This window comes from Agrobacterium sp. 22-209-1, assembly GCF_053522485.1.
The window spans coordinates 170,187-285,529 of sequence record NZ_JBNWCH010000001.1 but is presented as its reverse complement, the minus strand read 5'-3'; the positions used below and the strand labels follow the sequence as shown (position 1 = coordinate 285,529).

Here is a 115,343-nt window from a genome sequence, read left to right as displayed (position 1 = left end):
AATTTCACCAGCTGAATGGCCGCTTCCTGATCGTCGGAATATTTCGAAACGGCGAGGTTCCAGCCGCCGAGTGTCGAGGCAGGGGCCTCGCCTTCCGCACCGGCGGGCAGCGGGGTGACGCCAAACTTGCCCTTGATGGCGCTGTCGTCGCCATTGCCCAGTGCATAGGCATAGGGCCAGTTGCGCATGAAGACGGAATTGCCGGTCTGCCAGACGCCGCGCGCTTCTTCTTCCTTGTAAGCAAGCACGCCCTGCGGCGCGATGGTGCCGACCCAGCCCTTGGCGGTTTCGATGGCGGCCGCGGCTTTTTCATTGTTCACGGAGATATCGCCGTTGGTCTCGACGATATGGCCGCCACCGGCAGAGGCGATCCATTCCAACGCGTTGCAGGTCAGGCCTTCATAGGCGCTGCCCTGGAAAACGAAGCCCCAGAGGTCCTTCTGGCCAGCCTCGCGCTCCTTGTCCTGGATTTCCTTGGCGGTCTCGCTCAGTTCCTTCCAGGTTTTCGGCGGTTGTTTGCCGTATTTTTCCAGAAGGTCCTTGCGATAGAAAAGCGCTGGCGCGTCGGTGAACATCGGCATGGCGACGAGCTTGCCGTCTACCGTCTGCGAAGCGACGATGGAGGGGAAATGATCGCCGATGACATCTTTCGTCGCTGCGGTCAGATCCACGAACTGGTCGGCCAGCTGCGGCGCCCAGATCACGTCCGTTTGGTAGACGTCGACATCCTTGTTGCCGGCGGCAAGCCACAGCCGGTACTGGCTGAACTGTTCGCTGGACGATGACGGCATGGTGACGAGATTGACCTTGTGACCGGTTTCTTTTTCGAAGGCGGCGATCCGCTCCTTGAAAAATGCGATGTTTTTGCCGGTCGAGTTGGCGGCGATCGAAAGTTCGGCCGCCTGAGCCGAAACGGCGCCGCAAAATACGGTTCCGCACAGGAACAAAGTCTTCAGGGAAATATTCATTGTCAAACTCCTCCGTTGACGCTTCCGATTATCCTCAAAATTGAAAGCGCTTTTGACTGATGCGAGGCTCTCAAAAGCCAAGCGATCTGTCAATACTCTTTCTATTTTCCCGGAAATCGGCTGATTTAGTCTGTAATTTTCGGCGTTTGCCTTTGGGAATGATCAACTGTAAGGTTTCAGGTGAAGGAAAATTGAAATCGTTTTCAATTTTTGTCGGCTTGAAAAATCCGCGGCGGCAACGCATGCAGGGGCAAATTGGCAAAAAATTATGAAGCTCAAGGAATTCGCAGAGAAAGTCGGGCTTTCGCCCACCACCGTCAGCCGGGCGCTGGGCGGCTACCCCGAGGTGCGCGAGGAAACGCGCCAGCGGGTGATGGAGGCTGCGCTGAAATATGGCTACCGGCCGAATGCCAACGCCGTGAGGCTTGCAACGGGCAGGGCCGGCGCCATCGGCGTTGTCATGGGTCGTTCAGGCGGCGGGCATTTCTTTTCGGAATTCATGGGCGGCATGGCGACACGGCTGGAAAATGAGGAGACCGACATCCTCGTCAGTGTCACGGTCGACAATAATATTGACGAGGAACTGGCGATTTTCAGCCGGCTTGCGGCGAGCGGCCGGGTGGATGGCATCATCGTGCATTCGCCGCGCCCGGAGGATGAGCGCATTGCGCTGCTCAACCGGCTGGGTGTGCCCTTTATCGTGCACGGCCGCTCAAAAACGCCTTTCGAACATGCCTGGCTCGATATCGACAATCACGATGTGACCTATCGTCCGACAATCCATTTTCTGGAGCGCGGACACAGGCGTATCGCCCTTATCAATGGTCCGGTTGGCCGCACTTTCGTGCAGGACCGCGAGCAGGGTTTTCGGAAGGCGCTGGCGACCCACGGCATTACGCCCGATCCGCGGTTCATGATGAGTGAGCATTTCAGCGAGGAGGCGGCCTTCCGTTTCGCCCGCTCGCTTCTGGAGCAGACGCCGCGCCCGACGGCCTTCGTGGCAGGCGCGATGATGACGGCGCAGGGTGTCTATCGCGCGGCCACGCAGATGGGGCTGACGATCGGCAAGGATGTCTCCGTCATCGCCCATGACGACGTTTTTCCTTACCTCACGCCGGAAAGCATGATGCCGCCGCTTTCCACCACTCGCTCGCCCATGCGCATGGCGGGGATGCGGGTGACGGACCTGCTTTTGCAGATCATCGGCGGTCGCCCCGTCAGCGAGGTTCAGGAATTGTGGCCGGTCGAACTGATCTTGCGGGAGTCGGTCAGTCCGGCCTGAGCCTGGTGCCATAGCTCACTGATTCCACTCCATTTTGTGAACGTCGTTTGATGACGTTCGCCTTTCGTCATCTATACGTCCGCGTCGTCTCATGTATAATCGGAACAGTCACGGGCGTTATGGAACAGGGCCCGGGCCGGCGCGTTGAGAGGACGTGTCGAAGGAGGTGGACGGATGTTTGAATTTCTAAAGCTGCAACAGCAGACTGTGATCGATGACGTCGAGGCGACCGGCACCTATGCCGATGCGTTGCTCAATGTTCCAAGCCGGGAATTGACCCGCTCGACCGCTCGCGAACATGGTCACGAGGCCCATTCCCGCGACTATTGTGAAAATCGCGACGTTTCCCGCAGCGCGCTGGGTTTCGCCTGAGCCGGCGCAAAAAACCTCATTAAAACGGAACGGACGGGCCGTCTCCGCGTTTTCCCTGTACGACCCGCGGGGCGGCGCAACCTGACCGAAGGGACCTGACCGGCATTTGACCGATGGGCGAATTGGGTCTTGCGCCGCCTGACTTATTTAAGCGCGAAGGCGCTGTCCCATGCTATAAAACTGCTGCTTGTGTCCACGGTGGCAAAGCTTGGTTATCAGGAGGCCGCCATGCCAGCCGTTCCCGTCGAACCCTATCCCGAACCGCCTATGCCTGTGCCGCCGCAGCCGGATATACCGCCGGTAGAAGAACCGGAACCTGACCGGTTGCCGGACGAGGCGCCGATTCCCAACCCCGACGAAAATGACGAGCCGCCGAGGGTGCTCTCGCCTTTCACACCTTTCAATTCTCGAATTTCTTGCTGACGAAAGCCGAGCCTTTTAGCCCGAAGCGCCACGGATATTCCGTCGCGCGGCTGATGCCGATTCGTCTGCCGCTGGTAACGGCGGTGGCTTCTTTCGGCAACTGCAGGAAAAAAGGCGCTGCGTCCAACGGCGCGCCGTCCATCTCCCCAGTAATAGCCAGCGCCTGACAGAGTCTACCCGGACCAGAACAGAGAAGTTTCGGCTTGTCAGTTCCCCTTCGCAGTTTCATTATGTCTATGCCGGTCATGGGTTCGATGGCGCGCAGAAGTACGGCGGAACCGGGGGCGCAGACAAAGTTGGCGCACCAGTGAATACCATAGGACCGGTAGACATAAAGACGGCCGGCCGGGCCGAACATCGCGCTGTTGCGCGGCGTCTGCCCGTTGAAGCTGTGGGATGCCGGGTCGTCCGGATGATAGGCCTCTGTCTCCACGATGATGCCGCCGGTATCGCCAATGCGGAACTCCGCGCCGATGAGGGCGCGGGCGACATCCACCGCATCGCGCAGGAAGAAAGGCTCCTGCATTTCCGGGCCAAAGGCCTGATTCATCTGGAACCCTTCCGCTCTGCCATCGTTGTGAATTCAGGATTTAACCGTTTTCCAGCATCGGATTCGTATCGGTGCTTCCCCAGCCGGAGGGCATGTCATGCAACTTTCCACGACCTATGTAAAACGCAATAACGGGGTTATCTCCGTCGAGTTCGTCGGCAGCGACGGCGATCAGGTCTCGGTCCGCCTCGCCGACGGTCTTGAAGGGATCGACGATGCCGAGGCCATCAAGCGGGCGAGCGCTGTGATGGTGCAACTGACCGCCTTCGGAACGCGCCATGGTGCGGATGCGCCTTCGCAATTTTCCGCTCTAGGTACGGCGCAGGATGAAGCTCCGCACGGACAGGCGAGCGCTCGCACATCGAAGGATCGCGACATTCTGGAGGAGGAGTTGGAAGAGGGACTGGAAGACAGTTTCCCGGCGAGTGATCCCGTCTCGGCAACGGTCACCTCCATTGCTTCGCGAAAAGGAGGGCAGTGACATTGGTTGTTCGCAAAGTTGCACTGGTGACCGGCGCTGGCTCCGGCATCGGGCGCGCCGCCGCCCTTCATCTGTCGGCGCAGGGCTTCTCGGTCGGTCTGTTGGGCCGCACGGAATCGGAATTGAACAATGTCGCGCGCGAAATAGGAACCGAATCCGGTTCTTCGAAAGTGCTCATGGCCGATGTGGCGGATGAGGGGGCCATGCGTCACGCGGTCGCAGCGCTGGTTGAGGATTTCGGCCGGCTTGATGTCGTGGTGGCCAATGCTGGCGTCAATGGTGTCTGGGCGCCCATCGATGAGCTGAAACCGTCCGAATGGGACGATACGATCCGCATCAACCTGCGCGGCACCTATCTGACCGTCCATACCAGCGTGCCGCATCTGAAAGCGGCCGGCGGCGGATCCATCGTTATCATTTCGTCGATCAATGGCACCCGAACCTTCACATCGCCCGGTGCTACGGCCTATTCCGTGACGAAGGCCGGGCAACTCGCCATGGCGCAGCAACTGGCGCTGGAGCTGGGGCGCCACCGTATTTGCGTCAATGCGGTGTGTCCGGGCGAAATCGAAACGGCAATCGATGAGAATACCGATATACGCGGGCGGGAAAAAACGGAGGTTCCAGTTCGTTTCCCGGCTGGGGATATTCCGGTAACCGGCGGCGTGGCCGGAACGAGCGACGACGTCGCCGCGTTGATCGGTTTCCTGGCGTCGGATGCGTCCCGCCACATTACCGGCACGCCGGTTTGGATCGATGGCGGCCAAGGGCTGCTCCGATAATCTGCAGCCTTTAAGCTCAACGCCAGCGGCATCACAGGCTTGTGTCTTTATGATTAACGAATGGGTAACGTCTGTTCACGAGACTTTGTCCATGGGCGAGGTTGCCGTGTTGTGGCCACCTTCGATAGTTAAGCGTCTGCCGGAAAGGCGGGCAAATCAGGCGGGCAAAACGATCCATGGGCATGCAGGCAATGCTGGATTTCGCGGTTGCGGGGTTGCGGCAAAAGGTAAGGGCAGGGGCAAGAATGGCTGCGATCGTTGCGATCGGCGGCGGCCTTGCCGCGTGCACTTCCATGGGGCTCGATAGCGTCAAGAAAGACCCGCCGAAACTGTCGTCCAAGATGATGGCGCAGATGTCGGCCAAGAGCATGCGCCCGGAAAGTCCTGTCCTCGTTCGCATTTTCAAGCAGGAAAGCGAGCTTGAGGTCTGGAAGATCGACAAGACCGGAAATTACGCTCTGCTCAAGGCTTATCCCATGTGCCGCTGGTCCGGAAAACTCGGCCCCAAGATGAAGTCGGGCGACCGGCAGGCGCCGGAAGGTTTTTATCATGTTTCGGCCGGCATGTTGAACCCGAACTCACAATATTATGTCTCCTTCAATCTCGGTTATCCTAACCGGCTGGAATCGGCGCTCGGTTACACCGGTGAGGCGCTGATGGTGCATGGCGCCTGCTCGTCTTCCGGCTGCTACGCCATGACGGATGCCCAGGTTGGTGAGATTTATGCCATCGTCGCGCGTGCGCTCCAGGGCGGACAGGACCGCTTTCAGGTGCAGGCCTATCCCTTCCGTATGACCGCAAGGAACATGGCGGCGCATCGGGACGACCCCAACATGCCGTTCTGGAAGACGCTGAAGGAAGGCTACGATTATTTCGAGGTAACGCGCAGGCAGCCCAAGGTTTCCGTCTGCGGCCGCCGTTATGTTTTCAACAGTGAATTCGCCGAAGGCGAACCTGCCGATCCGTTGGCGGCCTGCCCTCCGGCGATCAACCAGCAGGATCCGCTGGTGGCGTCGAAACTGGCCGAAGAGCAACAAAAGCTTGCCGCTGCCATGAGCGACGGAACTTCCGCCCCGCTCAGCGCGTATGTCGACGGCGGCATGCATCCAAGCTTCCGAGCCATTTTGAAATCCAGCGGCGCCAAGGCCATGGCGTCGCGGGTTTCCGGCACGAAGTATCCTATAAGCCGCCCCGAGGCGGCGCTGGCAGATCCCTTTGCCGGCGTGAGATGACGTAAATGAGGTTTTTCAATTGAATAAGACGATGACGACCCGGCGGGGTTTCCTGCTTGGAGCAGGTGGTGTGGCGCTTGCCGGCCTTGCGGGCTGCAACACGACGACGCGTGAGGCAGCGAGGCCTGCGCCGCCCGCTGACGACCCGATGTACGCCATGATGTATGGCCCCAAGCCGGACGAACAGTTCCCGCTGCCCGAGATTCCCTATAAGCGGATTCCGCGTCAGTTCCTGCGGCAAATGGTGGCAAACCCGACGGGTGAGCGCCCCGGCGTCATCGTGGTCGATACGGCCAATCATTTCCTCTATCTCACCTATGAGAACAATCAGGCCATGCGTTACGGCGTCGGTCTTGGCCGCGCGGGCTTTGAATGGTCCGGCCGCGGCGTCATTCAGTACAAGCGGCAATGGCCGCGCTGGACGCCACCCGATGAGATGATAGCGCGCCAGCCGGAGCTGGAACCCTATAGCAGCCGCAACGGCGGCATGGAGCCGGGCCTCAAGAACCCTCTCGGCGCGCGTGCGCTCTATATCTTCAAGGATGGCAAGGATACGATCTACCGCCTGCACGGTTCGCCGGAATGGTGGACCATCGGCAAGTCGGTATCCTCAGGCTGCGTGCGCCTGCTGAACCAGGATATCATCGATCTTTATAACCGCGTACCCGACGGGACACCGATCGTGGTGACGGCGCTCGGCCCCGCACAACAGGGCGTGCCGATTAGCCAGGACGGTGTGCCCGTAGCGCAATATGGTAACGGCGTGATCGGCGACGGCCTGTCGCAACCGACACAGACCTATTGACAAGGCACAAAAAGGGCCGCGCTTCGAAGCGCGGCCCTTTTTTGTTTGCATGTTTCTTACTGCGCGCGCTTCAGCGCATCGCCGAGGATGGAGACGATATCGTCGAAATGGGATTTTTCGGCGATCAGCGGCGGTGAAAGGGCGATGATGTCGCCGGTGACGCGAATGAGCAGGCCGCGCTCGAAGCAATCCACGAAGACGTCATAGGCGCGTGCGCCGGCAGCACCGTCGCGCGATTGCAGCTCGATGCCGGCGATGAAGCCGATGGTGCGGATGTCGATGACATTGGGCAAGCCTTTCAGGGAATGGATGGCGTCGTGCCAGACATCCTGCAATTCGGCCGCGCGTGTGAAGAGACCCTCGTCGCGGTAGATGTCGAGCGTCGCGATGCCTGCGGCGCAGGCGACGGGGTGGCCGGAATAGGTATAGCCGTGGAAGAGCTCGATCTGGTTTTCCGGCCCATGCATCAGCGCATCATGCACCTTGCGGCTGGTGAAGACCGCACCCATGGGGATCGCGCCATTGGTCAGACCCTTGGCAGCGGTGACGATATCTGGGGTAACACCGAAATAGTTGCTGGCGAAAGTGGAGCCCATGCGGCCGAAACCGGTGATGACCTCATCGAAAATCAGCAGGATGCCGTGCTTGTCACAGATCGCACGCAGGCGCTCCAGATAACCCTTCGGCGGCACCAGCACGCCGGTGGAGCCGGCTACCGGTTCAACGATGCAGGCGGCGATGGTTTCCGCGCCATGCAGGGCGACCAGCCGTTCCAGATCGTCCGCAAGCTCGGCCCCATGCTCGGGTTGGCCCTTGACGAAGCTGTTCTTGGCCGGATCATGCGTGTGGCGCAGATGATCTGCAGGGATTTGCGGGAAAACGCGGCGGTTGTTGACCAAGCCGCCCACGGAGATGCCGCCGAAGCCGACGCCATGATAGCCGCGTTCACGGCCAATCAGGCGGCTGCGCGTGCCCTGACCGACGGCGCGCTGATAGGCGATGGCGATCTTCAGCGCCGTATCGACCGATTCAGAACCCGAGCCGGTGTAGAACACGCGGTCGAGCTTTGCGCCTTCCGGGCCGGGGGCGATTTCAGCCAGCCGTTCGGCGAATTCGAAGGCGACGGGATGGCCCATCTGGAAGGAGGGCGCATAATCCATGGTCGAAAGCTGGTGCTTTACGGCCGACGCGATCTGCTGGCGGCCGTGGCCGGCATTGACGCACCAAAGGCCAGCCGTTCCGTCGAGAACCTGGCGGCCGTCATTGCTGGTGTAATACATGCCTTCGGCGCTTGTCAGCAGGCGGGGATTGGCCTTGAACTGCCGGTTGGCGGTAAACGGCATCCAGTAGCTGTCAAGCGAGGTGGAATTGGATCGGTTCGGATTGTCCATGGTGATCTCCTGTTCGTTGCCGGTGATTGAAAGCTATTTTCTCGACTGAACAAGCCCTTTTCTGTCTTTGGCCAAGCCATTGAAAATGCTATAGGCTTAGACGCGGATTTTCGTTATTTCGAACAAGGGCAACGGGGGCTCAGGCATGTCGGTGGATATAGGCGGGCGTTTGCGCCATTTGCGGCTGCGCCATAATATTTCCCAGAGGGAACTGGCAAGGCGTGCCGGAGTCACCAATTCGACGATATCTCTGATTGAATCCAACACCTCCAACCCCTCCGTTGGCGCGTTGAAGCGCATTCTTGACGGCATACCGATCGGCCTTGCCGAGTTTTTCGCTTTCGAGCCGGAGACAAGCCGCAAGGCTTTCTACCGGGCGGATGAGCTGGTTGAAATCGGCAAAGGGTCGATCTCCTTTCGGCAGGTGGGTGAGAATGTCTTCGGCCGCAGCCTGCAGATCCTCAAGGAATGTTACCAGCCGGGGGCGGACACCGGCAAGGTGCCGTTGGTTCACGATGGCGAGGAGGGGGGCATCATCCTCTCCGGGCGTCTGGAAGTGACGGTCGATGAGGAAAGGCGGGTGCTGGGGCCGGGCGACGCCTATTATTTCGAAAGCCGCAGGCCGCACCGCTTCCGCTGCGTCGGCCCCGTGCCCTGTGAGGTCATCAGCGCCTGCACGCCACCGACCTTCTGATTCCCGCCATATCCGGTGGTTTGTGGCACCGGTGATAGGGTGAAATCCCGCCGGGCGAAGAAAAAACGCCACGAGCTACGGCAATTTTGCGTGGCTGCTATGACGGGAATGCGGTTCCTCGCCACGCTTTTGCCGTCTTTGCGCCCTCCTTGCGATTTTTCCATCGCTTTTTATTGGCGTAGCGACAATGACGGGCAAAAAATCCCGGCCAATATGTCAAATTTTATATGCATTGCCAAAATCTTGCTGCGATGCAAAAAACTTTAATAGTCTTTTCGAGAGATGCCTTTTCTTGGCGTTCCTGTCCCATCTGCGCAAGTCATAAGAAACATATAAGAAAAGACCGCCGAAGGTCCAAAACCCAATACATGGCGCGGCACTACCCATGCTCTCAACACATGGCCATCGGCGCATTTGTTGCTTTTTTATGCAACCGTTAATATTGCTCGGACGTTGATCGGCCGTTCGCGCAAGAAATCGCATAGACGGTTATGGCCAATGTGCCTTACAAAAAATCCATTAGCATCAAATTCCGAACACAGACTTGTTATCTCCTTTAGACGGAAAGACGCGCCTCCGGGCACCGACCAATCGCAAAACATAAATGGAGTTCTCTCTATGAAGTCCGCGACCCAATCGGCTGAACAGACACTCAGCAGCTCCGAAGATTTCGATGTCAGTTTCCCTATCGGGGGCATCGCAAAACGCAGCTTCGATATGACATCGGCTGCGCTTGCGCTGCTCATCTTCAGCCCGATATTCCTGTTGATCGCCGTGCTGGTGAAGTTGTCCGATCCCGGCCCGATCTTTTATGGTCACCGGCGTGTGGGGCATAATGGCCGCTACTTCCATTGCCTGAAATTCAGGACGATGGCGATGAACGGTGATGAGATTCTCCGGCAATATCTTGCGGCCAATCCGGAAGCGGCCGAAGAATGGCGCGCCACCCGCAAGCTCAAGAACGACCCGCGGGTTACTGCCGTCGGCGCCGTGTTGCGCAAGCTCTCGCTCGACGAACTGCCGCAGCTTCTCAACATCATCCGCGGCGAAATGAGCGTGGTTGGCCCACGCCCGGTCGTCGATGAAGAACTGAGTTATTATGAGAGCGCCGCCGCTTATTATCTCAGCACCCGCCCGGGCCTGACCGGCCTGTGGCAGATCAGCGGCCGCAACGACGTATCCTACAAGACACGCGTCGCTTTCGACACGCACTATGTGCAGAACTGGTCGATGCGTCAGGATGTCTTCATCATCGTCAAGACCATACCCGCCGTGTGCCTTTCACGCGGAAGCTACTGAAAACCGATATTGAGTTCGGCTTTATCGATCTTCGTTTCGACACGCACCCCGACCGGGATCCCAAGTCCGGTCTTTGGGTGCGTCATTGGTGCTAATCATACCGGCCGCTTTTCGCGGCGCTGCGCAGACGGCCCTGCCCAGTTGCGCGACGGCCGGCTCGCCCGTGTGGCGATCCGCTAACAGGGAGTTTCCCGATGAACGGCTTGTCTGCCGCCCGCCGCCCGTTTGTGGCCTTCGTATTTGCCGCTTCCGTCGCCCTTTCCGCGCCGCTCTCCGCCATGGCTGCGGATGGCGCCCAATATAAGCTCGGTACCGCTGACAAGCTGCGTATCCGCGTTGCCGAATGGCAGCCGGCGGATGGCAGCATCCGCAACTGGGATGTGATCAACGGTGATTATTCCGTCGGTCCGTCGGGGGCGCTGTCTCTGCCTTTCATCGGCCAACTGGATGTTGCGGGCAAGACCCCATCGGAGGTCAGCGAAGAGATTGGAGCCCAGCTTCAGAGCAAGTTCGCCCTTCGCAACCTGCCTTCGGCCTCCGTCGAAATCGCGCAGTTCCGGCCGATCTTCTTGAGCGGCGATGTGCAGACGCCGGGTGAATATCCCTATGCCGCCAATCTCACGGTGCTGAAGGCGGTCAGCCTTGCCGGGGGGCTGCGGCGCTCGGATGCCGGGCAGCGCTTTGCCCGCGACTTCATCAATGCCCGCGGTGACGCAGCCGTCTATGACAATCAGCGCGCAAGGCTGCTTGCCCGTCAGGCGCGGCTGATTGCCGAGGTCAAGGGTGACGCGACCATCGCCAAGACGCCTGAAATGGAAAAGATCGGCGATATCGACCTGCTGCTGGCCAGCGAAAGCGCGCTGATGAAATCGCGCACCGAACGTTACACCCTGCAACTCAAGGCGCTAACGGACCTCCACGCCCTTCTGGAGAGCGAAGTCGAATCCCTGAAGAAGAAATCGGAAACGCAGAACCGTCAGCTCCAGCTTGCCAACGAGGACCGCGACCGCGTCAACCGGCTGAACGAGCAGGGGCTTGCGCTGTCGCAACGGCGCATTTCTGCGGAAGAACGCGCCGCGGAAGTGGAATCCAACCTGCTCGATATCGATACGCAGTCGCTGCGCGCCAAACAGGATATCAACAAGGCGACCCAGGACGAGATCAACCTGCGCAACGACTGGGTGGCGCAGCGCTCCAAGGAACTGCAGGACACGGAAGCGGAACTGGACAAGCTTAACCTGCAGCTGACCACCAGCCGCGAATTGATGTCGGAAGCGTTGGCGCAATCGGCAGAAGCGATCCGTTTCGATCCGTCGGGCAAGTCCGCGACGATCAGCTATGTCGTGGTGCGTGAGGAAAACGGCAAGCCGAAGGAGCTGAAAGTGGATGAAAACGCCATGCTCCAGCCCGGCGATGTCATCAAGGTCTCATCTGAAATCCTGATGCAGTGAGGTTTTTATGCGGATCGCCAAATCGGCGCTGATCGATCCCGAACTTAATGAAATTTACGGAATGGCGGCGGTTGCGCTGTCATTCTTCGTCTTCGCTTACTCGTCGCGTTTCGGGCAAATCTCGGTTCTGGCCTATTATGGCATGTGGCTGCCGCTGGTGGTGGTCGATTATCGGCGCGTGCTCGGCAATTATCCGCGCTATCTCTGGATATTCGCCTTCGGCACATTGACGGTTCTGTCCAGTTTCTGGTCGGAAGCGGCGTCGGTGACCATGCGTGCCTCCATCCAGTATATGACGCATATCGTCTGCGCGCTGATCGCCATGCGGGTGATCTCGATCGGGACGCTGACGCGCGGTGCGCTGATCGGCATCGCCGTCGTTCTGCTCTATTCGCTGCTGTTCGGCATTTATCTCTTCGATGCGCTGGATGGCACCTATAGTTTCGTTGGCGCTTTCTCTTCCAAGAACCAGCTCGGCTTTTATGCCTCGCTCGGCGTCATTTTTGCCGCCGCATCGGTGCTGGTGCTCAAGCAAAGGGGCATCTGGTTGCCGATTGCCGGCGTCACCGGGCTCCTGTCGGCCTATAGCCTCCTTGCGTCCCAATCGGCCACATCCACTATTACCACGGCGGCGGTGGTCGCGCTCATCATCGGCTTCATTCCCATCGGCATGCTTTCGCCGGCGAACCGAAAGATGACGTTTTTTGTGCTCGGTGGTCTCGGCGCATTGCTGGCGGTCGCTTCCCTGCAATTCGGCCTGCTGGACGCCATTCTCGGCATTTTCGGCAAGGATTCGACGTTGACCGGCCGAACCTACCTCTGGCAGCAGGGCATCGAGGCAGCGAAACAGACGCCGATCCTCGGCGTCGGTTATCAGGGATTCTGGGTTGCGGGTTTTCCCGATGCCGAACGGTTGTGGAACGATTTCTTCATTACCGGCCGCAGCGGCTTTCATTTCCATAATACCTACATCGAGACCGTGGTGGAAAACGGCTTTGTCGGCATGCTGCTGCTTGGCATGGTGCTTTATGGCACTTTGCTCGGGCATCTGCGCTCGGTGCTGATGCGCAAGAGCGATCCGCAGGGCGTCATCCTGTTTGCGATCTGCGCCCTGTTTGTCGTGCGTTCCTTCGTAGAGATCGACATCATCTTCCCCTACCAGATAGGCTCGTTCCTGCTTTATTTCGCGGCCGGGAAACTATGTCTTCCGGCAAGGGTTTCTGAGGGGAGCGAGCAACACCCGGCAATCGGAATGCGGTTGCAAACGAGAGCCTAGAGATAATCCGCCGAGACATGCGGACTGGCGTGGATGAAACTCCACATGTCCTTGCTGACATCGACGATGTCGGCGATCGATTTCTCCAGCTGCCCGATTTCTTTCTCGTCCATGCGCTCCACCTTCCCGTAGCGCACCTGACTGTCATCCTCCACCAGCCGCATGAGTTGCGTGCTGGCGATCTCGCCTTTTTCATCGAAGGAATAGATGCAGTGATTATATTTGTTGCGCGTCTTCGCTTCCTTCTTCAGCCGCGCCATGATGGAGAGTATGGTCTTGCGGTCCTTTGCATCGGTGGAAGGAAGCTTCGCCAGGCGCTCGATCAGATCCATGCGCGCCCGTGTGGTGTTAAGCGTCAGGAACACGACGATTGCCGCTTCCTTCTCCACTTTCAGGAGATGGACGATCAGATAGATCATCAGGCTTTCCGTGTTGGTCCACACGTAATTCAGCCTGCCGACCAGCAGCAATACATCCGACATCGCCGCCATGCCCGCTTCCCCCACCCCAAAAGAATTATACGGGCATTATATGCCGACAGGGGCTGGATTGACAGTGTAAATCCCTGTTATTTCTTCATCTTTCCTTGAAAGCGCGGGACATGCTTTCGGAGATCGGTTTGGTCAGATATTCGAAGAAGGTACGCTCCGAGGTCTGGATCAGCACGTCGGCCGGCATGCCGGGCACGGGATGGAAATTATGGACCTTGGCGATCTCTTCGTCGGGTATCTGGACGCGCACGATATAGACGTCCTTGACCTGAAGGCCGGCATTTTCCTCGATACTGTCGGCTGAAACGTAAAAGACCTTGCCGTTCAGAACTGGCGTGGTGCGGCGGTTGAGCGCTGAGAGGCGGATTGCGGCGGTCTGCCCTTCATGCAGCTGGTCGATGGAGGTTCTGAGCACCTGTGCCTCGAGAATGAGGGGAACATGGGCGGGCAGGATTTCCATGATCGGCTTGCCTGTCGTGATGACGCCCCCAGGCGTGTGATAATAGGCGCGCACCACGGTGCCGTTGACGGGGGAGCGGATGATGGTGCGTTCCAGCACTTCAGCCGCGCCGCGCACCTGTTCGCGTACGCTGTCGAGATCGGATTCGGCGGTTTCCAGCGCATCGAGTGCCGCCTGCTTGTTGGCGTTGACGGCAATGACCGCTTCCTGCCGGAACTTGGCGATTTCCGCCTCGCTCTGGTTCATCTCGCCGCTCAGCCGGGCGATATCGCCCATGGCGTCGGCGATGGCGCGCTCCAGCGCCAGCATGTCGGTCTTGCGGATGACGCCGTCCTTGGCGAGCCGTTCCTTGGAGTCGCGCTCCTGTGTCAAAAGCGCCAATTGCCGGTCGAAGGATTGTTTTTGGCCTTCATACCCCGCATAGCGGAACTCCAGCGACTTGATGTTCTTGTCGATAAGGTTCAGCTGCTCTTCCAGCTTGATGAGCTTGCTGTGGAACACGATGTTCTGGCTCTGGATGATGGAAGTGATATCCGGATCGCCGGCTTCCTTCATGACGATATCGGGCACCTTGAAGCTTCTTGCGCCCTGGGCCTCGGCGCGTAGGCGCACCACGATGGTTTCGAGGCGAAGCCGCCGCAGTTGCAGCATGCGCTCGTTGGCAAGCGCCGTCGTCTTGTCCAGCGTCAGAAGGACATCGCCTTCCTTGACCGTGTCGCCTTCGCTGACCATCATTTCCTTGATGATACCGCCTTCCAGATGCTGCACCACCTTGTTGTTGCCGGTGGCGACGAAACTGCCCTGCGCGATGATGGCGGAAGAGAGCGGTGCGGTGCCGGCCCAGAATCCGAAGCCGCCGAACGAGGCGAGCAGCATGGCAAGGCCGATCGAACTGTGCAGGCGGATCGAGCGCGGCACCTCGCTGTACCACTCCAGCTGGCCCTGGGGTTTGACTTCGGCAATGGTGGTTTTCTTTTTGAACATGACGGTCCTCAACCCTCGATTTGCGGGGACTGGTTAGCCTGGCGGCCATTGCCGGAAAGCGCCTTCAGCACGTCCATCCTTTCGCCGAACATGGCGACCGATCCGTCTTTCAGCACCATGATCTTGTCGACGCATTGAAGCAGCGCCGGCCGCTGGGTGATAGTGACGGTGGTGATGCCCTGTCTTTTGGCGTGCAGCAGCGCCTTGGCCAGCGCCTGTTCGCCCTGTGTATCCAGATTGGAGTTCGGCTCATCCAGAACCACGAATTTGGGATCGCCGAAGAAGGCGCGGGCAAGTGCGATACGCTGTTTCTGGCCGCCTGAAAGCGGCGCGCCATCGGCGGCGACCACGGTCTCATAACCCTGTGGGAAACCGGCGATCAGTTCGTGCACATCCGCCAGTACTGCGGCCTCGTAAATCTGCCGATCTTCGACATCGTCGCGCATGCGGCAGATGTTGGCCTTGATGGTGCCGGGGAAAAGCTGCACATCCTGCGGCAGGTAACCGATGCTTTCACCGAATTGCCGCTGGTCCCAGTTACGCAAATCCATGAGGTCGAGGCGCACATTGCCTGACGTGGGCAGGATGGAGCCGACCAGCATCTTGCCGAGCGTCGTCTTGCCGGAGCCGGAATTGCCGATGATGGCGAGCGATTCCCCTTTTTTCAGCGAAAAGGAAATGCCGTTCAAGATCACCTTCTTCTGCGGCGGCGGTACGAAGAGGATGCGCTCGACGTCGAGACGCCCTTCCGGGTTGGGCAGGCGCAGGCGCGGGAAATTTAGCGGCGAATTGACGAGAAGCTGTTTGATGCGGCCATAGGAGGCGGCAGATTTGTTGAACTGGTGCCAGCCTTCGATCGCGCCCTCGATGGGCGCCAGCGCGCGGCCGGAAATGATGGAGGCCGCGATCACCATGCCGCCGGTCAGTTCGCCGGATAGCGACAGATGCGCGCCCCAGCCGAGCAGAGCCACCTGGGTGATCATGCGCGCCGCCTTGGAGACGCCTGAGAACATGATGTTGCGATCTTGCGCCGCCACATGCGATTTCAGCGAACCGGCGGTTTCGCGGCCCCACATCTTCACCGCTTCGGGGATCATGGCGAGCGCATTGATGATCTGCGAATTGCGCGACATGGAATCGAGGTGGAAATTGGCGCGGCTGAGATAACCTGATGCTTCGGCGAACTGTCTCGCAGTGAAGCGCTGGTTCAGCCAGGCGATGGTGAACAGCACGGCGCAACAAACCATGATGATGATGCCGAGATGCGGATGGACGAGATAGACCACCACGATGAAGAGCGGCATCAATGGCGCGTCGAGAAAGGCGATGAGCGTACCTGAGGTAAGGAAGGCGCGCAATTGCTGCAGATCTTGCAGGGTCTGATAGTCCTTGCCGTTGCCATGCAGGGAGGCGCGGGCGGCGGCGGACAGGATCGGCGCGCCCAGCTGCACCTCGAGTTCGACGGCGGTGCGCATCAGGATGAAGCGGCGGATGGCGTCCATGAAGGCCTGCAGCAGAACCGCGCCAATGACGGCGACAGTCAGCATCACCAACGTATCCATCGAGCGGCTGGTCAGAACCCGGTCGGAAATCTGGAACAGATAGAGCGGGATGGAGAGCAGCAGGATGTTGATGGCGACCGTGAACAGCATCACCACCACCATGTTACGCCGCACGGCGGCGATGCCCTTGGCAAGGCTTGCGGCGAAATTGATCGGCTCGCTGCGTTTGTGAAAACCGCTCTGGCTTCCACCGCCGCCGCCGCCACCACCGCCACCACCGCCATTGTCCGTCGGCTCCTTGCCGCCGCCGCCCGTCACCGGCCGGCGTTCGTTTTCACGGAGCGGCCCGTCATTATTGTCGATGGTCTTGACGAAAGGCAGGTCGCCATTGTCGATCTTGGCCTGTGGTTCCGGCGGGGAGGCGGGTTGCCGGTCCCGTTGCGGTGCCGGCCTTTCCGGGGGAACATCCCGCAACTCTTCCGCCTGCTCCGTTTTTGCATGCGGTTGGGAGAGAACTTGTGGGGAGGCGGTCTGTGCAGGGGTGGAAACTTCTTTCGCCGTCTGTTCCGCGCCGGATAATTGGCGAAGGTTTTCGACGGCTTCATTGATTGCTGAAATACAGGCGTCCGTCAGTTTGCTGTCTTCCGCGTCCTGATCCAGCGGCAAGTCCAGCGAGCGTCCGTCGGCAATGGTTTTTCTAGAAATATGATCCATTTTATATCGGTCCCCTCGGTGATCTCACGGTGTTTGCGGTTCGGCCGTGACGGGACGCGGTTATCGCCCCGCCAACCAAATCTACGCCGTCACCGCCTGCATGACGTCGGCCGAATGCCCGTTCGACCATGACAGGTCGTGACCGACATTGATGACGCCATTGGATTCGTTTTCGATGGTGGCGGGATCGTCGTGAAGAAAGGCGATGACCTCGTTCGCCAGTTGGCCTTGCTGGGGTTGCGACATGTCGTTTTCGATGATGCCGCCCTGTATCAGTATGGCATCGGAATAAACGCCGCCGGCGACATAGGTGGTGGAGCCGAAGCTGTCGTAGTCGATGATCTGCGCCAGATTGACGACGGCATTGCTGCCGGTGTCGACATGGATGGTGGCGTCCTCGTTATTTTCGGCGAGCTTGGCGGCCGCCTGCGTCACATCGTCGGAATCGCCCAGTACGCTCACCTGTTTTATGATGCTGATGTCATAAAGATTGCCGGTGATGTAGAGGACGTTCAGACCCTCATAGCCGACGAAATTGACGTCATGAGCAAGCGCATCCGGCATGTTGGGATCGCGCTCGTTGATGGCGTTCACCGTCTGGTTCATATAATCCGGCATGGTTTCGAAACGGTCGTTGCTGCCGACGTTGTGAATGGCGGCATCGTTCCACAGCAGGTTGTTGCCGGACTGGATGGTGGCGCCTGCCGGTGCATCGGGATTGGCGCGCGCCCAGTCATTGTCGTAGAGCACCGCCATCTGACTGATGATGTTCATGTCCAGCACATTGCCGCCGACGATGATCAGGTCGTATTGCATGCCGATGCCGAGGAAATTCGCAATGTTGAGCGCGGCGTTCCCACCTGTCAGCAGGTTTACGGTGGCGCCCGAGGTCGTTATCGTCAGCGTGTCGTTGTCGCTGACGAACTGGTATTGCTCGATCCAGTGCACGAAGGAAACGTCGCCTTCCAGCACGCTGACGCGCCAAGCGGTGGGAAATATCGGCGGTTCGCCGTTTTCCTGGCTGCTGTTCTCCGTGTTTTCCGCGCCCGGATAGACGCTGCGCTCGAAGCTGGCGATATTGAAGGCTGCCGTCGCTGCCTGATCTTCCGACCGCGTGAAAACGGAGTCGATCTCGTCCCGGTCGCTATAGATATAGGCCTGTGTGATCGCGTCGATCTGGTGATAGTCGCCCATGACGGCGGTTACCGACGTCATGACGCCGGTATTGACCAGCGTGGCGATGTTGGCGACGACATTGGCGCCTGCGGCGACATCGAGGCTGTTGCCGGCAGGGCTGTCCTCATGCAGCGAAACATCGCTCTTTTCCGGCTCTTCTGCCGGCTTGGCGATACCGCGATCAGGCATGTAGTCGTCGAGCATCGGCTTTTCGCTGGCTACCGAGCCGTTGATATAAAGCCCGTCGATGTCGTGGCCGGCGAGAACGAAATCCTGATCCGCGCCTGTGCCGAGCGACGTCGCGTCGTTTTCGCGGGCGTGAGCGATATAGTCGTGCGCAGATTTGGCCAGCGCCTGCAGGGCATCGTAATTGTCTGTGCGCTGGAAACCGGCAAAAGGCGTGAAGGTGGACGCCTCATTGTAGAACTCGACGGTGCGCGCGGTGACAAAGCTCGTATCGCGGGCCGCATAGGGGCCGTCCGTCATGTTCAGGTAGTCGTCGTCCTGAAGAATATTGACCTGCGCCACATGTGCGATAACCGAGCCGGGACCGGTGTGAACCACCAGTTCGTGCTCCTCCTCGAACGAAAGACGGCCGGGAAAACGGAAATGGGCGGCGGAAATATCGATAGGGACGGCATTTGCGAGCTGCTGCATGTCGTATTCGACCATGCGCGCGAAATGCGGCTGCAGATAATCGAAATCATAATAACCGGCGCGGTAGTTGACGCCGGGATCGTAGTCCTTGAGCGCAACATCGTAATTTTTGTCGAGCAGTTTTGCCGCCTCATCGTCCGGCAGACGGTCCGGATTTGAGTATGCCGGGCCTTCGCTGTAGTTGCTTCTTAGGCGCGCTTCCTCGATCACCGTGTCGAACAGGCCGATGAAATGCGCAATCATGTCCGAAATCTTGTCGATATGCATCGGAGGTCCCTCCCTGATCGCTGCGGCTGACGAGGAGGCGGGCGGCACACGTCTCAGAGGCGGTGCTTCGTTTTACCCAACCTGGTCGTTCAACCGCAAGCTGCACCGGCAGGTGCCGGTGCAGCTATTTTCTCGAGAGGCGCTCGTCAGGCGCTGGTATCCTCACCGACGTCAGATACATGCGAGTTACCGCCTGTGATCGTGACATCAACTGCGTTGGAGAGCATGTTGGCGCCCTGCACCAGTTCCAGATGGAAGCCGGAATTTGCAAGGATTGCCGATGCATCCGCAGTGCTGGTGCCTGCTGCGTCGTCGCCGGCCTTGAGGTCCCAACCCTTGCCGTCCATGCCTTCGGCGCCGTAGGCGTCACCGGCATTGGCGCTCAGGTGGTTTTCAGCGCCGCCGTTCTGCATCTTGACGTCGTAGGCGATATCCTGATCCGCCAGGTGGTTGGCCTGCACCATGCTGAAGCCGGTGTCGTTGCCGGCGCCGTTGAGCGAGCCGTTGAGGATATTGTCGACATCGAGGGTGAAGGAGAAGTCGTCACCCAGATTGAAGGTGAGATCTCCGCCGGCGACGCCGAGGTTGCCAACATCCTTGACGCCCATGATGTTGCCGAAGTCGTCATCAGACTTGTAGAAACTGTCTGCGGAGTTGAAGCTGTCGGAGGTCGTGGTGGTCTTGGTGGAGGTGTCGTTGTCGGAATAGGAGAACGTCTTGTTGTCCGTATCCGTGATTGTCTTCACATTGGTATCGTTGTCGCTGTACGACTTGCTTTCATAGCTCCAGTCGTAGTCGGTTTTGATATCAGTGCTGGTTTCGGTGCTTGTTTTGACGGTCGTGTCGTTGTCGCTATACGACTTGCTGTCATAGCTCCAGTCATAGTCGTTGTCGCGATTGTCACCGTTATTGGCGTCGACATCGATCTTGGCGTCAACATCCACGTTGGTGCTGTTGTCGCTGTTGTCGTTGTTGCGGTTTTCGCCGTTTGCGGTGCCGACATTGCTGTCATCGACCTTGGCGTCATTGGTCGAGGTGTTGGCAAAACCCTCGGAAAGCGCGCCGATCTTGGTGATATCGTCGTCGCTGCCAGATGCCTTGTGATCATAACCCATTTCGATTTCCTCCGAAAAAGCTCGGAGCAGCTTTCGAAATCCCTCTCATCTAAAACGGGATTTTTATCGCGCTTGCTCCAGGTAGCATGAAGATTGATGTTTTGCAGATGCACTCGGTACGCATCATCTGCGGTTCGGTATTGGCCCGTGAACGGGCTCTTTTCGTTCAGCCCTTGTGCGCTACTCGGTAAAAAGGCGCACAAATCCGTTCCTCGCTCCAGCAGGGAGCGCGGTGGCTTCGTCTTTTTGCTTGCATGTTTTCTTGAAAAGGGACCGGCGTTTTCAAACACACGTCAAGGCCGGAGGTGTCTTTCCATCGGCCGCCGTTCAGCGACGGTCAGACTGTGCCGCAGAAAAATTGCGCTTCCTAGATATCAATTCGGGCTAAACATATCGGCACTGTTACCCCGAATATATATGCCGCAGGGTTGTCCGGTGTGCCGCGTCGTAGGTTTGGCCGGAGATTAAGAGGGTTTCGGCGGGTAAAGAGGGCTCTTTGAAACCAGGGTTAATTGCGGGGGGAAATGATCTTTATCCCGGAAAGGAACAGCTCCGCGCTTCGTTCGCTGGCAAGCTATGTAAAGGGATATCAACCAAAAGTTATATATTCCCGGATTGCAAAACCACAGCGAAAGCTTTTCCGATGCGCCTGTTTTTGTGGGCGTTCCCGAATAGGTGATTCTATTGCTTCGTAGCCTGTTTTGTATGTCAATTGTAAAAAATAACCCGTTTGGGCCATTTATTTACACAGCTTTTCGTATTAGCGTGTATTAATTAACGGGTGATTAATAATAGTTGACAGGACTTAAGGCGGAGATTCGCCCCCAAGTATAAGGGGGTGGGAGATAGCCGACGGACAACAGGCAGCACAACCAAAAGAAAGTAATGCGTAAGCGCTTGAGGGAGGCGTCAATGTTCATGGGAACGTCAGATTATGCGGCAAAACAAAAAAACGCCGTTGCTCCTATAAATGGAACTTTATTGATCATAGCGGATCCGGACCTGTTTTCCGAGTGCCTCATGGAGGCGCTGGGCAAAAAGTTCCCCACATTCGCGGTGGTAAGCGTGAGGTCGTCGGGGAAGATCGAAGACGATTACGGTAATAATGTACGGCTGGTTTTGCCTTACCGCATGTCTGGCGATCGTCTTCACGCCGTTCTATCGGAGGTTCGGGCAAAACATCCCGATGCGCCGATCGCGCTCGTTGTCGAAACCATCGAGAAATTCGAGGAGTCGTTGAAAAGACTGGTGGGAATGCGCGTCATTGACGGCGTGTTGCCGCTCAACCTCAGGCTCGATGTCTTCATGGCGGCCGTCGATCTGCTGATGAAGGGCGGAGAACATTTTCCGGCTGCCCTTCTCGGCAAGCTCACGCCCTATTCTTCTTCCGTCAGCGGCAAGAGCGTTCAAAGCAACGCCGTTATCGCCAACCGCGCCGATGCGCTTGCCGCAGGCAGAAGCGACGTGGCGGCGCTGACGACACGCGAGGTGCAAATCCTCGATCTGCTTTGCAAGGGAACGCAAAACAAGATCATTGCTGATCGGTTGCATCTGTCCGAGAACACCGTCAAGGTTCACGTTCGCAATATCTATAAGAAAATGAACGTGCGCAACCGCACGGAGGCTGCGTCGCGCTTCTTTAACAAGGACGAAGACACGACCTTCCCCGGCGGCTGGAAGAACTGAGCGTCAGGACGGAGAGAGCCGTCCGGACGCCGGTTCCTTCCGGTGTTTCTCCACGAGGCTCAGGGCCTCAGGAAGCAGCGGGATTTCTGCCCGAATCCGCTCGGTGAGCAGATATAGGGAGATGAACCCGAGTAGGACTGTCGCGATATCGCGGGCGTGTCCGAGGCGTCGGCAACGAGCGTAACAGCCGCGTTGCCGGTTTTTTGATAACCGTAGGACGCCTTCGCCGGAGCGACCCGGCCTTGGATCGCGGCGGTATTGGCCGACGCGGTCTTGATGAGAACGGCGTCTTCGACCACGGAGCATGAAGCCGTCGCGAAGGTGAAGGTTACAAGTGCCGCGGCAATAAGCGCGAAGCGACAATGGCGGGCTGCTTTGCCGCTATGGGAATAAGGCATTTCATTCGTCATGTGTGTCCCCTGAAATCGACTGTCTGTCGCATCTCGCCGGGCGGTTTTGTTCCCGGTGGACCGAGCCTTACAAAACCAGCATAGCCCCGACTGGTTGAGCGAAGCTTGCGCTAATGCTCAATAAGAAAGGCATAATAGAGGCATAGTTAAAAAGTATTAAATCAAGGGCTATTTCGAGTGGTTTTGGGTAATCAATTGTAATATTTCGATAAAATGAAGTTGACCTGTTTTCTTCTGCGCCTATCATGAAAGTTGAAATTTATCCGATCGAAAATATTAACCTCCAAAAGAAGTAAAAACCGGAGGGTGGTATTAAATACATCTTACAATCTGGGGTTTGATCCAGTTTAGGTGAATCAGCTGCGCTGATTTCTCTTGGGGAGGAGTGTGTAATGCGTAATTTCGTTCCCAACGAACACGACAACGGCGTCACCATCTACTCCGAATGGAGACCTGGCCAACGCGTTCTCGTTAACGGCGGCGCCGGTTTTCTCGGTTCTCATCTCTGTGAACGCCTGCTGAGCAGCGGCCACGAGGTGATCTGTCTCGACGATCTTTCGACCGGACGCACCGCGAATGTGGCGCATTTGCGGGACAATAAGCGGTTTCTGCTGGTCGAGCACGATGTGCGCAAACCCTATGACATCGATGTATCGTTGATCTTCAACTTCGCTTCGCCGGCTTCGCCACCAGACTATCAGCGCGATCCGGTCGGTACGCTGCTCACCAATGTCCTGGGCGCGGTCAATGTACTGGAAGTGGCGCGCAGATGCGGTGCAACGGTGGTGCAGTCCTCTACCTCGGAAGTCTACGGCGATCCGCACATCAATCCGCAGCCGGAAACCTATTTCGGTAATGTAAATACAATCGGACCGCGAGCTTGCTACGATGAAGGGAAACGCAGCGCCGAAACGCTGTTTTTCGATTATCACCGTAGTTTCGGTGTCGATATCAAGGTGGGACGCATCTTCAACACCTATGGACCGCGCATGCGACCCGATGATGGGCGTGTGGTTTCGAACTTCATCGTCCAGGCTCTGAAGGGCGCTGACATCACCATTTATGGCGATGGCAGCCAGACACGGTCCTTCTGCTATGTCGATGACCTGATCGACGGTTTCCTGCGCTTCTCGGCCAAGCCGAAAGATTGCACCGGGCCGATCAATCTCGGCAACCCGAGCGAAATTCCGGTACGGCAGCTCGCCGATATCGTCATCCGTATGACGGGTTCCCGTTCGCGCATCGTGCATCTGCCCGCTGCGATCGACGATCCGCAGCAACGCCGCCCCGATATTTCACGGGCAAACGAGCTGCTGAGATGGCAACCGCGTGTGCCGCTCGAGATCGGTCTGGAAAAAACCATCGTCTATTTCGATGCACTGCTGGCCGGTAAGGCTGTGGCGGAGGCCGTATGAGATGCCCCGCACAATCCTCGTCACGGGCGGGGCCGGATTCATAGGCAGCCACATCTGCAAGGCGCTTGCCCTCTCCGGCTTCAAGCCCATCGCTTACGACAATCTCTCGACGGGTCACGCGGATTCGGTTCGCTGGGGACCCTTTATCGAGGGCGACATTCTGGATCGCGGCCTTTTGAAAGCCACGCTCAGGGAGTTCTCACCGGCCTTTGTCATCCATTGCGCCGCCAATGCCTATGTCGGCGAGTCCGTCGAGGATCCACGCAAATATTACCGCAACAATGTCGGCGGGAGCCTTTCGCTGCTGGATGCCTGTCTCGACCAGGATATCGGCGGGCTGGTGTTTTCTTCCAGCTGCGCCACCTATGGCGTGCCGCCGCAATTGCCTATCCGTGAGGAGACGGCGCAGATGCCGGTCAATCCTTACGGGCGCACCAAGTTGATCTTCGAGATGGCGCTGGAAGATTATGCTGCCGCCTACGGTCTGCGTTTCGTGGCGCTGCGTTATTTCAATGCCGCCGGCGCCGATCCGGACGGTGAGCTTTACGAGCGCCATGAGCCTGAAACCCATCTGATCCCGCGGGCGCTGATGGCTGCGGCCGCAAGGCTGCCGCGACTGGATGTCTTCGGGGCGGATTACGACACCAGCGACGGCACCTGCATTCGTGATTACATCCATGTCAGCGATCTGGCCGACGCCCATGTGGCCGCCGTCAATTATCTTGCCGATGGCGGAGAGACGCTGCGTGTCAATCTCGGTTCCGGGCACGGTACATCGGTCGGCGATATCATCCGCGCGATCCACCGCGTGACGGGGCAGGAGGTTCCGGTCCATTTCGGCGCACGGCGCGCCGGCGATCCGCCGGCCCTGTTTGCGGATATAAAGCGTGCGGAAGAGACGCTCGGCTTTATTCCGAAGCGTTCGGATATCGACACCATCATCCGCACGGCAGGTCCCGGCTTCGGACTGGAGGTGCGGTCATGAAGATCCGTTCCGCCGCTTCCGTTCCATCGGCCCGTTCGGTCGCCGTTGCCAGCGACCTGAGGATGCAACCGGTCTTCACCGGCTGGAACCGGTTGGCCTATCGCCTCGGCATCGGCGGTTGGCTGGTGACGCTCGCCTGGTTCTGGATCTGGTGGCTTGATCGCGACCGCGTCATCGACTGGCCCTATTACACCGTCGTCACGATCACTCTGGCGTGGATCACGCTTCTGCCGTCCTACTTCATCTTCATCTTCCTGAATGCAAGGGTCGTGGACCGGCGCTCCCCTCTGCCACGGGGCAGGGTGGCGATGGTTGTCACCAAGGCGCCGTCGGAACCCTTCGCGGTGGTGCAAAAGACGCTGCTGGCCATGCTCGATCAGAGAGGGCTCGATCAGCGAGGGCTGGAATTCGACGTCTGGCTTGCCGATGAGGCTCCCGATGCGGATACGCTGAAATGGTGTGGTGCGCACGGCGTTTTCGTTTCCACGCGACAGGGCGTTGCCGAATATCATCGCAAGACCTGGCCGCGGCGCACGCGCTGCAAAGAAGGCAATCTCGCCTATTTCTACGATCGTTACGGTTACGAGCGTTATGATTTCGTCGCTCAGTTCGATGCGGATCATGTGCCGGAGCCGGAATATCTCAGCGAGATCATCCGTCCCTTTGCCGATCCGAGAGTTGGCTATGTTTCTGCCCCGAGCATTTGCGACGCCAATGCCAGTGAAAGCTGGGCCGCGCGCGGCAGGCTTTATGCCGAGGCTAGTCTGCATGGCGCGTTGCAGCTGGGTTACAATAATGGCTGGGCGCCTCTGTGCATTGGTTCGCATTATGCCGTGCGCACGAAAGCCCTGCGCGAGGTCGGCGGTCTTGGCCCGGAGCTTGCCGAGGATCATTCCACCACGCTTCTGATGAACGCCGGCGGCTGGCGCGGCGTCCACGCCGTCAACGCCATCGCCCATGGCGACGGCCCGGTGACCTTTGCCGATCTCATCGTGCAGGAATTCCAATGGTCGCGTAGCCTGATGACTATTCTGCTGCAATATTCAAGGCACTACGTGCCGAAGCTGCCTGCGCGCCTGAAGTTCCAGTTCCTGTTTTCGCAGCTCTGGTATCCGCTGTTTTCCGGCTTCATGGCGCTGATGTTCTTGCTTCCCGCTGTTGCGCTGATACGCGGCGATGTACTGGTCAACGCATCCTATCCGGCGTTTCTGGCGCATTTCCTGCCGGTTTCACTAATCATGATCGTCTTTGCCTTCTTCTGGCGGGCCACGGGCGCATTCCGTCCGCACGATGCGAAGCTTTTCAGCTGGGAGGCCATGGTATTTCTGTTCTTGCGCTGGCCCTGGTCGCTGATGGGGGTGCTGGCGGCGATACGCGACACGATCCGTGGCGACTTCGTCGATTTCCGCATCACGCCCAAGGGCATGCAGGCAAAACCGCCGCTACCGCTGAGGGTTGTCGCGCCTTACATCGTACTGGCGGCGCTCAGCCTTGCGGCCATGGTTCTGGCGCCCCGTGAAAACGGGGCGGAGGGTTTCTTCATCTTCGCCGCCATCAATGTGGCGATCTATTCGGGCCTCTGCGTGTTTCTGCTCATCCGTCATGCCACGGAAAACGGCTTGCCCAGGCTGCCGGCATTGCGCGGTGGAGCGACTGCCGCAGCCTGCTCGTTGCTGCTGGCGGCGGGAAGTGCTGTAGAGCTCGGTTCCCATGCAATCGGCGGCCTGGAAGCCCTGTCGCACGGGCAGCCCTATGTGAGTTTTACCGAAACGCGGTTCACGGTCGCCGGCGCGGGTGTGGAAGGTGCGAGATCGGTGCGTCTGAAACTGCGCATTACCGTACCGGGCTTGCGCGAACCGCAGGAAATGCAGGCGGAACCCATCGTGACGCCGCCGCCAGCGGTGGCGCCCGGAGAGATCATGCTGGCCGACAATAGGGTCGGACAATGAAGGAGGAGGCTGTGATGAAAACAACAATAAGCAAATGCGGATTCTCCGCTTTCGTACTCTGTCTTGCGGTGGTCTTGCCAAGCGCGGTCCATGCTGCAGGCGGCACGAAGACGCCGAAACCGCTCAGAACCAGCGAGGTCGTGAAGATGTACTTCGACAAGACCTGGAAATGGGAAACGGGCGGCGGACGCTTCATTGCCGAAGACCGCAAATTCATCGCTGCGACGCAGGAAAAGGGCCAGAAATCCACCGGTAAAGGCCGCTGGACTGTCGACGCCAACGGCACGCTCTGCATGCGCGCCACCTGGAAAAGCGCCGCTGGCAAAGGCAAGGCCGATACCTGTTTCGATCACGGCCGCATCGGCAAGGTGATCTACCAGCGCAAGCAGGGCGGGCCATGGTACGTGTTCCGGCACAACCCGCCACGCCCAGGCGATGAATTCCTCAAACTTGTCCGCAAGGACAATGTCACGCCGCAGATCGCCGCATACGACAAGGCGATGAGGGCAACAAGGTAGGGAGTAAGGTGTCATGCAAATAACAAGAAGAAAACTTCTGTTCGCAGGTGGTGCCGCCGCAGCCTTTACCGCCGGCATGTATCCGGTGCTCAAGCTCGACGCACAGGGTGTCGCCCCCATGACGTCGACGGGCATGAAGACGCTTGCCGACAAAAGACCGACATTGCATGCGGACGGTATTCGTTTCGGCGCATACGATCCGCACGGCGATTTCACCGGCCAGGCCGGGGTGGCGACGGAACATCTGTTCCTGCCCTGGGAGGACGTGGATCTCGACAGTCTGGCGCTTGCGGATGCCTATGCGATGGAACGCAAGCGCAACGTGCTGATCACGGTCGAACCCTGGTCCTGGGACGTAAACTGGCGGCTCACCTCCGACGAATTGCGCCGTAAGGTGATGAGAGGCGACTACGACCAGAATATGCAGGCGATCGCCGCGCGCATGTCTGCGATGAAGAGCCCGCTGATCCTGCGCTGGGGACAGGAAATGGAGGACACGTCCGGCCGCTTCTCTTGGTCGGGCTGGAACCCGCGTGATTACATCGCGGCCTATAGACGTATGGTGGACATGACCCGTAAGGCGGTTCCCGGCGTCAAGGTGATGTGGTCACCCAAGGGTATGGATGGTCTGCGGGTTTATTACCCCGGCGACAATTACGCGGATCTTGTGGGTCTTTCGGTCTTCGGTCTCGAGGAGTACGATAAGATCGAATATGGCGCGCCGCAGACCTTTACTGACCTGTTGCGCAAGGGCTATGGACTTGTCGAAAACTTCAACAAGCCGGTCTGGGTTGCCGAATTGGGCTATGAAGGCGGCGATTCCTATGTTCGTCCGTGGATGAACGACGTGACGCTGAAGCAGGCGGATTTTCCACAACTGGAAGAAGTCGTCTATTTCAATGACAAGGATGTTCATCCCTGGCCGCACAATCTCGGCAGACCTGATTGGCGCGTGGTCAGACCGGCCAAGGTTTGATCGCCATCGATACCAGCGAGCGGCGACGCCGCTCGCCCGCAGCTTCGATATTATTGATCCGCTGAAAGCACCGCCTCCGCCTCATAGATGGCGCAGACGATGTGATAAAACGTGCTTGCTGGTGCCGGCTCATCGAGCATCGGCTTATCCGCTGGCCATTTGTCGAACCACAGGCCCTTGACCGTGGTGTCGAGGAAAGGTTGCAGCGCGCCGATGGCGCTGAGACCGGAGGCGAGGTAACGCTGCCGCTCCTCACCGCTCGTGACGCTCGCAAGCCGTACCGCCGCTTTCAGCCATTCCGTCTGCGGCCATAACCGCGCCAGCCCGTCATGCACCGAAAAATCGTCGTAGAGGCTCATCACCGCCACTTTGCGGCGCGGGCAGATGCCATGTTCTTCGCCGATCTGGAACAGCCGTTTTGCCTTCCTGATCGCTTCATCGTTTCCACGCAGGGCCCCCCAGCGCACAAGAAGCCATGCCCATTCGAACTGGTGGCCCGGCTCCATGATCCGGCCCTTGTCGCTATCATGGGGTGTCCAGTCATGACCGAAGAATTCGCGCAAGCCGCCACTGCCGCCATCGATGAAGCGGTTAAGCGCAAGACCGGCGATCTCGTCGGCCAGCGCCGACCATGGGCCGTCCGGGTCCTGCACCTCCCAGGCCAGCATCGCCTCGAAGAGATGCATGTGCGGATTGGAGCAGAGCGGCGTGCGCGGCGGGTTCGCCTCCTCGAAACCTGCGACCGGATGTCTGTAGTCACGTTCAAGGATGGCGAGGATATCAAGCGCCCGGTCGCGCATCTCGTCCCTGCGCTCGGGAAGGCTTGCGGCCGCCTGCGCGGCGGCGAAAAGCGCAAAAGCCTGATTGTAGAGATCGAAGGAGGGGTCGATCAGCCTGCCGGTCTGGTCGGCAAGGTTGCCGTAAAGGCCGTTTTCAAGGCGATAGACCTTCTCGAACCAGGAAAGCCCGTGCTGGAGCGCGTCTTTCCACGGCCCCTGCCAGCCATGCTGGCCGGCGGCAGCGAAACAATAGGCCTGGCGCGGCTGCACGCGGGCGCGGCGGTCATCGGAAAAAATCGGTTTCGCATCCTGACCGAGACGCTCGTAAAAGCCGCCATCCGGGCGGGCCGATCCCGCCTCCCACCACAGGGGTAGGGCGTCCTCATCCAGCCATTTGCGTAATGTTCCGATCTCTTCGGCAAGCGCCTGCGCGATGCTCGGAAATTGCAATGTCATACGTCAACTCTCTGTTTTTACAGTTGAATAAAAAAAGGACCAATAAAAATACGTCATCATGGAGCCAAGTAGACCATGGGACATATTGCGCTGCAACCGCAAAAATTATCGATCTCTATCCAAACTAACCGATAACAAGGCAGTCGGTTCCGTCGTCTCATCGGTGGGTCGATGCACGCTGTTGATTCGAAGGACCAAAATGTCAGAAATTACAACGCGAGTTTGATACTTCCTAAAATTCGTATTGCTTATTTGATCCCCTCCCGTATTTCGTAACAATGGTCTGGTCATTAGTGATTCGGTCTCCTTTTAACCTGGGCGGCGTTGGGGAAATAAAGGGGCGCAAGGCAGTGAGATTTTCTGCCTTTACTTCATTGCTGTTCTCCGTTGCGGTTCTTTCGGGCTGCAATACTCCCGCGGGCGTTCGGTCCTTCGGGGGCGCGCAGATGTTGTCTCCGTCCGAGGCGTTGGTTTTCCCGCCGCCCGGTGGTCCCGAAATCGTGACCGTGGTCAACCGCACCTATTCCAACGCCGTGGCGCAGCAGGTCATTTTGCGCTCTGAGGCCGCGACCCCCGGGCAGAACTATATCAAAGCCGAGTTTTTCGGTCCGCAAAAGGCAGGGGATACCGGTGGCGATGCGCTGACTTTTTCCGGTTTCAGGGCATCTTCCGTTGCGCGGGAGATCCGGTCCGAGTTTCCAGGCCAAAACATCGCCATGTCGGCAAATTACCTGCAGAACGGTTATGGCGCGTTCGCCTATGCCGCCGGCAGCGGCCGTGGCGACGATACCTGCCTTTATGGCTGGCAGGACATACGCTCGCCGGAAAGCATGCGGCAGGATTTCCGCAATCTCGGGCGCATCAAGGTGCGGCTGCGCCTTTGCCAGTCAGGCGCCAGTGTCGAGCGGCTGCTGGCGGTCATGTATAATTACACGATTACCGGCGCCTACGCCTCGCCAGGCTGGAACCCTTACGGCACGCCGCAGGCGGTGGATAAAAATCTCGGACGGCCGGGCCACCCGGTCTATCCCATAGAGGCGGATGAGGTGCCCATGCGGCCCGGCGGCGAGGTGACCGCGAGCGTCCCGACCCGGCCCGTTCGTCGCACGGCTGCCGTTGCGCCGCCCGCCCAGCCGGAACCGCAGCCACTTCCACCCGTTGCTGCAGTCAGTATCCCGTCGCCCGCATCGGCTGGCGCGCCCCTCCAGCCTGCAAGGCCTACGGTGGCGAGCAGGCGCGTCGATGGTGCGCCGGCGGATGGCGGCCGGCAACCATCGCAAGTCCCGCAGGTATCCATTCCGTCGCCCGCATGTCTGTCCGGTTCGGGGGTGACGCCAGGATGCAGGTGATCGCCGGAACCAGCGGGAAAGAGCACGCCAAGGCGAAGATCGCAAAAAATCCGGGCCGAAATTCCGGGTTGGGAAGACAACGGAAAGTTTCTAGATGAGCAAGGCCATCACAATCATTGTCTGGTTACTTGTTTCGGTTTGCGTTCTGGCCATCGTCACGATGCCGGTCAGCCTGCAGACGCATCTGGTCGCCACGGCGATTTCCCTCATTCTGCTGGCGACGATCAAAAGTTTCAACGGGCAGGGGGCTTGGCGTCTGGTCGCGCTCGGTTTCGGCACGGCCATCGTGCTGCGCTATGTCTACTGGCGCACCACCAGCACGCTGCCGCCCGTCAATCAGCTTGAGAACTTCATTCCCGGCTTTCTGCTCTATCTGGCGGAAATGTATAGCGTCATTATGCTGGCGCTCAGCCTCGTCATCGTATCGATGCCGTTGCCGTCGCGCAAGGCGAGGCCCGGTTCACCCGATTACCGGCCGACGGTGGATGTCTTCGTGCCGAGCTATAACGAGGACGCGGAGCTTCTCGCCAATACGCTCGCAGCGGCCAAGAACATGGATTATCCGGCCGACCGGTTTACCGTCTGGCTGCTGGACGATGGTGGCTCGGTGCAAAAGCGCAACGCCAGCAATATCGTCGAGGCGCAGGCGGCGCAGCGCCGCCACGAGGAGTTGAAGAAGCTCTGCGAGGATCTCGATGTGCGTTATCTGACGCGCGAGCGCAACGTCCACGCCAAGGCCGGAAATCTAAATAACGGGCTTGCCCATTCGACCGGCGAGCTCGTGACCGTGTTCGACGCCGACCACGCGCCCGCCCGCGACTTCCTATTGGAAACGGTTGGCTATTTCGAAGAGGACCCGCGGCTCTTTCTCGTCCAGACGCCGCATTTCTTCGTCAATCCCGATCCCATCGAGCGCAATTTGCGCACCTTCGAGACGATGCCCAGCGAAAACGAGATGTTTTACGGCATCATCCAGCGCGGCCTCGACAAGTGGAACGGTGCATTCTTCTGCGGCTCGGCCGCGGTGCTACGGCGTGAGGCGTTGCAGGATACCGAAGGGTTCAGCGGTGTCAGCATCACGGAAGATTGCGAAACGGCCCTGGCGCTGCATTCGCGCGGCTGGAACAGCATTTATGTCGACAAGCCGTTGATCGCCGGGCTGCAGCCGGCGACCTTCGCAAGCTTTATCGGCCAGCGCAGCCGCTGGGCGCAGGGCATGATGCAAATCCTGATCTTCCGCCAGCCCCTTTTCCGGCGCGGTCTCTCGTTTACGCAACGCCTCTGCTACATGTCGTCGACGCTGTTCTGGCTGTTTCCGTTCCCGCGCACCATCTTCCTGTTCGCACCGCTGTTCTACCTGTTCTTCGACCTGCAGATTTTCGTGGCTTCCGGCGGCGAGTTTTTGGCCTATACGGCGGCCTATATGCTCGTGAACCTGATGATGCAGAACTATCTCTATGGCAGCTTCCGCTGGCCGTGGATTTCGGAACTTTACGAATATGTACAGACGGTTCACCTCCTGCCCGCCGTCGTTTCGGTGATCTTCAATCCCGGCAAGCCCACCTTCAAGGTGACGGCGAAGGACGAATCCATCGCCGAGGCGCGGCTTTCGGAAATCAGCCGGCCGTTTTTCGTCATTTTCGCGCTGCTGGTGGTGGCAATGGCCTTTGCAGTTTGGCGCATCTACAGCGAGCCTTACAAGGCGGATGTCACGCTCGTGGTCGGCGGTTGGAACCTGCTCAATCTCATCTTCGCGGGCTGTGCGCTCGGTGTCGTCTCCGAGCGCGGCGACAAGTCGGCGTCGCGGCGCATAACGGTCAAACGGCGTTGCGAAGTCAAGCTCGAGGGCAGCGACGCCTGGGTGCCGGCTTCCATCGATAACGTGTCTGTTCATGGCCTGCTGATCAATCTCTTCGACAGCGCGACAACCATCGAAAAAGGCGCCACAGCCATCGTGAAGGTCAGGCCGCATAGTGAGGGCGTGCCGGAAACCATGCCTGTCAACGTGGTGCGAACGGTGAAGGGCGAGGGGTTCATCTCGATCGGCTGTACGTTTTCGCCGCAACGCGCCGTCGATCACCGCCTGATTGCGGACCTGATCTTCGCCAATTCGGAACAGTGGAGCGAATTCCAGCGGGTGCGCCGCAAGAACCCCGGCCTTATACGCGGCACCGCCATCTTCCTGGCGATCGCGCTCTTCCAGACGCAGCGCGGCCTTTATTATCTGGTCCGGACGCTTCGGCCTGCGCCCAGAGACGTCAAATCTGTCGGAGCGGTAAAATGAACGGCCGTAAACCCATCCGGGATTCTCTGGCAATATTGGTATGGGGAGCCGTCGCCACGGGCGCTATGGCGCAGTCGTCCCCTTTCGACATGTCGCCGGAACGGCCCACCCAGACTGCTCCGACACCCGAGCCGCCTGCCGCACCGTATCAGCTGCCGCCTGCCCAGATGCCGGCCCAGTCGTCGTCTCAGCCATCCACCCCGCCGCCATTTGCCGTTCAGCCCGCGCCGCAGTCGCAGCAGAGCCCCGCCGTTCCTTCGCCGCCTGTTGCGGCTCCTCCGCGTCAGGAGGGCGCAGGACCTGCTCCAGCACCGTCGCTCAACGCCGACAGCCGCCGACGTTACATCCTGCCCTATGAAAAGCTCAGCCTTTCCGGTGAGATGGATCGGCGGCAATGGAGTATCTACCTGACGCCGGAACAGGTGAACGCCGCCGTTTCGCTCAATATCGGGTATCAGAACGCCATTGTCGTCGCGCCGGAAAGCTCGAATTTTCAGGTCAGCCTGAACAATGTCGCGCTGGATCCGGCGCGTATCGAAGCGCCCGACAGCGAAGGCAATGTCTCCTTGACGATTCCGCCCGGTGTCTTGCAGGTCGGCTCTAATGTCGTGAGACTGGGCGTACAGCAACGCCATAGAACCGATTGCACGATCCAGTCCACCTATGATCTGTGGACCGATATTGACCCTGGCAATACCTATATCGGCTTTAATGCGGATGTCGCCGGAAGCTTTACCAATATCGACGATATTCAGGCGACCGGGCCGGATGGCAAGGCGATGACGTCGATCGAGATTGTCGCACCGGCACTCGGAAATCCGGCATTTGCGGATTCTCTCCTGCGCCTTTCACAGGCGCTGGCGCTCCGAACCCAGATGCCGAACCAGACGATCCGCTTCGTGGCTGCTCCTTCCCCTGAACGCAAGGCGGGCACGCTGACGGTCTTCGTCGGCACCGCCCGTGAGATCGCCGGGATCGCAGGAACGCTGCCACCCGAGGCTTCGGCAGGCGCTTTCGCCGGCTTCGGCGCTGCCGCGCCGGGCGCTCTTTCCCCGCTTTTTGTGAGCGGTCCCACCTCTCAGGCGGTGCAGGCGGCAATTGAAACGTTGTTTTCGTCGATATCGCGCACCCCCGGTGCGCAGAGAACGACTTTTTCGACCCGCAGCTGGCATGCGCCGGATGTGCCGCTCATCATGTCTGATCGTCGTATCGCGCTTTCCGAACTTGGTCTCGAAAGCACCGAATTTGGCGGGCGGCGTTTCCGCAACGAATTTTATGTCGGCATGCCGGCTGATTTTTACGCATCTGCCTATGGTGAGGCGTCGCTTCTCCTCGACGCCGCCTACTCGTCGCAGGTACTGCCGGGCAGCCATGTCGATATCTACGTCAATGACCAGATAGCCTCGACCGTGCCGATTTCCAACAATGGCGGCGGCATTTTCCGGCATCTGCCGATCAATGTGACGATGCGTCATTTCAAGCCCGGGCCGAACAAGGTGACCATCGAGGCGGTGTTGATGACGGCACAGGATCAGGCCTGCGCCCCCGGCGCGCCCGCCAGCACGACGCCGCGTTTTGCATTGTTCGACACGTCGGAACTTCATATTCCGGACTATGCGCAGATCGGCCGCAAGCCGGATCTCGCCGCGATGGCGGGGGCCGGACAACCCTATCGGACCGGCGGAGCACCTGTTGCCCTGTCACTCGACCGTTTCGACACCGATACCATGTCTGCGGCAGCGACGCTGATCAGCCGTCTGGCAAGCGTGGCGGGGCATCCCATCGACATTGAGACTGTCGCCTCGCCACTGGTGATCGGCGATCGCGACGCGCTGTTCGTCGGCACGATTTCGCAGTTCCCGCAGGCATTGATCGGCCAGTTCAATCTCGTTTCCTCCAGCCAGATCTCCTGGAAAATGGGAACCGGCGTCCAGCCGCCCGCCCAAAGCAGCGATACCCTTTTCAACGACTGGCGCGAGCGGGTGGATGGCGGTGTCTGGGAGGGGCAGGTGTCCTCCCTCGAGGAGTGGATGAAGCGGAATTTCGACCTGAGTTCGGATACGCTGCGCTTCCTGCCGGCAGCCGAGCAGCTCTATGCGCCGCCAAGCAATGTCTCCTTCATGCTGGCCCAGGGGCTGAGCCCCTCCGGCGAGGGTGTGTGGACGCTTGCCACTGCACCGACTTCAGCCGAACTTCGTGACGGGATGGCGGCGATGACACGGGAAAACCGCTGGAGCGGCGTGAGGGGACGTGTTGCCGCTTACGATGCCGCTGCCGAAAATCTGGAGACAGTGGAGGTGGAGCGGCCTTATTTTTACGTCACGCGGGCGTTTTCCCTTTCCAACTGGAGGCTGATCGCCGCCAACTGGTTGTCTTCCAACGTTCTTTCCTATTCGCTGGCGTTCATCGGTTTCGTGTCTCTCCTTGGCCTCGCCACGTTCGCGATGCTGCGCATGATGGGACGGCATCGATGAAGAGCGGAATTTCGAAACTGGCCGGTATTTTCTTCCTGTCCATGATGACGATGATTGCAGGTATTTCCGTCAGCCGCGCCGCTTCGGTTTCGCCGGAGGCGTGGTCCGCCTATAAAGGCGCGTTTCTCGATCCCGGCGGCCGCGTCATCGATACGGGCAACGGCAATATCAGCCATAGCGAAGGCCAGGGCTACGGCATGTGGCTTGCCGTGCTTGCCGACAACCTGTCCGACTTCGAGCTGATATGGAGTTTCACGCGCACCGAGCTTTTGGTGCGTGACGACGGGCTTTCCGCCTGGAAATGGGATCCGCGCATCAAGCCGCATATAACCGATATCAACAACGCCACGGATGGCGACATTCTGATCGCTTATGCGTTGGCGCTGGCGGCAGGGCAATGGAACCGGCAGGATTATGCCGAAGCATCGGCAGCCATCGCATCCGCCATTCTCAAGAAGACGGTGGTGCGACGCGGCGGGCGAACCCTGCTTTTGCCGGCGGCCAGCGGTTTTAACGAGGATGACCGGGAGGACGGGCCAGTGGTCAATTCTTCCTATCTGATTTTCGAGGCCTTTCCGGTACTCAATCTTGTTGCGCCATCGCCGCTTTGGAAAGCCATTGCCGATGACGGTGCGGCGCAGATCGAGACATTCGCTTTCAGCGATCGAAAACTGCCGGCCGACTGGGTATCGGTGAAGACGAAGCCGCAGCCAGCATCGGGCTTCCCGCCGGAATTCGGCTATAATGCGGTGCGCATACCGCTTTATCTGGCAAGGGCGAATATGGGATCGCCGGTGCTGCTTGCCCGGCTGAAAAGCGGCATGACGCTGGAAAGCGGCGCTGCCGGAACCTTCGATCTGAGGAGCGGCGCGGTCAAGGATGTCCTGTCCGATCCCGGCTATCGCATCATCCCGGCGCTCGCAGCCTGTATCGGCGGCGGGCCGGACGTTTCCGCCGAACTTAAGAATTTCCAGCCAACACTTTATTATCCTTCCACATTGCATCTTCTGGCATTGTCGTTTCTGGCAAGGAATAACGGGGAATGCCGATGAACAAACCACTGTCGACCTCGGCTCTCATTCTGCTTCTTATAGCGCTCGCCGCCTTCCACTGGCGCGACAGCATCCTCGGGCGGGTGTCGGACGTGCATACCTCGGCGGTCGGCGACAACCGGACGACGCAGCGTGTTTTGTCGACGGCGGCCAATCCGGCGCAGATAAATGCTTTCGTCAAGAACCGTGAAATGGCGCAGGTAACGCAGCCCGAGACACCGCCGGTGACGGTGCCGGCGACCGACCCCTTGCCGGTCACGCCGTCTGCCGGGCAGGCGCCGCAAACGAAGACGACGCAGGCACCGGCCCCTCGTGCCACCCAGCCTGCCTCGGCCGATATGCCCGAGGTCGATTTGAGCGCATTGCGCTATTTCGCGGCGAGGGGCGATACGCAGCGTCTTCAAGCCGAAATCGCGCGCCTGCGCGCGCTCTATCCCAACTGGACGCCGCCTGCCGATCCTCTCGCCATTCCCGAAAACGGCGATCCTCAGCTCGACGCGATGTGGCAGCTTTATACCGACGGCCGTTATGCCGAGGTGCGGAAAGCGATTGCCGACCGCCAGCAGGCGGAGCCCGGCTGGCAGGCGCCCGACAATCTGATGGGCATGCTTTCCCTTGCCGAAGCGCGCCAGCGCCTCGTTAATGCTTCCGATCTCAAGCAATATGCAACAGTGGTGGATACAGCTGCCAACAACCCCGGCCTGCTGACCTGCGGCGAGGTCGATGCGCTGTGGCGGGTTGCTGATGCTTTCGCCAATACCGACCGGATGGGACGGGCGCGCGATGCCTATCTCTACATTCTCAACAATTGCACCGTCGCCAGCGACAGGCTCGCCACCGTGCAGAAGGCATCCGCGCTTTTGCCGGCGGAAATGATGGACGAGCTGCTTGCCAGGGAAAAACCGGGTGTGGACGGTCAACTGGAATTCGAACCGGTCAAGAATGATCTCGCCCGTCAGTTCGTGGCAAAGGCAGGGGAGAAGGAGGGCGTCAACGTTCCCTCGACCTATGTGATGCGGCTTCAGCGACTTGCCGAGACCGACAAGCTTGCAAGCGACGCCCTGCTGCTCGGCTGGTACAATATCCGGCAGAAGAACATGGCGGAGGCGGAAAAATGGTTCCGCAAGGCGCGGGAAGAGGAAGACAGCGCATCGGCCTCGCAGGGGCTGGCGCTGGCGCTGATCGACCGTAACGAGCCGCGTGAGGCCGAGGACGTCATGTATAAATGGCGCAAGGCATCCGACGATGCGCTTGCGACTTATCTCGCCGCAACGGCCAATCTTCTGGCGCTGGAGCCGCCGGTCGTTCTGCCGCCGGAGGTGCTGCAACGTATCGCCGCCGAAACGGTGGCGCGCAAGGATGCAGCGACGGCGCAGCAATTCGGCTGGTACTCGCTTGCCTTCCGGCAGACGCCGCTCGCTTTGCAATGGTTCAGTACGGCCCTTGGCTGGAAACCCGATGATGAGCCATCAGCCTACGGCATGGCCGTCAGCTATCACGATCTTCGCAATCTTGCCGGCCTGCGCGGCATCCAGCAGCAATGGGGAGGCCGTTCGCAACGTATCGCCGATGTGGGAACCGAGCGCATGGTGGATCAGTCCGGGCAGGCGGTTGCGGCACAGGTGACGCCGCCGCCCCTGCAGGCCAATGCCCCGCAGGGGGAAACGGCGGTGGTGTATAATCCACCCGTCGTCCAGCAACCTGAACCTTCGCGCAAGCAGGCGCGTCGCGCAGTGCAGGCGCAAAGGGAAACAAGCGCCGCATCGCGCCCACGCTCCTGCGTTGCCTATCCCGATCCGCAACGTTTGCCGCCACAGCAGGCGCTTGATCTCGGTTGGTGCCTGATGGAGACGAACCGGCCGGCGGAGGCTCTCAAAGCTTTCGAATCCGCGATAGAAAGCGGTCAGTCCAATGTCAAAAGCGATGCGGCCTATGGCCAGAGCCTTGCCTATCTGCGCATGGGCTTGACGGACCGTGCAGCCGTCTCGGCAACGAAGTCGCACATGGATCGCCCGCGTGCGACGGAACTGCAAGTCGCGATCCTTGCCGATCGAGCGGTTTCCGCATTCGGGTCGAAGCGATATGTTGAAACTCTTCTCCTGCTCGATCAGCGCGCGCGGCTGGCGGATGAACGCACTGACCTGATGGTGCTGCGCGGTTATTCCTACCTCGCCATGCGCCGTTATGGTGAGGCCGCCCAGATTTTCGAAAGCCTGACGGCTATCGGAAACAAGGATGGTATCCGCGGGCTGGCTGCGGTGCGCGCCGCCCGGCCGAGCAACGGCCCCCAGGGCGGCTGACGTTCGGCTGATCGTGGCGGGATGTCTTCGGCCGCTGCTATTTTGCGTCGGACAGGTTGCGGATGATGCGCATGAAAATGCGCGCGCCGGTGCCGATCAGCGCATCCGGAAAGTCGTAATCCGGATTGTGCAGGTTGGGATAATCCCGGCCTGCGCCGAGAAAGAACATCGCCGATGACGAAACGGCGCGAAAGCGGCCGAAATCCTCGGAAGCCCGCATGGGCAGCGCCTCCGAACCGTGGGAGATTTTCTCCTCGTCCAGCGCGCGCCGGATGTGCCCGACCGCGTCAGGCGCGTTTTCGCAATGCAGGAAAATATCGTCATAGGTAATATCGAGCGTCAGCTTCTGTTCGTCCGCCGCCTTTTTTGCCAGCGTTTCCGCAGCCTCGCAGAGTTTTTCCATCCGGTCGTCGGTCAGTGTCCGGAGTGTCGCCCAGATTTCAGCATCGGCTGGGGAAATGCCGAAGGCGGCTTCGCCCATCGCGGCATGGGTGATCGTCACCATGGAAAAATCGGGTTCGGGCGGGAAACCGGAGCCCAGTTCGGCCAAGGCCGGCATCAGCCAGGATATTGCCTGCATCGGGGAAATGCCATGTTCGGGCGAAGACGCATGCGCGGTCTTGCCGGAAAGGCGGAATTTGACCCCGCGTGACGCGCAGTTGACCGGACCTTCCACGACGCTGACATGGCCGAAAGGAAGGCCGGGGAGGTTGTGAAGCGAAAAGGAATAATCCGGCTTTATCTGCCCAAAGTGCGGGTCGGCGAGGACGGCGGCGGCGCCCGCGCCGGTTTCTTCCGCCGGCTGGTACAGAAGGATGACGCGGCCGGTCTCCGGGCGCTGCCGAGAAAGGCCGAGCGCCAGCGCCGTCAGAATGGTGGAGTGGCCGTCATGGCCGCAAAGATGGCCCTTGCCGTCGGTGCCGGAGCGGTATTCGGCGTCACTCTTTTCGTGAATGGGCAGAGCATCGAGTTCCGAACGGATCAGAATCGCCGGGCCGCTTTTGCCGCTGTCATAGACCGCAGCTACGCCATGGCCGCCGAGAGCGGTGAAAAGCTGGTCGGGCTGCGCCCGCTCGAGGAAAGCGCGGATGCGCCGCGCCGTTTGCTTCTCCTCGCCGGAAATTTCCGGATGACGGTGCAGATCATGGCGAAGCTCAATGAGATCGAGCATGTCCTTGTTGGTCAGAAACATCAAACATCCTTGCAAGCCGATCGGCCGGTTTTTCTGCCGCAACTTACAGGGCGTTGCCTTTAATGCAAAACCTTTGGCGGGTGCCAGCGCTTGCCTGCCGCTTTCGGCTTGATGGAGAGCGTGACGACATCGGCCGGCAGCGGAACCTTCGCCTTTGCCAGTTCCAGCCGGGCAAGGGCTGCACGGGCCTTTTCCGCATATTCCAGATGGGCTGCATCGTCCGAGTGATAGTGCTGCAGCCTGTCGAGGATTTCCGCACCTTCCATCGTTCTTTCAGCGGCAATCAGCGCCACGGCGCATTTGTAAAGCGCTTCCCGGTGGAAAGGCGCGCGGTTGGTCACCTGGCGGAAGGCCTCGGACGCCTCGTGGTAGTGCTGCTGCGCCAGCCGCGCCTCGCCGATACGCAGCCAAAGGACGACGGGTTCCTGCCCGGCGGCCAGAAGGCTGAGAAAGGCGATTTCGGCCTCCCGGAATTCGCCCCGGTCGAACAATAGATTGGCGAGCCCGAATTGTGCGCCGAGATGGTCCGGCGCCGCAGTCAGTACCTGCGCGAAGGCAATATTGGCGGCCGCCTTCTGGCCTGCCTTATAGAGCTTGAGGGCCTGTTCGTAGACAAAACGGATGCTACGCGGGTGAAGCTTGCCGCCGAGATTGTCGCCCGAGCGGGTGCGGAACAGCGTGCAGCTCAGCTTCTGTTCCTCCGGCCCGAAGAAGTATTTGTAAGGCTCGTTACCGCGCAGGAAATCATAGGTTTTAAAACCCTGCTCGATTGCCCTGCGAATGCAATGGCCATGCAGCACGAGGCCGGGGGAAGGGGTCTTCCAGTTTTCGTCGCGGCCGGTAATGTAGAACAGGACCGATTTCTTCTGGCGGTCGATGATATTGGCGAGTGCCCCCAGCGGCTGTTCGCCGAACCACAATACCGGTACTTCCAGATCGCCACGGATATAGACATCCATCAGCATCTGCCGCGTCGCGCCGATCAGAAGCTCTGTGCGTTCCTTGCCCTTATGCGGCGCCCAGCGGATGCGCCAGAAATCGAACAGGATGTCCATATCCCGCCTGATTGTTTCCCGCGTTGCAAAGGTGATGCGATATTCGTCGCCGCCCTCCACTTTTCTCAGGAAACGCCTGAGCTTCTGCCGGGTCTGGCTGCTCATATGGCTGTCGAGATAGCCGTCGAACGTCTCCGGCAGGGTCACGACCGGGCAGATGCAATTGTTAATGTTGTAGGGGTTGGTCGGCATGTTGTCGCGAAACATGACGAGCGGGCCCTGAAGTGCGCGGATCATCGCGTCGCGGCGTTCCGGCGGGCCGCAAAGATAATCGAGCTTCAGTTCGGTCCAGTTCTGTTGCCGTATGTATGAACAGAAGCCGGCGACTGCGTGATTTTCATAATTCGGCAGGGTGATGAAACCGGTGTAATCCGCCGCCGCATTGCCGGCCATGACTATGCTGTCGTGGAAGCGTCCGGTTTTTTTGTCCGGTTCGGTGACGATGCGCAGCGGGAAAAACGCCACATAGGGCGAGCCCTCCTGTCGTTCGCGCAGCGCAAGAATGAACCAGCGCCTGCGGCGCGGCATGTAATCCCTGAGCCACCCCCAAGAGAGGAAATGCCGGGCATGGGGATCGGCCATGAACACCGCATCCCAGTTTTCGCGGATCGCCTCGAAGCCGGCGTCCGTGTCGATGATATCGATGCGCATTCTTGCCCCCTCCCAATACTGATCACACATTCGGGAGGCTTCATTTTATGGGTAAACGGTCGGCTTCAAATATTCCCTTCGGGTGAAAGCCGTGCATCAAATGGGATTAGCCCGTCGCCGATCCACCAACGCCGCGCCGCGACAAAAAAGACCTTGTCAGCCGGTGGCGGCGCTCTAACATGCCGGGCTGAATGCGCGGCCGGCTCAACGGCCCGCGTGGCACAGGAGTTCTCATATGGCTGTTCCTTTCATGCTTTTGACCGGCGCCAGCCGCGGAATAGGGCACGCCACCGTCAAGCTGTTTCAGGAAAAAGGTTGGAGAATTCTCACCGTATCGCGACAACCTTTCTCCGAGGAATGCCGTTGGCCGTCTGCGCGGGAGAGCCATATTCAGGCCGATCTGGAGGACCTGTCCCGCATTGGCGATCTCGCGAACGAGGTGCGCTCACGCCTGCCGGAGGGAAAGCTTGCGGCGCTTGTCAACAATGCCGGAATTTCGCCGAAGGGGGAGGGCGGTAGCCGCCTCGGTGTCATGGATACGACGGCGGAAATCTGGACGCGGGTGCTGAACGTCAATCTCGTTTCGACGGCGCTGCTCGCCCGCGCGCTTTTGCCGGAATTGGAAGCGGCAAAGGGTTCCATCGTCAACGTCACATCGATTGTCGGCTCACGGGTGCATCCTTTTGCCGGCGTGGCTTATGCCACGTCGAAGGCGGCGCTTGCGGCGCTGACGCGCGAACTGGCGCATGAGTTCGGCCCGCGCGGCGTGCGCGCCAATGCGATTGCGCCGGGCGAGATCAACACCGCCATCCTTTCGCCCGGAACGGCCGAACTGGTGGAAGCCCAGGTGCCACTTGGACGGCTCGGCACTACGGCCGAGGTGGCGCAGACCATCTATTTCCTCTGCTCGGAACAGTCGAGCTACATCAACGGCGCGGAAATTCACATCAATGGCGGCCAGCACGTCTGACGCCGAGCATCAACCAAAAATGGAGCCTTTATCGATGACCATTCTGCCGAATTCCGTCGAGGCACGCGATATCGCCTATCAGATGCATCCGAACGTCAATCTGCGCAAATTCGAAAAGACCGGCGGTCTGGTGATCGAGAGCGGTGAGGGCATCTATGTCACCGACAGCAGCGGCAAGCGCTATATCGAGGCGATGGCGGGGCTGTGGTCGGTGGCGCTCGGCTTCGGTGAGCAGCGGCTGGTGGAAGCGGCAACGAAGCAGATGCAGAAGCTGCCCTATTACCACACCTTTTCCTATAAGACTCACGGCCCGTCGGTCGATCTCGCCGAGTTGCTGATCGAGCTTTCACCGGTGCCGATGTCCAAGGTGCATTTCACCTCCTCCGGCTCCGAGGCAAACGATCTCGTCGCCAAGATGGTCTGGTATCGCTCGAATGCGCTGGGCAGGCGAGACAAGAAGAAGATCATCGGCCGCATCAAGGGGTATCATGGCGTAACCATCGCCTCGGCCTCGATTACCGGCCTGCCGCGTAACCATGAAAGTTTTGACCTGCCGCTGGACCGGATGCTGCATACGGCCTGCCCCTCCTATGTGCATTTTGGAAAGGAAGGGGAAAGCGAGGGGGATTTCACCGCGCGCATCCTGAAAGAGCTTGAGGATCTGATCCTCCGCGAAGGCCCCGAAACGATTGCCGCTTTCTGGGGCGAGCCGGTCATGGGCGCGGGCGGCGTTCTTTTGCCGCCGGAAGGTTATTGGGCGGGCGTGCAGGCGATCCTGAAAAAATACGATATTCTGCTTGTGGTGGATGAGGTGATCTGCGGTTTCGGTCGAACCGGCAAGATGTTCGCCTGCGAGACCTATGGCATCGAGCCGGATGTGCTTGTCGTCTCCAAGCAGATTTCATCGTCCTACATGCCGCTTTCGGCGATCATCATGAACGACAATTTCTACCAGCCGATTGCCGACGAATCCGACCGTATCGGCTCTTTCGGCCATGGTTACACCGCCTCCGGCCATCCCGTCGCGACGGCTGTGGGACTGGAAAACCTGAAGATCATTCAGGAGCGCGATCTGGTCGGGAATGTCGCCCGGCTGGAGGGCAAGTTCCTCAGTCATCTGAAGGCGCTGGCCGATCACCCGCTCATTCATTCCTCGCGCGGTATCGGCCTGATCGGCGCGCTGGAGGTGAAGCCGTGGGAGGGCATGAAACCGGGCGATACGACGCTGGCGCTGGCCGCGGCTATCGAAAGCGAAGGTGTCATCACCCGGCCGATCGGTGAAGCCATCTGCTTCTGCCCGCCGCTGATCATCACGGCCGAGCAGCTGGACGATCTGTTCGCCGGCGTAAGGCGCGGTCTCGATAAGGCGTCGGCCGCGAAAGGCTGACACTGCACAGTTTGGAGTCCCGCAACGCAAAAGCCCGGAGCATCGCAAGATGCTCCGGGCTCGCTGTATTTGCCTGCCCGGGAAAACCGGGACAGGCAGGACCTTGGGAGGTCGTGTTATTCGGCCGGCTGGACCGATGCCGGAAGCTGATCCACATCGGCGATGCCGGTGAACTCTTCCTTGCCGCTCAGCACGCGGGCAAGCTGGTCCTGATCCAGTTCTCCTTCCCAGCGGGCAACGACGATTGTGGCGACTGCATTGCCGACGAAGTTGGTGAGCGCACGGCATTCCGACATGAAGCGGTCGATGCCGAGGATCAGCGCCATGCCGGCGACGGGAACCGAAGGTACGACGGAGAGGGTTGCCGCAAGCGTAATGAAGCCCGCGCCGGTGATGCCCGCAGCGCCCTTGGAGGAGAGCATGGCCACGAGCAGCAGCAGGATCTGTTCGCCGAAGGAGAGGTGGATGCCGGTCGCCTGTGCGATGAAGAGGGCGGCCAGCGTCATGTAGATGTTGGTGCCGTCAAGGTTGAAAGAATAACCGGTGGGGATGACGAGGCCGACGACGGAGCGCTTGCAGCCTGCCTTTTCCATCTTGCTCATCAGGCCCGGCAGGGCGGCTTCCGAAGACGAGGTGCCGAGAACCAGCAGCAGTTCTTCCTTGATGTAGCGGATAAGCGCGACGATCGAGAAGCCGTTATAGCGGCAGACAGCGCCGAGGACTACGAACACAAACAGTGCGGACGTGATGTAGAAGGTGCCGATCAGCATGGCGAGGTTGGTAACCGACGAGATGCCGTATTTGCCGATGGTAAACGCCATCGCGCCGAAAGCGCCGATGGGGGCGGCCTTCATCAGGATCGCGACCAGCTTGAAAATCGGGTACATCATGGCATGCATGAAATCGGTGACGGGCTTGCCCTTTTCACCAACGATGCCGAGTGCGATGCCGAACAGAACCGAGAAGAACAGCACCTGCAGGATATCGCCGCTGGCGAATGCGCCGACGATGGTCGTCGGAATGATGTTCATCAGGAAGCCGGTGATGGTCTGCTCATGGGCCTTGTCAGCGTAGGTCGCGACGGCCTTGGCATCCAGCGTCGAAGGATCGATGTTCATGCCGGCGCCCGGCTGCACGGTATTGGCGACGATGAGGCCAACGATAAGCGCGAGCGTGGAGAACACCAGGAAGTAGATCATGGCCTTGCCGGCCACACGTCCAACCTTCTTCATGTCGTTCATGCCGGCGATGCCGGTTGCGACGGTGAGGAAAATGACGGGGGCGATGATCATCTTGACGAGGCGGATGAAGCCGTCGCCGAGCGGCTTCAGCTGTTCGCCGAAAGTCGGGTAAAAATGGCCGAGTGCGATACCGGCGATGATGGCCACCAGAACTTGGAAATACAGGTGCTTGTAGAATGGCTGCTTGGCGTGGCCTGCGGCCACGGCTGTCGTATCGATCATGTTTTTTCCTCCTCGGCCTCACCCTGCCTTTATTGGCCTCCCGGGATCGCCGTGTCGTTGACGGCTTCGCGCCGATTGCGGAGTCATGTGCAATACGCATGCCAGACTTGATTATTTGCTGTAATTGACTGATTTAAAAAGTAGTTTTTATTGAAGCCTCGCTGGCTCACGGCCATTTGTGCGGAATTCCGGACAAAATATCTTGATGTCTGTGCGTAAATCCGCACAATCATCCCATGACCTATCAGGACCACGCACCTCATTCCCAGGCGAAGCGGCGGGCGCAATGGCTGGCGCTGGCGGGCCTGTGGTTGCTCGTCAGTCTTGGCGTTCTGCTGGTGGCCGATGAGTTCGCCCGCAATCAGGCGCTGCGCATGGCCGGTTCCGAGGCCGCCACGGATGCCGAACTGAAGATCGCGCTCCTGAATGTCGCGCTGGAGCGGCCGCGCGCCATTCCCCTTGTCCTCTCCGGAGATCCCGATCTTGCCGCCGCGCTGGATGGCGGTGGTGCTCCCGCTCTCGACCGGTTGAACCGCAAGCTGGAAGGCCTGATCGAAGGCACGCAGTCCTCGGTGATCTATGTCACCGGGCCGACCGGACTGACCATCGCGTCGAGTAACTGGCGGCAGGACGACAGCTTTGTCGGCTCCAATTATGCTTTCCGCGAATATTTCCAGGCGGCGATGAAGACCGGCATGTCCGAACATTATGCGCTTGGCAATGTCAGCCGCCGACCGGGTCTTTATATCTCCCGCCGCATCGATGCCGCCGACGGGCGGCCGCTTGGCGTCGTCATTGCCAAGGTTGAGTTCAATCGGCTTGAGACCGACTGGAACATCGGAGGCAAACCGGTCTACGTGGTCGACAGAAACGGCGTCGTGTTGATGACCAGCGTGCCGGAATGGCGCTTCAAGACCGTCGCACCTATTGACGAGGCGCAGCGGAAAATCATTTCCGAGAGCCTGCAATTCGGCAATGAGGCGCTTTCAACGCTGCCGTTTCGCGCAGCGCGGCGAGCGAGCGAGGGCGTTCCGCTCATTCATGTCGATGAACCGGGGAGTGTGCGTGGCGATTATCTGCGGCTGGAAGTGCCGGTGCCGACGACATCATGGACGCTGCATTATCTCCAGCCTGTGGCGCCGACGCTGAACGCTATAATTCGTGAGGGCAGGGTGGTGGCGCTGGCGACGCTGATGCCGCTGATGGCGCTTTCGGCCCTTTGGCTGTGGCGCAGGCACAAGGCGCTCAAGGAAAAAGAAGAGGAGCAACGCGCCCGCGCGGAGCTGGAAATGAAGGTGCAGGAGCGCACCCGCGACCTGACGAAAACACGCGATCATCTACAGGCCGAAATTACCCTGCATGAAAAGACCACCGGCGAGTTACGCAATGTGCAGCACGAGCTGGTGCAGGCCAACCGTCTTTCCATTCTGGGCCAGGTGGCGGCGGGCGTAGCGCATGAAATCAACCAGCCGGTGGCGACCATCCGTGCCTTTGCCGATAATGCCCGCACCTTGCTGAAACGCGATCGGCTGTCGGAAGTCACCGAAAATCTGGAAGATATCGCCGCTCTCACCGAGCGTATCGGCACCATCACCACCGACCTGAAGATACTGGCGCGCAAGGGCCGCACCGCCGCCGAACCCGTGAGTGTCAGGCTGGTCATCGAAGGTGCGGTCGTGCTGTTGCGTAGCCGTTTTTCCGGGCAGATGGATGCGCTGGAAATCGCCCTGCCGGATCAGGATCTGAAGGTACTCGGCAGCCGTATCCGGCTCGAACAGATCCTCATCAACCTCCTGCAAAACGCGCTGGAAGCCACGGAAACGATTGACACCGCGCGTGTCGAGGTGCGGGTGCGGGAGGAGAGCGACATGATCGTGATTTCGGTCAGCGATAATGGCACCGGCATTCCGGAGGCTATCCGCGCCCAGCTTTTCTCGCCCTTCAACACATCAAAGGAAAGCGGTCTCGGCCTCGGTCTCGTCATCTCCAACGATATTGCTTCGGATTATGGCGGGCGTATCGAGGTGGCAAGCAGCGAGGCGGGCACATGTTTTTCCGTATTTCTGAAGCGAGCATGACATGACGGTGGATGGAACCATATTCCTGGTGGACGACGATTCCCAACTGCGCAAAGCGATGGTGCAGACGCTGGAACTCGATGGATTGCCGGTTACTTCCTTTTCCCGCGCCGAGCAGGCGCTTGCGGCCCTGAGCGAAGATTTTGACGGCATCATCATCACCGATGTGCGCATGCCCGGCATGACGGGTCTCGAATTTTTCGACCATGTCCGCAAGATCGATGCCGACCTGCCGGTCATCCTCATCACCGGCCATGGCGATGTGCCGATGGCCGTCGATGCACTTCACAATGGCGCCTATGATTTCATCGCCAAACCCTTTCCCGCTGAACGCATGGTGGAAAGCGCGCGCCGGGCGCTGGAAAAACGCCGCCTCGTGCTGGAAAATCGGGCGCTTCGCCGGGCGGTGGGACAGGCGGAGGACGATCTGCCATTGATCGGGCAGACGCCCGCCATGGAGCGCCTGCGCACCACGCTTCGGCACATCGCCGATACGGATGTGGACGTGCTGGTGGCGGGGGAAACGGGCAGCGGCAAGGAAGTGGTGGCGACAGCGCTGCACCGCTGGAGCAAGAAGCGCGCGAAGGGCAATTTCGTGGCGCTGAATTGCGGTGCGCTGCCAGAGACGGTGATCGAAAGCGAGCTTTTTGGTCATGAGCCGGGTGCTTTTACCGGTGCGCAGAAAAAGCGTGTCGGCCGCATCGAACATTCGAGCGGCGGTACGCTGTTTCTCGACGAGATCGAAAGCATGCCGCTTGCCGTTCAGGTGAAGATGCTGCGTGTTCTGGAAATGCGTGAAGTTTCGCCGTTGGGTTCAAACGAGGAGAGGCCGGTCGATATTCGCGTGGTGGCGGCGGCAAAGGTGGATCTCGGCGATCCGGCCGAACGCGGCAGCTTCCGCGAGGATCTCTATTACCGGCTGAACGTGGTGACCTTGTCCATTCCGCCGCTGCGCGAACGCAAGGCGGATATTCCACTCCTGTTTTCCCATTTCGTCACCAAGGCTGCCAACCGCTTCAACATGCCGGTGCCACAAATCAGCGCCGGCACGTCCCGCCGGCTTCAGGAGCATGATTGGCCGGGCAATGTTCGGGAACTCGGGCATTTCGCCGAAAGGGTGGTGCTGGGCCTGGAGGCGGAACCGGCGGCTACCTCCGCTTCGCAATCCGCTATTCCCGCTTCCGGCACCCTGCCGGAGCGCATGGACGAGATCGAGGCCAATATCATCCGTGAAACGCTGGAGCAGTCGAACGGAGACGTGGCGGAAACCATCGCAACGCTCGGCATCGCCCGCAAGACCTTTTACGACAAGCTGCAGCGCCACGGCATTAATCGGGCGGATTATGTGAAGAGCGGTACGGCGTGAGGGAGCGCGGGGCGCTCATGGAAAAGCCGCGGACGTTTCTGTCCGCGGCCTGACAATAACGGGAGTATTTATGTTGGCGGTCTTCCCGATCAACCCGCTACGCAGAAATGGCGCTGACCATCGTTACCGACATAGGTGCCGGACCGGCTGTTGAAGCTGCGATAGCGCTGCGAGCAATAATCGTACCAGGCATTTGTCCAAGGCTCGATGGTACGGTAGGTCCGGCGCGGCTGGTAATAACCGGGATTGGTGTCATAGACCGGCTGGGCGCGGTAAACCGGTGCCGGACGATAGACCGGAGCGGGGCGATAAACCGGCTGTGGTGCCGGCTGATAATAGCGATAATCCGGCTCTTCATACACGTAGCTCGGCTCATAACGACGGGGCGGGTCGATATAGACGCGCTCATCATCCACCGGCGCCGGGCGCGCCATTGCCGAGCCAACGGCGACACCGGCGGCGAGACCGAGTACGCCACCCAGAATGGCGGCGTCGCGACGGTCGTGGCGATCCCAGTCGCCGGCGTATGCGCTGCTCAAGGGAGCAATGGTAGCGGCGGCGACAGCGATTGTCAGAACTGTTTTAGCTGCGAAGGACGACATGGTGTTTTCTTCCATCCAAGTGGCAGGGCGCTGCCAGCTGCAAATTCGATGGTTAAGGAAATACAGCCCGGCTGCTGAACGGGCGCTGAATGAATTGTGGCGGACGGGCGGCGGCCTGCAATTCCTGTTTGCGCGGACCGTACTTCGCGCTAGAACTCAAGAGCAAACAGGACGCACCGATGAGCCTTTCCCACATAACCGTCAATCCCGATTCCTCGCATGAAGACCGTGCCCAGGCCATTCGCGATACGCTGCGTGACGCCATTGTCGACCGGCGGCTTGCGCCGGGGACGAAACTGTCGGAAGCGGAAGTGGGAACCCTGTTCGAGGTCAGCCGCACGGTGGTGCGGGCGGCCCTTCAGATGCTGGCCTATGAGGGTCTGGTCAAGGCCGAGCGCAATCGCGGCGCCTTCGTTTCCAACCCGACGCCGGATGAGGCGCGGCAGGTTTTCGCCTCGCGACGGTTGATCGAACCCGGCGTGGTGGATGCGGCGATCGAAAAAATCACGCCCGCGGCGGCAAAGAAGCTGAGGGAACATCTGGTCGAGGAAAGCCGCCATCAGCTTGAGCGCGGTCCCACCGCCAGACGCGCGGAGATCAAGGCGTCGGGCGATTTTCACCTGATGCTCGCTTCGCTTGCCGGCAATGCCATCCTCGAGAAATTCATGGATGAGCTGGTGGCGCGGTCATCGCTGGTCATCGCGCTTTACGGTCGCTCGGGTGTCTCTAGCTGCGGCCATAATGACCATGCCGACCTTCTGGACGCGCTGGAGGCGAAGGATGCGGCAAAAGCCCGTGCGCTGATGCTCCGGCACCTCGACCACATCGAAGCCGATCTCGACCTTCGCATGAAGGAAGGTTTGGCGCTCAGGGACGCGCTGGCGCTTTGATCGCCGCCTGTCCCGTCTTGCTGGCGGGACGGGGCGTTTCTGTCCCGCCTCAGGCGGCGTAGCGGCTGATGGCCAGGTCGTGTGTATCGATCTCCGGCTTGTTTCCGCTGATCAGGTCGGCAAGCACCCGGGCCGAGCCGCAGGACATGGTCCAGCCGAGCGTGCCGTGGCCGGTGTTGAGATAGAGATTGCTGTAGCGGGTGGCGCCGATGACAGGCGTGCCATCGGGCGTCATCGGGCGCAGGCCGCACCAGAATTTCGCCTGGTTCTGATCGCCCGCGCCGCCGAACAGGTCTTCCACCGAATGGGCGAGCGTTTCCTGGCGTGCGGCCGGCAAATCCTTGCTGAAACCGGCAATCTCAGCCATGCCGCCGGCCCGGATGCGTGAGCCGAGACGGGTGATCGCCACCTTGAACGCCTCGTCCATGACCGTGGAAACGGGCGCGCGCTCCTCTTTCACGATCGGAACCGTGATGGAGTAACCCTTGACCGGGTAAACCGGCAGAGTAAGGCCAAGCTGGCGCAGGAATTGCGGCGAATAGCTGCCGAGTGCGGCGACGAAAATATCGGCCTCCGCCAGCCCCCGGGTGGTTTCCACGGCCTTGATGCGTCCTGCTTCAACGATGGGGCGCATGATGCCGGTATCGTAAAGGAAGGTAACGCCGGCTTCTTCTGCCATGCGGGCAAGTTCAGTCGTGAACATGAAGCAATCGCCGGTCTCGTCGCCCGGCAAACGCAGGCCGCCAACGATCTTTTCCTTCGAAGGAGAAAGGCCGGGTTCGATGGCGGCGCAGCCGTCGCGGTCGAGAATCTCGAAAGGCACGCCGCCCGCCGTCAGCACGTCCACATCCTTGCCGATGGCGTCGAACTGTTTCTGGGTGCGGAACACCTCCAGCGTGCCCTGCATGCGCTGATCATATTCGATGCCGGTCTCTTCGCGAAGCGCCATCAGGCAATCACGGCTATATTCGGCAACGCGCACCATGCGGCTTTTGTTGATGGCGTAACGCGCCGAGGTGCAGTTGCGCAGCATCTGGCTCATCCAGCGCCAGGCGGCCGGGTCGGCGGTTGGGCGAATGATCAGCGGTGCATGTTTCATGAACAGCCATTTCATCGCCTTCATCGGAATGCCGGGGGCAGCCCAGGGCGATGAATAACCGGGGGAAACCTCGCCGGCATTGGCAAAGCTGGTTTCGAGCGCTGCGGCCGGCTGGCGGTCAATCACCGTCACCTTGTGTCCGGCTTTGGCCAGATACCAGGCAGATGTCACGCCGACGACGCCGGCTCCGAGGATAGTGACGTTCATGATCGTCTCACTTGTGATTGGCTGATATTGAAGCGGTTGTCGGGGTTATGCCCGGCTGAATGTAGCTGCGGCGGTAACGGCGGCCGAGGCCGGTCAGGATTTCATAGGCAATCGTGCCCGCATCCTCGGCAATGTCTTCCAGTGTCTGGTCCGGCCCGATCATCTGCACAAGGCTGCCCTGGGTCAATGCCCCTTCGGGCAGGGCGGATATGTCGAGAATGATGCTATCCATCGAAACGCGCCCGACAATCGGCAGACGCACGCCATTATACCACGCCGCGCCGCGATTGCTGAGCGAGCGCGGCAGGCCATCGGCATAACCGGCGGCGATGGTTGCCAGCCGCGTCGGACCGCTCGCCGTGAAAGAGCCGCCGTAACCGACGAGCGAGCCGGCGGGAACGGTGCGGGTCTGGATGACGGCGAGATCGAGACGGACGACCGGCTTCATCGGGTTGGGGCCGGCAGCGGAAGGCGCACCGCCATAGAGCGCGATGCCGGGTCGCAACAGGGCATTATGATAGTCGATGCCAAGAAAGATACCGCCCGAATTGGAAAAACAAACTGGCGTCTCGGGAAAAGCTGTGGCGGCCTTGCGCATCACGGCAAGCTGTGCGGCATTCGAGGCATGATCGGGCTCGTCGGCGCAGGCGAGGTGGCTCATGACGAAAGCGATCTCAATTCCATCGAGCAACTGCGGCTCGGCGGAGAGGATTTCAAGCTCCCCGGGGGAGAGCCCAAGGCGGCACATGCCGGTATCGATCTGGACGGCGGCGGTGAGTGTCTTGCCGAGCTTTCTGGCATGGCCTGACCATTGGGCGATCTGTTCCAGCGAGTTCAGAACCGGTGTGATGGCCATGGCGGCGCAGGAGGTCTCGTTGCCGGGCTGTAGACCATTGAGGACAAAAATCTGCGCTTCTGCCGAAAGCCGGATCCTGAGTGCTAGCGCCTCGTCGATGTGGGCGACGAAAAAATTCCGGCAACCCGCCTCGAACAGGGTCTGCGAGACGATATCCGCGCCGAGGCCATATGCATCGGCCTTCACGACCGCCGCCGTTTGCGATGCGGGGGCCAGGGCGGCAAGGCTAAGGTAGTTGTCCCGCAATGCGCCGAGATCGATGGTCAGCTGGCCGCTTGCACCACCGGCTGCCTGCTGGCGGCTGATCTGCATGTCCATGGTCGTTCACCCTCATTTTTATCCCATGAGGGTATTGCAACGATTGTCGAATTTCTTGGCGATTGTTCGAATAATATGCGACAAATTACATAATAGAGCAATTTTACTCTCATTATTGGAATTTCCTATGTCGTCACTCGATGCGACTGACCGCCATATCATCCGTCTGCTTCGGCTCAATGCCCGCATCAGCAATGCGAAACTGGCAGCAGAAGTCGGGCTATCTGCGTCCGCCTGCCTTCGCCGCGTCGATATTCTCGAGCGGGAAGGGATCATCCGCGGTTATACGGCGCTGACCAGCGGCCTTGCTGGCGGCGAGGTGATTTCGGTCATCGTGCAGATTACGCTCGACCGCCAGACGGAGGATTTTCTCAACCGTTTCGAAAATGCGGTGCGGCGATATCCGGAAATCCGCGAATGTTATCTGATGACAGGAGGATCGGATTATTTCCTGCGCTGCGAGGCGGAAAGTGCGGGGGATTTCGAGCGGATTCACAAGGAAATCCTGTCGAAACTGCCAGGGGTTTCGCGCATTCATTCGAGCTTTGCGATCCGGAATGTGTTGGCGACGCCGAAGGCGCGGTAGTGTATGCGGCCACCCCCCTCTGTCCTGCCGGACATCTCACCCTCAAGGGGGGAGATCGACAAGCGGCTTCCTCAACACATCCAACAGGCAAGGATACTACGCTGAAAAAAGCGCGTGGAACTGAGGCCGAACCCTCATCCGATATCCCCCCTTGAGGGTGAGATGTCCGGCAGGACAGAGGGGGGTAAGCCCCATAGGCGCTAACTTAAGGCTGGACCGGCGGAATCCAGATGTGATTCAAAGGGAAGATGCGAAGCAATATTTCCGTCGAAGCCGACTGGCAAAATCTGATATCGAAGATCAATAATCACATCGATCTGGATGCGACTGCGCGTGCCTCCAATGCTCTTGTGAGAAAGCGGTGCGTTGGCGATGCAGCTACCCTGTTGCGTCTGGCTGGCCTCGGCATACGGCGCTGGAGGAATGAGCTTGCGCTCGGCTGCCACCTTGGGCTGGTTCGAATGACATTGCACAGATTTCTGATGTCGCCCTGCTGAAGCGTTTGCGTGGCGCGGCTGATTGGTTGGGCGAGATCGCGGGTGCCCTTTTGCCAACCTCTTCCTCGGGCGTGCATTCCATTGGTAGCCGTCGCCTTTGTATCGCCGATGCCAATTCGATTTCCGGGTGCATGCTGCCTACGACCCGTCCCGGTCGCGCTTCACCTATCTCGATGTATCCGATGCGCACGGCGGCGAGGCATTCACCCGGCTGCCTATAACAGAGGGCGACATTTTTATCGGAGACCGCGCTTATGCCCGTGCGCCGTCTTTGGCAAAGCTGCTTGCCACCGGCGCTGATTTCATCGTCCGCTCCGGATGGCACTCCATACGCCTGGTCACCCTGGATGGGAACCCGGTCGACTGGAACGCGATTTACGCGCCTATGAAGATGGGGGACATCCGTGAGATCGATGTCTTCGTCGAACATTCCGGTCGCAAACAACGGGGAAAAGGCAAACCGCTTTTTCGGGCGCGCCTCATCATAAAACGAAAGGATGCGGAAGCGGCTGAGCGCGCACTGAAAACGGCAAAGCGCGGCCACCAACGCCGGCGATACAATCAGACCATGCAGCCGACGACGATGGCGGCCGCGGGATTCATTATGGTCCTAACCTCGCCCCCGTCATCCGCAATGACCGCAGAAGTCGTCCTCGATACGTACCGTCTGCGCTGGCAGGTCGAGCTTGCCTTCAAGCGGCTTAAAAGCGGGCTTGGTATCGACAAGCTTCCCGCCAAAGACCCCCAGCTCGCGCGAATTTGGTTGATGGCCCATCTGATCCTGGCGCTGATGATCGACGAGGCCGTCAACGACGTTCTCGACTCTCCCCCTTTGGGCATGCGAACCGCTTCGACGACTTCAATATCGCTGTGGCGGCTGCATAGCCTTCTTCGACAGGTATTTTCTGAATGTCATCGTTGTTTGTTTGTCGCCAGGACGGACGCTTACCCGTTTCGTCGATGTCGTTCGACATATCTGCGACCCACCGCGACGGCGCCAGAACCAATCTTGTATGGCAAGAAGGGCGTCGTGACGGCGCAACCGCAACTCCTGCCTACTGCAGTCTCAGCTTCAATCTGGCGTAAACCAACAAAATTAAGTAGCCGACGGCCGCCAGAACGAACGGCCCGCGAAGAGCCATTTCGCGCCCGGCCTCGTTCTCGATCAGCGACACCAATATCCCAGCAGCGATCGCACCAAGAGGCATCGATCCCCAGCCGAAGAAGCGGTAAATGCTGTTTACACGCCCCAGCAGTTCTGCCGGAATGCGGCGCTGGCGCCATGACACGGTGATTACGTTCCAAAGCATGGATGCCGCCATAAACAAGGCAATTGCTGCGCCGACCACCCACGCAGCGGAGCTGAAACCAATGGCTGCGTATGCCATTCCCCATGTCAGGAACGAGAGGTATAGCGCCGCCTGCGCGCCAATCCGTCTTGTGATGAGCGGCGCTCCCAGACTGCCAGCTACCGCGCCTGCCGCAGCCACGGACAGCAAGAATCCGTGCTCGGCGGCAGACAGCCCCAAAATCTCCTGGGAAAACAGAATAATGATTGTCGTCGCCATCGAAAACAGGAAGTTCACCATTCCCAAGGTCACGGCCAACCTGAACAGGAGGCGATCTTTTCGCATCCAGTTTATGCCCTCAACCAAAGCGGGCCAAAACCGCGCAGAGTTCGTCAGTTGAGGTGGCAATGTAATGAGCCAGACCATGCTGGCTGCAAGCACTAGCGCTGCGGCATCCAGGCCAAAAGGCACCGCGATACCCAGCCCGATCAGTACGCCTGCGAGCGGGGGGCCAATGAACTGGCCCATTAGTTGCTCTGCGCTCCACATCTGACCATTGGCAACCTCCAGATCTGCTGGTGCGACAATAGACGGCAAAATTGTTTGAGCAGCGTTGTCCCGCATTACCTCGGCAGAGCCGAGAAGAAAGGCGAGGCCGGCCAGCAGCCACACAGCCCCGGCCACCGGCTCGCTCAAAGCGAGCATCATGATAGCAATTACGATCCCCGCCCGGATCATGTCTGCACGCGCGATCAACTTGCGGCGGTCAGTTCGGTCAATGATCACGCCTGACGGCAGTGCAAACAGCAGCCAAGGCATGCTGCCGGCAGCTGCTACAGCAGCAATCGCGAGCGGATCGCGTGACATCAGCGTAGCGAGCCAAGGCAGCGCCAGAACAATCACTCCGTCGCCAAGGTTTGTAAGCGTTCCTGCCGTGAGAAGCAGGCGATAGTTTCGGTTACGAACCAAAAGCGGCATTGCCATCTCGAGCTGATCCCCTTCACTGTTTCCAGCAGCCTAAAGGGTAACTTGGCATCGTCAATGGAAATCATTCCACATTCGTCACCTTAAGTTCGCGCCTATGGGGGTAAGCCCCACGCTCCACATATCGATATCACCCCCACCACCGATAAAAATGATGCACTGGCCCCCGCCCGTTCCCAACAGCAAGGCCCCGCCCGGCATCGAGCGCCCCATTCAGATAATCCTTCGAAAGCTCAACCGCCTCCCTTAACTCATATCCCTTTGCAAGATGAGCCGTAATCGCCGCCGCCAGTGTGCAGCCGGTGCCGTGGTCGTTTTTCGTCTCGACCCTCGGCGCGGAAAGCGCCTGCATGGCGCCATCCGCAAACAGATAATCCGTGCTCTCAGGCCCATCACCATGGCCGCCCTTGATGAGCACGGCTTTTGTGCCCGCCTTCAGGATCAATTCAGCCTGCTGGGCGATCTCGGTATCCGTCTTCGCCATGGAGGTCCCGGTCAGCAGCGCCGCTTCCGGCAGGTTCGGCGTAACGATGGTCGCGAGCGGCAGCAAGTCGCGCCGCAATGTCTCGATGGCGTCTTCATGCAGCAGCCTGTCACCGGAGGTCGCTACCATGACCGGGTCCAGCACCACCGGTTGCGATTGCCCCCGGAGCCGTTCCGCGATGGCGGCGATGGTTTCGATCCGCGATACCATGCCGATCTTCACCGCATTGACGGCAAGATCGGAGAATACCGCATCCATCTGCGCAATAATGGTGGCGACCGAAACATCCTCGACCGCCGTCACGCCTTTGGTGTTCTGGGCGGTGATGGCGGTGATGACGCTGGCGGCATAGGCGCCGAGTGCGGAGAAGGTCTTGATATCCGCCTGAATACCTGCGCCGCCGCCGCTGTCGGAACCGGCAATGGTCAATGCAATGGCTGTCATGGCTGTCTCGCTTTCAGCGTGGCGTCAATTGCGGAGCGGAAGTCCTTGGTCGCGCTGGCAATATTGCCCGCGCGGAAAATGGCGGAAATGACCGCGACACCATCTGCGCCCGCCTTGATGACGGACGGCACACGCGCAAGATCGATTCCGGCGATAGCGCCCACCGGCATATCCGGCCTCCACTCCTTCAAAAGGGCGCGCAGCGTGGTAAAACCGTCTATGCCGACCGGCTTGTCCGGATTGACCTTGGAAACGGTTTCGAACACGCCGCCGATGCAAGCATAATCGACGGGCATTGAGGCTGCCCGTTCGGCATCGGTGCGATTTTTGACGGTGAGGCCGATGATCGCCTTTTCGCCGAGAATGCGCCTTGCGGTTTTGGCGTCCATGTCGTCGGCGCCGAGATGCACTCCATCCGCGCCCGAGGCGAGGGCCACATCCACCCGGTCGTTGATGACCAGCGGCACGCCGGTGCCGGCGATGGCCTCATGGATGGCGCGGGCGTTTTCGATCATCTCCCGCGTCGAGCCGTGCTTGTCGCGATATTGCAGAATAGTCGCGCCATTGAGTGCGGCTGCCAGAGCAAGCTCCGGCAGCGGCGCGACATCGCTAAGGCTTGCGTCGACCAGCGCGTTGAGGCGGTAATCAACCTTATTCATGCTCTATCCTCGCGTGATTTGTGATGTCCCCGGCGGAAATCTCGGAAAGCGCATCCAGAAACGCCGGTTCGAAGGTGCCGGGGCCTCCGGCGTGCTTGGCCGCAAGTTCGGCGGAAACGCCGGTGACGGCAAGGGCGGCGGCGGCCGCTGTCAACGCGTCCTTTTCCACCGCCATGAAGGCGGCGATGACGCCGCCCGAAAGGCAGCCCGTTCCCGTCACCTTCGCCATCCACGGATGGCCGTTGACGATCCTGACGCTGCGGGTTGTGTCGCTGAGGTGATCCACAGGCCCGGTCTCGATCCTCACCACATCAGGCACATTGCCGATCAGGCTCATTTCGGCGTGATTACCGCGCACGATAGTCGGGGAAAGTGCGATGAGTTCGCGCGCGAACTCCAACCGCGACGGTGAGTAGTCGCAATGCACGGGGTCGACGATCCACGGCTTGCCGGATGCATTGGCGATCTCGATCGCCAGCCGGATGACCTTGCGCCGTTCGGCGTCCAGCGTGCCGAGATTGACAGTCAGCGCATCTGCCTTGGCCACGAAACTCTCGATTTCCTCGAGCGAGGTGGTCATGGAAGGAATGCCGCCGACGACGGTGATGCCGTCTGCGGTGAATTTCTGCACCACGGTGTTCATCAGGCAATGCACGCGCGGGCGCGTGTTACGCACGCGCTCCAGTATGTCGGCGGCCTTTGTTGCTGTTGGATAAGTCCTGGTCATGGCTGTTGCAGTTCCACGGCAATGTCGTCCGCCGCCGGCGCCTGCTTGATCAGCTGCATCTCCTGCATGAAAGCCCCGAAACGGGCGTAACGCGCGCGGTCGAGTGCGGCGGGGCGCTTGGCGAAGCGCGGCAGCGTATCGAAGAAGGCCTGTTTGTTCAGCGCGTCATCAAGGTTCGGATAGGCCTTGATGAACAGCTGCCAAGCTTCCTGCGGGTGGTTGGTGATGAAGATCGCTGCCTGCTCTACCGCGGAGAGGAAACGCGGCAGGCGGTCGTCTTTTACGAGATCGCGATGGGTGACAAAGATCAGCTCGTCATAGGCCGGCACGCCATGTTCCTCCGGGAAGAAGGAGCGGCCTTCATGTCCCTCTAGCTTCATCTGCGTCAGCTCGAAATTGCGGAAGCCACCCAGCGTGGCATCCACCTTGCCGGCGATCAGCGACGGCGAAAGCGAGAAGTTGACGTTGACGAGTTCGACATCGTCCTTCGTCAGCCCGTCCTTTTCCAGCATGCGCTTCAGCATGGCGTCTTCGAAGCCGGAAACGGAAAAGCCGACCTTCTTGCCTTTCAGGTCCTTCAGGCTCTTGATCGGACCATCGGCCAAAACGGTGACAGTGTTGAGCGGGGTTTCGACCAGCGTACCGAAACGCACGAGCGGCAGGCCGGCGTCGTGATCGAGATAGAGGTTCGGCTGGTAATGCACGCCGATATCGGCCTGCCTTGCCGAGACGAGGCGCGGCACGGCGGAGGGGTCTGCGGGCGGAACCAGTTCCACCTCCAGCCCGGCATCGGCAAACAGGCCGCGTTCCCTGGCGACCACCGTCGGCGCATGATCCGGGTTCACGAACCATTCGAGCAATATGGTGAGCTTGTCGGCCGCCTCAGATTGCATGGGTGCTAGTACGCTTGCCACTGCGACGACGAGGGAAAGAAGAGTTCGTTTCATGGTGCCGAAAGTCTCCGCAAGTATCTGAAAGGAATGGTGTGTTCTGTTTCCTTGGCCCAGGGAGCCAGATTGGCTGTCGATAAGTCGACGACGAGCCGCAGCAGCACCGCCATGACGGCCAGAATGGTCATGGCGGCGAACATGGTGTCGGTCTGCATGCGGGCATTGGACTGGATCATCACAAACCCGAGGCCGGCCGATGCGCCCACCCATTCGCCGATGACGGCGCCGAGCGGGGCAAGCGGCGCGGCGACCCTGAGGCCTGAAATCAGCGAGGGCAACGCCAGCGGCGCACGCAACCGGGTAAGGATCTGCCAGTGGCTCGCCTCAGTCAGCGAGGCGGCGTCGAGGATGGCGCGATCGGTGCGGTTAAGGCCATCCGTGAAAGCGGAGGCGACGGGGAAGAATATGATGATAGCCGTCATGACCACCTTCGAAGCCATGCCGAAACCGAACCAGAGGACGAGGATGGGGGCGAGCACGAAGACTGGAAAGGCTTGCAACACCAGAACCATGGGCCAGACGAGGCGGCCGAGGCGCGGGATGGCGGCAATGGTGAAGGCGACGACAATGCCGCCGGCGACGCCCGCCACAAGCCCGAGGGCCATTTCGCCGAGCGTTACCAGTGCCTGCCCGAACAGGAAGCCCGGCTGACGCCAGAACGCGCCAGCAACATCGGCGGGCGATGGCAGGATATAGCGGGGCGGTGAAAACAGCCACGTTCCCGCCTGCCAGAAAACCAGCAGAAGACCGACTCCGTTCAGTGCATGGGTGGCACGCATGAGCCGGACCTCAGACGCAGACGCACCGTGTGCGAAGGGCGGAAGGTTTCAGCATCGTCACTCGTCTCCAGATGTGGCAATCTCGGAGATCAGGCAAAGCGAAGAAGAGAAAAAGCGGCGCCCCTTGGGCGCGACAATTCCGTTCCTACGCCGGCATGACCCGGATCAGGTTCAAGGGTCCGGCTCAACGCCATCTCAGCACCGTCTGGTGCTCCCCTCGGAAGAGATTGTTTTGTAGGACATGATCTAAAAATGTCAACGGCCTCCGCTGACAGATCATGGGTCGTATATATATTACTTAAATATAGTTATTAGTAATACCGAATTTATTGTAAATTAGTTATATCGATAAACTATATCGCAACGGCACTCAAATAAACCTCATCTGAATTCTGATAATTCGGAGATGAGCTTGAAAAACATCTGGCGGGACAAGTCTGGAAACTTTGCAATTCTTAGCGCTCTGTTGATCATACCGATCGTCGGATCTGCCGGCGTTGCGCTGGATGTCGTTCGGGCCATGAGCGTGAAATCCGATCTTCAGATGGCAGCGGACTCTGCGGCTCTGGCCGTGGTTGCGGAAAGTTCAGCCAGTGCCGAGGCTGCACGGCGAATGGCCAGCAACGGCGTCATTTCGGTCGGAAAGGAAGAGGCTGAGGCTTTTTTTCACAGCAATCAGCGAGGGAACCCGGAATATCGCCTATTGGCGCTCGATGTACAGGTGAAGAAGAATGGCACCGTGATCGAATCGTCAGTGAGTTTTAAGGCTTCGCTTGATACAACGCTCTCCAGAGTACTGGGAAAGGATTTCCTGACTGTCTCCGGCAGTGCAACTGCCAAATATGAGACGGAAACCTATACCGATTTCTATCTGCTGCTCGATAACTCGCCTTCCATGGGTGTCGGCGCAACGCCCGCCGATGTGGCAACGATGAAAGTTGCCCTCGGTTGTGAGTTCGCCTGCCATCTCTCATTGCCAGACGGGTCTTCCAATCCCAACAGCAGCTATTTCCGGCTCAGAAACAAGGATCCGAAGGCCCGAGGTTACATAAACGCGACGACGCGCATTGACGTGGTCGCAAAGGCAACCGCAAGCTTAATGGATACTGCCGAGGACACTCGCAAAAGACCCGACCAGTATCGCATTGCGGTCTATACTTTTGGAAAGACAGCAGAGGATGCCTTTTTTAACAAAGACCTTCCGGAAATTGTCTCGCGCACCTCGGATTTGCAGGGGGCCAAAAAAAAGGTCAAAGAAATTGAGTTGATGTCAGTTCCAGACCATCATTACAAAAGCGACCAGCATACGAATTTCGACCGTGCACTGACGAGAATCACACCGAAGATGGGAACATCGGGGAATGGCGCGAGTTCCGCTACACCTGAAAAAATCCTGTTCTTCGTGTCGGATGGCGTGGCCGATGCTGCAAAGGCCGCATGTACCAAGAAAAAGATTTGGAATGGACGCTGCCAGGAACCCATAGACACCAAGCTGTGCGACAACCTCAAGAAACAAGGATTCCGTATCGCCGTGCTTTACACGACGTATCTGCCGCTTCCTGATAATCCTCACTACAAGAATTGGATCGCACCATTCGAAACGGAAATCGGCCCGCGCATGCAAGCCTGCGCCTCCCCTGGCTTGTTCTTCGAGGTCAGTCCTTCGCAGGGCATCAGCGAGGCCATGTCGGCGCTTTTTAAAAAGGCGATCAGCTCGCCACGCCTGACCAACTGATGACCAGCATAGCGGAAGGCTGGTTGGATCGGTATTTAGTTATTTAGGAAATTAGATTTATCGAAAATTAGTTATCCTTTGAAACTGCCCTTCAACATTCTTTTTCTAAGTTCTGTCTCCAAAAGCGCTATGGGGGCAGATTTGAAAAATATCTGGCAGGATAGATCAGGAAATTTCGGAATTCTAACTGCTTTGCTTTTGGTGCCGCTCATCGGTACGGCCGGCGTTGCGCTGGATGTGACTCACAGCATGGCCGTAAAATCCGATCTGCAGATGGCAGCGGATGCCGCAGCCCTTGCGGTGGTTGCCGATACATCGTCGAGTGTTCAAAAGGCGAAGGAAATGTCGGGCGATGGCGTCATTTCGCTCGGCGCTGATGACGCCTCCGCATTCTTTGAAAGCAATGAGCGGTCCAATCCCGATTACAAGCTTCTGTCTCTGGATGTGTCGGTGACCAAGCACGGTAACGCGATCGAATCCTCGGTCAGCTTCAAGGCTTCCATTGACACGACGCTTTCACGGATACTCGGGGAGGATCTCATTACCGTTTCGGGCAAGGCGACCGCCAAATACGAGACGGAAACATTCAGCGACTTCTATGTGCTTCTTGATAACACCCCCTCAATGGGCGTCGGCGCCACGCCAACCGACGTTGCCACCATGGTCGCGAATACGAGCGACAAATGTGCTTTCGCCTGTCACATCGTGAAAGACGGTGTCGTGGATACGAACAGCTATTATTACAAGGCGAAAAGTCTCGGCGTGACGACGCGCATCAATGTGGTCGCAAAGGCAACAGCGAGCCTTATGGACACGGCGAAGTCCATGCGCAAAAGCAGCAATCAATATCGCATGGCAGTCTATTCCTTTGGAGAGAAAGCCGAAGATACGAAGCTGCTTGAGGTCGTACCGCTCACGTCGGATCTGGCGACGGCGAAGAAGAAAGCCGCTGAAGTTGATCTCATGTCTATCCCCAAGCAGGGATTCAACAACGACCAGCAGACGGATTTCGACCGGGCACTGACCCAGATCGGGGACAAGATCGGCACCTCCGGCACGGGCGCGAGTTCGGCGAGCCCGGAAAAGATCGTCTTCTTCGTGACCGATGGTGTCGGCGATAGCTATAAGCCATCGACCTGCACCAAAAAAACGACGAGCGGCCGCTGTCAGGAACCGATCGACGTCAAATATTGCACGAAGCTGAAAGAAAAGGGTTTTCGCATCGCCGTGCTCTACACCACCTACCTGCCGCTGCCGACCAATGACTGGTACAATAGCTGGATCAAGCCGTTTCAGCCGGAAATCGGCACACGCATGCAGTCCTGCGCTTCTCCGGGCCTGTTCTTCGAAGTTAGCCCGTCGCAGGGCATCAGCGATGCGATGACCGCGCTTTTCAAGAAGGCCATAACATCACCCCGTCTGACGGGGTGATGACAGGGACGATCTCAGCTATCGTTCAGTTGATTGTGCGAAGCTGCTCAAACAGCGGACGATGGCTACTATCTGCACGATAGAACACCGCTGGTTCGCCGAGCGGCGCCGCCACGGTGACGTTGTGTCCGCCGGGATAATGCGCACCGCTCCACAGGTGTACCCATTCACCGTCGCCCGGAAGATAGAGCGAGCGTTGCGTTTCACCCGCTTTCCACACAGGTGCGACAAGTATGTCCGGCCCGTAAAGATAGCAGTCCTGAATCGCAAAGGTCTGGCGATCATTTTCGTAATGCAAGAAGAGCGGACGTTGCACCGGCAGGCCTGTTCTTGCCGCTTCCGCGGAGAGCGATTTCAGATAGGGGGCCAGCGCGACATAGATGGATGTCATGCGGGCGAAATGGGAAAGAACCGTTTCATCCTGATCGATCTGGAGATTGTCGCGCGGCCGGTTGCCCTCGTGGGTGCGCATGACCGGCGTGAAGGCGGCCATCTCCGTCCAGCGCATGATGAGTTCCGCTGTGCGGACATTGCCGAACAGGCTGGTGTAACCGCCAATGTCGGAATGGTGATAGGCATTGCCCATGAGGCCGGAGGAGAGCGCGCCGCAGATGACGGTGACAAGGCCGTCGTGACGGGAGAAGTCGACCGATTGGTCACCGCCCCAGATCAGCGGGCAGTGAGTCTGCACGCCGGTGAAGCCTGCCCGCATGAAGAACAGTGCTTCACCGGTCTTGCCCCGATTTTCGACGCCCTTCGCGTTGACCTCGGCCCAGAGCGTTGGCCAGGCATTGTGCATCAGCTTGGCATCGACGCCGTTGGACAGCTTGATATCGATCGGCAGATATTCGCCGAAATCGGCCATCCAGCCGGAAAGGCCGAAATCGAGCATGTTTTTGCCGATGATCTCTTCGGCGAACCAGTCGGCGGCGGCCGGATTGGTGAAATCGACCACGCCGCAATCGAACTCGCCGAAATCCACCAGCGCCGTTTTGCCTTCGGCGTCGGTTGCGAAATAGCCGGCTTTTTCGGCGACCGGGAAAAGCGGGCCGTCGACGCAGAGATAGGGATTCACGTAACCGAGGAAACGAATGCCCTGATCGGCAAGCTCGGCAATCTTCTGGCGCAGATGCGGGTAGCGGGTCTCATTCGCCTGCCAGTCCCAGAACAGACGGGCGCCGAAGGATGTCTGGCGCAGACCCACCCAGTCCTCGCACCACAGGCCCGACACCTTCGTTCCGGCCGCCCGGATTTTCTCCAGTCTGGTGAAGGAGTTGACGCCGTCCTTTAACCCTATGATCGCACCGCCATAAATCCATTCCGGCAATTCCGGCTGGCGGCCGAACCGCAGTGAAAGCGCAGACACGATATCGGTGAAATGATCGCCGGCGAAGAATTCGATCTTTTCTGGGATGGCCCAGATTTCGATCTCATGGAAATCGTCGTTGCGGAAATCGAAGACCGAATAGGCGCTTGTCTCCACGTGCAGGGCGTATTTGTGCGACGACAGGTAAGTCGGCTGCGGGTAGTTGGTATTGTAATAATCGCCACCCGCCTTGCCGCTGACATCGGACTTGAAAGTGATTTCGGTGGTCTTATCGCGGCCGACCCCGGGCTCGGAGGTCCAGAGCGGGAAGCGCCGGCCGCGCATGTCGAAATAGGACATCTGCTCGCCGCCGCCCCAGACATGCTCGTCCGTTTCCGCGACGATACGCAGCCAGAGGCGATTGATCGTCTCGTCCAGCGCCGTCAACCTGATAGCGTTGCCGTCGAGCGTCAGGCGAAGGCGCGGCGCCTGTCCTGGCGCGGATGAGAGCGTGACGCTGTCGCCACTCACCTCGGCATGGCGCAGGGCCGTTCTCTCGATGACATAGTCTTCGATATCGAAATTGCCGCGATACATGTCCATTCGCTCTTTACCGAAACCGGCGAAGAAGGCCGGATTATCGGTCGAATGGGAAAGGATTGTGCGATTGCCGATCGCAAGCGTGAAGCCGTCTTTGGTCGTTTCGAAATACATGACTTACCCTTTTAGCCCTTGAGACCACCGGCGGTGAGACCCGAGACGACCCGTTCCTGGAAGATGACGATCAGGATCGCAACCGGCACGATGCCGACCACCAGCGCTGCCGAAATGACCGGCCAGGGGAAGGCGAATTCACCCTGATATAGCTGGATGCCGACGGGCAGGGTACGCAGTGCGGGGTTGGAGTTGAAAGAGAGCGCCAGCAGGAACTCATCCCAGGCATTGACGAAGGCAAGAATGCCAGCAGTAAAGACACCCGGTGCGCAGAGCGGCACGACGACCTTGAACAGGGCGCCGATGCGGGTGCAGCCATCGATCATGGCGGCATTTTCGAGGTCGCGTGGGATGCTTTCGAAGAAGGATACCAGCATCAGCGTGCAGACCGGCAGCGACAGCACCGTGTAAGGCAGGATCAGCGCCGTCCAGCTGTTGAGCAGGTTGAGCGCCCGCATGATTTCGAACAGCGGTACCAGCAGCGTCACCAGCGGGAAGGTGGAAACGGCGATAATGAGCGACAGGATCAGCGCGCGGTATTTGAGGTTCAGCCGCGCCAAGGCATAAGCGGCCAGCACTGAAATCAGGATGGTGAGCGCGGTGGAAAGCAGCGCCACCATGAAGCTGTTGAACAGGAAGAGGTGCAGCGGCTGGTCGGAAAAGGCCTGCATGTAATTGGCGAGCGTCGGCGCATGCGGAAACCAGGTAATGGGTTTCGCGGTCAATTCCGCTTCGGTCTTCAGCGATGTGAAGAGAATCCAGATCGCGGGGAAGAGGCCGTTCACCAGAAGAATGGAGGCGGCGATGAAACGCAGCGGCTTGCCGGAGAAGAAGGAGGACAGACCGGAGGAGGTGGCAACGGTGCTCATGGGATCAGTCCTTCGTCCTGATAATGCGGAGGTAAACGGCGGTAACGCACATGGAAAGCGCAAACATCATGACAGCAAGCGCAGAACCGTAACCGAGATCGAGGAAGGAGACGGTGTTCTGGTGAATATACATCGCAAGCGTGGTGGTGGATGTGCCGGGGCCGCCGCCGGTCATCATGTAAGGAATATCAAAGGTCTGCAGCGCCGTGATCGTGCGGAAGATGAGCGCGACGACGATCGACGGCTTCAAAAGCGGCAGAGTGATTTCGAAGAACTGACGGATTTTGCCGGCGCCATCCACATCAGCCGCTTCATAGAGCGAGCGCGGAATGGTCTGCAGGCCGGCGAGGATCATCAGCGCCATGAACGACGAAGTTTTCCAGATGATCGTCAGGCAGATGGCCGCAAAGGCCCAGTTCGGCGAGTTGAACCAGATGATGCCTTCGAAGCCCAACCGGTTCAGCACGTCATTGACCACGCCATATTCATAATGGAAGAACCACGCGAAGATGAGACCTGCAAAGGACAGCGGCAGCGCCCAGGGAATGAGAAGGGAAAGCCGCATCGGCCACTGCATGGAAAAAGGCAGGTTGGCAAGCAGTGCGAGACCAAGGCCCATGAACAGCGCGCCCGGTACGGTGATCAGCGTGATCAGAACCGTATTCCAGGTCGTTTCCCAGAAAATCGGATCATCGAACATGGCGGTATAATTTTCAAAGCCGATAAATTCCGCCGGCAGCCCTGATGTCAGCGAAAGGCTGAAAAAGGAGGTATAGACGAGCCGCGCCACCGGATAGACGATGATGAGCGACAGCAGGATCGCCGCCGGCGCCAGGAGAAGCACGGCCAGCGACCGGTCGCCGAGATCGAGCCATCGCGTCCAGCGCGGCAGCTGCTTTTCGTCCACCCGGACCATGGTTCTTTCCGGCATTGTCACGTCTGCCACTCCCGCAACTGGATTCACGTCGTCGTCTCCCGATCGGACCGGTTCTTATCCGGCCCGTTTATCGCGCCCTTCAGGCGGCTTTATTCCTGTCCGTCGAAACGGCCGGAAAGGGCATGGCAAGCATGCCGCCTTCCGGCCTGAAGTTTAGCGCAGAACGCGCCGCAGACGGCTTTCCATCTGCTTTGCACCATCCTCCGGTGTCATCACGCCGGCAAGAACGCCATTGACGGTGGTGCGGATCGTCTCGCTGACCTCGTTGTAACGCGGGGTAACCGGACGGGCCTTTGCCGTTTCAACGACGGGCAGGGCGTCCGCGAACCACGGGATCGTCTTGGTTACGTCCGCATCCTTGTAGAGGGCGGCATAGGTGGGCAGAAGCGCTGCGTTGATCGCCATGAACTTCGACACATCCTGACTGGAGAGATATTCCACCAGCTTCTTGGCTTCATCCTGCTGTTTGGAATAGGCCGAAACGCCGAATTCCCAACCGCCGAGGCAGGTCGTCTGCTCGCCGCCCTTGACGGCCGGCAGACGGGCAACGCCGACCTTGTCGTTCACCTGTGATTCCTTGCCCTGGAAATGGGTCCAGGCGTAGGACCAGTTGACGGCGAAGAGAACCTTGCCGGCCTGGAATTCCTTGCGGGTGTCGTCGGTCGCGACTTCCGAAATATTCTTCTTGGAAATGCCTTCGTCGACAAAGCTCTTCCAGAGCTTCAGGGAATCCACCGCTGCCTTGTTGTCGAAATTCAGCTTGCCGTTTTCAACCAGCGACTTGCCCTCGCTCCAATAGGGCAGGAGGAAGGTGCAGACCGCGCCTTCGATCGCCTTGCCCTGGAAGGACAGGCCCTGAAGTTCGGGGTTCTTTTCGCCTTCCATGACCTTCTTGGAGGCTTCCTTCAGCTCGTCCCAGGTGGTCGGCGGCTTGATGCCGTATTTGTCGAGCAGGTCTTTGCGGTAATAGAGGAACATGGAGTCGGCAAAAGCGGGCAGCGCCACGATTTTGCCGTCTACGGTATTTGCTTCGGCATAGGTCGGCAGATAGGCCGACATGTCCTTGCCTGAGAAATCGCTGGTCCAGCCGGCCGTGGCGAATTGTGCGGGGCGTATGACGTCGAGCATCAGCACGTCAAGGCTCGAATCCTTGGCCGACATCACGGTGTTTAGATATTGCGCCTGCATTTCCGAGGTGTTGCCGCCGGTCTCGATGACCACCTTCACGCCGGGCGTCTTCGCCTCGTATTGATCGAGCGCCTTGCGCCACACATCGGGCTGATGCTGGCTGGAAACGAAAATTTTCAGTTCGGCGTCGGCAAAGGCCTGTCCCGAAAAGGAGAGCATGGTTGCGCAGAGCGCGGCACCCATGAGGGCTTTGCCCTTGATGGTTTTAAATGTCATGTGTTCCTCCCGTTATTAAACCTGTTGGCCGCAGCGTTTCCTCGCCCGGCAATCAGTGGATCGAGCGTTCCGTCGTCGCGTCGAAAAGATGGACCTTGGATGGATCGACGCCGATCTTCAGTTCCTCATTCGGCGCAGGCCGCAGATGCGGCGGCATGCGTGCGGTCAGCGCCGCATCGCCAAGGCTGAAATGGACGAGCGTGTCCGAGCCGAGCGGCTCCACCACCTGCACCTTGACCGCAAGCTGCGTGTCGAAGCCCTCGACGGGGCCGAAATGTTCCGGGCGAATGCCGACGATGACTTCGCGCCCTTCGAGACCCGTTTCGCGGGATGGCCGGATGGCGGTCATCGGCAGGGAATTGCCGTCGGAGAATGCCAACCGGTCGCCGCTCACCTTTGCGCGGGCGAAGTTCATCGCCGGAGCCCCGACGAAACCGCCGACGAACACGCTTTCAGGCCGGTTATAGACCTCGTCAGGTGTACCGACCTGCTCGATATCGCCGCCGCGCAGGATGACGATGCGATCTGCAAGCGTCATGGCCTCCACTTGGTCGTGGGTGACGTAGATGATGGTGGTGCCGAGCTGCTGATGCAGGCGCTTGATTTCCGTCCGCACCTGTCCGCGCAGTTTGGCGTCCAGGTTGGAAAGCGGCTCATCGAACAGGAAGACCTGCGGGCGGCGCACGATGGCGCGGCCCATGGCCACACGCTGGCGCTGGCCGCCGGAGAGCTGGCCGGGCCGCCGGTCGAGAAGGTGCTCGATGCCCAGCATCTTCGCGGCCTCATCGATGCTGGCATTGGCCTGCGATGCGCTGACACCGCGCACTTTCAGGCTGAAACCCATGTTTTCACGCACCGTCTTGTGCGGATAAAGCGCATAGTCCTGAAACACCATGGCAATGTCGCGCTCACGCGGCGGCAGCTTGTTGACAACGCGGTCACCGATCTTCACTTCGCCGCCGGTAATGCTCTCCAGCCCCGCGACCATGCGCAGCGTCGTGGATTTGCCGCAGCCGGAAGGGCCGACGAAGACGACGAATTCGCCATCGTTGATTTCAAGGTCGATGCCCTTGACGATGCGAAGCGCACCGTAACTCTTGTCCAGCTTGCGCAGGCTGACCGAAGCCATATTTTCCTCCTCACGACCGGCGCGTCCAGAATTCGAATGGACGCCATTGCCGGTATCAACCTTCAAGTTCCACGCATCGCATCGTCGAAAATCGATCCCGATTGTCTGGCGATATCGTGGGATGGCGAAACGCCTGTCTCCCTGAGGTCGTGATATTACCTTTCATAAAAAGGAAATCAATAGTGTATCAATTTTATTTCTGACAGAAATCAAAAACTATTAACCCATTGATTAAAAGAAATATAACTGCAAAATCAGCTCGACGGCAGGCTGCTGCTTGCTTGCCTCCCGTCAAATTCTTTCATCTATGTGGAGCACGCGAAATTTGCACAGTCTCAACGTATGCGTGAAACGTATCGTGCAACGGTATGGTCGAACCAGGTCCATGAAACTTCGGCCACCGCGCCATCCTGTGCCTGGCTGAGGCGCAGCACCCGCGGCACAGAGGCGCCGGCTTTCTGGCCGAAGACCTCGGGCGTCCATTCCGGTACTTCACCGAGATCGATGCGATCCTCCGCCTTCGATATCCAGAGATTGAGGCGGGTGCGGTAATAGAGATAAAGGGATTCCGACATGTTCTCGATGGTGATGGTGTCCACGTAAGAACCGTCCAGCCAGATCTCCTCGATGGCCGCGGGTTTGCCGGCGATGCGCCGCAGGCGTCTTATCCTGTGCCCTTCGGTCGATGTGCCGAAAGCGGGCAGGTCAGCGGGCTTGGCAAGGCGGGCCACATCCAGAACCTCCGCCGTTGGCAGGCCGCCGCCCTCGATCAGTTCAAGCCGGAAGAAGGCGTAGACGCTTTGCGGATCGCTGACGGCGCGAATGTAATTGCCGGAGCCCTGCACGCGCTCCAGAAGGCCGCGCTCCTGCAATTCGGCAAGCGCCTTGCGCAGCGTGCCGACGGCGATGCCCAGATCAGCCGCCATATCGCGCTCCGGCGCCAGCTTCTCGCCATCGATCAACCGGCCCGCCGCCACTTCGCGCACCAGCATTTCGGCGATCTGCATATACATGGGCAGGCTGCCGCCAGTGTGTTTCATATACCGTTTCCTCCCCCGAAACAAAAATTGATACATCATTGATTTACATATTTCTTGATGTTATGCAAGAAAAACGAGAGCGGCCCTGAGGAGGAATTGCATGACCGTCGTACCCGTTACATCCGCTGATCTCGATGCTGCCGAGGTCTCCTGGTTTTCCGCTTTGTGTTCCGATGACTACGCCTATCTTGGCGTGCCTGACGGTAGCTTGCGTTCCAGTTTCGAACATTGTTCCGATATCGTTAAAAAGGCGGAGGAACTCGGTTTCCGCAATATCCTCTGCCCCTCATCCTATCAGGTGGGGCAGGATACGCTGAGCTTCGTCGCCGGCTGTGCGCCGATCAGCGACCGCATCAATTTTCTTGCTGCTATCCGTTGTGGCGAAATGCAGCCGATCATGCTGGCCCGTACGGTAGCGACGCTCGACCACATGTTGAAGGGTCGCCTGACGCTCAACGTCATCAGCTCCGATTTCCCCGGCGAAGTGGCTGATAGCGCCTTTCGCTACAAGCGCAGCCACGAGGTCGTTGAGATTCTGCGCCAAGCCTGGACGCGTGACACCATCGACCATGACGGCGAAATCTACCAATTCAAGGGCGTCTCCACCGAGCCGGCACGGCCCTACCAGCAAAATGGCGGACCGCTCCTTTATTTCGGTGGCTACTCGCCGGATGCGCTGGAACTCTGCGGCGCGCAGTGTGACGTCTATCTGATGTGGCCTGAGACGAAGGACCAGCTGGCGGACCGCATGCGCGCCGCCAACGAGCGCGCCGCCGCCCATGGCCGCACGCTGGATTACGGCCTGCGTGTCCATATGGTGGTGCGCGATACCGAACAGGAAGCCCGTGAATATGCCGAGCATCTTGTCTCGAAGCTCGATGACGAGTACGGCCAGCTTATCCGCAACCGCGCCCATGACAGCGGTTCACTCGGTGTCTCCCATCAGGCGCGCGCCCGTGAACTCGCCGACAAGTTCGGTTATGTCGAACCCAATCTATGGACCGGCATCGGCCGGGCGCGTTCGGGCTGCGGTGCGGCGCTGGTCGGTTCCACCGACAAGGTGCTTTCGGCGCTGGAGGAATACCAGAAGATGGGCATTCGCGCCTTCATCCTGTCCGGTTATCCGCATCTCGATGAAGCGGAGCACTTCGGCACCAAGGTTCTGCCGCAGATGAAAACCTGCTCCCTGCCGCATGCCTACGGCCGGGTGCCTTCCGAAACGCCAGCGACGCCGCTCGGCAACGGGGAACGCCACTGATGGAACGTATCGCTCTTTCTGACAAACTCGAACTCAGCCGCATCGTTTACGGCATGTGGCGCATCGGTGACGACGCCGACACGTCACCAGCCCATGTTCAGGCGAAGATCGAGGCTTGCCTCGCGCAGGGCATCACCACCATGGATCAGGCCGATATCTACGGCGGATACACGGCGGAGGCCATTCTCGGCGCCGGCCTGAAGGCTGCGCCGGGACTGCGCGACAGAATAGAAATCGTCACGAAATGCGGCATCGTCGCGCCGGCCGGCCGCCACGCCGCCGCCCGTGTCAAACATTACGATACGACGGCCGGCCACATCAATGCTTCGGTCGAAGCCTCGCTACGTGACATGGGAACCGATCACGTCGATCTGCTCCTCATTCACCGCCCTGACCCGCTGATCGATGCGGAGGAAACCGGTAAGGCGCTCGATGCGCTGGTGGCTTCCGGCAAGGTCAAGGCAGTGGGCGTCTCAAACTTCCGCCCGTGGGATTTTTCGCTGCTGCAATCGGCCATGAGCAACCGGCTCGTGACCAACCAGATCGAAATGAGCCTTCTCGCCACCGATACCTTCACCAATGGCGATCTGGCTTACCTGCAGGAAAAGCGGGTTTCGCCCATGGCATGGTCGCCGCTCGGTGGCGGTTCGCTGTTCTCCGGCGCGCATGGGGGCACCATGGCTGCCTTGCAGCGTATCGGCAAGGAACAGGGCGTCGATGCGACGGCTGTCGCGATCGCCTGGCTGCTACGCCATCCGGCAAAGATCGTGCCGGTTCTCGGAACCAACAATCTCGAACGCATCAGAACGGCGGCCGATGCGCTCCGCGTGACGATGGACCGCCAGACATGGTTTGAACTCTACACCCTTGCGATTGGAAAAGAGGTGGCGTGATGACAGTGGCAGAGGCAATCAAGATGCCCAATGAGGATGTATTCGTTCCCGGCGGCGAAAACAGCCGCAGTTTCCGCAATGCGCTCGGCGCTTTCACGACAGGCGTCACGGTGGTAACCGCCACCACGCCGGAAGGTCCGATTGGCATGACGGTCAATAGCTTTGCGTCGGTATCGCTCGATCCGCCGCTGGTTCTTTGGTCGCCGGCAAAAAGCTCGTCGCGTTATGAGGCCTTCAACGGCGCCACGCATTTCGCGATCCACGTACTGAGTGCCGATCAGGATGTGCTGAGCGCCCGGTTCACTCGTAATGGCCGTGCTTTCGACGATCTGGATTGGGAGTTGAACGACGAGGGCGTGCCGGTCATTCCCGGAACGCTCGCTCGTTTCGAATGCCGCCAGGCGGCAGCCCATGATGCGGGCGATCACACGATCATCGTCGGAGAAGTTCTGCGCGCAGCCCATCGTGACGGGGACCCTCTATGCTTTTCAGGCGGAGCCTTTGGCCGGTTTTCGCGGCAATAAAAGAGCCTGGCTGGATCTTCATAGTCTCTGACGAGGCTCTGTTATTGCAGCCGTAGTGCCGCAGCGGGTTTCGAGGCGCTGGAGCGCCTCGAAAATCTGCGTTAAGCGGCAACGGATTCCGGTTCGCCGGTCCCTTCCGGCTTTTGCGGTTCGGTGTTTTTTTCCGCCCTTTTCCGGCGGGAAAACACCCTGGTGAGGAATTGGCCGAACCGGTCCATTTCCACGAAGATGACGGGCGTGATGAACAGCGTCAGCAATTGCGACACGATGAGGCCGCCGACCACGGCGATGCCGAGCGGCTGGCGCAGTTCCGAACTCGCGCCCGAGCCGAGTGCGATGGGAAGTGCCCCAAGCAGCGCGCAGAAGGTCGTCATCATGATCGGCCGGAACCGGCGCACGCAGGCCTCGTGAATGGCGGTTGCTGGTCGTTCCGCTTTTTCGCGTATCAACTCCACCGCAACATCGATCATCATGATCGCATTTTTCTTGACGATGCCGATCAGCATCAAAAGGCCGATCAGCGCGATGATCGAAAAATCCATGCCCATCACCTTCAGCGCCACCAGCGCGCCGAAGGCGGCGGCCGGCAGTCCGGAGAGGATGGTCAGCGGGTGGATGAAACTCTCGTAAAGCACGCCGAGAACCACATAGATGGTCAGCACCGCTGCCAGAATAAGGATGCCGGTATTGCCCTGGCTCTGCTGGAAGATCGCCGCCGTGCCGCCATAGCTGGTGAAGACATCCTGTGGCAGACCTATCGTGCTCTTGATCTGGTCTATCCGGCTCGTGGCATCGGACAGCGCCACCCCATCCGGCAGGTTGAAGGAGATGGTGGTGGAGACGAGCTGGCCCGTCTGGTTGATGGTAACAGGCGCCTGCGTGCGGGTAAGGGTGGCGAAGTTGGAAAGCGGAACCAGAACCCCGGATTTCGCCGAAAGAATGTTGATATCGCTGAGGAAATCGTCATTCCAGGGTTTGGAACTGTCGAATTCCACAATCACGTCGTAGCTATCGCCAGTAGACTGGATTTGCGCCGCCGTATAACCGCCGAAAGACATTTCCAGCGTCTTGCGCAATTGGTCATTGGTAATGCCGAAGGCGGCGGCCTTTTCCGGATCAACGGAGATCGTGGCGGCGATCGCACCGTTCTGGGCGTCGGAAGTGACGGAGGTGAAGGTGTGGTCGCGACGCATCGCGTCCATCAGCTTATTCGACCATTCGTTGGTCGTGTCGGCATTCAGACCCTGAACGACGAGCTGGTATTGGCTGGCGGAGCTGCGCCCGCCAAAGCGCAGGCTCTGCTGCGGATTGATATAGGTGCGGATGCCCGCCACTTTCGATGTGGCCTGACCCAGTTCCGCCAGCACCTGGCTGAGCGGCGCCCGCTCTTCCTTGGGCTTCAGTTCCACGAACATCGAGCCGTTGTTCAACGGATTGCGGGAATTGCCGCCGACGATAGAGGTGACGTGCACGACGGCTGGATTCTTGCGAATCTGATCGGCGACCTGCGCCTGGAGATCGCGCATCGCCGTATAGGAAATATCCTCACGCGCCCGTGTCGAAACCGAAAGACGTCCGATATCTTCCTGTGGAAAGAAGCTGGAGGGCAGGGTTTCGAAGAGATAGAGCGACGCCGCGACCGAAGCGAGAAACGATGCCAAAACGATGCGACGGTGAGAGAGGCACCAGCCGACGGCGCGGCCATAGGCGCGCAGAGTGCGTTCGAAACCCGCATCGAACCAGCGGATGATCGCAGGTGGTCTGGAGGAGTGGCCGGAGAGGCGCGAAGCGAGCATCGGCGTCACTGTCAGCGAGACCAGCGCCGAGGCCATGATAGCCAGCGTGACGACCATGCCGAACTCGTTGAAGAGCCTGCCGATAACGCCGCCCATCAACAGAATCGGAATGAAGACGGCCACCAGCGAGATTGACATGGACAGAATGGTGCCGCTGACTTCCGCCGCGCCCTGCAAGGCCGCCTCGCGCATGGGCAGGCCTTCTTCATGCAGGCGCAGGATGTTTTCCAGCATGACGATGGCGTCATCCACCACCAGCCCCACCGATAGCGTCAGCCCGAGCAGCGAGATGTTGTCGATGCTGTAGCCCAGAACATACATCATGCCGAAGGCGGTGATGAGAGACAGGGGTACTGCAAGACCGGGAATGATGGTCGCCGTCAGGTGCCCGGTGAAGAGATAGATGACCGCAACCACCAGCCCGATGGTGAGAAACAGGGTGAACTGAACGTCTGAGATCGCATCCTTGATGGCGGTCGAGGCATCATTCATGACGTTGATATTGACGGAGGGCGGCAATTGCTGGTGAAGCGCCGGCAGCTTCGCCTTGATGGCGTCCACGACGTCGACGGTATTGGCGTCCGGCTGACGCTGCACGGCGAGAACGATGGCCTGTTCGCCATCGAACCAGCTGCCGGCATTGGTGTTGTCGATGCTGTCGGTGACATTGGCGATATCGCCGAGATGGATCGGCGCGCCATTATTCGTCGAGACGACCAGCGAGCGGAAGGCGGCCGCATTGGTGCGCTGGGTATCGGCCTCGATCGTCAAGCGCTGATTGTCGGTCTGCAAGGCACCAACGGGCACCTGATTATTCGCCTGGGCGATGGCCGTGGTGACGGTGTCGACGCCAAGCCCTCTTGCCTGAAGCTGGGCCGGATCAAGGCCGATGCGCACGGCATAGGTTTGTGCACCATAGATGCTCACCTGCGCGACGCCGGAAATTGTGGAGAGAAGCGGTGAGATGATGTTTTCGGCGATCTCATCCACCTTGCTGGTCGGCATTTCCTTGCTGTTGACGGCGAGCAGCAGCACCGGCGCATCGGCCGGGTTGGTCTTGCGATAGCTCGGCGTCGTCGTCATGTTGCTGGGCAATTGCCGCTGCGCGCGGGAAATTGCGGCCTGCACATCGGCCGCCGCGGCGTCGATATCGCGGTTGAGATCGAACTGCAGCACGATCGAGCTGTTGCCGAGCGTGTTGGTGGCGCTGATTTCGCTAACGCCGGGAATGGTTTCGAACTGCTTGACCAGCGGCGTGGTGACCGATGTGGCCATGGTTTGCGGCGAAGCGCCTGACAGCGACGAGGAAACGTTGATCGTCGGAAAATCCACCTTCGGCAGGGCGGCGACGGGCAGCAGGCGGAAGCCGGCAAGCCCGGCCAGCACCAGGCCTATGGCGAGAAGCGTGGTGGCGACGGGCCGGTTGATGCAGAAATTCGGGATCATTGGCCGCCAACCTTTTCCTGTGAAATATTGGCGGCCAGATTGCCGGCTGCGCCGCCCTTGTCGGAAAATTGCTCGACTACAAACTGGCCGTCGGCAAGTTCGGATTGACCCTCGATAATCACATGCTCGCCGCCATTGAGGCCGCTTGCGATGGCGGTAAGATCGCCATTCGAGCGGGCGACTTCCACCGGCGTCATGTGGGCATGGTGCTCACTATCGACGGTATAGACGAAATTGCCCTTCGGTCCGGGGCGCACGGCGACTGTCGGCACCACGATCATTTCATCCCCCGAGACGAAATGGGCCGTGACGTTTACCGACTGGCCGGGCCATAAAAGACCGCGATCGTTCTTGAACTCCGCCTTGGCGAGCACCGTGCCGGAGGTCTGGTCCACCGTATTGTCGTAGAACCGCAGTACGCCGCTCATCGGTTCGCCTCCCGTCGCCGCGGGGTCGACATCGACTGCGGTATCCTTTGCCACGCCTTCACGAAGTTGCGGCAGGTAGCGCTGTGAAAGCCGGAAACTGACCGAGATCGGGTCATATTTGGTGATCGTCACGATGTTGACGCCCGCACTGAGATAGGCGCCGGGGCTGACCGTGATGTCGCCGAGCCGCCCATCGAACGGCGCGCGGATTTCCATATGTTCGAGCGCCACCTCATCGGAAGCGAGCGTTGCCTTGTCGGCGTCGGTCTTGGCACTGGCGCTGTCGCGCGCTGCCCGTGCCTGATCCAGTACCTGTTGCGATTCAGCACTTTGCTTGACCAGATTAGCGGCGCGCTGGAAGGCGGCCTCGGTCTGTTCCAGCGTTGCCTGATCTGCGGCGATATTGGCCTTGTCCTTGTCGACGGCGGCCCGTGCGATGCGATCATCCAATTTGAGGATCAGATCGCCCGCCTTGATATGCTGGCCGTCCTTCGCGCTGATCTCCGTGACGAGACCAGCCTGAAGCGGCGCGATATTGGTGATATCGGCCGCAACCGCCCAGCCCGTCGCCTTTGCATCCATCGGCAACGTCGCTTTGCCAACGGCGATGGTACTGACGGTGGGTGGCCCGCCATTGCGCCGCCCTCCGCCCTGTCTTTGTCCCTGCTGCCGGGCCGGTTGGCCGCTTTGGGAGGACTGCGCCGCCGTTTCGGCGTCGACCTTGGGAGACACGCTGGCAAATTGCTTGAGATAGGGGACTTGATCGAGCGGCAGGCGATCCTTGAAATACCAGGCACCGGCGGCTGCGATGGCAAGAACGCTGAGAGCGGTCCAGAAACGTTTCATCTGACGATTCCGCGTAATGAGAGCGATACATGTTTCCCGAACATGTGCGGCAAGCCTTGGGAGCAGCTTTCCCCCACAAGACACCCAATGCGTTGCGAAATCACCTTAAACTTTTGTAATGGCGGTGATGATGACCGTGGCCATATCCCCTGTCTTTCAAGGGTGGACGGCTTCGGTTCCTGCCCCAGGGCAATGTTTGATCACCTTCCTGTTCACCACTGGTTCCGGCCAGGGAAAAAGCCGCCTCGTTTCCGGGGCGGCTTTGGGATGAACGGCGAAAAGCCGCCGTTTAGAAGGCGCGGATGGCGTTGCGGGTCGCAAGAACGTCCTCGGCGACATTGCCCGTCGTTGCCGGTACGGAGCCGACGAGATCCAGGAACTTGTAAAGTTCAGTGGCCTGCGAGTTGGTGACATAGATGATGTCGCGATCCTGCATCGGGAACTTCGTGGCGGCGAAGAATGTCGATGGATCGCGCAGATTGGCGCGGAAGATGACCGGCACGTCCTGTCCGGGGAACTTCGACGTATTGATGCCGAGCTTCACGAGAAGATCGCGCTTGACGATACGATAGACATAGACCTGAGCCGGGTCAGCGCGGGAATCGAGCAGTCCGCCCGCTTTGCCGAGTGCATCCGACAGCTTGAGATCGGCATCCTCGAACTCGAAACGCCCGTTGAGACCAGAAGCACCGAAGGCAAGGTAGGTGCGGCGTTCACGCTCCACCATGATCGTGTCGCCCGGAACTACATAGATGTTTTCGGACGGCGTGCTGACGAGGTGGTTGTAATTGACGCGGGCGGTCTTGCCGCGGCGGATCAGCGTGACATAGGATTCGATATTCGGAGCGCTGAGGCCCTTTGCGTAGGAAATGACGTCGAGAACCCGATCGCCCGCTTCCGAAAGCTGAACCTTCGTCGGCTCCTTGACGTCGCCCAACACGGAGGCCTGTGCGGAGCGGCTGGAAATCTTGGTGATGAGAACCTGCGGCTCGATGGCGCGGTTGGCGAGCCGTTCCTCGATTTCGCTCTGCACATCTTCGACGTTGCGGCCGGTGGCGCGAATCTTGCCCGCATAGGGAACGCTGATATTGCCTTCCCGGTCCACGGTCTGGTTCGGCAGGCTGATGAAGTTGCCGGGACGGCTGCCGGCGTCGTTTGGAATGAAGAGGCCGCCGGCCTGGCTTTCAAAAATTGCAACCTGCACCACGTCACCGACGCCCATCGGCAGTGCCGGAACGCCGCCCTTGCCGCCGCCGAAACTGCCGAGCAGGGTAGTGGTTGTGGTGTCGCCGACGTAATTGAGGACGGCGCTGTTGATGTCGAGCAGTGCGTAGTCGACACCGGCGGTTTTCTGCTTGTCCTTGGAGGCGAATTTCACCGAAGCGTTAGATTCGATCGAGGCTGCATCGGGGCCGGAGGCTGCGGTAACCGTGCAACCCGCCAGTGCTGCAGAGGCAAGCATAATCGAAACATTCAATAAACGCATTTGGTCCTCGAAATGAATTCCGTCCGAAAAGCAGAAATAATTCGGACATCGTATAAGTTTTTAAAAATAAGCACTTCATAAATGACACCGGTAAAGGAAATCCAAACCGGCATTACATCCGTTCAGCGGAATCGCATCCCGGGATGTTTACGTCCTCTGTCAGGCATATGCCTAATTTCAGACGATGCTTCAAGTTCATCATCGTTCAACTGCGCCGAAAAATTCCGGGCGAGGCGCGATGGTCGAACCCCAGACGGTGTCAGTATTGTTGCGCTTCAATATTCAGTTGGACGCCATCATCTCTTCGATTGCTGCATCGCGCTAGTGCAGTTTTGTCACGCCTGCGCGGTTTCTTTCGTTATTGAATTTCGTGAAGCCCAATCATTTATTTTATGGATGTTTTTATGCATCCGTCATGCCCGTTCAGCCAGCGCGAAATTCACGGTATCCGCGAATTCCCGCAGGAAACGTTCGCGGGAGAAGCGGGCGGCGTTGTTGATGCAGGCGTTCTTGTCGAAGCGGTCGGAATTGTCGACGAACTCCTGTACGGCGGCGCAGATCGCCTCCGGTGTCTGCTCCCCGAAATAAAGGCCGGTCGGATGGTTGGAGGAGCCGAGCGGGACGACGGTTTCCAGTACGCCGCCCTTGCCGTAGGCGATGACCGGTGTACCGAGCGCCTGGGATTCGACGGGTACGATGCCGAAGTCGTCTTCTGCCGCAAAGACGAAGGCCTGGGCCTCGGCCATATATTTGTGAAGCTCTTCATTGCCGACGAAACCGAGGACTTCGACATTCGGCGCGGCGATTTCGCGGATGCGTTTCATGTCCGGACCGTCGCCGATGACGACCAGCCGTTTGTCCGGCATCGTTGAAAAAGCCTCCACGATAAGGTGTACTTTCTTGTAGGGCACCAGCCGCGACGCCGTGACGAAATAGTCACCTTTAAGGTCGGACGGGGAGAGATGAGACGTGTCCACCGGCGGATATATCACGGTGGAATCGCGGCCATAACACTTGCGCACCCGGTTGCGGATGAATTTGGAATTGACCGTCATCAGGTCGACGCCGTTGGCGGTGCGAATGTCCCACATGCGGATATAGTGAAGAACAGCGCGCGCGATCCACGAGGTGAAGCCGCGCGTCAGTCTGGTCTCCTTGAGATACTGGTGCTGGAGGTCCCAGGCGTAGCGTATCGGGCTATGGATATAAGAGACATGAAACTGGCCCGGGCCGGTGATGACGCCCTTGGCGACCGCATAACTCGAGGAAATAACGAGGTCGTAGCCGCTGAGATCGAACTGTTCGATGGCGAGCGGCATCAGCGGCAGGTAGGAGCGGTATTTTTTTCGGGCGAAAGGCAGCTTCTGGATGAAGGAGGTGTTGACGGGACGGCCGCCGAGAAAGCCGCGATCGCGCTCGCTCATGAAGTCGACAAGGCAGTAAAGATCCGCGTGAGGATAAATTTCAAGAAGGTTGTGAAGCACCTTTTCGGCCCCGCCTCTGTCGGTGAGCCAGTCATGCACGATTGCCGTCTTCATGATTTCCTCAATAATTTCAACGTAATAAAAATTAGTTTTCCGCCATGGAATAAAGTTTGGCGGTATAAAGTATCAGGTCTTTCTGCAGCCCTTGAAAACACGGCTGACGGCGTCAAATAGCGTAACGATTAATAAAAATGCGCGGGTATGTCTGTAGTGGCGTAGCGTTAGTCCGCTCTTTAATAGCACTTTGTTCGCAAATGCGAAATATCCAACCTTGTTAATTCCCTTTCTTCCTTTGCAGTCAAGCGCCGGTCGTCATTCCCTCTCTTCCAGCCGGAAAAGATGGATATCACGGCGCACCGCTTTTTTGGCGAAAATCCAGTTTTTTCATTGCCTTAAACGATGCCGCCACCTTTCGTAAAGACCTGTCTTGCGTTTCGCCGATCATGGAAACCGATCATCGGGCCGCATTGTCATTGACAAGGCGTCTTATCGATATATTCTGTTATAAAGACGTATATAACATAATAATGGAACACATAAGAGCTGGGAGCTTGACCATGAGACGTAAACTTGCATTTCTCGCCACCGTCGCTTTGCTGCTTGCGCCGGGTGTAATGATGGCTGCGGAGAAGGGCGGCGTCATCAATGTCGCCACGATCGGCGAGCCGCCGACCCTCGACCCCATGGCGTCTACCGCCGATCTGGTCGGCATCGTCACGCAGCATATTTTCGAAACGCTCTATACCTTCGACAAGGGTTGGAAGGTGACGCCGCTTCTGGCGGAAAGCTTGCCCGAGATCAGTGCGGACGGCAAAACCTACACGATCAAGCTCAGGCAGGGCATCAAGTTCCATGACGGCAGCGACATGACGTCTGAAGATGTCGTCGCCTCGCTCGGCCGCTGGATGAAGATCGCCTCGCGCGGCAAGCAGGCAGCCGGCTTTATCGACAATATCTCCGCGCCGGATGCCGGAACGGTGACGATCGCTCTCAAGCAACCCTATGCGCCGCTCGTCTCACTGCTCGCCTTCAATAATTCGGCGGCGATCATCCTGCCGTCTGAAAAGCAGGCGGAGCCGATGGCCGAATTCATCGGCACCGGTCCCTATATGCTGAAGGAGCGCAAGGCCGACCAATATATCCAGCTCGTGCGCTTCGATGGCTACAAGTCCCGCGATGGCGAAAGCGACGGTTATGGCGGCGCACGCCATCAGTATCTCGATGAAATCCGCTTCGTTCCGGTGCCCGATCCGAATACCCGCGTCGAGGCCGCCGTTTCCGGCCAGTATGATTACGTCGATTCCATTCCGGTGGAATCCTTCGACAAGGTGAAGTCGTCGTCGGCCTCGCAGCCGCTGATGCTGAAGCCTTTCGGTTATCCCGTCTTCGTCTTCAACACGAAGGAGGGGCTGTCTTCCAAGCTTGAAGTCCGCAAGGCGGTGACCGAAGCGCTGAACATGGAAGACATGCTGGCGGCCGCTTTCGGCAGCACGGATTTCTACGCGCTCGACGGTGCCTATTATCCCGATAATTTCTCCTGGCATTCCGAAGAAGGCGTCGAGGGCAATTACAACGTCGGCAATCCGGAAGCCGCCGCCGAGAAACTCAAAGCCGCCGGTTACAACGGCGAACCTCTCCGCATCCTCACCAGCCGCCAGTATGAGTTCCATTACAAGATGGCGCAGGTCGCGGCGGAATATCTGAAGCTTGCCGGTTTCAAGGTGGATATGCAGGTGGTGGACTGGGCGACGCTGACGCAGCGCCGCGCCGACCCGAAACTCTGGGATATATACATCACTCACAGCCCCTTCCTGCCGGAACCGGCGCTGATCGGCGCGCTCTCCACCGGCTCGCCGGGCTGGTGGGATACGCCGGCGCGCAAAGCCGCGGTTGACGCCTTCACTTCGGAAGCCGATCCCGACAAGCGTATCGCGCTCTGGGCCAATGTGCAGAAGACGATCTATGCGGAGCTGCCGCTCATCAAGATAGGCGACTTCAATGCCGTGGCGGCCAAGTCCAACAAGCTGGAAGGCGTCGATCCGGCTCCATGGCCCTACTTCTGGAATGCTTCGGTTACGAAATAAGGCCTGTTTGGCAATCGGGTGCCGGGTATTGCATCCGGCACTCTGTCGCCACGGATCTAGGGTCCTTGCCGCTCCCCTCATTCCTGTGCTCGTCACAGGAATCCAGCCCACGCGCGTCTGCGTGGCGAAAAGAGTCCTTTCAGCCCAAGGACTTGGGCTGGCTAGATTCCTGTGACGAGCACAGGAATGAGGGTGGAGTATAAGGCGGACGTGAGAAGAGAACGCTCGATTTTACTACCGTGAGTGCCGGAATTGCTGGCGCTCATCGACACCATTCAACCGTCGCCTGATAGCGGCAATCACGCGCCTTGGAGCCTTCATACGTGATACGGTATATTTTCCAGAGACTTGCGGGAATGATCGTGGTGATGTTCCTCGTCGTCACCATCGTCTTCGTCATCTTGCGCGTCACGCCCGGAGACCCAGCCGCCGTGATGCTGGGGCCGGACGCCTCGGCGCAGGATATTGTCGAGCTTCGCACCCGGCTCGGTCTCGACCAGTCGCTCGGCGTGCAATATGTCTATTATATCGGCCAGTTGCTCAAGGGCGATCTCGGCCAGTCGATCTTCCTCAACATGCCGGTCGGCTCGGCACTTCTGGACCGGGCAGAACCGACGTTTTTCCTGACGATTTTTTCGCTACTGATTGCCAGTGTCATCGCGCTCCCCATCGGTATCTATGCTGCTTACCGTCGCGGTTCCTTCGTGGACCAGGCCGCGACCACCATCGCAATGCTGGCGGCGAGCATTCCGAGCTTCTGGCTTGGCCTGATCCTCATGCAGGTCTTCGCCGTGCGGCTCGATCTGTTCCCGGTCTCAGGGTACGGCGGCCCGGGTGCGAGCTTCCTCGAGCGCATGTATCACCTGACCCTTCCGGCAATAGCGCTCGGCCTCGTTTCCTCCGCCCTCATCCTTCGCTTCACCCGCGCTTCGATGCTGGATGTTTTAGGTGACGATTATGTCCGCACCGCCAGAGCCAAGGGTGTCAAGGAGCGTCGCGTGGTGATGAAACATGCTTTGAAGAATGCGCTCATCCCCATCCTCACCGTTCTGGGTCTCACCGCCGCCGTGCTGATTTCCGGCGCAGTCGTCACGGAAACCGTCTTCGGCCTGCCGGGTGTCGGCAATCTTGTCGTCTCCGCCGTACTCCGGCGCGACTATCCGGTCATTCAGGGGGCACTTCTCGTCATCGCCGGGCTTTACGTGCTCATCAATTTTGCAATCGACATGCTCTATCTGCTGGTCGATCCGAGGGTTCGTTACTGATGGCCGATATTGTTTCCACCGCCCCCCCGGCACGCAACCCCACCATCCTGTTCCTTCGGCGTCTCCTGAAGCGCAAGACGGTCGCTGCCGGTCTCATCGTGCTACTCGTCTTCGTGCTGTTTGCGGTTCTCGCACCGATGATTGCGCCCTATTCACCGTCGAAACTATCGATTGTGAACCGCCTGAAGCCGCCGAGCGAGCTTTACTGGTTCGGCACCGACGAGTTCGGCCGCGACGTCTTCTCGCGCACCATCTATGCCGGAAGACTGTCGCTTCTGGTCGGTGCCGCCGTGGTGGCGCTTTCGGCGCTGATCGGCATCACGCTTGGTTTGCTCGCCGGTTTCTTCCAAAAGCTGGATACGCCAATTGCGCGGCTGATCGATGCGATGATGGCCTTTCCGGATATTTTGCTGGCGATTGCGCTGGTGGCGGCGCTCGGCCCGTCGCTGACGACTGTCATCATCGCGCTTGCCGTCGTTTATTCGCCGCGCCTTGCCCGCATCGTGCGTGCCTCGACGCTGGTCATCCGCGAATTGCCCTATGTGGAGGCGGCGAAGGCGCTCGGCATTTCCACCTTCCACATCATGACGCGGCATGTGCTGCGCAATCTGGTTTCGCCGATCCTCGTGCAATGCACCTTCCTTTTCGCCAGCGCCATGCTGGCGGAGGCCGGGCTTTCATTTCTGGGGCTTGGTGTCAGTCCGGAAATTCCCACCTGGGGAACCATGATCTCCGCTGGCCGCCAATATATCGGCCAGGCCGACTGGATGACCTATTTCCCCGGCTTTGCCATCATTCTTTCCGTGCTGTCGCTGCAAATGGTTGGCGACGGGCTGCGGGACATGCTCGACCCAAGACTGCGAAGGGATCTGTAATATGTCGTCCGGCGAACAGGCGAAAGCGCCTCTTCAAGCTCCCATTCTTCTCACCAATGTCAAACCCGTCGGTTTCGGAAAGGGTACATCACAGGCTTCGACCGATATTCTGATTGGCGGCGATGGCAAGATCGCCGCGGTCGGGCCTGCCATCCAAGCGCCCGTTGATGCGCGGCGCATCGATGCCAAGGGCGCCTTCATCTCTCCCGGCTGGGTGGATCTGCATGTGCATATCTGGCACGGCGGTACCGATATCTCCATCCGCCCCTCCGAATGCGGGGCGGAGCGCGGCGTGACCACGCTGGTAGATGCCGGCTCGGCCGGCGAGGCGAATTTCCACGGTTTCCGGGAATATATTATCGAGCCCTCGAAGGAACGCATCAAGGCCTTCCTCAACCTCGGTTCCATCGGTCTCGTCGCCTGTAACCGCGTGCCGGAACTGCGCGACATCAAGGATATCGACCTTGACCGCATCCTCGAAGTTTATGCCGAAAACAGCGAGCATATTGTCGGCCTGAAGGTGCGGGCGAGCCATGTCATCACCGGCTCCTGGGGTGTGACGCCGGTCAAACTCGGCAAGAAAATCGCCAAGATACTGAAAGTGCCGATGATGGTGCATGTGGGCGAACCGCCGGCACTTTATGACGAGGTGCTGGAAATTCTCGGCCCCGGCGATGTCGTGACCCATTGTTTCAACGGCAAATCGGGTTCTAGCATCATGGAAGACGAGGACCTGTTCAACCTCGCAGAACGCTGCGCAGGCGAAGGCATTCGGCTTGATATCGGCCATGGTGGCGCGTCTTTCTCCTTCAAGGTGGCGGAAGCGGCGATTGCGCGCGGCCTGCTCCCTTTCTCGATCTCAACAGATTTGCACGGGCATTCGATGAATTTCCCGGTTTGGGATCTGGCCACCACCATGTCGAAGCTGCTGTCGGTCGATATGCCTTTCGAAAATGTGGTCGAGGCCGTCACCCGCAACCCGGCCTCCATCATCCGTCTCGATATGGAAAACCGCCTCGACGTCGGCAGCCAAGCCGATTTCACGGTTTTCGATCTCGTCGACGCCGATCTGGAAGCGACCGATTCCAATGGCGACGTCTCCCGTCTGAAGCGCCTGTTCGAGCCGCGTTATGCGGTCATCGGTGCGGAAGCGATTGCCGCCAGCCGTTACATTCCAAGGGCGCGCAAGCTGGTGCGCCACAGCCACGGTTACTCCTGGCGTTGAACTCCACTGGAACGGCGAAGGTCAGTCCTCCGCCTTCCGCAGGCATTACGGGATACCCGTCCCGGCATTATGAGGAATTTGCGTGAAACAGTCTTCGCTCGACGCAGAAGGGCGGCTTTCGCCCTATGACCGGCTCGCCGCGCTCGGCATCTCCCTGCCGCCGCCGCCGCCGCCGATTGCCAATTTCGTTACCCATGTGGTGGAAGGCAACATGCTTTATCTTTCGGGGCAGGGGCCACGGGAAGAAAACGGTCATCTTTACGCCGGCAAGGTGGGCGCGGAAATCGGGCTGGAAGAGGCCTATAGCCATGCGCGCCTCACCGGCATCAACCTGCTTGCCGTCATGCATGAGGCGCTGGGGGACCTGTCGCGGGTAAAGAAGGTGGTCAAGCTGCTCGGCATGGTCAATGCGGTGAGCGATTTTCGCGATCACCCGAGCGTCATCAATGGCTGCTCCGATCTCTTCATCGATGTGTTCGGCGATGCGGGACAACATGCCCGCTCCGCCGTGGGTTTCGGCTCGCTGCCGGGCAACATCACCGTTGAGATCGAAGCAATCGTCGCGCTCAAAGGGTGAGGCCGTTTAATGGTTGCGCCAGCCCATCAGTTTTTCGATCCGTTCTGCCGAAACCCTGACCTGTTCGGTGTAATGGTTTTCGTCCGCCAGCACTTTCTGTTCCGGCAGCACGATGGAAATCGTCGCCACGCATTCGCCTCTGTTGTCGCAGATCGGCGACGCGATGCAGGCGACGGCATAATCGGATTCGGCGACCTGGATCGACAGGCGGTCATGGAAGGCGGCCGCCGCCGATTGCGACAGGGTCTCGGGATTGATTTCCGCACGGCCTGTCGGCGAGGTGCGGGCGCAGCGGCGGAAAAGCTCGACGCGTTCCGCCTCCGGCAAATGCCCGACGAGCAGGCGGCCGGACGCCGTCCAATTCAGCGGAACGCGGGTACCGACGCGCGACGCGACCTGAAAGTGGCTCGGACCATCGGCCATGGCCAAGACCAGCATATGGTCGCCGTCGCGCCCGCAAAGCTGCACGGTCTCGCCCGCATGACGGCACAGATCGTGCATTTCGTGGGTGGCGACACCCATGAAATCCAGCGAACGGGCATAGGCAAGGCCATAATGGTAAAGCCGCGCGCCAAGCCAGATGTTGCCATCGGCATTGCGCGCCAGCATGTTCTTTTCAACGAGATCGTCGATGATGACATAGACGGTGGAAAGCGGCGCCTTGATGGCCTTGGCAATCGCGTAAGCGCCGGCTGGCGATCCGGTTTCGTAAAGGTAATCAATAACCTGAAGGGCGCGGTCGATGCCGCTGACGCGCGAGCGCTTGGCCGCCTTCGCGTTCGCGTTTTCGGCGGCGTCGGACAGGGCGGTTGAAGGCGTTTCGTCCAGTTTATGGGCGTCCAATTTTGGCTCCTCATGAATTTTGAGAAGCTATTACATTATTATGGCATATGTGTCGATGCCCATCGCATCGCAAAGGACAGGAGAAATACATGACCGAGGATATCAGAAGCAGGATCGGCCTTCGCCCGGTCATCAACGTCTCGGGCACCATGACCTCGCTCGGCGCATCGATTGTCGTTCCCGAGGCCGTTCAGGCCATGGCGGACATCCTGCCGCAATTCGTCGAGATCAATGATCTGCAACGCAAGGCGAGTGCGATCATTGCAAGGCTGACGGGCGGCGAGGCCGGTTTTGTCACGGCCTCCTGCTCGTCCGGCATCAGCCTTGCGGTGGCGGGCGCGATCACCGGCAACAATCTCTTGGCCATCGAAAAGCTGCCTGACGTGACCCCGGAAAAGAACGAGGTTCTGGTGCAGATGGGCCATGTGGTGAGCTATGGCGCGCCGGTGGATCAGGCGATCCGGCTTGGCGGCGGCAAGGTGGTTCTCATCGGGCAGGCGACATCGACCCACCGTTTCCACATGGAAAACGCCATCACCGAAAAGACGGCGGCGGCGGTCTATGTCGTCTCGCATCACGTCGTTGATTATGGCTTGCTGCATCTTTCCGAATTCGTCGAGATCGCCCATGCCAAGGGTGTGCCCGTCATCGTGGATGCGGCTTCCGAATATGATCTGAAGCTGTTTCTGGCCACGGGCGCGGATGTGGTGCTCTATTCCGGCCACAAGTTCCTCGGCGGCCCGACTTCCGGCATCGTCACCGGCAAAAAGGAACTCGTGCGCAACGCCTTCCTTCAGAATATGGGCGTCGGTCGCGGCATGAAGGTCGGCAAGGAAAGCATCTATGGCGTCATGGCGGCGCTGGAAGCGTGGGAGAAGCGCGATCATGCCGGCATTCGCGAGCGCGAAACCGGCTATCTCAACCTCTGGAAAAAGACGCTGGACGGGCGCCCCGGCGTGACGGCACTGATCGAGCCTGATCCGACCAACAACCCGCTCGACCGGCTGCGCGTCATCATCGATGCCGAAGAAGCGCATATCACCGCCTGGGACCTGACGACGGCACTTGCGAAAGGCAATCCTCCCATCATCACCCGCGATCATGAGGTGGAACACCGCTATTTCTATCTCGACCCCTGCAACCTGCATCCGGGCCAGGAAACCATCGTGGCTGCGCGTCTGACGGAAGAGCTGGATAGGGCGCGCGCCTCCAACGAGGTGATTGCAACGCCGTTCGAAGACCGCAGCCGCCACCGTTTCGACGGCATGCTGCGCTGGCCGGACTGATTAAGCGAGCGGGTGCCGCGAGTTTCTTCTCCCCGAGGGGGAGAAGGTCGCGGCAGCGGGATGAGGGGGCGCCCTCGCCGGATTTCGGAAACGGTGCCCCCTCATCCGACCCTTCGGGCCACCTTCTCCCCGGCGGGGAGAAGAAACTTGCGGCGACGCCGTGCCTGAACAGTTCAAACGAGAAGAAAAGAAGGGAACGATCATGACCATGCCGCAGTCAGCACCGCTTGGTGCCGAAGATGCCGTGCTTTCCGTCCGTAATCTCACCACGTCATTTCACGTGGATGGCGGCTGGAAACCGGTGGTGCGTGATATTTCCTTCGATGTCGGTCCGGGCGAGACCGTCGCGATCGTCGGCGAAAGCGGCTCGGGCAAGAGCGTGACATCGCTCTCCATCATGCGGCTGCTGGATCGGGAAAGCAGCAGGGTTCAGGGTGAAATCCTGCTTGGGCGTCGCAACCTGCTCTCCCTTTCCGAGGACGCCATGCGGCGGGTCAGGGGCAACGAGGTTGCCATGATCTTTCAGGAGCCGATGACCAGCCTCAATCCGCTTTTCACCATCGGTGACCAGATTTCCGAAGCTCTGTTGTGCCATCAACCGATGTCGAAAGCGGATGCGCGGGCAGAGACGGTCCGTCTGCTCGAAAAGGTTCGTATCCCTTCCGCCGCCTCGCGTTTCGATGAATATCCGCATCGCTTTTCCGGCGGCATGCGCCAGCGCGTGATGATCGCCATGGCGCTGGCGTCCCGGCCGAAGCTGCTGATTGCCGACGAACCGACAACGGCACTCGATGTCACGATTCAGGGCCAGATTCTTGATCTCATCAAGACGCTTCAGGAAGAGGAGGGCACCTCCGTCCTGTTCATCACCCATGATATGGGCGTGGTGGCGGAAATCGCCGACCGCACCGTCGTCATGTATCGTGGCGAGCAGGTGGAGGTCGGCGCGACGGCCGATATCTTCCATCGCGGCAAACATCCCTATACCCGGGCGCTTCTGTCCGCAGTTCCCGTTCTGGGCTCGATGAAAGGCGAGGAAAGACCGCTCCGTTTTCCCATCGTCGACACCACCACCGGGGAAACGCAGGAGCCGGCGCGCCCCGCCGACACTGTCAACGCCGCTGCACAGCCCGTTCTCAAAGTAGAGGGGCTGACCAAGCGTTTCGATATTCACTCCGGTCTTCTGGGGAGGCTCAGCGGCCGCGTGCATGCGGTGGAAAACGTGTCCTTCAATCTCAGGGCCGGGGAAACATTGTCGCTGGTTGGCGAAAGCGGCTGCGGTAAGTCCACCACCGGCCGCGCCATCATGCGGCTTATTGAGCCGGATGCGGGTTCGGTCGAGGTCAACGGCGAAAACATTCTCGCGCTCGACAAGACGGGCATGCGAGACATGCGCAAGACGGTTCAGATGATTTTTCAGGACCCCTTTGCCTCACTCAATCCGCGTATGACGGTAGGCGCGGCGATTGCCGAACCTTTTCTCGAGCACCGTATGGGAAGCGCTCGCGAGGCGAGAGATGTGGTGGCGGACATGCTGAGGAAGGTTGGTCTCTCGCCAGATATGGCTGCGCGTTACCCGCATGAATTTTCCGGCGGCCAGCGCCAGCGCATCTGCATCGCCCGCGCGCTGGCATTGCAACCGAAGGTCATCGTTGCTGACGAAAGCGTTTCGGCGCTGGATGTTTCGATCAAGGCGCAGGTCATCAATCTGATGCTGGATCTGCAGCAAAGCCTTGATCTCGCCTTTCTGTTTATTTCCCATGACATGGCGGTGGTGGAACGCGTCAGCCATCGTGTCGCGGTGATGTATCTGGGTGAGATTGTCGAAATCGGCCCGCGTGCGGCTGTCTTCGACAACCCGCAGCATGATTATACCCGCAAGCTGATGGCGGCAGTGCCGGTGCCGGACCCGGGCCGTCGCAATACACGACGAGGCGTTGCAAATGATGAGTTGAAAAGCCCGATCCGCACGGTTGATCATGTCGTTACGCCACGGCAGTATCGTGAGGTTTCGCCTGGCCATCTTGTTGCCTGCTGACGGATCGGGCTTCTTCAGCAGCGTTTTCCCGTTCGCACCGGCAGATAGTTCGATTCTCTCGTTCGGAAGCTTTACAGGTGCGAGCATTTTTCTATACCGCTTCTGGCCGTGCAGCAGGGATGACGCGCGAAAGGCGGCCGGATGGCGATACTGGAAAAACAGGGGCGCTATAGCTTCGAGAGGGTGGCCGCGGCAACTCTGTCGCGCTTCGACAGTGCGCTCGGTGCGGTTGCCGCCGCGCTTCTCGCCGCGCTGCTCGTGGTGGTTCTGGTCAATGTCATCCTGCGTTATCTCTTTCACACCGGCTTCATCGGTTCGGAAGATCTCGGCATATGGCTGAATGTCGCCATGATCGCGGTCGGTGCGCCGCTCAGCCTCAAAAGCGCGCTTGCCATGCGGCTCGATGTCTTCGTGCGGTTCCTTCCGCAACGATTTCGCGCGGCGACCGAAATTCTCGCCGATGCCTTTTCTTTCGTCGCCGCATTCATTCTTGTCTTCGGCGGTGTGCAGATCGCGGCGATGCTGGGCGGCACGTCGCCTACACTCGGCCTGCCGGAATGGGTGCGTTTCGGCTTTCTCGGTGCAGGCGGCGTGCTGATCCTTCTTTATCTGGCGCTTCAGCGTGTCAGCGAAGGCAAGGCGTTTGCCGTTCTCGCATCTCTCGCCATCGCTGCCGTGGCCTATGTCAGCCTGCCGCAACTCTTCATTGACACGAACCTGCCGCCGAGCCTGTTTCTGGCGTTGACGGCGGCTGCGGGGCTGGTGCTGGCCGCGCCGCTTGCCCACGCCTTCCTTACCGCCGCCTATGTGGCGATCGCCTTCGGCAGCACCTTGCCGGAGCCGGCCATCGTTTCGTCGACGGTAACCGGCATGTCGAAATTCCTGCTGCTTGCCGTTCCTTTCTTCCTGCTGGCAGGGAGCCTGCTGACGATATCCGGTGTTGCCAGTCAGCTCGTCCGTTTCGCTGCCTCCGTCGTCGGTCATCGCCGGGCAGGTCTGGCGCAGACGACGCTTCTGACCAGCGTGCTGTTTTCCGGCGCATCCGGCTCATCTGTCGCCAATGCCGCCTTCGGCGCGTCCACCTTCCAGCCGGAACTCGTCAAACACGGCTATCCGCCGGCGCAGGCCGGCGCGATCATCGCCGCCACTTCCGTGCTGGACAATGTTATTCCGCCCTCCATCGCTTTTCTCATCCTTGCCACGGCCACCAATCTTTCGGTCGGTTCGTTGCTGGTCGGCGGCTTCTTCGCCGGCGGGCTGATGGCAGCCTGCCTCGGCGTGGCGATCCATTTCAGCGTGCGCAGCGACGATACCTTGCCGCGCTCGACGGGGGCTGAGCGCTGGCGCTCGGCCGCCGCCGCCATACCAGCCTTCGGTCTTGGCGTCATTGTGGTAGTCGGTATTCGCATCGGCATCGTCACCACCACGGAAGCCGCCGCCCTTGCCGCACTTTATACGCTGCTTCTCGGCTTCGGTTACCGGCTGGGCGCGGGCCGCATTTTCGCGACCTTCCGCCAGTCGGCGGGTGAGGCGGCGGCCATCGGTCTTCTGATCGGCACGGCGGGGCCTTTTGCCTTCCTGCTGGCGATCGACAATGTCTCCGGCCTCGTCACGGACTTCGTCACTTTGCTCGGCGGCAGCAAGATCGCGGTGCTTCTGCTCTCCAACCTCATTCTGCTTGTCGTCGGTCTGGTGCTGGATATTGGTGCTGCCATCCTGCTGTTCGGGCCGATCCTGCTGCCTGCTGCCGTCGCGGCCGGCATTGATCCCATCCATTTCGGTGTCATTCTTGTGGTCAATCTGATGATCCATGGCCTGACGCCGCCGCTCGGGATGCTTATCTTCGTGGTCAGCGGCGTCACCCGCATTCCGGCGACAGCGCTTTTCCGGGCGGTCATTCCCTATCTCGTCTCGCTTCTCGTCGCCCTTGCCATGTTATGTGTCTGGGCCATAGTCTTCTAAGTCAGGGGTTTTCGTCATGACCTTTATCGACCGCCGTCATTTCCTCAAACTCTCCGCTCTCGGCGTCGCGACGCTTGCCGCACCTGGTCTGGTGCGCCCGGCGCATGCCAGAACCCGCAGCCTCACGGTTGCGTCGTTATTCGCCGACGACAAGCCGGAGACGAAAATCTGGGTCAGGATCAGCCAGCTGGTGGAGGCGAAATTGCCTGGCCGTTTCCGTTTCAACATCGTCAAAAGCGGTGCTCTGGGTGGTGAGAAGGAAGTGGCGGAAAACATTCGCCTCGGTTCGGTTCAGGCCAGCCTCTCCACCGTCTCTTCCCTGTCAGGCTGGGTGCCGGAACTGCAGATCCTCGATCTGCCTTTCCTGTTCCGTAATCGTGAGCATGTGCGCAAGGTGGTGACGGGCGAGACCGGCGAAGAGCTGAAGGCAAAACTTGCCGCGCAGCAATTCATTGCCGCCGATTTCATCAATTACGGTGCTCGCCATCTTCTGGCGAAGGAGCCTTTGACCCGCGCGGAACAGTTGAAGGGCAAGAAAATCCGCGTCATCCAGAGCCCGCTGCACACCAGATTGTGGAGCGCCTTCGGCACCACGCCGGTCGGTATTCCGATCACCGAGACCTATAATGCGCTGGCGACCGGTGTGGCCGACGCCATGGACCTCACCAAATCCGCCTATGCCGGCTTCAAGCTTTACGAAGTCGTTCCCTATATGACGGAAACAGGCCATATCTGGGCCTCGGGCGTCGTCTATTACGGCGCGACCTTCTGGAACCAGCTGGATGACGAAGAAAAGAAGGTTCTTTCGGAAGCCTCCAGCGAGGGCGCACAATATTTCAACCAGCTGATTGTCGAAGACGAAACGAAGTCCGTTGAGCTAGCGCTCTCCAAGGGCGGCACGGTGCTGCAGCCGGAAGCACTGGATGAATGGCGCAAGGGTGCGCAGGATGTGTGGCGGAATTTTGCCGGAACAGTCGGCGGCGCCGACAAGATCGAGGCTATCCAGTCAGCCTGAGATTGCTGGATCGAAAACGAAAGGGGAAGGCGCGGAAGCGCCTTCCCCTTGTTGTTAGCGGATATCCTCAGGCAGAACGTCCGAAGGGATGTTCTGGTAGGAAACCGGGCGCATGAAGCGGCGGATCGACATGGTGCCGACAGAGGTCGCCCCGAAGTTCGTCGAGGCCGGGTAGGGGCCACCGTGAACCATGGCTTCGGAGACTTCAACGCCGGTCGGGAAGCCGTTGGCAAGAACGCGGCCGGCCTTGCGCTCGAGGATCGGCAGCAGCTTGCGGCCGAGTTCGGCGTCACCTGCGTCGAGATGCAGGGTGGCGGTCAGCTGACCTTCGAAGCTCTTGGCCACTTCAAGCATTTCTTCCGCGCTATCAACCGTCACGATCAGGCCGAGGGGTCCGAAGACCTCTTCTGCAAGTGCATGGTTGGCAACCCAATCCTTGCCCGAAACGCGGAACAGGTAAGGCGTCGCATTGCGCAGGTTGCAGGTGGTGGTCAGAACGTCGCGCACGCCGTTGCCGGCAGCGATGCGGTCGCGGCCATCACGATAGGCGGCAGCGATGCCGTCGGTCAACATGACCTGCGGGCCAACTTCGGAAAGTGCCGCACGGGCAGTCTCGGCAACCGCATCCGCCTGCTCGGAGAGAATGACGGCAATGCCCGGGTTGGTGCAGAACTGGCCCGCACCCATGGTGAGCGAACCGGCCCAGCCCTTGGCAATGGCTTCGCCGCGGTTGGCAACCGCTTCCGGCAGCAGGAACATCGGGTTGACCGAACCCAGCTCTCCGAAGAAGGGGATCGGCTCGGGGCGCTGGGCGCAGAGATCGAACAGCGCGCGGCCGCCGGCGAGCGAACCGGTGAAGCCGACCGCCTTGATGCGCGGATGCTGAACAAGAGCGGAACCGACATCGCGGCGGCCGCCCTGGATCAGCGAGAAAACGCCGGGATGCAGATTGTGCTTCTTGACGGCGGCGAGAACCGCTTCGGCAACGATTTCACCGGTGCCGGGATGGGCGGAGTGGCCCTTGACGACAACGGGGCAACCGGCAGCCAGAGCAGCAGCCGTATCACCACCGGCCGTGGAGAAGGCGAGCGGGAAGTTGGAGGCGCCGAAGACGGCGACGGGGCCGATCGGGCGCTGCATCAGGCGGATATCCGGGCGCGGCAGCGGCTGGCGATCCGGCAGCGCTTCGTCGTGGCGACGGTCGAGATAGTCGCCCTTGCGGATATGCGACGCGAAAAGACGCAACTGGCCAACAGTGCGGCCACGCTCGCCCTGCAGGCGTCCGGCGGGCAGACCAGTTTCGGACGAGCCGATTTCTGTGATGGCGTCGGCGCGGGCTTCAATCTCATCGGCGATGGTATCGAGGAATGCGGCGCGTTCTTCGCGGGTGGTGTAACCATAGCTCCAGAAGGCGTCTTCGGCTGCTTCACAGGCTGCATTCACCAGATCGACGGTGCCGACCGAAAAATCGAAAGCTTCGCCATGTGCAGGCTCGCTGCGGAATTTTGCTTCCGTTGCGACCCATTCTCCTGCAACCAGATGTTTGCCGTGCGGCTTGAAACTCATTGTGCTCTTCCCTGAAAATCTGATCCTGTGTGGAAAATCCACCCGACACCGTGACGTTGCACCGAAAGGCGACGGCATAAAACGCCATCAGCCGCGATCCTCGCCCGGTTGCCATCTGCCTTAGCCCGTGTGGGGCCTAAGCGAAAGCCGGTTTTTCAACTATCTGACCAAAAAGTGTGATTAATGGGGCGAAGCGTGAAAAAGACCCGCTTCCGTTTACACGTACGGCGCTTTATTGTGACGTCATGATGACAAATAGATTTCCGAAATATGTCGCCTGGTCGGTTCTTCTGCTGATCTTGATCGTTACAGTTTGCCCTATCGGTTTTCGTCCGCACACGCTGACGACGGTGGGCCTGGACCGCGCCGCGGCCTTCGCCTTCTGTTCTGCCGCTTTCGTGCTCGCCTATCCGCGTTACTGGCTGGCGATTATCGTGGCAGGCATTGCGGCGGCTTTCGGTATCGAGGCGCTGCAATTCCTCTCGCCCACCCGCCATCCGCATCTAATGGACGCTATCGTGAAAGCCGCCGGCGTCATCGCCGGCGGGCTCACGACTTTTTCCTACCTGCTGTTCAGGGCGCGGCTGGCTGCAGGCTGACGGAACGCCGACAGCCGGGAACATTGTTCAGCGTGTCCCACCCGCCAGCCCGAAATGGCTGTGCGATAACGTGCGTTCGATACCACGCAGCTCAGCCAACCCCTTCAGCCGGCCAATGGCGGGGTAACCGGGTTGTGCGCCGCGCGTCAGGTCATCGAGGATTTCCTGACCGTGATCGGGCCGCATCGGAATGGTGTGGTCTTCGCGGCCCTCAGCCCGGCGGCGCGCTTCTTCGGTGAGGAGTGCCGCGATGACGGCGACCATGTCGGTTCCGCCTTCCAGATGTTCATCCTCGAAGAAGGAGCACGGCACGGTGTCGGTGTCGCGCGTCACGTTGCGCAGATGCACGAAATGGATGCGATCTGCAAAACGGCTGGCGATGAAAGGCAGGTCGTTATCCGCCCGCGCGCCCAGAGAACCGGTGCAGAGCGTCACGCCATTGGCGCGGCTGTCGATCTGCAAGAGCATATGGGCGTAGTCGGCTTCGGTGGAGAGAATACGCGGCAGGCCGAGCAGCGGCCACGGCGGATCGTCGCCATGGGCGCAGATGTTGATGCCCACCTCTTCGGCAACCGGCGTCACCTCCGAGAGAAAGTCGATGAGGTTCTGTTGCAGCCTTTCGCGGTCGATGCCGTGATAGGACCGCAGTTTTTCCAGAAGCTGGGCAAGCGTATAACCATCCGCTGAGCCGGGTAGACCCGCGCCGATATTGCGCCCGAGCGCGGCGATCTTCGTATCCGGCATCTCGGCAAAACGTTTTGCCGCTTCCTCCAGCAGCCAGTCCGGATAATCGGCCTTTGCGTCAGGGCGCTTCAGGATGTGGATATCGAAGGCGGCGAAATCGGGAAGATCGAAACGCATCGCCTTTGCGCCGTGCCTTGTTTCCCAGCGCAGGTCGGTGCGGGTCCAGTCCAGCACCGGCATAAAATTATAACAAACGGTGCGGATGCCGGAGGCGGAGAGGCGGTGCAGCGTTTCCTGCCAGTTGGCGATATGGTTTTTCCAGTCGCCGGTCTGGGTCTTGATATCCTCGGAAACCGGCACGCTTTCCACCACGTCCCAATAAAGCCCACCCGCCTTGATTGCTTCATGTCGTTTGGTGATTTCGTCCACCGGCCAGACATCGCCGGTGGGGATGTGATGCAGCGCGCTGACGATGCCTTCCGCGCCCGCCTGAGCCGCATCCTGAACCGTGACCTTGTCGACCGGACCGAACCAACGCCATGTATGTCTCATCTTTGATCCTCAAATGTCAGTCTGCGGAAAACGTCAGCTGCACCTTGCAGGCGGCGGAGCGGTCCCCGGCCTGTTCGAATGCCGCTTTCGCCTCACCAAGCGGGAAGCTGTGGGAAATGATCGGCCGTACATCGATTTTGCGGGAGGAGATCAGCCCCGCTGCGACGGCGAATTCCTCATGAAAGCGTTGCGAGCCGCGCCAGAGGATTTCTTTTCCCACCAGCGCATTGAGCGGGATGGTAATGTCACCGGTCACACCCACCTGCACGATGGTGCCGCGGGGGCGCACGCAGGCAAAGGCGGTGCGGAGCGCGGGGCCAGCGGCGGAGCAATCGAAAATGACGTCGAAATAACCCTTATTGTCCTGATAGGGCAAAAGCGCCTCGGCGTCTTTCGCGACATTGATCGTGCGGTCGGCGCCCATGGCGGGAGCGCGTTCCAACGCTGCGTCGGTGAGGTCGGTGGCGACAATGGTGGCCGCACCGGCATGGCGGGCGGCGGCGATGGTCAACAGACCGATGGGGCCTGTGCCCGTCACGAGTATGTTTGCACCTTTCAGGTCGCCGGCCTGGGCCACGGCATGCAGGCAGACTGCGAGCGGCTCGGTGCAGGCGGCTTCTGCCGGTGAGGTCTCGTCTGAAAATGTCGCGCATTGTTTTGCCGGAACCACCAGCCGGTCGCGGAACATGCCCTGTTCATGTGGCAGGCGCATGGCGCTGCCCATGAAGCGCATCTCAAGGCAATGGATCGGCTGGCCCTTCAGGCAGAAATGGCAATGGCCGCAAGGCTGGGAGGGATTGACGGCGACGAGCTGGCCAATGGCAAGCCCGCTGACGCCGTCTCCCAGCGCCCGCACATGACCGGACGCCTCATGCCCGCAGATGATCGGTTCGCGCACCCGGACCGGGCCGAAGCCGCCATCCTGATAATAGTGGAGATCGGAACCGCAGATGCCGCCCGCCGCCATGGCAAGCAGCACTTCGCCGGGTCCCGGTGCGGGAAGGTCCTGCATTTCGACGCGAATGTCCTTCTGGCCGTACAGGCGTGCAACGCGTGTCTGCATGACGAAATCCTTTCGAATGCGTGGAGTGTCGAAGAAACTGCGCGGCGCGGACCGCGCAGTTTCAGTCCGCTCAGCGGATGAGGCCGAGCTGGGTCGGCAGCCAGAGTGTGACCGACGGAATGAAGGTGATCAGCGCGAGCGCCACCAAAAGCGGGATCATCCATGGCAGGATGGCGAGCGTGGTGCGCTCCACCGACATTTTCGAAATGCGCGACAGCACGAACAACACCATGCCGACCGGCGGGGTCAAAAGACCGATCATCAGGTTCAGCGTCACGATCAGGCCGAGATGGACGGGGTCGATGCCGTAACGGGCGGCGACCGGCATCAGGATCGGCACCAGAATGCTGATGGCGGCAATGGTGTCTAGAAAGGCGCCGACCACCAGGAGCAGGATGTTGACGATGATGAGAAAGGTCCACCAATTATCGGTCATCGCGAACATGAAGTCCGAGAACATCTGGGCCGCCTGACTGACGGTCAGCAGCCACGCGAAGATCGACGCCGCCGTGACGATGAAGAGAACCGACGCCGTGGTTTCTATCGTGTCGAAGCTTGCCTTGGCCAATGTCCTGAAGGTCATGGTGCGGTAGCGCACCAGCCCAAGGAAGAGGGACCAGAGAACCGCGGCGACCGCCGCTTCGGTTGGCGTGAACCAGCCCATCGTCATCCCGCCGATCAACAATACCGGCGTCATCAGCGCCATCACGGCGGAGAAATCGTAATACCAGTCGAGCGCGACGAGCACGGCGAGTCCGATAAGGACCGCTATATTGATCGACAGTCCGGCAAGGATCATCAGATAGACAGCGACCGGGAAGCTTAAGACGATCACCACTTCCATGGAGGCGGAAAGAAGCTGCTTCAGTTCGAAGGGCGTGTCGGAGCCCCAGCCTTTGCGTTTGGCAAAAATATAGACTGTCAGCATCATCAGCGCGGTCATGACCACGCCGGGAATGACGCCGGCCATGAACAGCGCGCCAATCGAGGCATTGGCCATCATGCCGTAGATGACAAAGGGCAAGGACGGCGGGAAGATCGGGCCAAGCGTCGCCGAGGCGGCGGTGACGCCGACAGCCGCATCGACCGGATAACCATGATCCTTCATCGCCTTGATCTCGATTGTGCCGATGCCGGCGGCATCGGCGAGCGCGGTGCCTGACATACCGGAAAAAACCACAGAGCCGATGATATTGACCTGCGCCAGGCCGCCCTTCATCCATCCGACGAGCGCCAGCGCGAAGCGATAAATGCGGCTCGTCACCCCGGCGATGTTCATCAGATTACCGGCGAGGATGAAGAAGGGAACGGCGATGAGCGGAAAACTTTCGACGCCGGCAATCATGCGCTGGGCTGCGATGATATCGGGGGCAACACCATAAAGCACAAGATAAAGCAGCGAGCTGACGGCCATCGACACGGCGACGGGCGTACCGATAATGAGAAGCAGAAGAAATGAACCGATAAGCAGGAGCATGGCCTAAATTCCCTGTGTGCTGACGGCTTCCTGAGCCTTTTCACGCACGGTTTTTTTGCCGGTGATGTCCTTGATGAAATTGTGCAGGGCACGCAGGAACATCAGCGCGAAAGCGGCGAAAACGGTATAAAAGACGATACCGCGCGGCAGATCGACCGTGACCATGCGCTCATCGCCGACGATTTCCAGATAACGCCACATCAGCCAGGTGATATAGGCGAAAAAACCAATGGTGATGAGATCAACGATCAGTTCAAGAAACCGCCCAACGGCATTCGGCACGAAGCGGTAGATCAGGTCGACGTGAATATGGCGGAACATGCGCACGCACATGACCGAGCCGAGGAAGACGACGACGACGAGGCAATTGGCGGCAATCTCCTCCGTCCAAGCGAAACTGTCGTTCAACACGTAACGGGTGAAGAATTGCAGGAAAACACAAAGGCCCATGCCCCAGAAGACGGCAAGCGTTATCCAGTCTTCCACCGCATAGGGTGAAAGATCGACAGGGCTGTTTTCTTCCTCGAAGGCATGCGCCATTTCTTCCACGCTGACGGGCGCGTGCTGCTTGTCAGTCATTGGCTGGAACTCCAGTGGGTCTTGGTCGGCGATATCCCGACGCCGGAAATGGCGCCGGGATAGGCTCAAACATCACTTGATGGCGCGGATGGCTTCCCAGTCGGCCTTTTCGTAACCGAAATCTTCAAGCTTCACCTTTTCGACCACGTTTTTCTCGAAGTCAGCCTTGTCGACGTCCGCGACGGTGATGCCTTTCGATTTGAACTCATCAACGAGCGCCTTTTCACGGGCTTCGATTGTCTTCGTCGTGCGGGCCGCGGCTTCCTGCATCACTTCAGTGAAGATTTTTTTATCCTCATCCGAGAGGCTCGCCCAACGTGTCTTGGAAACCAGCGTGTTGAGATGGTCAACGATATGACCGGTCAGAACGATGTTCTTCTGCACCTCGTAGAACTTCTTCGCCTCGATTGTCGTCAGCGGGTTTTCCTGAGCCTCGACGGTGCCGTTCTGAAGCGCCAGATAAACTTCCGCAAAGGCGATCGGCGTCGTATTGGCGCCGCAGGCGCGCGGCATGGCCAGATAGGCAGGCACATCGGGAACGCGCATTTTCAGCCCTGCCATGTCGGCGCATTTTTCAATCGGCCGGTTGGAGGTTGTATGACGCGTGCCATAATAGCTGACGGCGACGATGTGGTTGCCGGTCTTGTCCTCGTAACCTTTCGCGAGCTTCTTGAAGACATCGCTCTTGGTATAGGCGATCAGATGGCTCGGATCGCGGAAGATATAGGGGAAATAGGTGACGCCGATCGGCTTGTAGTCACGCGCCGCGAAGCTCGATCCGGAAATGATGATATCGACGGTGCCAAGTTTCAGGCCCTGGTTGATATCTGCTTCCTTGCCAAGCTGCGAGGCCGGAAACACATCGATCTTGTAGCGGCCGTCCGTGCGTTTGGCGATCTCTTCCGCAGCCCAGACCGAATCCGTGTGGAACGGCTCGGAGGTTTCGTAGACATGCGCCCATTTGAGCGCGGTCTGCGCCTGCGCCGCGAGCGCGGAAAGCAGGATGGCGGCTGTTGCACCCATCAAAGTCGACAATCTGATTTTCATTCTTAACTCCTCCCGAATTAAAGCCAGATTTCTCATTTTTCCCGTCGCCGGTTGCGGCGGCGGTCATTCTTCTCCGATCGTTTCCTCCCCGAAACTCTCGGAAAATCTCTTTTGCGACAGCATCAGATGCTGCCGCATCGCCTCACGCGCGCCTTCCGGGTCGTTGGCGGCAATAGCGTCGCGGATTGCGCGGTGTTCCTGAACGGCAAGGTTCCATGTATGCGGCCCCTCGAAATAGCTGGCGAGCTTTTCGAAAAAGGGTGACAGGCTGCGCTCGTCATAAATCAGGCCGGTAAAGCGATTGAGTGCCGAATTGCCGATGATATCGGCGATGGCGGTGTGGAAGGCCCTGTCGAAATTGAGTGCCTGTGGCGAGCTGTCGAGCGCGCCGGCCATGCGTTCGATGATATCATCGAGCTTGGCGATGCATTCCGGCTTGGCAAGCCTTGCCGCTTCCTCCGCAATTGCGCTTTCGATGATGCAGCGCGCCTGCAGGATTTCGAATGGCCCATGCGCATCCGGCACCGGTGGCTTTTCCTTGGCCTGCTTGCCGGCTGCGCTGACATAAACGCCCGAACCCATGCGGATATGGATATGGCCTTCCACTTCCAGAACGATAAGCGCTTCGCGGACCGTCGGCCGCGATACGCCGAAGCGTTCGGCAAGATCCCGTTCCGCCGGCAGGCGCTGGCCTTCGGTCAGTTCCCCGCTTTCGATGAGCAAACGAATTTGTTCCGCGACCAACCGGTAAAGGCGGCGCGGCTCAAGAGCCACAAACATGATATCCTCCCAGCGCGAAGGTCTCCCCCCATTCGCGCAAGCGGTAAGATGGTCTTACCAATTTCATTAGGGCGTATTTATGCCGGGCTGTCAATTAGCCGCTTTGCAAAAGTCTGCTGTTATATGGCAATGGCTTTTTCAGGCTTTATTGCTCGTCAGCCTCAGGTTGCGGTTCTCCCCGATGACCGCGCTCACCTCGCCATATCCGCCAATGGAAAGATGAGAGGTTTCCATCGGGTGGGAGTGGGTGACGTTAATCACCACGACCGCAGCCCCCATTCGTTCTCCAGCCTCAATGCCTGCGGGTGCGTCCTCAAAGACAACGCACATTTCCGGGGCGACACCCAACCTGTCAGCGGCCTTGCGGTAACCTTCAGGATCGGGCTTGCCGTTGACCACATCGTCTGCACAGATCATGACGGCCGGAGGGGTGATGCCCGCGGCGGCAAGCCGGCGTTCAGCCAATTCGCGCACAGCCGAGGTGACGATGGCCCATTTACTTGCCGGCAAGGTCGCAAGAAATTCTGCCGCACCTGGTATCTGGATGATGCCATCCACATCGTCCATTTCGGCACGTAATATCATGTCGGCTTCTGCGTCGATATCAAGGCCGGGAACCGCTTCGCGACGGATGACCTCGGAGGCGCGCATGCCGTGAATGCGCTGAAGAAAGGCGTCTGGCTCGATGCCATTCGCGACGGCCCATTCCCGCCAGACGCGCTCGACGACGGCGATCGAATTGACGAGCGTTCCATCCATGTCGAACAGGAAGGCCCCAAAGTCTTGCGAAAATATACGGTTCTGCTGGGGGACTTTGCTGTGCATCTCATTCTTCCGTTGAAACTGTCGGGGCAGCCCGTGTCTATCTTATATGGAGACTTAACGGAATCGATTTTCCGAAGGAGTGGTCGATGAAGGTGTAAGGGAAGGTAGGCGACGTTGTATCAGAATCGGGCAACCATGATTCCGCTAAAACACGCGGCGGGCGCGGGCTCGGTCCAGAACACGCCCGACATGACCCCAAGTCAGCCTCCTGCAAGGATGGCATGTCATCATGAGCGTTCATAGGGTTCAGAATGTTGTGTAATCAAAGGGGTGGCACGGTTTTTGAAAGTTCCTTTAAAGGAAATTCGCAAGGGAATTTTCTTAACGCTTTCGTCCATTTAGGTGTGGCGTTAACCATTTGTTAACCATATTCGAGGTACCTAATTGTCAACGATTTGTTTACCAAGATGACCAAAGTGCTAACAGACCAGCGTTCGATCCGTATCAAAGGCCGCTCCTTCCTCGCAGTCGTGCTGTCTCCCGAATCTCCGGTCGATCAATGGCTGGAAAGGCTGGATGATCTTGCCGCCCGTTCGGCGGGCTTCTTCCTCTCGCGTCCGGTGGTCCTAGACGTGTCGGAACTGTCGCTCGACAAGGCGGGGCTGAAGGAGCTGCTGGCGGCGCTGACGGAGCGCAATGTCGGCATCATGGGTATTGAGGGCGTTCGCCCCTCGATGATCGAGCCGGGTATGCCGCCGTCGCTGAAGGGCGGAAAGCCCGCTTCCGATGTCGAGGTTGAGCCGGTCGCCATCGCCGCCGAGTTGCCGGAGGAAAAGCCGCGCGCTGCCGGAGAGGTCAGGGCCGTGGTGCAGTCGCTGGTCATCAACGAGCCGGTTCGCTCCGGCCAGTCGATCATGTTTCCCGAGGGCGACGTGACGGTCATCGGCTCGGTCGCCTCGGGGGCGGAAATCATCGCTGGCGGCTCGGTGCATATTTACGGCGCCCTGCGCGGTCGCGCCATGGCCGGTTCGCTTGGAAATGTCTCGGCGCGCATCTTTTGCCGCAAGCTCGAAGCGGAGCTTCTGGCCATCGACGGGGTCTACAAGGTTGCCGAAGACATTGACGACAAGCTACGCGGCCAGCCCGTTCAACTCTGGCTGGAAAACGATACGATCAAGGCCGCAAAGCTCGGCTGATAATATAGAAACGAACAGGAACAGGAGAGCCATATGGGGAAGGTAGTCGTTGTAACTTCCGGCAAGGGCGGGGTCGGCAAGACCACCTCGACCGCAGCGCTTGGCGCCGCACTGGCGCAGAATAAAGAGAAGGTCGTGGTCGTCGATTTCGATGTCGGCCTGCGCAACCTCGATCTCGTCATGGGTGCTGAACGCCGGGTGGTTTACGATCTCGTCAACGTCATCCAGGGCGATGCCAAGCTGACGCAGGCGCTGATCCGCGACAAGCGCCTCGAGACGCTTTTCCTGCTGCCCGCCTCGCAGACCCGCGACAAGGACAATCTGACGCCGGAAGGTGTCGAGTGGGTCATCAACGAGCTGAAGAAACATTTCGACTGGGTGATCTGCGACAGCCCGGCCGGTATCGAACGCGGCGCGACACTGGCCATGCGCCATGCGGATGTGGCCGTCGTCGTCACCAATCCGGAAGTCTCCTCGGTGCGTGACAGCGACCGCATCATCGGCCTGCTTGATTCCAAGACGCTGAAGGCCGAGCGCGGCGAGCGCATGGAGAAACACCTGCTTCTGACGCGTTACGATGCTTCCCGCGCCGAGCGCGGCGACATGCTGAAGGTCGATGACGTTCTGGAAATCCTTTCCATTCCGCTGCTCGGCATCATTCCCGAAAGCACGGATGTGCTGCGGGCCTCGAACGTCGGTGCGCCCGTCACGCTGGCGGACGCCCGCTGCGCGCCGGCTATGGCCTATTTCGACGCCGCTCGTCGTCTGTCCGGCGAGGATATTCCGGTGGTCATCCCGGGTGAGAAGCGTGGCATCTTCTCCAAGATCTTCGCAAGGAGGGCTGCATGAGCATCTTCAGTCTCTTCCGCAAACAGAAGTCGGCACCGCTTGCGCGTGAGCGTCTGCAGGTGCTGCTCGCCCACGAAAGAGCGTCATCGGGCTCCGATCTCGTCGCCATCCTCAGGGAAGAAATTCTCGCCGTCATCGCCAAACATGTGCAGATCGACAATGACCGGGTGCATGTGAAGATGGATCGCGACGAGCATGTCTCCATTCTGGAGATCGATGTCGAAATCCCCCTCGGCGCTGACCTGCGCGCTGCCTGAAGACATTTTACCAATGATGCCGCCCGCCTCCGGGCGGCTTTTTATTCCGCCGTCGTGTCGACGGGGTTGCGAAAGGCGTCCTCCAGGTCATCTGGCAGCGGGCGTTTCAGGTTTATCCCGTTCGGCGGGATCGGCGTGTTGAACCATTTGTCGTAGATTTTTTCGATTTCGCCGCTGGCATAGATTTCGCCGAGCGCCTCGTTGACGGCGTCGCGGAAGCCGGTATCGCCGTGGCGGAGCATCAGGCCATAGGGCTGCGGCGGGGCGAGATATTCGTCCGAGATGACGTAGTCTTCGGGCTTGCCGGTTTCGGCAACGAAGGATCGCAGAAGTATATCGTCCATGACGAAGGCCGAGGCGCGGTTTTCCGTCACCATGTCGAAACTGCCTTCCGTGCTGTCATTTTGCAAAACCGCGACGTTCAGTCCCAATTTGCGATTGAGCACGTTGAGTTGGGTGATGTTGATGGTTCCCGTCGTCACCACCACCGTTCGCCCGGCAAGATCGGCGACAGTGTTCAGGCCGCTCGATTTCAGCGCCACATAACGGGTGCCGGTGATGAAGTGGCTATAGGAGAACCACACGGCCTTGCGCCTTTCTTCCGTATTCGTGCTCGCCACGCATTCCATGTCCATCGTGCCGTCATTGAGAAGCATGATGCGGTTGCTGGGTGTGCGTTTGACGAACTCGACCTTCAGTTCAGGCAGGTCGAGCTTTTTCTTGATGGAATCCGCCACCCTCAGGCACAGTTCTATGCTATAACCGATAGGCTCCGTCCCAGCGCCGAGATAGGAGAAAGGGATGTTGCGATCGGCATAACCGAGCTTGATCGTGCCGGTTCTGGCGATGGTTTCAAGTGTCGGCGGTTGGGCGTCCTCGCTCACCGCCTGAACGGGAAGAAGACTTGAAAAAACCAGCATAAGCCATAATGTCGATCTCTGCATCGCGCATCTCCAGCCAAAATAATCCGTCAAAACATTTTCATGAAAATCGATACGGGTTGGCGCCTTGCGCGCTCAGTCCTGGTATTCGCTCGGATGTTCGTACGCCTGTTTCAGGGAGGCGGCCATCGGCAGGTTCAGGTTCATGCCGTTTGGGGGAATGGGCTTGGTGAACCACTTTTCATAAAGGCCATGAATGACCGGCCCGGTGAAAATGTACCGAAGGCTTTCATTGACCGCCGCCTTGAAATCCGGGTCGTTGCGGCGGAAAACCAGGCCATAAGGTTCGGGTGCGCTCAGCGTTTCCTCGGAAAGCGCATAGAGGTCCGGATTTTCTGACGTTGCCGCCAGCGCCGCAAGCAATATGCCATCCATGACAAAGGCGGAAGCCTTGCCGGAAACCACGAGTTCGAAGGCCTCCTCATTGGTTTTCGTCGGCATAACAGAGATATTGAGGTTCTTCGCCCGGTTCACGGCGTTGAGTTGCTCGATATTGACGGTGCCGGAAGAGGATGTGATGGACCGCCCGGCGAGATCGGCAAGGCTTTTCAGATTGTCCTGCTTGCGGGAGAGAAACTGCGTTGCGGTCATGAAGTTGGGATAGGAGAAATCCACGATCTTGCGGCGTTCGCTATTGTTGGTCGTGGCCGCGCATTCAATATCGATCTGCCCGCTGCGGACAAGGATGAAACGGGTCGCGGGCGTCGCCTTGACGTATTCGAGTTCAATCCTGTCGAGCTTCAGCTTCTTGCGAATATCTTCGCTGATCGCCCGACAAAGATCGGTCGAGAAGCCGGTGACCTCACCATTCGGCAATTGATAGGAAAAGGGCGGTTCGGCCTCGCGATAGCCGATGCGGATCTTTGCGGTTTTGGCAATTTGCTGAAGCGTATCGCCTCCACCTGCTGCCTGAAGGGGCGAGATGGGAACAAGGCATGCGAGGAAAAGGCAAAATACTGAAAGACGCATTTCATGTCCTCTGGGCCGGGAGCCGGTTTCTCAAATGGCTTTTTGTGGTGGGCAATAGGTTTCCTGTGTCGGCCGACCGGGATCGCCGAATTCATCCTGCGCGATCGAAGCTATGACGGCGCGGTTCTTCAAAATACGGGCAAGCGGGGCGGGCTCGGCAAAATAATAGCCCTGCGCTTCGTCGCAGCCGGAAAGCTTAAGCGCTTCCACCTGCTCCCTGTTTTCAACGCCCTCGGCGGTAACCTTCAGGCCGATCTGTTCAGCCATGTCGATGACGGTGTTGACAATGGCGGAACACATGGGATTGGACGGCAGGCCGGAGACGAATTCCCGGTCGATCTTTATCTTGTCGAAGGCGACATGGGTCAGCGTGCTGAGCCCCGCATATCCGGTGCCAAAATCGTCGAGCGCGAGGCGCACGCCCCTTTCCTTCAGCAGTTTCAGGATCCGCGTGCTGTTGTCGCGCTCCAGCATGACCGTTTCCGTGACTTCCAGTTCAAGCCGTTCCGCCGGTAAGCCGGATGTTTCAAGCGCCCGGTCCACTATCGGGACGATGTCGTCATTGCTGAGCTGAACGGCGGAAAGATTGACAGCCAGCCTGATATCCTTTGGCCATGTCATGGCATCCATGCAGGCTTGTCCCAGAACCCATTCACCCAACGGCTTGATGAAGTTGTTTTCTTCGGCAAGCGCAATGAAGCGGTCCGGTGCGATGAGGCCAAGCTTGCTATGCCGCCAGCGGGCCAGCGCTTCATAGGCAACGATGCGACCGCTCTGCAGATTGACGACCGGCTGGTAATGCAGCTCGAATTCCTGGTTTTCGAGCGCCGATTTCATGTCTATTTCCAGCGCATGCTTGTGCTGCGCCGCCATGTCCATGCCGGGCTCGTAAAAGACGAAATAGCCGCAGCCCATGGATTTCGCCCGGTAAAGGCCGAGATCTGCATGTTGCAGAAGCTGCGTGGCGGATGTGCCGTGGCCCGGAGCACAGGCAATGCCGATGCTGGTGTCGATGCTGATATCGCTGCCTTCCAGACTGAAGCTGCGCGAGACGGCATGCACTACCCGCGCGGCCAGCATCGCCGCATCGCTCTCGCAGTCGGCATTTGCCGATTGGATGATCGCGAATTCGTCGCCGCCGAGACGGCTTACCATGTCGTTTTCACCAAGCACGGCGGAAATCCGCGAGGCCACCGCCACCAGCAGTGAATCGCCGGCGGCGTGTCCCAGCGTGTCATTGACGGCCTTGAAGCGGTCCAGATCGAGCAGCATGACATTGAACGGCTGGCCTGACGCGGCAAGCTGTTCGAGACGGTTTTCCAGCGTCTTCATCAGCAGGACGCGATTGGGCAGCCCGGTCAGCGCATCGTGATGGGCCATATGCTCCAGCTGCTGCGCCATATCGCGAATCTGCCGCAGGCGTCCGCGTTCCAGAACCGCCTCGCGCAACGTTTCAATGGCGGTAGCCATGTCGCCGATTTCGTCCCGCCGCTCCTGAAATGGCGTGGCGACATCCGTTTCCTCGCGGGCGATCCGAAGCGTCGCCTGCACCAGCGCCGGGACCGGTTTGAGGAAATGCCGGGCGATGACGGTCACAAGTGCGCCGGTGACGGTCAAGACCACGATCAGGGCGGCGAGCGAATTATAGATCAGCTTGCGCTGCGCGCCATAAAGCGCGTCCGAGCCGCCAATGCTGACGGCGACCGCGCCGATGGGTTTCTTCGTTTCCGTGCTGATGATCGGCAGTAGGCCGATATAATGGCTGGATTCGCCGATGGTCGCAAAACCGGTGGAAAAACGCGCGGCGACCGCATCGCGGGAAAAGATGGGATCGGTCGCGAGCGGCTTTTCATCGTCGTCCGTGGCGTTGTCGAAGGCCGCCGCGATCTGCCGGAAGCCGGAATCCGCCTCGTCATAACGGAAAAGCCAGACGGCATTCTTGGTCTGTGCGCCGATAAGCGCGAGAACGTCGCTGGGGTTGAAGCCGGTGACGAGAATGGATTCGTCGTCGCCGATGGGTTTGTCGGTCAATATGCCGTTGACCTGCCCGTCGGCATCGGCGGTAACGCTGACATAGGTGTAGATGCTGCGAAGCGTGGCGCTGGCGATCTGCGAATTGACGCGGGCCTGGTTGAGCCATTGCTCGCTGGCGGCGGCGACGAACATATACCAGCCGACAAGCGCGCCGATGCTATAGGAAAAAATCACGCCGCCAAGGAATATCAGGGTTATCTTGCTGGCGAGCGAGCGCCGTCGCGAAAACCGGCCTGGTTCCGGCTGCGTTGGCGAGCGAAGCGTGTGGCCCGGTTCAACCTGTCTATCTGTCCCGCGATAGGCAGTCTCTTCCATTCGCGATAGTCCCCCGCGATGTCGCGTTATAATTGTTTTATGGAATTTTATAGGGCATGCATTTCAATGCTGTCTGCTAAATAATTCAACAAAGTTTAGATGCGATTAAGAATTAATCCCTCTTTTTATAGTCATAGCTTATATAAGAGGTGTTGCTCTTGCACCTTAGGTTGAAAAAATCGGGGGATAGAGATGAGCCGTTAAGGATAAACTCCAAAATTCTGCGATCTCCGCCAAGTTTCCCGATCCGGTATGTCTGTCATCGATAACGCAGCGATTGGCCTTGCCAACTGGCCGATAAACGGCATCTTGTGCGCAACATGCTGCTTTCAGGAAAGATATCATGGCTCATAGAGGCAAAAACATCGCGCAGCTTTCCGTTCTCCTCCAGAGCGGCCACCTCGATCCGCGTGTCCTGGTGGAAGAGACGCTGGATGCGATCGGCGGAAGGGACGATCAGGCCGTTTTTGTCGAGTTGACGGCAGCACGGGCGATGTCGGAGGCGGAAGACGCGGCAAAACGAATTGGTGAGGGTCGTTCTAGGGGTGTGCTCGATGGTATTCCGGTGGCCTGGAAGGACCTCTTTGACCTTGAAGGCATGGCGACCACGGCCGGCTCGACGGTGCTCGCGGACGATAAGCCTGCGTCTCGTGACGCGGATGTGGTGACGTCGCTAAAACAGGCGGGCATGATCTGCATCGGCCGCACCAATATGAGCGAGTTCGCGTTTTCCGGTCTCGGCATTAATCCGCATTACGGCACGCCGCGCAATCCTGCTTCCACGGATGGTCACCGTCTGCCGGGCGGCTCTTCGTCGGGTGCGGGCGTCGCCGTGGCTGCCGGCCTGGTGCCGGTGGCGATCGGCACTGATACCGGCGGATCGGTGCGTATTCCCGCCGCTTTCAACGGCGTGGTCGGTTACAAGGCGAGCCGCGGCCGTTATTCGATGCGCGGCGTTTATCCCTTGGCGAAAAGCCTCGATTCGCTCGGGCCACTCACGCACACCGTACAGGATTCCGTTTGGGTGGATGCCGCCATGCGCGGTAAGGCGGTTGCCGATCTCACACGCGCGCCTCTTTCCGGCCTGGCGCTGGTGGTGCCGGAAACGGTCTTTTTCGAAGGCATTGAGGATGGCGTGGCTACCGCCTTCGAGCAGGCGGTGGAACGTCTTGTCCGCGCCGGTGCTTCGGTGCGGCGGCAGGCATTTCCCATTTTTTCGGAGTTGTTCGATCTTATCAGGGAAAAGGGCGCGCTGGTAACGGCGGAAGCCTTTGCCCTGCACAAGATACGGCTGGAATGTGCGGATGCGGCGCGCATGGACCCGCGCGTGGTTGCGCGAACGAAGCTCGGGGCGAATATTTCCATGCCTGATTATATCGCTATCATCGAGGCGCGCGAACGCATGACGGCGGCGTTTACCAACATGATCGACCGGCAGGAGCTGCTGGTATCGCCGACATTGCCGCATGTCGCGGCCAAGGTTGCGCCGCTTCTCGATGATGACGATGCCTTTTTCGCCATGAATGCGAAAACTCTGCGCAACACCCAGATCGGCAATTTTTTCGATCTCTGCGGCGTTTCCATACCCTGCGGAAAGGGCGATGCGGGCATGCCGGTTGGCCTGTTGCTTTCCGGTCTCCATGACACGGATGACCATGTGCTAGGCGCGGCGATGGCGGCGGAAGAGATTATTCGCGGCTGAGGAAAGGAAAAGGCGGCCTTGTTTGGCCGCCTCTCAACGTATGCTTCAACGCGCCGCCCAGTTGGCGCCGCGGCGGAACATGGTTTTCATCTGCGGCACGGAAAACTCCTTGGCCTGATGGCCGAGCGCGGAATAAAAGACGCGGCCCTTGCCGTATTTGCGTTTCCAGACCACCGGCATAACCACACCGTCGATCCACCAGGCATGGTCGCCGGTGAACTTGGTTGTCGCCAGCACCTCGTTGGAGGGGTCGACATGCATGTAATATTGCTCCGACGTATAGGGGAAATCGGAAATCCCCTCCATCAGCGGGTCGTCGGGGCGGGTGATGTTGACATGGTAGTCGATGATATTGCCGGGATGAGCGACCCATTGTCCGCCGATCATGAACTGATATTCCACGCATTCGCGAAAACTGTCGCCCGCACCGCCATGGAAACCGGCAATGCCGACGCCGTTTTCGACGGCGGTCGTCAGGTTCTTGATTTCTTCCTTCTCGATCTTCGACATGGTGACAATAGGTACAACAAGGCTCAGATCATGCACCGAAGGATCTGCAAAAGCCTCCGTTGAGTGCTCCACATAGACCTTGAAGCCATCCTCTTCCAGAATGTCCTTGACGATGGTGGCGCATTCCTGCGGTTCGTGGCCGCTCCAGCCGCCCCAGACGATGAGTGCTTCGCGCATTTATTTCCTCCTCGGGATTATTTGCCGAGCTGGCCGTCGACCAGCGATGTTTCAAGCGGGGCAGGGCGCTCCGCCTTGGTGGTGATGGAAACGGTGGTGCCGGTGTCCGATGCCGTCTGGAAGGCTTCCATCACCTCCAGCACATGCAGGGCAAGATCGCCATTGGCGCGGTGCGGGCGGTTCTCGCGGATGGCATGGGCCATGTCCGCCACGCCGATGGACCGGTAATTGCCGTCGGCATAGGGGGACGACAGCGCCTGCGGCTCGAACTCGCCGCCCTTTTTCAGCAATTGCACCTCGCCGCCGAAATGGTTGGGATCGGGCACGATCAGCGTGCCTTCCGTGCCGTAGAGTTCCAGCGGTACATGTTTGTGGCCGGCGACATCGAAGCTCATGCCGACCTGAACCACAGCGCCATTTTCGAAAGCGAGCACGCCGGAGACATGGGTGGCGACATGAACGGGAATTTTTTCGCCATTCTTCGGCTCGCTGGTGATGAGGCGCTCATTGCGTGGCGCAATGGCAAAGCCTGCCACCTTGGCGACCGGGCCGAAGAGGTTGACGAGATCGGTGATGTAATAGGGTCCCATATCCAGCATTGGCCCGCCGCCAACCTCGTAATAGAAGGCGGGGTTCGGGTGCCAGCGTTCATGGCCGGGGCACATGAAAGTGGCCGTTCCGCCGACTGGCTGACCAAGTACGCCATCGTCGATCAGCCGGCGTGCCGTCTGGTGGCCGCCACCGAGGAACGTATCGGGAGCCGAACCAATTCGCAGGCCCTTTGCTTTTGCCGCATCCGCAAGGCGCTTGCCTTCGGTGAAATTGATGCCCAGCGGTTTTTCGGAATAGGTGTGTTTGCCGGCGTCCAGCGCCCGCAGACCCACTTCCACATGTGCCTTGGGGATCGTCAGGTTGACGATGATTTCCACCGACGGGTCAGAAAGAAGCGCCTCCACGCTTGTTGCCTGAAGGCCGAACTCGTCCGCCCGCGCCTTCGCCACGTCCTCGTTCATATCCGCGAGACCGCGAATGTCGAGAATGGGAAACGACGCCATGGCCTTGAGATAGGCGCTGGAAATATTGCCGCAGCCTATGATGCCGATGCCGACCTTGTTCATATGATTCCTCCCGTAAATTAGAAATGCCTGGGCCTGTGCTCAAAATAGCGGGTTAGAGCGCCGGTCCCGTGGTGTTCCATGGCGATTCGTAAAGCTCGTAGAGCGCAACGGCCGCAGCGCCCTGCGCCCATAATTCGTCGCTCGCAACGTCGAAAACCAGCTCCGCGACACCGGCCAGCGAGGGCGGCACGGCGGCGTTGTAGCTGTCGCGAATGCTGGCGATGAAGGGTTCGCCGAGTTCGAGGCTGGAGCCGGTGATGATGACACGCGGCGGCGCAAACAGCGTGACGATATTGGCAAGCGTCAGGCCGAGCGCTGCGCCGGCGCGCGAAGCGGCCGCGATGAGGTCGTTGTCTTCCGCCGCAATCAATGCATGGGCATGCTGCATGCCGCGACCGAGCCGGATCGCCTCGGCAAAGCGCCCATCCGCCGGGCGGGAGCCTAAAATGGCGTTCTCGCCTGCCTGGCTCGCGAGCCGTACCGTGCCTTCAGTGGCAAGACCGATGACGAGGTCGCCGAGATTGTGGCTGAGGCCACCGGCACCGCGAAACAGCTGGTTTTGATGCAGCACGCCAAGCCCAAGCGTCTGTTCGAGCGAAATCAGCACCATGTCTTCGAGATCACGCGCGTGGCCGAACCAGTGATGGGCGAGCGTAATGGCGTGGGCATCGCTTTCGATGATGGTCGGCGAATTCAGCCGCGCCGTCATTTCCTCGGCGAAATTGACGTTCACCTCCCGCAGGATCGGGCTGCTGCGGATTTTACCGGTGCGATGTTCGATGACGCCGGGCAGGCCAAGACAGACCATGTCCACATCTTCGAGTGAAAGACCCGCATCGACCACACAGCGCCGTACTCCGTCTTCAACGAGATCGGCGATAACGCCGATCGGCTGGCGATCGACACGGATTGGAAGAGCGAGGGTGGAAAGGACATTGCCGCAAAAATCGGTGACGACGAAAACCATACGGTTGGCGGCTATCTTTGCCCCCACGACGCGAGCGGCATCCGGGTTCAGCTCCAGCATCACGCGCGGTCTTCCGCGTCCACCTTCCGTCCTGATGTCGCCGAGATGGCGGGTGAGAATCAGCCCATCATCCAGAAGAGAAGCGGTGATGGCGGAAACGGTCGTCGTGGAAAGCTGGGTGCGTTCGCTGATCTCCACCCTGGAAATCGGTCCATGCCGGCGGATGCTGTCGAGCACGCTCAGCCTGTTGATCGCGCGCATCAATTCTGGGTCTGCGGTCTTCATGGGGTCCTGCTGCGATCAATGCCGTTGCCTCCCGATTTATATCGGAATACGGATTAAATAACGGGGTGAGGGTGGGGTGTGTCAAGCGCCAAGCGCAAAAAATCGGCATTGTGCCTTGACAATGAGCGAACCCTGATATGAATTAATCCGCATTGGGGAATAAATGAGGAAATCCCCGAGGGAGGATCACCATCATGACGATTTGGCACGCAGGCGCAAGCCTGAGCGGCAAGCTCGTAAGCTTTGCCACAACGACAAGTATTGCTCTCATGCTCGGCGCAGCAAGCGCCTCGGCCGCGACGGTCGTTAAATGGATGCATGTTGAGCTTGACCCGAAATCCGTGGCCGTCTGGGAGGAGATCGCCAAGGAATACGAGGCCAAGCACCCCGATGTCGACATCCAACTGCAGTTCCTCGAAAACGAGGCCTTCAAGGCGAAGTTGCCGACGCTGCTGCAATCCAACGACGTGCCCGACT

95 protein-coding genes, 1 pseudogene and 1 riboswitch (2 of these 97 cut by a window edge) are annotated in these 115,343 nt (G+C 59.4%); of the genes and pseudogenes, 48 read left to right on the top strand and 48 right to left on the bottom strand.

Annotated features, from left to right (window positions below):
- Positions 1 to 968, bottom strand: the 5' portion of a protein-coding gene (locus ACQZ48_RS01260) for an ABC transporter substrate-binding protein (protein WP_077984999.1). 298 nt of this gene lie to the left of the window's left edge; only the first 968 of its 1,266 coding nucleotides appear in the window; it begins with the start codon at positions 966 to 968; its stop codon lies off the left edge, out of view.
- A gap of 268 nt (positions 969 to 1,236) precedes the next feature.
- On the opposite strand from ACQZ48_RS01260, the gene ACQZ48_RS01255 reads away from it, so the two are divergent.
- Together ACQZ48_RS01255 and ACQZ48_RS01250 are read left to right on the top strand one after the other, a co-directional pair.
- On the top strand, positions 1,237 to 2,250 hold the full coding sequence (locus ACQZ48_RS01255) for a substrate-binding domain-containing protein (protein WP_077984998.1): 1,014 nt from the start codon (positions 1,237 to 1,239) through the stop codon (positions 2,248 to 2,250).
- A 174-nt stretch (positions 2,251 to 2,424) separates the two neighbouring features.
- Positions 2,425 to 2,622 carry a hypothetical protein gene (locus tag ACQZ48_RS01250; protein ID WP_077984997.1) on the top strand — a complete coding sequence of 66 codons (198 nt, stop codon included), beginning with the start codon at positions 2,425 to 2,427 and terminating at the stop codon, positions 2,620 to 2,622.
- Positions 2,623 to 3,022: 400 nt separating this feature from the next.
- Here the strand turns inward: ACQZ48_RS01250 and ACQZ48_RS01245 are convergent, their stop codons facing one another.
- Positions 3,023 to 3,595, bottom strand: a complete 573-nt coding sequence (locus ACQZ48_RS01245) for a DNA-3-methyladenine glycosylase (RefSeq protein WP_077984996.1) — start codon at positions 3,593 to 3,595, stop codon at positions 3,023 to 3,025.
- Positions 3,596 to 3,692: 97 nt separating this feature from the next.
- Here ACQZ48_RS01245 and ACQZ48_RS01240 point away from each other — a divergent pair, with 97 nt between their 5' ends.
- The 4 genes from ACQZ48_RS01240 to ACQZ48_RS01225 all read left to right on the top strand — a co-directional run bounded on the left by ACQZ48_RS01240 (position 3,693) and on the right by ACQZ48_RS01225 (position 6,895).
- Positions 3,693 to 4,076 carry a hypothetical protein gene (locus ACQZ48_RS01240; protein WP_162520334.1) on the top strand — a complete coding sequence of 128 codons (384 nt, stop codon included), beginning with the start codon at positions 3,693 to 3,695 and terminating at the stop codon, positions 4,074 to 4,076.
- Positions 4,073 to 4,858, top strand: a complete 786-nt coding sequence (locus ACQZ48_RS01235; protein WP_448728401.1) for an SDR family oxidoreductase — start codon at positions 4,073 to 4,075, stop codon at positions 4,856 to 4,858. Before ACQZ48_RS01240 ends, ACQZ48_RS01235 begins: the two co-directional genes overlap by 4 nt.
- 176 nt (positions 4,859 to 5,034) lie before the next feature.
- The gene (locus tag ACQZ48_RS01230; protein WP_165691335.1) at positions 5,035 to 6,090 is read left to right on the top strand and encodes a L,D-transpeptidase family protein; all 1,056 of its coding nucleotides are present in this window, start codon (positions 5,035 to 5,037) and stop codon (positions 6,088 to 6,090) included.
- Between the two features lie 19 nt (positions 6,091 to 6,109).
- Entirely contained in the window at positions 6,110 to 6,895 is a 786-nt protein-coding gene (locus tag ACQZ48_RS01225) for a L,D-transpeptidase (protein WP_137411622.1), read from the top strand.
- 56 nt (positions 6,896 to 6,951) lie between these two features.
- On the opposite strand, the gene aptA is transcribed toward ACQZ48_RS01225, so the two are convergent.
- Positions 6,952 to 8,286 (bottom strand): omega-aminotransferase AptA, encoded by a 1,335-nt coding sequence (gene aptA, locus ACQZ48_RS01220; RefSeq protein WP_448728400.1) that lies wholly within the window; start codon positions 8,284 to 8,286, stop codon positions 6,952 to 6,954.
- A 145-nt stretch (positions 8,287 to 8,431) separates the two neighbouring features.
- On the opposite strand from aptA, the gene ACQZ48_RS01215 reads away from it, so the two are divergent.
- The 4 genes from ACQZ48_RS01215 (at position 8,432) to ACQZ48_RS01200 (ending at position 13,006) form a co-directional block, all read left to right on the top strand.
- Positions 8,432 to 8,980, top strand: coding sequence for a cupin domain-containing protein (locus tag ACQZ48_RS01215; RefSeq protein ID WP_173990752.1), 549 nt, complete (start codon positions 8,432 to 8,434; stop codon positions 8,978 to 8,980).
- A gap of 618 nt (positions 8,981 to 9,598) precedes the next feature.
- Complete coding sequence (locus ACQZ48_RS01210; RefSeq protein ID WP_077984348.1) at positions 9,599 to 10,279, top strand: sugar transferase; 681 nt, start codon at positions 9,599 to 9,601, stop codon at positions 10,277 to 10,279.
- Between the two features lie 194 nt (positions 10,280 to 10,473).
- Positions 10,474 to 11,730 carry a polysaccharide biosynthesis/export family protein gene (locus tag ACQZ48_RS01205; RefSeq protein ID WP_077984347.1) on the top strand — a complete coding sequence of 419 codons (1,257 nt, stop codon included), beginning with the start codon at positions 10,474 to 10,476 and terminating at the stop codon, positions 11,728 to 11,730.
- A 7-nt stretch (positions 11,731 to 11,737) separates the two neighbouring features.
- Positions 11,738 to 13,006 (top strand): O-antigen ligase family protein, encoded by a 1,269-nt coding sequence (locus ACQZ48_RS01200; protein WP_173990750.1) that lies wholly within the window; start codon positions 11,738 to 11,740, stop codon positions 13,004 to 13,006.
- On the opposite strand, the gene ACQZ48_RS01195 is transcribed toward ACQZ48_RS01200, so the two are convergent.
- From ACQZ48_RS01195 to ACQZ48_RS01175, 5 genes are all read right to left on the bottom strand, one after another.
- A complete protein-coding gene (locus ACQZ48_RS01195; protein ID WP_003523808.1) occupies positions 13,003 to 13,497 on the bottom strand; it encodes a hypothetical protein in 495 nt (164 codons plus the stop codon). The genes ACQZ48_RS01200 and ACQZ48_RS01195 overlap by 4 nt on opposite strands.
- 85 nt (positions 13,498 to 13,582) lie before the next feature.
- Positions 13,583 to 14,941 (bottom strand): HlyD family type I secretion periplasmic adaptor subunit, encoded by a 1,359-nt coding sequence (locus ACQZ48_RS01190; protein ID WP_077984345.1) that lies wholly within the window; start codon positions 14,939 to 14,941, stop codon positions 13,583 to 13,585.
- Between the two features lie 8 nt (positions 14,942 to 14,949).
- The gene (locus ACQZ48_RS01185) at positions 14,950 to 17,157 is read right to left on the bottom strand and encodes a type I secretion system permease/ATPase (protein WP_374637995.1); all 2,208 of its coding nucleotides are present in this window, start codon (positions 17,155 to 17,157) and stop codon (positions 14,950 to 14,952) included.
- Positions 17,158 to 17,238: 81 nt separating this feature from the next.
- The gene (locus tag ACQZ48_RS01180) at positions 17,239 to 19,257 is read right to left on the bottom strand and encodes a hypothetical protein (protein ID WP_448728399.1); all 2,019 of its coding nucleotides are present in this window, start codon (positions 19,255 to 19,257) and stop codon (positions 17,239 to 17,241) included.
- Between the two features lie 146 nt (positions 19,258 to 19,403).
- Positions 19,404 to 20,372, bottom strand: coding sequence for a fibrinogen-binding protein (locus ACQZ48_RS01175; RefSeq protein ID WP_077984342.1), 969 nt, complete (start codon positions 20,370 to 20,372; stop codon positions 19,404 to 19,406).
- A gap of 912 nt (positions 20,373 to 21,284) precedes the next feature.
- Here ACQZ48_RS01175 and ACQZ48_RS01170 point away from each other — a divergent pair.
- Positions 21,285 to 22,058, top strand: coding sequence for a helix-turn-helix transcriptional regulator (locus ACQZ48_RS01170; RefSeq protein ID WP_077984341.1), 774 nt, complete (start codon positions 21,285 to 21,287; stop codon positions 22,056 to 22,058).
- A 59-nt stretch (positions 22,059 to 22,117) separates the two neighbouring features.
- Here the strand turns inward: ACQZ48_RS01170 and ACQZ48_RS01165 are convergent, their stop codons facing one another.
- Complete coding sequence (locus ACQZ48_RS01165; RefSeq protein WP_080795921.1) at positions 22,118 to 22,468, bottom strand: hypothetical protein; 351 nt, start codon at positions 22,466 to 22,468, stop codon at positions 22,118 to 22,120.
- 392 nt (positions 22,469 to 22,860) lie between these two features.
- Between ACQZ48_RS01165 and ACQZ48_RS01160 the strand changes: the two genes are divergently transcribed.
- Genes ACQZ48_RS01160 through ACQZ48_RS01140 form a run of 5 tightly spaced genes read left to right on the top strand, consistent with a single transcriptional unit; the run spans position 22,861 to position 28,311 of the window.
- On the top strand, positions 22,861 to 23,883 hold the full coding sequence (locus tag ACQZ48_RS01160; protein ID WP_077984339.1) for a UDP-glucuronic acid decarboxylase family protein: 1,023 nt from the start codon (positions 22,861 to 22,863) through the stop codon (positions 23,881 to 23,883).
- A gap of 1 nt (position 23,884) precedes the next feature.
- Positions 23,885 to 24,868, top strand: coding sequence for a UDP-glucose 4-epimerase GalE (gene galE, locus ACQZ48_RS01155; RefSeq protein WP_077984338.1), 984 nt, complete (start codon positions 23,885 to 23,887; stop codon positions 24,866 to 24,868).
- A complete protein-coding gene (locus ACQZ48_RS01150) occupies positions 24,865 to 26,817 on the top strand; it encodes a glycosyltransferase family 2 protein (protein ID WP_448728398.1) in 1,953 nt (650 codons plus the stop codon). The genes galE and ACQZ48_RS01150 overlap by 4 nt, the downstream gene beginning before the upstream one ends.
- 14 nt (positions 26,818 to 26,831) lie before the next feature.
- Positions 26,832 to 27,335, top strand: coding sequence for a DUF995 domain-containing protein (locus ACQZ48_RS01145; protein WP_077984380.1), 504 nt, complete (start codon positions 26,832 to 26,834; stop codon positions 27,333 to 27,335).
- 13 nt (positions 27,336 to 27,348) lie between these two features.
- A complete protein-coding gene (locus ACQZ48_RS01140; RefSeq protein WP_448728397.1) occupies positions 27,349 to 28,311 on the top strand; it encodes a glycosyl hydrolase in 963 nt (320 codons plus the stop codon).
- Positions 28,312 to 28,361: 50 nt separating this feature from the next.
- Here the strand turns inward: ACQZ48_RS01140 and ACQZ48_RS01135 are convergent, their stop codons facing one another.
- Positions 28,362 to 29,546, bottom strand: a complete 1,185-nt coding sequence (locus ACQZ48_RS01135) for an AGE family epimerase/isomerase (RefSeq protein WP_448728396.1) — start codon at positions 29,544 to 29,546, stop codon at positions 28,362 to 28,364.
- 446 nt (positions 29,547 to 29,992) lie between these two features.
- Here ACQZ48_RS01135 and bcsN point away from each other — a divergent pair, with 446 nt between their 5' ends.
- The 5 genes from bcsN to ACQZ48_RS01110 all read left to right on the top strand — a co-directional run bounded on the left by bcsN (position 29,993) and on the right by ACQZ48_RS01110 (position 39,005).
- Positions 29,993 to 30,895 (top strand): cellulose biosynthesis protein BcsN, encoded by a 903-nt coding sequence (gene bcsN / locus ACQZ48_RS01130; protein WP_448728395.1) that lies wholly within the window; start codon positions 29,993 to 29,995, stop codon positions 30,893 to 30,895.
- Positions 30,896 to 30,989: 94 nt separating this feature from the next.
- Positions 30,990 to 33,179, top strand: a complete 2,190-nt coding sequence (gene bcsA / locus ACQZ48_RS01125; protein WP_142911906.1) for a UDP-forming cellulose synthase catalytic subunit — start codon at positions 30,990 to 30,992, stop codon at positions 33,177 to 33,179.
- Positions 33,176 to 35,653 carry a cellulose biosynthesis cyclic di-GMP-binding regulatory protein BcsB gene (locus ACQZ48_RS01120; RefSeq protein ID WP_448728394.1) on the top strand — a complete coding sequence of 826 codons (2,478 nt, stop codon included), beginning with the start codon at positions 33,176 to 33,178 and terminating at the stop codon, positions 35,651 to 35,653. Before bcsA ends, ACQZ48_RS01120 begins: the two co-directional genes overlap by 4 nt.
- Entirely contained in the window at positions 35,650 to 36,705 is a 1,056-nt protein-coding gene (locus ACQZ48_RS01115; RefSeq protein ID WP_448728393.1) for a glycosyl hydrolase family 8, read from the top strand. Before ACQZ48_RS01120 ends, ACQZ48_RS01115 begins: the two co-directional genes overlap by 4 nt.
- Positions 36,696 to 39,005 (top strand): tetratricopeptide repeat protein, encoded by a 2,310-nt coding sequence (locus ACQZ48_RS01110; RefSeq protein WP_448728392.1) that lies wholly within the window; start codon positions 36,696 to 36,698, stop codon positions 39,003 to 39,005. Before ACQZ48_RS01115 ends, ACQZ48_RS01110 begins: the two co-directional genes overlap by 10 nt.
- A gap of 37 nt (positions 39,006 to 39,042) precedes the next feature.
- Here the strand turns inward: ACQZ48_RS01110 and ACQZ48_RS01105 are convergent, their stop codons facing one another.
- Together ACQZ48_RS01105 and ACQZ48_RS01100 are read right to left on the bottom strand one after the other, a co-directional pair.
- Positions 39,043 to 40,197: an amidohydrolase gene (locus ACQZ48_RS01105; RefSeq protein WP_142911903.1), complete on the bottom strand. Its 1,155-nt coding sequence runs from the start codon at positions 40,195 to 40,197 to the stop codon at positions 39,043 to 39,045.
- A 59-nt stretch (positions 40,198 to 40,256) separates the two neighbouring features.
- On the bottom strand, positions 40,257 to 41,903 hold the full coding sequence (locus tag ACQZ48_RS01100) for a GNAT family N-acetyltransferase (RefSeq protein ID WP_448728391.1): 1,647 nt from the start codon (positions 41,901 to 41,903) through the stop codon (positions 40,257 to 40,259).
- 235 nt (positions 41,904 to 42,138) lie between these two features.
- On the opposite strand from ACQZ48_RS01100, the gene ACQZ48_RS01095 reads away from it, so the two are divergent.
- Positions 42,139 to 42,873: an SDR family NAD(P)-dependent oxidoreductase gene (locus ACQZ48_RS01095; RefSeq protein WP_165691284.1), complete on the top strand. Its 735-nt coding sequence runs from the start codon at positions 42,139 to 42,141 to the stop codon at positions 42,871 to 42,873.
- 34 nt (positions 42,874 to 42,907) lie between these two features.
- On the top strand, positions 42,908 to 44,260 hold the full coding sequence (locus ACQZ48_RS01090) for an aspartate aminotransferase family protein (protein ID WP_142911902.1): 1,353 nt from the start codon (positions 42,908 to 42,910) through the stop codon (positions 44,258 to 44,260).
- A gap of 116 nt (positions 44,261 to 44,376) precedes the next feature.
- Here ACQZ48_RS01090 and ACQZ48_RS01085 read toward each other — a convergent pair whose 3' ends face one another.
- Positions 44,377 to 45,723: a dicarboxylate/amino acid:cation symporter gene (locus ACQZ48_RS01085; RefSeq protein WP_448728390.1), complete on the bottom strand. Its 1,347-nt coding sequence runs from the start codon at positions 45,721 to 45,723 to the stop codon at positions 44,377 to 44,379.
- A gap of 236 nt (positions 45,724 to 45,959) precedes the next feature.
- On the opposite strand from ACQZ48_RS01085, the gene ACQZ48_RS01080 reads away from it, so the two are divergent.
- Positions 45,960 to 47,801: a sensor histidine kinase gene (locus ACQZ48_RS01080; RefSeq protein ID WP_089153263.1), complete on the top strand. Its 1,842-nt coding sequence runs from the start codon at positions 45,960 to 45,962 to the stop codon at positions 47,799 to 47,801.
- Between the two features lies 1 nt (position 47,802).
- Positions 47,803 to 49,167, top strand: a complete 1,365-nt coding sequence (locus ACQZ48_RS01075; RefSeq protein WP_271364908.1) for a sigma-54-dependent transcriptional regulator — start codon at positions 47,803 to 47,805, stop codon at positions 49,165 to 49,167.
- Positions 49,168 to 49,256: 89 nt separating this feature from the next.
- Here ACQZ48_RS01075 and ACQZ48_RS01070 read toward each other — a convergent pair whose 3' ends face one another.
- Entirely contained in the window at positions 49,257 to 49,769 is a 513-nt protein-coding gene (locus ACQZ48_RS01070) for a BA14K family protein (RefSeq protein WP_374638021.1), read from the bottom strand.
- A gap of 179 nt (positions 49,770 to 49,948) precedes the next feature.
- Here ACQZ48_RS01070 and ACQZ48_RS01065 point away from each other — a divergent pair, with 179 nt between their 5' ends.
- A complete protein-coding gene (locus tag ACQZ48_RS01065; RefSeq protein WP_448728389.1) occupies positions 49,949 to 50,659 on the top strand; it encodes a GntR family transcriptional regulator in 711 nt (236 codons plus the stop codon).
- Positions 50,660 to 50,708: 49 nt separating this feature from the next.
- Here ACQZ48_RS01065 and ACQZ48_RS01060 read toward each other — a convergent pair whose 3' ends face one another.
- Positions 50,709 to 51,965, bottom strand: a complete 1,257-nt coding sequence (locus tag ACQZ48_RS01060) for a D-amino acid dehydrogenase (protein ID WP_448728388.1) — start codon at positions 51,963 to 51,965, stop codon at positions 50,709 to 50,711.
- 7 nt (positions 51,966 to 51,972) lie between these two features.
- Entirely contained in the window at positions 51,973 to 53,139 is a 1,167-nt protein-coding gene (gene alr / locus ACQZ48_RS01055) for an alanine racemase (protein WP_374638026.1), read from the bottom strand.
- 127 nt (positions 53,140 to 53,266) lie between these two features.
- Here alr and ACQZ48_RS01050 point away from each other — a divergent pair, with 127 nt between their 5' ends.
- Positions 53,267 to 53,725, top strand: coding sequence for an Lrp/AsnC family transcriptional regulator (locus ACQZ48_RS01050; RefSeq protein ID WP_003500727.1), 459 nt, complete (start codon positions 53,267 to 53,269; stop codon positions 53,723 to 53,725).
- A gap of 200 nt (positions 53,726 to 53,925) precedes the next feature.
- Here the strand turns inward: ACQZ48_RS01050 and ACQZ48_RS01045 are convergent, their stop codons facing one another.
- Positions 53,926 to 54,171 (bottom strand): hypothetical protein, encoded by a 246-nt coding sequence (locus tag ACQZ48_RS01045; RefSeq protein WP_448728387.1) that lies wholly within the window; start codon positions 54,169 to 54,171, stop codon positions 53,926 to 53,928.
- Positions 54,172 to 54,349: 178 nt separating this feature from the next.
- On the opposite strand from ACQZ48_RS01045, the pseudogene ACQZ48_RS01040 reads away from it, so the two are divergent.
- Positions 54,350 to 55,000 (top strand): annotated as a pseudogene (locus ACQZ48_RS01040) (transposase); the annotation flags it as partial.
- Between the two features lie 277 nt (positions 55,001 to 55,277).
- On the opposite strand, the gene ACQZ48_RS01035 reads toward ACQZ48_RS01040, so the two are convergent.
- The 6 genes from ACQZ48_RS01035 to ACQZ48_RS01010 all read right to left on the bottom strand — a co-directional run bounded on the left by ACQZ48_RS01035 (position 55,278) and on the right by ACQZ48_RS01010 (position 60,538).
- Positions 55,278 to 56,495 carry an MFS transporter gene (locus tag ACQZ48_RS01035; protein ID WP_448728386.1) on the bottom strand — a complete coding sequence of 406 codons (1,218 nt, stop codon included), beginning with the start codon at positions 56,493 to 56,495 and terminating at the stop codon, positions 55,278 to 55,280.
- 130 nt (positions 56,496 to 56,625) lie between these two features.
- On the bottom strand, positions 56,626 to 57,423 hold the full coding sequence (thiD, locus tag ACQZ48_RS01030) for a bifunctional hydroxymethylpyrimidine kinase/phosphomethylpyrimidine kinase (protein WP_173990707.1): 798 nt from the start codon (positions 57,421 to 57,423) through the stop codon (positions 56,626 to 56,628).
- On the bottom strand, positions 57,420 to 58,082 hold the full coding sequence (gene thiE / locus ACQZ48_RS01025) for a thiamine phosphate synthase (RefSeq protein ID WP_448728385.1): 663 nt from the start codon (positions 58,080 to 58,082) through the stop codon (positions 57,420 to 57,422). Before thiE ends, thiD begins: the two co-directional genes overlap by 4 nt.
- Positions 58,075 to 58,809, bottom strand: a complete 735-nt coding sequence (locus tag ACQZ48_RS01020; RefSeq protein WP_448728384.1) for a hydroxyethylthiazole kinase — start codon at positions 58,807 to 58,809, stop codon at positions 58,075 to 58,077. The genes thiE and ACQZ48_RS01020 overlap by 8 nt, the downstream gene beginning before the upstream one ends.
- Complete coding sequence (locus ACQZ48_RS01015; protein WP_448728383.1) at positions 58,806 to 59,756, bottom strand: ABC transporter substrate-binding protein; 951 nt, start codon at positions 59,754 to 59,756, stop codon at positions 58,806 to 58,808. The genes ACQZ48_RS01020 and ACQZ48_RS01015 overlap by 4 nt, the downstream gene beginning before the upstream one ends.
- Positions 59,753 to 60,538 (bottom strand): ABC transporter permease, encoded by a 786-nt coding sequence (locus ACQZ48_RS01010; RefSeq protein ID WP_269824151.1) that lies wholly within the window; start codon positions 60,536 to 60,538, stop codon positions 59,753 to 59,755. The genes ACQZ48_RS01015 and ACQZ48_RS01010 overlap by 4 nt, the downstream gene beginning before the upstream one ends.
- Positions 60,539 to 60,663: 125 nt before the next feature.
- Positions 60,664 to 60,766, bottom strand: a riboswitch (TPP riboswitch).
- A 184-nt stretch (positions 60,767 to 60,950) separates the two neighbouring features.
- On the opposite strand from ACQZ48_RS01010, the gene ACQZ48_RS01005 reads away from it, so the two are divergent.
- Together ACQZ48_RS01005 and ACQZ48_RS01000 are read left to right on the top strand one after the other, a co-directional pair.
- A complete protein-coding gene (locus tag ACQZ48_RS01005; RefSeq protein WP_244634970.1) occupies positions 60,951 to 62,273 on the top strand; it encodes a Tad domain-containing protein in 1,323 nt (440 codons plus the stop codon).
- A 141-nt stretch (positions 62,274 to 62,414) separates the two neighbouring features.
- Positions 62,415 to 63,704 carry a pilus assembly protein TadG-related protein gene (locus tag ACQZ48_RS01000; protein ID WP_077984373.1) on the top strand — a complete coding sequence of 430 codons (1,290 nt, stop codon included), beginning with the start codon at positions 62,415 to 62,417 and terminating at the stop codon, positions 63,702 to 63,704.
- A gap of 25 nt (positions 63,705 to 63,729) precedes the next feature.
- Here ACQZ48_RS01000 and ACQZ48_RS00995 read toward each other — a convergent pair whose 3' ends face one another.
- The 6 genes from ACQZ48_RS00995 to ACQZ48_RS00970 form a co-directional block, all read right to left on the bottom strand.
- A complete protein-coding gene (locus tag ACQZ48_RS00995) occupies positions 63,730 to 65,724 on the bottom strand; it encodes an alpha-glucosidase (RefSeq protein ID WP_448728382.1) in 1,995 nt (664 codons plus the stop codon).
- Positions 65,725 to 65,735: 11 nt separating this feature from the next.
- Entirely contained in the window at positions 65,736 to 66,593 is an 858-nt protein-coding gene (locus ACQZ48_RS00990; protein ID WP_077984317.1) for a carbohydrate ABC transporter permease, read from the bottom strand.
- Positions 66,594 to 66,597: 4 nt separating this feature from the next.
- On the bottom strand, positions 66,598 to 67,509 hold the full coding sequence (locus ACQZ48_RS00985) for a carbohydrate ABC transporter permease (RefSeq protein ID WP_162688087.1): 912 nt from the start codon (positions 67,507 to 67,509) through the stop codon (positions 66,598 to 66,600).
- A gap of 174 nt (positions 67,510 to 67,683) precedes the next feature.
- Entirely contained in the window at positions 67,684 to 68,934 is a 1,251-nt protein-coding gene (locus ACQZ48_RS00980; protein ID WP_448728381.1) for an ABC transporter substrate-binding protein, read from the bottom strand.
- 52 nt (positions 68,935 to 68,986) lie between these two features.
- The gene (locus ACQZ48_RS00975) at positions 68,987 to 70,063 is read right to left on the bottom strand and encodes an ABC transporter ATP-binding protein (protein ID WP_448728380.1); all 1,077 of its coding nucleotides are present in this window, start codon (positions 70,061 to 70,063) and stop codon (positions 68,987 to 68,989) included.
- Positions 70,064 to 70,398: 335 nt separating this feature from the next.
- Entirely contained in the window at positions 70,399 to 71,103 is a 705-nt protein-coding gene (locus tag ACQZ48_RS00970; protein WP_448728379.1) for a GntR family transcriptional regulator, read from the bottom strand.
- Between the two features lie 100 nt (positions 71,104 to 71,203).
- Between ACQZ48_RS00970 and ACQZ48_RS00965 the strand changes: the two genes are divergently transcribed.
- Genes ACQZ48_RS00965 through ACQZ48_RS00955 form a run of 3 tightly spaced genes read left to right on the top strand, consistent with a single transcriptional unit; the run spans position 71,204 to position 73,778 of the window.
- On the top strand, positions 71,204 to 72,361 hold the full coding sequence (locus ACQZ48_RS00965) for an LLM class flavin-dependent oxidoreductase (protein WP_003519880.1): 1,158 nt from the start codon (positions 71,204 to 71,206) through the stop codon (positions 72,359 to 72,361).
- Positions 72,361 to 73,254, top strand: coding sequence for an aldo/keto reductase (locus ACQZ48_RS00960; protein WP_077984313.1), 894 nt, complete (start codon positions 72,361 to 72,363; stop codon positions 73,252 to 73,254). Before ACQZ48_RS00965 ends, ACQZ48_RS00960 begins: the two co-directional genes overlap by 1 nt.
- A complete protein-coding gene (locus ACQZ48_RS00955) occupies positions 73,254 to 73,778 on the top strand; it encodes a flavin reductase family protein (protein ID WP_448728378.1) in 525 nt (174 codons plus the stop codon). Before ACQZ48_RS00960 ends, ACQZ48_RS00955 begins: the two co-directional genes overlap by 1 nt.
- Before the next feature lie 101 nt (positions 73,779 to 73,879).
- Here ACQZ48_RS00955 and ACQZ48_RS00950 read toward each other — a convergent pair whose 3' ends face one another.
- The 4 genes from ACQZ48_RS00950 to ACQZ48_RS00935 all read right to left on the bottom strand — a co-directional run bounded on the left by ACQZ48_RS00950 (position 73,880) and on the right by ACQZ48_RS00935 (position 81,318).
- Positions 73,880 to 77,020 carry an efflux RND transporter permease subunit gene (locus ACQZ48_RS00950; protein ID WP_448728377.1) on the bottom strand — a complete coding sequence of 1,047 codons (3,141 nt, stop codon included), beginning with the start codon at positions 77,018 to 77,020 and terminating at the stop codon, positions 73,880 to 73,882.
- Positions 77,017 to 78,294: an efflux RND transporter periplasmic adaptor subunit gene (locus ACQZ48_RS00945; protein ID WP_448728376.1), complete on the bottom strand. Its 1,278-nt coding sequence runs from the start codon at positions 78,292 to 78,294 to the stop codon at positions 77,017 to 77,019. The genes ACQZ48_RS00950 and ACQZ48_RS00945 overlap by 4 nt, the downstream gene beginning before the upstream one ends.
- 289 nt (positions 78,295 to 78,583) lie before the next feature.
- The gene (locus ACQZ48_RS00940; RefSeq protein WP_077984309.1) at positions 78,584 to 79,780 is read right to left on the bottom strand and encodes a polysaccharide biosynthesis/export family protein; all 1,197 of its coding nucleotides are present in this window, start codon (positions 79,778 to 79,780) and stop codon (positions 78,584 to 78,586) included.
- A gap of 413 nt (positions 79,781 to 80,193) precedes the next feature.
- Positions 80,194 to 81,318, bottom strand: a complete 1,125-nt coding sequence (locus ACQZ48_RS00935) for a glycosyltransferase family 4 protein (protein WP_077984308.1) — start codon at positions 81,316 to 81,318, stop codon at positions 80,194 to 80,196.
- Positions 81,319 to 81,821: 503 nt separating this feature from the next.
- Between ACQZ48_RS00935 and ACQZ48_RS00930 the strand changes: the two genes are divergently transcribed.
- The 5 genes from ACQZ48_RS00930 (at position 81,822) to ACQZ48_RS00910 (ending at position 87,290) form a co-directional block, all read left to right on the top strand.
- Positions 81,822 to 83,348, top strand: coding sequence for an ABC transporter substrate-binding protein (locus ACQZ48_RS00930; RefSeq protein ID WP_269834985.1), 1,527 nt, complete (start codon positions 81,822 to 81,824; stop codon positions 83,346 to 83,348).
- Between the two features lie 323 nt (positions 83,349 to 83,671).
- A complete protein-coding gene (locus ACQZ48_RS00925; protein ID WP_448728375.1) occupies positions 83,672 to 84,613 on the top strand; it encodes an ABC transporter permease in 942 nt (313 codons plus the stop codon).
- Positions 84,613 to 85,488 (top strand): ABC transporter permease, encoded by an 876-nt coding sequence (locus ACQZ48_RS00920; protein WP_077984305.1) that lies wholly within the window; start codon positions 84,613 to 84,615, stop codon positions 85,486 to 85,488. The genes ACQZ48_RS00925 and ACQZ48_RS00920 overlap by 1 nt, the downstream gene beginning before the upstream one ends.
- Position 85,489: 1 nt before the next feature.
- On the top strand, positions 85,490 to 86,713 hold the full coding sequence (locus ACQZ48_RS00915; protein ID WP_191217696.1) for an amidohydrolase/deacetylase family metallohydrolase: 1,224 nt from the start codon (positions 85,490 to 85,492) through the stop codon (positions 86,711 to 86,713).
- A gap of 82 nt (positions 86,714 to 86,795) precedes the next feature.
- Complete coding sequence (locus ACQZ48_RS00910; RefSeq protein WP_137411661.1) at positions 86,796 to 87,290, top strand: RidA family protein; 495 nt, start codon at positions 86,796 to 86,798, stop codon at positions 87,288 to 87,290.
- A 6-nt stretch (positions 87,291 to 87,296) separates the two neighbouring features.
- Here the strand turns inward: ACQZ48_RS00910 and ACQZ48_RS00905 are convergent, their stop codons facing one another.
- On the bottom strand, positions 87,297 to 88,133 hold the full coding sequence (locus tag ACQZ48_RS00905) for an IclR family transcriptional regulator (protein ID WP_162520326.1): 837 nt from the start codon (positions 88,131 to 88,133) through the stop codon (positions 87,297 to 87,299).
- An 89-nt stretch (positions 88,134 to 88,222) separates the two neighbouring features.
- Between ACQZ48_RS00905 and ACQZ48_RS00900 the strand changes: the two genes are divergently transcribed.
- The 4 genes from ACQZ48_RS00900 (at position 88,223) to ACQZ48_RS00885 (ending at position 94,434) form a co-directional block, all read left to right on the top strand.
- Positions 88,223 to 89,419 (top strand): aminotransferase class V-fold PLP-dependent enzyme, encoded by a 1,197-nt coding sequence (locus tag ACQZ48_RS00900; protein ID WP_149147620.1) that lies wholly within the window; start codon positions 88,223 to 88,225, stop codon positions 89,417 to 89,419.
- Between the two features lie 202 nt (positions 89,420 to 89,621).
- Complete coding sequence (locus ACQZ48_RS00895) at positions 89,622 to 91,457, top strand: ABC transporter ATP-binding protein (protein ID WP_448728374.1); 1,836 nt, start codon at positions 89,622 to 89,624, stop codon at positions 91,455 to 91,457.
- A 141-nt stretch (positions 91,458 to 91,598) separates the two neighbouring features.
- Complete coding sequence (locus ACQZ48_RS00890) at positions 91,599 to 93,419, top strand: TRAP transporter large permease (protein ID WP_448728373.1); 1,821 nt, start codon at positions 91,599 to 91,601, stop codon at positions 93,417 to 93,419.
- A gap of 16 nt (positions 93,420 to 93,435) precedes the next feature.
- Complete coding sequence (locus ACQZ48_RS00885) at positions 93,436 to 94,434, top strand: TRAP transporter substrate-binding protein (RefSeq protein WP_448728372.1); 999 nt, start codon at positions 93,436 to 93,438, stop codon at positions 94,432 to 94,434.
- Positions 94,435 to 94,488: 54 nt separating this feature from the next.
- Here the strand turns inward: ACQZ48_RS00885 and ACQZ48_RS00880 are convergent, their stop codons facing one another.
- Entirely contained in the window at positions 94,489 to 96,000 is a 1,512-nt protein-coding gene (locus tag ACQZ48_RS00880; RefSeq protein WP_173990673.1) for an aldehyde dehydrogenase (NADP(+)), read from the bottom strand.
- A 245-nt stretch (positions 96,001 to 96,245) separates the two neighbouring features.
- Between ACQZ48_RS00880 and ACQZ48_RS00875 the strand changes: the two genes are divergently transcribed.
- Positions 96,246 to 96,599: an antibiotic resistance protein VanZ gene (locus tag ACQZ48_RS00875; protein WP_162520325.1), complete on the top strand. Its 354-nt coding sequence runs from the start codon at positions 96,246 to 96,248 to the stop codon at positions 96,597 to 96,599.
- Between the two features lie 27 nt (positions 96,600 to 96,626).
- Here the strand turns inward: ACQZ48_RS00875 and uxuA are convergent, their stop codons facing one another.
- From uxuA to ACQZ48_RS00840, 7 genes are all read right to left on the bottom strand, one after another.
- The gene (gene uxuA, locus ACQZ48_RS00870; protein WP_374638058.1) at positions 96,627 to 97,835 is read right to left on the bottom strand and encodes a mannonate dehydratase; all 1,209 of its coding nucleotides are present in this window, start codon (positions 97,833 to 97,835) and stop codon (positions 96,627 to 96,629) included.
- 16 nt (positions 97,836 to 97,851) lie between these two features.
- Positions 97,852 to 98,898, bottom strand: a complete 1,047-nt coding sequence (locus tag ACQZ48_RS00865; RefSeq protein ID WP_448728371.1) for an L-idonate 5-dehydrogenase — start codon at positions 98,896 to 98,898, stop codon at positions 97,852 to 97,854.
- Positions 98,899 to 98,968: 70 nt separating this feature from the next.
- Positions 98,969 to 100,375, bottom strand: a complete 1,407-nt coding sequence (locus ACQZ48_RS00860) for a TRAP transporter large permease (protein WP_080796026.1) — start codon at positions 100,373 to 100,375, stop codon at positions 98,969 to 98,971.
- Between the two features lie 3 nt (positions 100,376 to 100,378).
- Positions 100,379 to 100,954: a TRAP transporter small permease gene (locus tag ACQZ48_RS00855; RefSeq protein ID WP_448728370.1), complete on the bottom strand. Its 576-nt coding sequence runs from the start codon at positions 100,952 to 100,954 to the stop codon at positions 100,379 to 100,381.
- 72 nt (positions 100,955 to 101,026) lie between these two features.
- Positions 101,027 to 102,001 (bottom strand): sialic acid TRAP transporter substrate-binding protein SiaP, encoded by a 975-nt coding sequence (locus tag ACQZ48_RS00850; protein WP_077984292.1) that lies wholly within the window; start codon positions 101,999 to 102,001, stop codon positions 101,027 to 101,029.
- A 63-nt stretch (positions 102,002 to 102,064) separates the two neighbouring features.
- Positions 102,065 to 102,781, bottom strand: a complete 717-nt coding sequence (locus tag ACQZ48_RS00845; protein ID WP_142911868.1) for a FadR/GntR family transcriptional regulator — start codon at positions 102,779 to 102,781, stop codon at positions 102,065 to 102,067.
- Between the two features lie 138 nt (positions 102,782 to 102,919).
- A complete protein-coding gene (locus ACQZ48_RS00840) occupies positions 102,920 to 103,606 on the bottom strand; it encodes an HAD family hydrolase (RefSeq protein WP_077984290.1) in 687 nt (228 codons plus the stop codon).
- Between the two features lie 407 nt (positions 103,607 to 104,013).
- Between ACQZ48_RS00840 and minC the strand changes: the two genes are divergently transcribed.
- Genes minC through minE form a run of 3 tightly spaced genes read left to right on the top strand, consistent with a single transcriptional unit; the run spans position 104,014 to position 105,848 of the window.
- Complete coding sequence (minC, locus tag ACQZ48_RS00835; RefSeq protein WP_162520324.1) at positions 104,014 to 104,742, top strand: septum site-determining protein MinC; 729 nt, start codon at positions 104,014 to 104,016, stop codon at positions 104,740 to 104,742.
- A gap of 33 nt (positions 104,743 to 104,775) precedes the next feature.
- The gene (gene minD, locus ACQZ48_RS00830; protein ID WP_003506498.1) at positions 104,776 to 105,591 is read left to right on the top strand and encodes a septum site-determining protein MinD; all 816 of its coding nucleotides are present in this window, start codon (positions 104,776 to 104,778) and stop codon (positions 105,589 to 105,591) included.
- Complete coding sequence (gene minE, locus ACQZ48_RS00825; protein WP_077984289.1) at positions 105,588 to 105,848, top strand: cell division topological specificity factor MinE; 261 nt, start codon at positions 105,588 to 105,590, stop codon at positions 105,846 to 105,848. The genes minD and minE overlap by 4 nt, the downstream gene beginning before the upstream one ends.
- 41 nt (positions 105,849 to 105,889) lie before the next feature.
- Here the strand turns inward: minE and ACQZ48_RS00820 are convergent, their stop codons facing one another.
- The 3 genes from ACQZ48_RS00820 to ACQZ48_RS00810 all read right to left on the bottom strand — a co-directional run bounded on the left by ACQZ48_RS00820 (position 105,890) and on the right by ACQZ48_RS00810 (position 110,107).
- A complete protein-coding gene (locus ACQZ48_RS00820; RefSeq protein WP_448728369.1) occupies positions 105,890 to 106,792 on the bottom strand; it encodes an amino acid ABC transporter substrate-binding protein in 903 nt (300 codons plus the stop codon).
- Between the two features lie 72 nt (positions 106,793 to 106,864).
- On the bottom strand, positions 106,865 to 107,758 hold the full coding sequence (locus tag ACQZ48_RS00815) for an amino acid ABC transporter substrate-binding protein (RefSeq protein ID WP_448728368.1): 894 nt from the start codon (positions 107,756 to 107,758) through the stop codon (positions 106,865 to 106,867).
- 30 nt (positions 107,759 to 107,788) lie between these two features.
- Entirely contained in the window at positions 107,789 to 110,107 is a 2,319-nt protein-coding gene (locus tag ACQZ48_RS00810) for a putative bifunctional diguanylate cyclase/phosphodiesterase (protein WP_448728367.1), read from the bottom strand.
- Positions 110,108 to 110,450: 343 nt separating this feature from the next.
- On the opposite strand from ACQZ48_RS00810, the gene ACQZ48_RS00805 reads away from it, so the two are divergent.
- Positions 110,451 to 111,809 (top strand): amidase, encoded by a 1,359-nt coding sequence (locus ACQZ48_RS00805; RefSeq protein WP_448728366.1) that lies wholly within the window; start codon positions 110,451 to 110,453, stop codon positions 111,807 to 111,809.
- 45 nt (positions 111,810 to 111,854) lie between these two features.
- On the opposite strand, the gene ACQZ48_RS00800 is transcribed toward ACQZ48_RS00805, so the two are convergent.
- Genes ACQZ48_RS00800 through ACQZ48_RS00790 form a run of 3 tightly spaced genes read right to left on the bottom strand, consistent with a single transcriptional unit; the run spans position 111,855 to position 114,866 of the window.
- A complete protein-coding gene (locus ACQZ48_RS00800; protein ID WP_077984284.1) occupies positions 111,855 to 112,496 on the bottom strand; it encodes a ThuA domain-containing protein in 642 nt (213 codons plus the stop codon).
- A 17-nt stretch (positions 112,497 to 112,513) separates the two neighbouring features.
- On the bottom strand, positions 112,514 to 113,614 hold the full coding sequence (locus ACQZ48_RS00795) for a Gfo/Idh/MocA family protein (RefSeq protein ID WP_448728365.1): 1,101 nt from the start codon (positions 113,612 to 113,614) through the stop codon (positions 112,514 to 112,516).
- Positions 113,615 to 113,666: 52 nt separating this feature from the next.
- Entirely contained in the window at positions 113,667 to 114,866 is a 1,200-nt protein-coding gene (locus ACQZ48_RS00790; RefSeq protein ID WP_137411679.1) for an ROK family transcriptional regulator, read from the bottom strand.
- A 194-nt stretch (positions 114,867 to 115,060) separates the two neighbouring features.
- On the opposite strand from ACQZ48_RS00790, the gene ACQZ48_RS00785 reads away from it, so the two are divergent.
- A protein-coding gene (locus ACQZ48_RS00785; protein ID WP_137411680.1) for an extracellular solute-binding protein crosses the window boundary here: on the top strand, positions 115,061 to 115,343 show its 5' end (the start). The gene runs 1,019 nt beyond the window's last position; 283 of the gene's 1,302 nt are visible here — the first part of the coding sequence; the start codon lies at positions 115,061 to 115,063; the stop codon falls past the right edge of the window.

Excerpts from the sequence above, each read along its gene's own strand:
- ACQZ48_RS01255 (WP_077984998.1), top strand. The coding sequence starts at position 1,237 with ATGAAGCTCAAGGAATTCGCAGAGAAAGTCGGGCTTTCGCCCACCACC.
- ACQZ48_RS01250 (WP_077984997.1), top strand. The coding sequence starts at position 2,425 with ATGTTTGAATTTCTAAAGCTGCAACAGCAGACTGTGATCGATGACGTC.
- ACQZ48_RS01245 (WP_077984996.1), bottom strand. The coding sequence starts at position 3,595 with ATGAATCAGGCCTTTGGCCCGGAAATGCAGGAGCCTTTCTTCCTGCGC.
- ACQZ48_RS01240 (WP_162520334.1), top strand. The coding sequence starts at position 3,693 with ATGCAACTTTCCACGACCTATGTAAAACGCAATAACGGGGTTATCTCC.
- ACQZ48_RS01230 (WP_165691335.1), top strand. The coding sequence starts at position 5,035 with ATGGGCATGCAGGCAATGCTGGATTTCGCGGTTGCGGGGTTGCGGCAA.
- aptA (WP_448728400.1), bottom strand. The coding sequence starts at position 8,286 with ATGGACAATCCGAACCGATCCAATTCCACCTCGCTTGACAGCTACTGG.
- ACQZ48_RS01215 (WP_173990752.1), top strand. The coding sequence starts at position 8,432 with ATGTCGGTGGATATAGGCGGGCGTTTGCGCCATTTGCGGCTGCGCCAT.
- ACQZ48_RS01210 (WP_077984348.1), top strand. The coding sequence starts at position 9,599 with ATGAAGTCCGCGACCCAATCGGCTGAACAGACACTCAGCAGCTCCGAA.
- ACQZ48_RS01205 (WP_077984347.1), top strand. The coding sequence starts at position 10,474 with ATGAACGGCTTGTCTGCCGCCCGCCGCCCGTTTGTGGCCTTCGTATTT.
- ACQZ48_RS01200 (WP_173990750.1), top strand. The coding sequence starts at position 11,738 with ATGCGGATCGCCAAATCGGCGCTGATCGATCCCGAACTTAATGAAATT.
- ACQZ48_RS01195 (WP_003523808.1), bottom strand. The coding sequence starts at position 13,497 with ATGGCGGCGATGTCGGATGTATTGCTGCTGGTCGGCAGGCTGAATTAC.
- ACQZ48_RS01190 (WP_077984345.1), bottom strand. The coding sequence starts at position 14,941 with ATGTTCAAAAAGAAAACCACCATTGCCGAAGTCAAACCCCAGGGCCAG.
- ACQZ48_RS01185 (WP_374637995.1), bottom strand. The coding sequence starts at position 17,157 with ATGGATCATATTTCTAGAAAAACCATTGCCGACGGACGCTCGCTGGAC.
- ACQZ48_RS01180 (WP_448728399.1), bottom strand. The coding sequence starts at position 19,257 with ATGCATATCGACAAGATTTCGGACATGATTGCGCATTTCATCGGCCTG.
- ACQZ48_RS01175 (WP_077984342.1), bottom strand. The coding sequence starts at position 20,372 with ATGGGTTATGATCACAAGGCATCTGGCAGCGACGACGATATCACCAAG.
- ACQZ48_RS01170 (WP_077984341.1), top strand. The coding sequence starts at position 21,285 with ATGTTCATGGGAACGTCAGATTATGCGGCAAAACAAAAAAACGCCGTT.
- ACQZ48_RS01165 (WP_080795921.1), bottom strand. The coding sequence starts at position 22,468 with ATGACGAATGAAATGCCTTATTCCCATAGCGGCAAAGCAGCCCGCCAT.
- ACQZ48_RS01160 (WP_077984339.1), top strand. The coding sequence starts at position 22,861 with ATGCGTAATTTCGTTCCCAACGAACACGACAACGGCGTCACCATCTAC.
- galE (WP_077984338.1), top strand. The coding sequence starts at position 23,885 with ATGCCCCGCACAATCCTCGTCACGGGCGGGGCCGGATTCATAGGCAGC.
- ACQZ48_RS01150 (WP_448728398.1), top strand. The coding sequence starts at position 24,865 with ATGAAGATCCGTTCCGCCGCTTCCGTTCCATCGGCCCGTTCGGTCGCC.
- ACQZ48_RS01145 (WP_077984380.1), top strand. The coding sequence starts at position 26,832 with ATGAAAACAACAATAAGCAAATGCGGATTCTCCGCTTTCGTACTCTGT.
- ACQZ48_RS01140 (WP_448728397.1), top strand. The coding sequence starts at position 27,349 with ATGCAAATAACAAGAAGAAAACTTCTGTTCGCAGGTGGTGCCGCCGCA.
- ACQZ48_RS01135 (WP_448728396.1), bottom strand. The coding sequence starts at position 29,546 with ATGACATTGCAATTTCCGAGCATCGCGCAGGCGCTTGCCGAAGAGATC.
- bcsN (WP_448728395.1), top strand. The coding sequence starts at position 29,993 with ATGTTGTCTCCGTCCGAGGCGTTGGTTTTCCCGCCGCCCGGTGGTCCC.
- bcsA (WP_142911906.1), top strand. The coding sequence starts at position 30,990 with ATGAGCAAGGCCATCACAATCATTGTCTGGTTACTTGTTTCGGTTTGC.
- ACQZ48_RS01120 (WP_448728394.1), top strand. The coding sequence starts at position 33,176 with ATGAACGGCCGTAAACCCATCCGGGATTCTCTGGCAATATTGGTATGG.
- ACQZ48_RS01115 (WP_448728393.1), top strand. The coding sequence starts at position 35,650 with ATGAAGAGCGGAATTTCGAAACTGGCCGGTATTTTCTTCCTGTCCATG.
- ACQZ48_RS01110 (WP_448728392.1), top strand. The coding sequence starts at position 36,696 with ATGCCGATGAACAAACCACTGTCGACCTCGGCTCTCATTCTGCTTCTT.
- ACQZ48_RS01105 (WP_142911903.1), bottom strand. The coding sequence starts at position 40,197 with ATGTTTCTGACCAACAAGGACATGCTCGATCTCATTGAGCTTCGCCAT.
- ACQZ48_RS01100 (WP_448728391.1), bottom strand. The coding sequence starts at position 41,903 with ATGCGCATCGATATCATCGACACGGACGCCGGCTTCGAGGCGATCCGC.
- ACQZ48_RS01095 (WP_165691284.1), top strand. The coding sequence starts at position 42,139 with ATGGCTGTTCCTTTCATGCTTTTGACCGGCGCCAGCCGCGGAATAGGG.
- ACQZ48_RS01090 (WP_142911902.1), top strand. The coding sequence starts at position 42,908 with ATGACCATTCTGCCGAATTCCGTCGAGGCACGCGATATCGCCTATCAG.
- ACQZ48_RS01085 (WP_448728390.1), bottom strand. The coding sequence starts at position 45,723 with ATGATCGATACGACAGCCGTGGCCGCAGGCCACGCCAAGCAGCCATTC.
- ACQZ48_RS01080 (WP_089153263.1), top strand. The coding sequence starts at position 45,960 with ATGACCTATCAGGACCACGCACCTCATTCCCAGGCGAAGCGGCGGGCG.
- ACQZ48_RS01075 (WP_271364908.1), top strand. The coding sequence starts at position 47,803 with ATGACGGTGGATGGAACCATATTCCTGGTGGACGACGATTCCCAACTG.
- ACQZ48_RS01070 (WP_374638021.1), bottom strand. The coding sequence starts at position 49,769 with ATGTCGTCCTTCGCAGCTAAAACAGTTCTGACAATCGCTGTCGCCGCC.
- ACQZ48_RS01065 (WP_448728389.1), top strand. The coding sequence starts at position 49,949 with ATGAGCCTTTCCCACATAACCGTCAATCCCGATTCCTCGCATGAAGAC.
- ACQZ48_RS01060 (WP_448728388.1), bottom strand. The coding sequence starts at position 51,965 with ATGAACGTCACTATCCTCGGAGCCGGCGTCGTCGGCGTGACATCTGCC.
- alr (WP_374638026.1), bottom strand. The coding sequence starts at position 53,139 with ATGGACATGCAGATCAGCCGCCAGCAGGCAGCCGGTGGTGCAAGCGGC.
- ACQZ48_RS01050 (WP_003500727.1), top strand. The coding sequence starts at position 53,267 with ATGTCGTCACTCGATGCGACTGACCGCCATATCATCCGTCTGCTTCGG.
- ACQZ48_RS01035 (WP_448728386.1), bottom strand. The coding sequence starts at position 56,495 with ATGGCAATGCCGCTTTTGGTTCGTAACCGAAACTATCGCCTGCTTCTC.
- thiD (WP_173990707.1), bottom strand. The coding sequence starts at position 57,423 with ATGACAGCCATTGCATTGACCATTGCCGGTTCCGACAGCGGCGGCGGC.
- thiE (WP_448728385.1), bottom strand. The coding sequence starts at position 58,082 with ATGAATAAGGTTGATTACCGCCTCAACGCGCTGGTCGACGCAAGCCTT.
- ACQZ48_RS01020 (WP_448728384.1), bottom strand. The coding sequence starts at position 58,809 with ATGACCAGGACTTATCCAACAGCAACAAAGGCCGCCGACATACTGGAG.
- ACQZ48_RS01015 (WP_448728383.1), bottom strand. The coding sequence starts at position 59,756 with ATGAAACGAACTCTTCTTTCCCTCGTCGTCGCAGTGGCAAGCGTACTA.
- ACQZ48_RS01010 (WP_269824151.1), bottom strand. The coding sequence starts at position 60,538 with ATGCGTGCCACCCATGCACTGAACGGAGTCGGTCTTCTGCTGGTTTTC.
- ACQZ48_RS00995 (WP_448728382.1), bottom strand. The coding sequence starts at position 65,724 with ATGTATTTCGAAACGACCAAAGACGGCTTCACGCTTGCGATCGGCAAT.
- ACQZ48_RS00990 (WP_077984317.1), bottom strand. The coding sequence starts at position 66,593 with ATGAGCACCGTTGCCACCTCCTCCGGTCTGTCCTCCTTCTTCTCCGGC.
- ACQZ48_RS00985 (WP_162688087.1), bottom strand. The coding sequence starts at position 67,509 with ATGGTCCGGGTGGACGAAAAGCAGCTGCCGCGCTGGACGCGATGGCTC.
- ACQZ48_RS00980 (WP_448728381.1), bottom strand. The coding sequence starts at position 68,934 with ATGACATTTAAAACCATCAAGGGCAAAGCCCTCATGGGTGCCGCGCTC.
- ACQZ48_RS00975 (WP_448728380.1), bottom strand. The coding sequence starts at position 70,063 with ATGGCTTCGGTCAGCCTGCGCAAGCTGGACAAGAGTTACGGTGCGCTT.
- ACQZ48_RS00970 (WP_448728379.1), bottom strand. The coding sequence starts at position 71,103 with ATGAAACACACTGGCGGCAGCCTGCCCATGTATATGCAGATCGCCGAA.
- ACQZ48_RS00965 (WP_003519880.1), top strand. The coding sequence starts at position 71,204 with ATGACCGTCGTACCCGTTACATCCGCTGATCTCGATGCTGCCGAGGTC.
- ACQZ48_RS00960 (WP_077984313.1), top strand. The coding sequence starts at position 72,361 with ATGGAACGTATCGCTCTTTCTGACAAACTCGAACTCAGCCGCATCGTT.
- ACQZ48_RS00955 (WP_448728378.1), top strand. The coding sequence starts at position 73,254 with ATGACAGTGGCAGAGGCAATCAAGATGCCCAATGAGGATGTATTCGTT.
- ACQZ48_RS00950 (WP_448728377.1), bottom strand. The coding sequence starts at position 77,020 with ATGATCCCGAATTTCTGCATCAACCGGCCCGTCGCCACCACGCTTCTC.
- ACQZ48_RS00945 (WP_448728376.1), bottom strand. The coding sequence starts at position 78,294 with ATGAAACGTTTCTGGACCGCTCTCAGCGTTCTTGCCATCGCAGCCGCC.
- ACQZ48_RS00940 (WP_077984309.1), bottom strand. The coding sequence starts at position 79,780 with ATGCGTTTATTGAATGTTTCGATTATGCTTGCCTCTGCAGCACTGGCG.
- ACQZ48_RS00935 (WP_077984308.1), bottom strand. The coding sequence starts at position 81,318 with ATGAAGACGGCAATCGTGCATGACTGGCTCACCGACAGAGGCGGGGCC.
- ACQZ48_RS00930 (WP_269834985.1), top strand. The coding sequence starts at position 81,822 with ATGAGACGTAAACTTGCATTTCTCGCCACCGTCGCTTTGCTGCTTGCG.
- ACQZ48_RS00920 (WP_077984305.1), top strand. The coding sequence starts at position 84,613 with ATGGCCGATATTGTTTCCACCGCCCCCCCGGCACGCAACCCCACCATC.
- ACQZ48_RS00915 (WP_191217696.1), top strand. The coding sequence starts at position 85,490 with ATGTCGTCCGGCGAACAGGCGAAAGCGCCTCTTCAAGCTCCCATTCTT.
- ACQZ48_RS00900 (WP_149147620.1), top strand. The coding sequence starts at position 88,223 with ATGACCGAGGATATCAGAAGCAGGATCGGCCTTCGCCCGGTCATCAAC.
- ACQZ48_RS00895 (WP_448728374.1), top strand. The coding sequence starts at position 89,622 with ATGACCATGCCGCAGTCAGCACCGCTTGGTGCCGAAGATGCCGTGCTT.
- ACQZ48_RS00890 (WP_448728373.1), top strand. The coding sequence starts at position 91,599 with ATGGCGATACTGGAAAAACAGGGGCGCTATAGCTTCGAGAGGGTGGCC.
- ACQZ48_RS00885 (WP_448728372.1), top strand. The coding sequence starts at position 93,436 with ATGACCTTTATCGACCGCCGTCATTTCCTCAAACTCTCCGCTCTCGGC.
- ACQZ48_RS00880 (WP_173990673.1), bottom strand. The coding sequence starts at position 96,000 with ATGAGTTTCAAGCCGCACGGCAAACATCTGGTTGCAGGAGAATGGGTC.
- ACQZ48_RS00875 (WP_162520325.1), top strand. The coding sequence starts at position 96,246 with ATGATGACAAATAGATTTCCGAAATATGTCGCCTGGTCGGTTCTTCTG.
- uxuA (WP_374638058.1), bottom strand. The coding sequence starts at position 97,835 with ATGAGACATACATGGCGTTGGTTCGGTCCGGTCGACAAGGTCACGGTT.
- ACQZ48_RS00865 (WP_448728371.1), bottom strand. The coding sequence starts at position 98,898 with ATGCAGACACGCGTTGCACGCCTGTACGGCCAGAAGGACATTCGCGTC.
- ACQZ48_RS00860 (WP_080796026.1), bottom strand. The coding sequence starts at position 100,375 with ATGCTCCTGCTTATCGGTTCATTTCTTCTGCTTCTCATTATCGGTACG.
- ACQZ48_RS00855 (WP_448728370.1), bottom strand. The coding sequence starts at position 100,954 with ATGACTGACAAGCAGCACGCGCCCGTCAGCGTGGAAGAAATGGCGCAT.
- ACQZ48_RS00850 (WP_077984292.1), bottom strand. The coding sequence starts at position 102,001 with ATGAAAATCAGATTGTCGACTTTGATGGGTGCAACAGCCGCCATCCTG.
- ACQZ48_RS00845 (WP_142911868.1), bottom strand. The coding sequence starts at position 102,781 with ATGTTTGTGGCTCTTGAGCCGCGCCGCCTTTACCGGTTGGTCGCGGAA.
- ACQZ48_RS00840 (WP_077984290.1), bottom strand. The coding sequence starts at position 103,606 with ATGCACAGCAAAGTCCCCCAGCAGAACCGTATATTTTCGCAAGACTTT.
- minC (WP_162520324.1), top strand. The coding sequence starts at position 104,014 with ATGACCAAAGTGCTAACAGACCAGCGTTCGATCCGTATCAAAGGCCGC.
- minD (WP_003506498.1), top strand. The coding sequence starts at position 104,776 with ATGGGGAAGGTAGTCGTTGTAACTTCCGGCAAGGGCGGGGTCGGCAAG.
- minE (WP_077984289.1), top strand. The coding sequence starts at position 105,588 with ATGAGCATCTTCAGTCTCTTCCGCAAACAGAAGTCGGCACCGCTTGCG.
- ACQZ48_RS00820 (WP_448728369.1), bottom strand. The coding sequence starts at position 106,792 with ATGCAGAGATCGACATTATGGCTTATGCTGGTTTTTTCAAGTCTTCTT.
- ACQZ48_RS00815 (WP_448728368.1), bottom strand. The coding sequence starts at position 107,758 with ATGCGTCTTTCAGTATTTTGCCTTTTCCTCGCATGCCTTGTTCCCATC.
- ACQZ48_RS00810 (WP_448728367.1), bottom strand. The coding sequence starts at position 110,107 with ATGGAAGAGACTGCCTATCGCGGGACAGATAGACAGGTTGAACCGGGC.
- ACQZ48_RS00805 (WP_448728366.1), top strand. The coding sequence starts at position 110,451 with ATGGCTCATAGAGGCAAAAACATCGCGCAGCTTTCCGTTCTCCTCCAG.
- ACQZ48_RS00800 (WP_077984284.1), bottom strand. The coding sequence starts at position 112,496 with ATGCGCGAAGCACTCATCGTCTGGGGCGGCTGGAGCGGCCACGAACCG.
- ACQZ48_RS00795 (WP_448728365.1), bottom strand. The coding sequence starts at position 113,614 with ATGAACAAGGTCGGCATCGGCATCATAGGCTGCGGCAATATTTCCAGC.
- ACQZ48_RS00790 (WP_137411679.1), bottom strand. The coding sequence starts at position 114,866 with ATGAAGACCGCAGACCCAGAATTGATGCGCGCGATCAACAGGCTGAGC.